Below are 112,146 nucleotides of genomic sequence, written 5' to 3' on the forward strand. Positions count from 1 at the left end.
GCCGACCTGCACGCGGGCCGCGTCGATCCGCGCGAGGCGCATGTGGTGCGCATCGGCGGCGAGTGACAGCGTGAGCGACTGAACTTCGGCGCGGGTGGGGCGTCACAGGGGGTTACGAGAACGTGGCGATCGTGCGGGCCGTGCAGGCCATCCTGGTGCACCATTGCCTTTCGTCTCCCCACTGCCATCCCGCAAAAGGAAACCGCCCATGTCCGACGCCGACTCCCCCCGCGACACCCCCGAATTCCGACCCCGCAAGGAAGCGCCGATGGGCACCATCGTCGGCCTGGCGCTGGTCGTGCTGGTGGCGGCTTATTTCGGCTGGCGCTGGTACCAGCAGCAGCAACTGGCGCCGTTGCCGACCGCGCCCGTGGCCGTCGCCCCGAACGACGCGCCCCCCGAGCCGCCCAAGGTGGAAGAGCCGAAGGGCCCGCAGAACCCGGTCGAGGCGCTGGCCCCGCCCGATGCCGCGTTGCCCGCACTGGCCAGTTCCGATGCGCGCGTGATGAAGGCGCTCACCGAGCTGCTGGGCGGCAAGGCCGTGGCGGCCTACCTGCAGCCCGACGGCGTGGTGCGGCGCTTCGTCGCCACCGTCGACAACCTGCCGCGCGAGCAGGCACCCGCCAGCAAGTGGCCCGTGCAGCCCGCGCCGCAGCGCTTCATCACCGACGGGCCGCAGCAGGGCGGCGTGCAGACCATCGCGGCGAACAACGCCGCGCGCTACAACGGCATCGTGATGCTGGCCGGGTCGGTCGATCCGGCCAAGGCGGCGGCGGTGTATGCGCGGCTGTACCCGCTGTTCCAGCAGGCGTACGAAGAGCTGGGCTACCCGGGGCGCTACTTCAACGACCGCTTCATCGCCGTGATCGACCACCTGCTGCAGGCGCCCGAGCCCACGGGGCCGGTGCAGGTGAAGCTGGTCGAGGTGAAGGGCGACATTCCCTCGCAGCGGCCCTGGGTGCGCTACGAGTACGCCGATCCGAAGCTCGAATCGCTCTCGGCCGGCCAGAAGATCCTGGTGCGCATGGGGCCCGAGAACGAGCGCAAGATGAAGGCCAGCCTGCGCGGGCTGCGCGCGCAGATCGCCACCGGCGAGATCGCGAAGAAGAAGCAGCCCTGAGGCGCGATGCACTGACAGCGCCCCGCCTGCGCGCCCTGTAGGCGCGGGCCGATTGCATGCGGCGCGAAGGGTCGAGATGATTTGCGCCTACGACTTCGAGGGCAAGCCATGAACCTGATGAGCGTCGATCTTTACCAGAGCACCACCGACCCCGGGAAATTCCTGGCGCTTCCCGCCGGCACCGACCCGACCGAACTCATGGGCCCGATGACCTTTGATCGGGACTACGCGCACATCAAGCGCTACCAGGCGGCCTTCGCGTTCGATCCGTCCGAAACCTACGCGGGTGTGAACGCCGCGAAGATCGCCGCGGACCTGCTCACCGTGAAGTGGGCGATGTACCAGCGCGAAGGCTGAACGGCGGGCGGCTTGCGCCGCCGCGCCTTCGTCAGGCCTCTTCGGTTTCCTGGTACTCGCCCACCGGCACGCAGCTGCAGAACAGGTTGCGGTCGCCGTAGACGTTGTCGACGCGCCCGATCGGCGGCCAGTACTTGGCCTGCTTGAGTTCGGCCAGCGGGAACGCGCCGAGTTCGCGCGAGTAGGGGTGGCTCCACTCCGTGCCGAGCAGGCTGGCGGCGGTGTGCGGCGCGTGCTTGAGCGGGTTGTCGTCCTTGGACCAGACGCCTTCTTCCACGCGGCGGATCTCGCCGCGGATGGCGATCATCGCGTCGACGAAGCGGTCGAGCTCGGCCAGCGGTTCGCTTTCGGTGGGCTCCACCATCAGCGTGCCGGGCACGGGGAAGCTCAGCGTGGGCGCGTGGAAGCCGTAGTCGATCAGGCGCTTGGCCACGTCTTCGGCGGTGACGCCGCTGGTGTCCTTGAGCGGACGCAGATCGAGGATGCACTCGTGCGCGACGTGGCCGTTGGGGCTCGCGTACAGCGTGGGGTAGTGGTCCTTCAGGCGCGCGCTGATGTAGTTGGCGCTGAGGATGGCCGTCTCGGTCGCGGCCTGCAGGCCCTTGGCGCCCATCATGCGGCAGTACATCCAGCTGATCGGCAGCACGGCCGCGTTGCCCAGCGGCGCGGCCGACACGGCGCCCACGCCGTTCGAGGGCACGCCGGCCGTGGCGTGGCCCGGCAGGTAGGGCACGAGGTCTTCGACCACGCAGACCGGGCCGACGCCCGGGCCGCCACCGCCGTGCGGAATGCAGAAGGTCTTGTGCAGGTTCAGGTGGCTCACGTCGCCGCCGAACTCGCCCGGCGCGGCCACGCCGACCAGTGCGTTCATGTTGGCGCCGTCGACGTACACGCGGCCGCCGTGCTCATGCACGAGCTCGCACAGTTCCTTCACGCGGGTTTCGAACACGCCGTGCGTGCTGGGGTAGGTGATCATCACGGCGGCCAGGTGGGCGCTGTGCTTCTCGCAGGCGCGCTTGAGGTCGTCCATGTCGACGTTGCCCTGCGCGTCGCAGGCCGTCACCACCACCTGCAGGCCCACCATCTGGGCGCTGGCCGGGTTGGTGCCGTGCGCCGACGAGGGAATCAGGCAGATGTTGCGATGGCCCTGGCCCTTGGCTTCGTGGAAGGACTTGATGGCCAGCAGGCCCGCGTACTCGCCCTGCGAGCCCGCGTTGGGCTGCAGGCTGATGCCCGCGTAGCCGGTGGCCTCGCACAGCCAGGCGCGCAGCTGCGCGTCGAGCTGGGCGTAGCCCTGCAGCTGGTCGGCGGGCGCGAAGGGGTGGATGTTGGCGAACTCGGGCCAGGTGATGGGGATCATCTCGCTGGTTGCGTTGAGCTTCATGGTGCAGCTGCCCAGCGGGATCATGCTGCGGTCGAGCGCGAGGTCCTTGTCCGACAGGCTGCGGATGTAGCGCAGCATCGCCGTTTCGCTCTTGTGGGTGTTGAACACCGGGTGCGTGAGGAAGGCGCTGGTGCGGCGCAGGTCCTCGGGAATCAGCGGCGTGGTGTTGGCGGCCAGCTCGTCGAAACGCGGCATCGCGGTGCCGGCGGGCACGAACAGGGCCCACAGGGTTTCGATGTCGGCGCGCGTGGTGGTTTCGTCGAGCGAGATGCCCAGGTGCTGCTGCAGGCGCTGGCGCAGGTTGACGCCGCCGGCCTGCGCGCGCTCGATGATCGCGGCCGTGTCGTCGCCAGTGCGGATCGTCAGCGAGTCGAAGGCGGTGGTGTTCACCGGCTCGCGGCCCATCTGCGACAGGCCCTTGGCGAGGATGGCGGTGAGCACGGCCACGCGCTGCGCGATGCGCGTCAGGCCGTCGGGGCCGTGGTACACGGCGTACATGCTGGCGACCACGGCCGGCAGCACCTGCGCGGTGCAGATGTTCGAGGTGGCCTTCTCGCGGCGGATGTGCTGCTCGCGCGTCTGCAGCGCGAGGCGGTAGGCCGGCTGGCCATGCGTGTCGACGCTCACGCCGACGAGGCGGCCGGGCAGCGAGCGCTTGAACGAATCGCGGCAGGCGAGGTAGGCGGCATGCGGGCCGCCGTTGCACAGCGGCATGCCGAAGCGCTGCGTGGTGCCGCAGACGATGTCGGCATCGAACTCGCCGGGAGCGACCAGCAGCGTCAGCGCCAGCAGGTCGGCCGCGACGATGAAGGCGGCGTCGCACTGGTGCGCATGGCCCGCGAGCGGGCGCAGGTCGTGCACGTGGCCGGTGGTGGCCGGGTACTGCGCGAGCACGCCGAAGAATTCGCCGCTCACCATCAGGTGCGGCAGCGTTTCCGACACGGTGCTCACCTTCACCTCGATGCCCAGCGGCGCGGCGCGCGTCTTGATGACTTCGATGGTCTGCGGGTGGCAGTCGCCCGACACGAGGAACACGTTGCTCTTGCTCTTCACGCTGCGCTTGGCGAGCGTCATCGCCTCGGCGGCGGCCGTGGCCTCGTCGAGCATCGAGGCGTTGGCGATGGCCATGCCCGTGAGGTCGCACACCATCGTCTGGAAGTTGAGCAGGGCTTCCATGCGGCCCTGCGAGATCTCGGCCTGGTAGGGCGTGTAGGCGGTGTACCAGGCGGGGTTCTCCAGGATGTTGCGCAGGATCACGCCCGGCGTGTGGGTGCCGTAGTAGCCCTGGCCGATGAAGCTCTTGAACACCTTGTTCTTCGACGCCAGCGTCTTCAGCTCGGCCAGCGCGTCGGCCTCGGTGACCGGCGCGGGCAGGCGCATCGGCCGGGCGCGGCGGATGGCCGCGGGCACGATGCCGTCGATGAGCTCCGCGCGCGTTTCCGAGCCGATCACCGGCAGCATGCGCGCCTCGTCCGCCGCATCGATGCCGATGTGGCGGGCGAGGAATTCTTCGGCGTTCTCTAGTTCTTGCAAAGAGGGAAGGGCGGGAATCGGCATGGCGGTGAAGGCTCGGGGGAGAAGGAACGAAGGTGCGAGGAAGCTGCTGTTCAGCGGATCAGGATTCGGCGGCGAACTTGTCGTAGCTGGCGGCGTCGAGCAGGGCGTCGAGCTGCGCGGGCTCGCTCAGCTTGACCTTGAAGAACCAGCCGGCGGCCAGCGGGTCGCTGTTGGCCAGCGACGGGTCGGCGCGCAGCGCTTCGTTGACTTCGGTGATCTCGCCCGACACGGGCATGAACACATCGGCGGCGGCCTTCACCGACTCGACCACACCGGCGACCTCGCCCTGCGCGAAGGTCTTGCCCACTTCAGGCAGGTCGACGAACACCACGTCGCCCAGCGCGTCCTGCGCATGCACGGTGATGCCGACGGTGGCGGCGCCGCCTTCGGCCGCCACCCATTCGTGGTCCTTGGTGTATTTGATGCTCATGAAAAAACTCCTCGTGGAAAAAATGGAATCGGGGTGCAGAGCCTAGCCGGGTCTGCGGGGTTCAGTGTCGGTCAGCCGCGGTAGTAGCGCGTCGGCACGAAGGGCATGGTCGAGACTTCCATCGGCACCGGCTTGCCGCGCACGATGGCCTGCACGCGCGTGCCGGGCTCGGCGAAGGCGGCGGCCACGTAGCCCATGGCCACGCAGCGGTCGGCCGTGGGGCCGAGCAGGCCGCTGGTGACGGCGCCGATGTCGTGGCCTTCGAGCGACTGCAGCAGCGTGCCGTCGCGCACCGGGATGCGTTCCAGTGCCACGAGGCCGACCCGCTTGCGCGTGAGCGTCTTGTGGTCGGTGTGGCCGGCCGCGCCCGAGGCGACGGCGGCCAGCTGGGCCAGCACCTTGGCCGCGCCCGGGAAGCCGCCTTCGCGCGCGCCGCCGGCGCGGCGCACTTTCTGGATCGCCCAGTTGAGCGAGGCTTCGACCGGGGTGGTGGTGGTGTCGATGTCGTTGCCGTACAGGCACAGGCCGGCTTCGAGCCGCAGCGAGTTGCGCGCGCCCAGGCCGACGGGCTTCACCTCGGGCTGTGCGAGCAGCAGGCGGGCGAGGGCGTCGGCGTCCTTGCCGGCCACCGAAATCTCGAAGCCGTCTTCGCCGGTGTAGCCGCTGCGGGTGACGAAGGCGGCGATGCCGCCGATCTGCACCGCGCCGCCGGTCATGAACACGAAGCGCTCGATGCCGGGCGACAGGCGTGCCAGCGTGGCGGCGGCCTGTGGGCCCTGCAGCGCCAGCAGCGCGTGGTCGGGCAGGGGCTGCACCTGGCAGCGCGCGCCGATCCTGGCCTGGATGTGGGCGATGTCGGCCACCTTGCAGGCGCCGTTCACGATCACGAAGAGCGAACCGTTGCCTTCGTTGAAGAACATCAGGTCGTCGAGGATGCCGCCCTCGTCGTTCAGCAGCAGGCCGTAGCGCTGCTTGCCGGCGGGCAGGTCGACCACGTCGACGGGCATCAGGGTTTCGAACGCGGCGGCGGCGTCAGGGCCGACCAGGCGCAGCTGGCCCATGTGCGAGATGTCGAACAGGCCGGCCGCGTCGCGCGTGTGCTTGTGCTCGGCCATGAGGCCGGCGGGGTACTGCACGGGCATGGAGTAGCCGGCGAAGGGCACCATGCGGGCGCCCAACTCGACGTGGAGGTCGTACAGCGGGGTCTTGAGAAGTTGGGCGTCGGAAGCGGAGGAAGCGGCCACGGGGCACTCCAAAGGGGCAGTCGAAATCCATGGCTGCAACGCCACGGGCCACCCCTGCTGTCCGCTTTACCTGAGAGATTCGCCCCACGATCGGGGTTTGCTCCTTCGGTGGGCCGCGTGCAATGCCACGGCCTCTCTCCAGCAAGGAAACGCCGGTGGTTGCCGGCGTCTTGTCAGTCCTTTTGCCTGAGCGTTCGGGGAACCCCTGCGCCTTCGGCGGCCCCGTCGCGCGGGGCTCTCTCCTGACCCGGCGAGTGTAGTGGATCGCGGGGCCGGGGCTGGCGGCTCAGTGCACGGTTTCTGCCGGCGGCAGCAGCTTGTCGATGCGCTCGCGCAGCGAGTCGGCGCGCTCGGGGCCGGCGGCCTTCTCGATCTCGGAGAGCATCAGCGCGGCGATGGTCAGCATGGCCTCGCGGTCGCGCGCCTCGCGCAGGGCGTCGCGCATCTGGTTGGCGAAGCGCGGGTCGCGGCGCACGAACATGCGTTCGCAGATGTCGAACAGGAACATGCGCGTGGTGGCCAGCGAGCGCTTGCCGTCGAAGCTGTCGGCCGAGGTGGCGACCTGGATCGGCTCGGCGGCGGGGACGGGCGTGGGGGCCGGTGCGGGCGGTGGCGCGACCGGGCGCGCGACCTGCAGGTAGCCGCGCTGCATCAGCCCCTGGATCGCCTGCTCGGCCTCGACGCGGCTGGGGAACAGCGGGCTGAAGTCGGTCAGCGAGCGCCGGCCGTCGGCCATGAGCAGCAAGGCGCGCTCACGCTGACTGAGCGTGCGCTGCCCGGCCTGGAGTTCGTCGCGTGCCTTCTCGGTCTTGGTGGGGAACATGGCGGCCACAGCTTTCGGAGGTCGAAGGCTGCAGCATCGTTGCAAGTGGTGACATCTTCGTGAACCATTTGCCTTACAGGGACAAGGGGGTGCGCGTCAGTTGCCCGCGCTCTCCTTGCGGATCAGCCAGCGCGGGCCCACGCGCTGCAGCTCGAGCGTCTTGCGGTCGGTCTCGGTGAGTGCGTCGGCGCTGTAAATCTGCCGGAACTGCGCGCTGGCCGAGGTGCCCTGGACGCTGATCACCAGCCCCTCGATGCCCACGCTGATGCGCGACTTGCCCGTGATGCGGGCGCGCCGGTCGGCCTCCCAGCGCTCGCGGGTCTGGCCGCGCGCGGGGGTGAAGTCGCTCGCGTAGGCTGCGAGGTAGCGCTCCACGTCGCGCGCGGACCAGGCGGCGGCCCAGGCGCGCACGGCGCTTTCCACTTCGGCGAGGTGGGTGACGGGATTGGTGGGATTGGTGGGATTGGCGGGGGCGGCCGCTGGTGCAACGGCTGCAACGGGCGCGGCGGCCGGCGTGGCCGCGATACCGGCGGTGGCCAGCAAGCCGGCAGCGACAAGGCTGCTGCCCTGGGCGACGATTCGGTGCATGGCGTCCTTCTCTTTCCTTCTTCTTGTCTGTCAGGCTCGACGTCGAAGCTTGCGTCGATTCTGGCAGTGAAAGAGAGCGCGTGCGGCGTTGAATCGCCCACGGATTTCGGTGGTCCGTGGTTCAGGGCGCGTGCACAGGACACCGGGTGCTTCCCTCCGCGAATGTCCCCCGCCTTCGGCTCCTCCTTGATTTCGCTGCGGGAAGCACCCAGTGCCCTGTGCACAAGGAGCGCGGGGGAGGACTCAGACCGCGGCAGCCTCGCCCGCCATCACCTGCACCGTGCGGTTGCGCAGCCGCAAGGCCAGCACGGTCGCCACGCACAGCACGCACAACACCACCGTGAGCGTCACGCCGAGCCCGCGCGCATCCGACAGCAGGCCGAACAGCGGCGAGACCAGCCCGCCGACCGAGAGCGCGAGGCCGAGCGTGATGCCGCTGGCGGTGGCCGGGTTGCGTGGCAGGTAGTCCTGCGCGAGCGTCACCTGTGCGGCGAAGGGCAGGAACATGCTCATGCCGAGCCACGCGGTGCAGGCCAGCGCCGCGCCGGGCGTGGAGGCGAGCACGAGGCCCGCCATGGCCGGCAGCGCGAGCAGGTAGCCGCAGCGGATCGTGCCCATGCGCCCGATGCGGTCGCCGAGCCAGCCGCCGGCCAGCGTGCCCACGGCCCCTGCGGCGGTGAAGGCGGTGAGCGCCGCGGCGCCCTGGAAGGTGCTGCCGTGCAGGTCGCGCGTGATGCGCAGCGAGAGCATCGACAGCACCGTGACGTACGGGATCGACCAGCCCACGATGGTCGCCACCAGCAGGCTGAAGGCGCGCCAGTCGTTGTGCGGCTTCAGCACCTGGGCGCGGGCCTGCGCGGCGCGCGCTGCCGCTGCTGCCGCGTTGTTGGCGACGGCGCTGCGCCGTGCGTTCGCCGCAACCCACACCAAGCCCATCGCCACCGCGGGAATGCCCAGCAGGTAGCTGCGCGACAGGCTGCCGCCGCCGACGACCGTGGCCGCCAGCACCGGCGCGAACGAGGCGCCGATGGTGCCGCCCACCGAGAACACGCTCATCGCCTTCTGCGAGGCGCCGCCGGCCGCGCGCGCGGCCACGGTGGCGGGCGGGTGGTAGGCCGCGATGCCCAGCCCGCACAGCGCGACCGCGATCCAGGTCAGCAGGTAGCTCTGGCTCAGGCCCGCCAGCACCACGCCCAGCGCCGCCACCAGGAAGCCCACGGGCACCAGCCAGGCGCGCGGGTGGCGGTCGGCGTACAGGCCGAACAGCGGCTGCACCACGCTCGACAGCCCGGTGGCCGCCAGCATCAGGCCGCTCACGGCCGTGTAGCTGTAGCCGCGCTCCAGCACCATGAAGGGCAGCAGCGCGGGCACGAGGCCCTGGTAGAGGTCGTTGACGGCATGGGTGCCGGTGAGCAGCCCGAGTCGGCGCGTGTTCATGCGATGGCTTCTTTCTTCGATGTCCGGTTTGAGAAAAAGGGAGGAAAAGCCATCGTAGGAAGACACGGAAAGATGTTCTCGCTACGAATGTGCAAACATCGTCGTGAAATGGACAAACTGAATCTGCGCCCCGACGAGGGCGAATCGACCCCGCGCGCCGTGGCCGTGCTGGCCACCGATCCGGCGGGCGACGCCTTCATTCCGCCGCATGCGCACCGGCGCGGGCAGCTCATCCACGCGATCTCGGGCGTGATGATGGTCGGCGCCGCGGCCGGCAGCTGGGTGGTGCCGCCGGGGCGCGGCGTCTGGGTGCCGCCGGGCATGACGCACCAGATCCGCATGGCGGGCGAGGTGAAGATGCGCACGGTCTTCGTCGAGCCCGGCACGCGCGCCGACCTGGGGGCCGAGTGCCGCGTGATCCATGTGGGGGCGCTGTTGCGCGAGCTGATCGTGGCGGCCGTGTCGCTGCCGCTGGACTACCCGCCGGGCGGGCGCGACGAGCGCGTGATGGAGCTGATCCTCGACGAGATCGAGGCCGCGCCCGCGCTGTCGCTGCATGTGCCGATGCCGCGCCATGCGCGCCTGGCCGCGCTGTGCGAGGCGCTGATCCGCGACCCCGCGCAACCCGCCACGCTCGACGGCTGGGCCGCGCGGCTGCACATGAACGCGCGCACGCTGGCCCGGTTGTTCGAACGCGAAACTGGCATGACCTTCGGCGCGTGGTGCCGCCAGGCGCGGCTGCTCCTGAGCCTGCCGCGGCTGGCCGCGGGTGCGTCGATCCTGGAGGTGGCGCTGGCGCACGGCTACGAGAGCCCGAGCGCCTTCACCGCGATGTTCCGCCGCACGCTCGGCGTGCCGCCGAGCCAGTACCTGCATCCGCCGGCCTGAGGCAGGTGAAGGCGTGGGCGGGAGCGGCCTGCGCCGCTACTTGAACCCGAGCGCGCGCGGCAGCCAGGTGCTGAGCATCGGCACGAAGGTCAGCAGCATCAGCACCGCGCCGTGCGCCCACAGGAAGGGCACCAGCTCCTTCACCAGCGCCGACATCGGCACCTTCGACACGTTGCAGGTGACGAACAGCAGCCCGCCCACCGGCGGCGTGATCATGCCCAGCGTGAGGTTGAAGATCACGATCATCGCGAAGTGCACCGGGTCGACGCCCAGCTTGATCGCCACGGGCGCAAGGATCGGCGCCAGCACCATCACGCCCGGCAGCGGCTCGATGAAGATGCCGAACAGGAGTAGGAACACGTTGACGATGATCAGGAACATCCACGGCGAGAGGTTCATGCTGATGAGCCATTCGGCCATCTGCTGCGGAATGCCCTCGATGGTCAGCACCCAGGCGAACGAGGCCGACAGCCCGATGATGATCAGCACCGACGCCGACAGCAGGGCCGAGCGCGACAGGATGTCGGGCAGCATCTTCCACTCGAGCGTGCGGTAGATGAACTTGCCGCACACCAGCGCGTAGAACACCGCCACCACCGAAGCCTCGGTGGGCGTGAACCAGCCGGCGCGCATGCCGCCCAGGATCACCACCGGCAGCAGGATGGCGGGAATCGCCTTCCACGTCGTGATGAGGATCTCGCGCAGCGGCGGCGTCTGGCCGTCGCCCTTGTAGTTGCGCTTCTTCGAGACGTAGAAGTTCACCACGCACATCGCCACCGCGATCAGGATGCCCGGCACGATGCCGGCCACGAACAGCTGGCCGACCGACACGGTCTCGTCCTGCAGCGCGTAGATGATCATGATGATCGAGGGCGGAATGATCGGCCCCACGATGGCCGTGGAGGCCGTCAGCGCCGCCGCGTACGAGCGGTCGTAGCCGGCCTTGTCCATCATCTTGATGAGCATCGAGCCGGGGCCGGCCGCGTCGGCCAGCGCCGAGCCCGAGATGCCCGAGAAGAAGGTCAGCGACACCACGTTGGTGTAGCCCAGCCCGCCGCGCCGGTGGCCGACGAACTGGCCCGCGAAGCGCAGCAGCACCTCGGTGAGCGAGCCGCCGCTCATGAGCTCGGCGGCCAGGATGAAGAAAGGCACGGCCATCAGCGGAAAGCTGTCGATGCCGGTGAAGGTTTCCTTCAGCAGCACCATCAGCGGGTAGCTTTCCGCGAGGATCAGGGTGGCGGCCGTGGCCAGGCCGAGCGCGAAGGCCACGGGCACGCCGATGGCCAGGAACACGCAGGCGGAGACGATCAGGACAATGCTGGCATCCATGGTCTTCTCCTTACAGCGAGGCCGACGCGTTGGCGTCGAAATGCGCGTCGGACGCGAACTCGCGGTTCAGCACGTAGCCGCGCACCACCAGCAGCCAGTGCACGATCAGCAGCACGCCGCCGATCAGCATCGCGCTGTAGATGTAGGCGAACGGAATCTGCGTCACGGCGGTGAGCTGGAACATCGTGCGTTCCATGTAGAGCCAGCCGTACCAGACCATGAAGCCGAAGAAGGCGAACAGCAGCCCGGCCACCACGATGCGCACCGCCACGGCCGCGGGCCGGGGCAGGGCGTCCTGCAGGTTCTCGACGGCGATGTGGCCGCCGTAGCGCAGCACCGGCCCGGCGCCCAGGAAGGTGAGCCAGATCATCATGTGGCGCGACACCTCTTCGGCCCATTCGATCGACTGGTTCGTGGTGTAGCGCAGCACGACGTTGGTGAAGATGATGACGGACATGGCCGCCAGCAGGAGGATCAGCGCCCACCGGTTGGCGGCGAGAAAGTAGCGCTCGAAGGCTTGCACGTTGTGGTTCTCTGTGGTGTCGGAAATGCGAAGCGCCCGGCACACTGAGGCGGGCCGGGCGCGGTCGGGGCGGAGCGGTCTTACTTGACGTCCGTGATCTTCTTGATGTTGTCGGCGCCGAATTCCTTGGCGTAGCCCACGTAGGCCGGCTTCAGGGCTTCGCGGAAGGCCGCGCCGTCGACGGTGCGCGTGACCTTCATGCCGTCTTTCTCAAGCTGGGCGATGCCGTTGTTCTCGTCGTCGTTGACCTTCTTGCGCTGTGCGATCGAGGCCTTCTTCGCCGCTTCGGTGAACACCTTCTTGTCGGCGTCCGAGAGCTTGTTCCACACCTTGGGCGACAGCAGCAGCAGCGCCGGCGAGTAGACGTGGCCCGTGAGCGACAGGTGCTTTTGCACCTGCGAGAACTTCGAGGACAGGATCACCGGAATCGGGTTTTCCTGGCCGTCGACCGTGCCTTGCTGCAGCGCGCCGAACAGTTCGGGGAAGGCCATCGGCGTGGGCAGGATGCCGAAGGTGCGGTAGCCGTCCATGTGCACCTTGTTTTCCATGGTGCGCATCTTCAGGCCGGCCGCGTCGGTGGGCTTGACGATGTCGCGCTTGCTGTTCGTCATGTGGCGGAAGCCGTTTTCCGTCCAGGCCAGCGCGATGATGCCCTTGCTCGGGAACTTGGTCAGGATGTCCTGGCCGATGGGGCCGTCCATGACCTTGCGGGCGTGGTCGTAGTCGCGGAACAGAAAGGGGATGTCGACGATCTTGACCTCGGGCACGAAGTTGCCCACGGGGCCGGTCGAGGTGTTCAGCAGGTCTTGCGTGCCGAGCTGGATCGCTTCGATCTGCTCGCGCTCGCCGCCCAGCGCCGAGTTGGCGAAGTGCTGGCACTTGAAGCGGTTCTGGGTGTTCTTCTCGACCTCTTCGCAGAACACGGTGGAGCCCACGCCGTAGTGCGATTCCTTGGACGTCGCATAGCCGATCTTGAGAACGGTGGGTTGCTGCGCGAGGGCGGCGGTGCCCAGGGCGAGCGAAAGGCAGGCGGCGGCGATGTGGCCGAATTTCATGGTGTCTCCGGGGAGTTTTGGGGTCGGATGCGCGTCAGGCGCAAGTCAGGAAATGACTATGCACCAATAACCAGTTTGACCGCGTCGGGACTTTCACGGACGTAGGCGCGGATCACCGCGTCGAAGCTCTCGTCGGCCGTGAGGCCGAGGGCCCGGGCGCGCGGCGTGTCGAAGCGCCCGGGCCAGGTTTTGACGATGCGGCGGATGGCGGCGTCGGGTGTGCGGTCGAGCAGGTCGGTGGCGGCGCGGCCCGCCACGCGTTCGAGCGCGGCGGCCATTTCGCCCACGGTGGTGGCCAGCGAGGGCAGGTTGAGCGCGGTGCGCGGGCCCCAGTCGGCGTCGCTCGCTTCGGCGGCGCGCACGATGCCTTCGATGGTCCGGGCCGGCGAGGCGATGGCCACGGGCGTCTCGTCGGGCACCGGGCAGGCCGCGCGCAGGCCGGCGAGCGGCTCGCGGATCATGCCGCTGAAGAAGCCCGAGGCCGCGCCGTTGGGCAGGCCGGGGCGCACGCTCACCGTCATGAGGCGCACGCTGCGCCCCTGCACGAAGCCCTTGCGCGTGTAGTCGGCCACCAGCTGCTCGCCGATGAATTTCTGGATGCCGTAGCTGGTCTGCGGCGTGGGCAGCGTGTGGTCGTCGATGAGCGCGGGCAGCGGCTGTTCGGGTGAATCGCCGAACACGGCGAGCGAGCTGGAGAACACCAGCACCGGGCGCGTGCCGAGCGCGCGCAGCTTCTCGAGCAGGCCGTGCGTGGCGGCGAAGTTGCTGCGCATGCCCAGGTCGAAGTCGGCCTCGCATTCGCCGCTGACGGCGGCCGCGAGGTGGAACACCGCGTCGGCCTCGCGCCAGAAGGTGGCGCCGTCGTCGGCCAGCTGGGCGTTGAGGTCGCCGGTGGCGGCCGCGATGCGCGGGTTGGCCGCGAGGTCGGGCGGCGGCGGGGCGCGGTCGACCAGCGTGATGCGGGCGATGTCGCGGGCGGGCGCGCCGGCGAGCGAGAGCTGGCCCAGGGCCAGGAGGGTGCGCGCCAGGCGCGCGCCGAGAAAGCCGGCGCCGCCGGTGATGACGATGTGCATGGGGTCCTGTCTCCTTGTGTCCTTGTGTCGCGAGGATAGCGTCGGTGGTATCGCACAATTTGCGCATGCCCATGTTGCCTTCCGATCTCCTCGCCACCCTGCGATTGCCTGTGCTGCAGGACGCCGACCTCGACACCCAGGCTTCCTTCTTCAAGCGGCCGGAGGTCCGTGCGCTCTACTTCGAGGTGGTGGAGGGCTCGGCGAAGGACGAGGTGCTGCGGGCCGCCATCGCGCGGCTCGGCGAGCTGCATCCGCACCGGGCCGCGTTGCTGGCGGTGTTCTGCGGCGCGCTGGTCGAGAACGGCGCCGATCCGCAGCTCATGTTCGACGCCGTGCGGCAGCTGGCGGGGCGCCTGCTGGCGTCGCTGGCGCCTTACTGCGCGGCGCAGCCGTACGAACCCGACGAGAAAGATGAGGAGGGCGAAGAACCGCAGGACGAGGCAGAACTCGCCGCCTGGCAGGCCGCCGAAGCGGCGCTCGCGGCACTGTCGCCGCAGGCGCGTTTCGAGGTCGATGCGCTGCAGCGCGCGGTCGACCTGCTGGTGCTGCCGCTCATGACCATGGTGGTGCGCGATGTGCGCAACCACCAGTCGCTGGTGGCGGACGCGGGCCTGCTCGCGCACGTCGAGGCGATGTACGCCAACGACTCGCTGCCCTTCGAGGCCTTGCACTTCCTGCGCGCCGCGGCCCAGCTGTCGTACGAGGACGAACTGGTGGTCCTGCTGCCGGCGTCGCGTGCGGGCATGGTCGTTCGCGCCCAGGGCATCAACAACAACTTCCACGCCTTCTCGCTGCTGCAGGACCTGATGGAAACGCACGCCCAGACGCTGGGCATCCGGCAGCCGCCGCGCACGCGCCGCGACGAGGACAGCGATGCTGCCGCCTTCCTCTGGCTGCAGGCGACGGCCTTCGCCCAGGGCGAGCTGGTGGACCGCATGGCGTGGTCCTGGGGCGAAGGCACGCTGCGCGAAAACGCGCGCCGGCAGGGGCGGCTGGTGCTCGTCGCGCTGGAGACGGACAACAAGCCCGCGCGCGGCTGGAACGGGTTCACCCACGTGCTGCACGCCGAGCAGAACCCGCAGGTGTCGCTGGTGCACTTCCTCACGCCCGACGAGGTCGCCGCGTACCTCGCCTGAAGCGCCATGAAAAAAGCCCTCCGAAGAGGGCTTTTCGAGGCGTCTTGAGGACGGGGCGTCTTACATGCCCACGTAGTTCGGACCGCCGCCGCCTTCAGGCGTGACCCAGACGATGTTCTGCGTCGGGTCCTTGATGTCGCAGGTCTTGCAGTGCACGCAGTTCTGCGCGTTGATCTGCAGGCGCTCCTTGCCGGCGCTGGCTTCGTCGGGCACGAACTCGTACACGCCGGCCGGGCAGTAGCGGCTTTCGGGGCCGGCGAACTTGGCGAGGTTGACGTTGACCGGCACCGACGCGTCCTTCAGCGTCAGGTGGGCGGGCTGCTGCTCTTCATGGTTCGTGTTGCTGATGAACACGCTGGAGAGGCGATCGAAGGTGAGCTTGCCGTCCGGCTTCGGATAGACGATGGGCTTGCACTCGGCGGCCGGCTTCAGGTACTGGTGGTCGGGCTTGTTGCGGCGCAGGGTCCATGGGATGTGGCCCTTGAGCAGCCACTGCTCGACGCCGTTCATGACCGTGGCGATGCCCAGGCCCTTCTTGAACCAGGCCTTGAAGTTGCGCGCCTTGTTCAGCTCGGTGTAGAGCCAGCTCTTCTCGAACGCCGCCGGGTAGGCCGTGAGCTCGTCGTGCTGGCGGCCGGCCATGACCGCGTCGAACGCGGCTTCGGCGCACAGCATGCCGGTCTTGATGGCGGCGTGGCTGCCCTTGATGCGGCTCACGTTCAGGTAGCCGGCCTCGCAGCCGACCAGCGCGCCGCCCGGGAACACCGTCTTGGGCAGCGACATCAGGCCGCCGGCCGTGATGGCGCGCGCGCCGTAGCCGATGCGCTTGGCGGGCTTGATGCCCTTGGCCTCGTCGCCCTCGAGGTACCAGCGGATGTTGGGGTGCAGCTTCCAGCGCTGCATTTCCTCGAACGGGCTCAGGTACGGGTTGCTGTAGTCCAGGCCAGTGATGAAGCCCATCGTGACCTTGTTGTCCTCCATGTGATAGAGGAACGCGCCGCCGTAGGTGTTGTTGTCCATCGGCCAGCCGGCCGTGTGCAGCACGAAGCCGGGCTGGTGGCGCTTGGGATCGATTTCCCAGACTTCCTTGACGCCCAGGCCGTAGGTCTGCGGGTCGCGGCCTTCGTCGAGCTTGAACCTGGCGATCAGCTGGCGGCCCAGGTGGCCGCGCGCGCCTTCGGCGAACACCGTGTACTTGCCCAGCAGTTCCATGCCGAGCTGGAAGTTCTCGGTGGGTTCGCCGTCCTTGCCCACGCCCATGTTGCCGGTGGCCACGCCGCGCACCGAGCCGTTCTCGTTGTAGAGCACTTCGGCGGCCGGGAAGCCCGGGAAGATTTCCACGCCGAGGTTCTCGGCCTGCTGCGCCAGCCATTTGGTGAAGGCACCCAGGCTGATGATGTAGTTGCCGTGGTTCTGGAAGCAGGCCGGCAGGAAGGCGTTGGGCGTGCGCAGGCCCGACTTTTCGCTCAGGAACACCATGGCGTCGTCGGTCACGGGCTGGTTCAGCGGGGCGCCGAGTTCCTCCCAGTCGGGCAGCAGCTCGTTGAGCGCGCGCGGGTCCATGATGGCGCCCGACAGGATGTGCGCGCCGGGCTCGGAACCCTTCTCGAGCACCACGACGGAGATTTCCTTCTCCTGCTGGGCGGCGAGCTGCTTGAGGCGGATCGCGGTCGAGAGGCCGGCGGGGCCGCCGCCGACCACGACCACGTCGTATTCCATGGCTTCGCGAGGGCCGAACTGGGCGAGGATTTCGTCGTGCGTCATGTGGGTTGGGTCGATAATGATTTTTAGAGGCGCGGGGGCGTCCCGGTTCGCCGGGCATTTTATGCGGCGTCCGGCGGGGGCCTTGTCGCCCGCAGGCGAGGCGCCTTGCGTCACCTGCGCGACTCCACAGGATTCAGCTCATGGCTTACAGCATCGATCTCTCCGGCCGCGTGGCTTTCGTCACCGGCGCCTCCAGCGGACTGGGCGCCCAGTTTGCCAAGACACTGGCCCGTGCCGGCGCCGCCGTGGTGCTGGCCAGCCGCCGCGTCGAGAAGCTCAAGGAGCTGCGCGCACGCATCGAAGGCGAGGGCCATGACGCCCACGTGGTTGAGCTCGACGTGACCGACATCGGCAGCATCAAGGCCGCCGTGGCGCGCGCCGAAACCGAGGTGGGGCCCATCGACATCCTGGTCAACAACTCGGGCGTGAGCGCCACGCAGCGTCTGCAGGACGTGACGCCCGAGGACTACGACTACATCTTCGACACCAACGTGAAGGGCTCCTTCTTCGTGGCGCAAGAGGTCGGCAAGCGCATGCTGGCGCGCGCCCAGGGCAAGGCGCCGGGCACCTACATCGGCGGACGCATCATCAACATCGCGTCGTCAGCGGCGCTGAAGGTCATGCCGCAGATCGGCACCTACTGCATGAGCAAGGCCACCGTGGTGCAGATGACCAAGGCCATGGCGCTCGAATGGGGCCGCTTCGGCATCAACGTGAATGCGCTGTGCCCGGGCTACATCACGACCGAGCTCAACGAGGAGCACTGGAGCACCGAGGGCGGCGCCAAGCTGGTCAACATGCTGCCGCGCAAGCGCGTGGGCAAGCCCGAAGACCTCGACGGCCTGATCGTGCTGCTGGCCAGTGGCGAGAGCCATTTCGTGAACGGCGCGGTCATCGCCGCCGACGACGGGTTCGCGATCTGAGCCCCCGAGCCTGGATCGGCATTGCCGCCGGCCTGGGCGCGGGCGCGCTCTGGGGCCTGGTGTTCGTGGCGCCGCGCATGGTCGGCCACTTCGGCATGGTCGACATCACGGCGGCGCGCTTCGCGGTGTTCGGCGCGGTGTCGGCGCTGGCGGTGTTCGCACGGCCCGCGGCGGTGCGCTGGCCCACGGGCCGGCAGGCGCTGGCGGCGCTCGCGCTCAGCGTGCTGGGCTTCAGCGGCTATTACCTGCTGCTGGCCTTCGGCATCGCGGCGGCGGGCACCGAGGTGCCCAGCCTCATCATCGGCACCATTCCCGTCTGGATGATGCTGCTGGGCCGGCCCGCGGGACTGCACATGCGGGCCTTGCTGCCCGGCCTGCTGCTCACGGGCGCGGGCATCGCACTGATGATCTGGGGCGCGTGGTCGGCGCAGCACGGCCCGGGCGGTGGTGGCGGCGGCGCGCGCTTCGGCTGGGGCATTGCGCTGGCGCTGTGTTCGATGGTGAGCTGGACGGTCTACGGCCTGCTCAACGCCGCCTGGCTGCAACGGCACCGCGAGGTGCATGCGGCCGACTGGGCCAACTGGCTGGGCATCGCCACCGGCCTCGGGGCCTTGCTGCTGTGGGCGGTGGCGGGCAGCGATGTCGCCACGCTGCAGTCGCAGCCCGACGGCATGCTGTTCATCTGGATCGCGCTGGCGAGCGGTTTCGGCTCGTCGTGGCTCGCGACCATTCTCTGGAACGTCGCGAGCCAGCGGCTCTCGGCCAGCCTGTGCGGCCAGCTCATCGTGAGCGAGACGCTGTTCGCCTTGCTCTATTCCTTCCTCTGGGACGGCCGCTGGCCACAGACCACCGAATGGGTGGCGGCGGCGCTGTTCGTCCTGGGCATCCTCGCATCCATCAAGGCCCACCGATGAGAATCGAAATCCCCGAAAAGAAGAAGCTCGTGTACGAGATGTCGATCCCCATCCGCTGGGGCGACATGGACGCCATGGGCCACCTGAACAACGGCACCTACTTCCGCTACCTCGAGACGGCGCGCATCGACTGGATCCGCTCGCTCGGCGTGGAGCCCACGCCGGGCGGCGAGGGCATGGTGATCGTCAACGCCTTCTGCAACTTCTACCGGCAGATCGAGTACCCGGGCAACGTGCGGATCAAGATGTACGTGAGCGACCCGGGGCGCACCACCTTCGAGAGCTGGGCCACCATGGTCCGCGAGGACGCGCCCGAGGTGCTCTGCGCGGCCGGCGGCGCCACCACCATCTGGGTCGACTTTCCGAAGCAGAAGGCGCTGGCGCTGCCCGACTGGCTGCGCGAGATCGTCAGTGACTGAAGGCGCGCTGACGAAAAAAGTTCAGGCCGGCCGCAGCACGATGCGCGCCTCGAAGCCGCGCGCCATGCCGGGCGGCGGCGAGGCCAGCTCCAGCGTCGCGTTGTGCTTCTCGACGATGGTGCCCACGATCGACATGCCCAGGCCGTAGCCGGCGCGGTCCGAGCCGTGGCGCACATGGCGCTGGTGCAGCGACTGCCGCTGTTCGGGGCTGACACCGGGGCCGGCATCGCGCACCGCGAGCACGCAGGGCGCCGCCACTTCGATCGTCACGCGGCCGTCGCCGCTGTAGCGCAGCGCGTTCTCCACGAGGTTGCGCAGCGCGATCGCCAGCGCATCGACGTCGCCGAAGGCCACGGGCGCCGCGCTGTCGGGCACCTTGAGCTTCAGGCGTTCGTTGATCTGCGGGTCTTGCCAGAACTCCTGCGCCACCGTGCCCGCCAGCTGGACCAGATCGACCCGTGCCCGCGCGAGCGAGGCGCCCGATTCCGCGCGCGACAGCTGCAGCAGCTTTTCGGCGCGGTGGCTCAGCATCTGCAGCGCCTGCAGCGCGCCTTCGACGTCGGTGCGCTTCAGGTCGTGGTCGAGCGCGGTCTGCAGGCGCAGGCGCGCGGCGGCCAGCGGCGTGCGCAGTTCGTGCGCGGCGTTGGCCGCCAGCGCGCGCTCCACGTCGAGTGACTGCGACAGCCGCTGCAGCAGCCGGTTGACATGGTCGCCCACCGCGCGCAGCTCCTGCGGCAGGCCGGGCAGGGTGATCGGGCGCAGGTCCGCGCCGTTGCGCTTCTCGATCTCGCCGGCCAGCTGCTGCAGCACGCGCAGCTCGGTGCGCGCCACGCGGCGCAGCACCAGCGCCAGCAGCGGCAGCACCGCGCCGAGCGGGATGATCAGGCCGAACAGCGTGCGGTTCAGCGCGCGGCGGCGCTCGTCGAGCGGGTCGGCCACCTGGAAGTACAGGCCCAGCGTCGGGTGGCGCACGGTGTAGATGCGCCAGGTCTGGTTGTTGGCGAAGCCGGCGGCCAGCGGCACGTCGAAGGCGTCGTCGGGGGCCTCGGCCGAGCGCAGCAGCACGTGCTCGTGCACGTCCACCACCTGGTACATCACGGCGTCTTCGGAGAACAGCTGCTTGGGCGCGATCAGCGGCGTGTCCTGCTTGCCGCTTTCATGGCGCAGGCGCAGCTTCTCGAGCTCCTGCACCGCCATGTCGAACATGCGGTGCGACACCTCCACCAGCTCGTTGTCGAAGTTGTGGTTGATCTCGCGGTCCACGTACCAGACCACGGCGAGCACGCACAGCAGCCACACGCCGCCGACCCACAGGATCAGCGTGCGCGTGAGGCGCCCGGCCAGCGAATCGCGGCGGTCGCGCAGCAGGGCGCTGGTCATTCCTCGTCGTCCGCCGAGAACGACAGCCGGTAGCCCAGGCCGCGCAGCGTCTGGATGTGGCTGCGCCCGAGTTTGCGCCGCAGCCGGCTGATGAACACCTCGAGCGTGTTGCTGTCGGCCTCGTCGCCGAAGCCGTACAGCGCGTCGGCCAGGTTGTCGCGCGTGTGGATGCGCTCGGGCCGCGTGGCCATCACGCGCAGCAGGGCCCATTCCTTCTGCGTGAGCACGACGGGCACGCCGTCCTTGCGCACGCGGTCGTGCGCCAGGTCGATCTCCAGCGTGCCCAGCTGCAGCACCGGCGAGGTGTTGGCGCTGCGCCGGCGTTCCACGGCGCGCAGCCGCGCGAGCAACTCGGCCGGGTCGTAGGGCTTGATGAGGTAGTCGTCGGCGCCGGCATCGAGGCCGCGGATGCGGTCGGTGACCTGGTCGCGCGCCGTGAGCACGATGACGATGGGCGGCTCGCGCAGCGCACGCACCTGCGGCAGCAAAGAGAGGCCGTCGCCGTCGCCCAGGTGCAGGTCGAGCAGCACCGCCGCGTACTGCACCGAAAGCAGGGCGCCGCGCGCCTCGGCCAGGCTGGGGGCCACGTCGACGACGAACGCCTTGGCGACCAGGTAGCTGCAGACCGCGTCTGCCAACGAACTGTCATCTTCGACCAGCAAGATTCGCACGCGGTGGCCCTTACAAAAACTCGAAGTCTAGCGCCGCCCCTCTGGCGATCGCGTCAGGAATCGTTCAGGTCGCTTCAGACTGGGTTCATCCCGCGTGCGTAGGCTCGCGCCAGTCTGTTCCGAGGCCTGTTTTTCTTCATGACCCGTCGTACCCCGCATCTCCGTCTCGGAGCCCTGACCTTGCTTGCCCTGGCCCTGCTGATGATCTGGGACGCCCTTGGCGGCGACCTGCCGCTGGCTCGCCTGGCCGGCACGCCGATGGGCTTTCCCTGGCGCGAGAACCCCTTCCTGGTCCACGTGATGCACGAGGGCGCGAGAAACCTCAGCTGGCTGCTGGTGATCGGCCTGTTCGCCGCCATCCGCTGGCCCGTGGGCGTGCTGCGGCGCCTGGGCACGGGCGCCCGCGTGCAGCTGGCGCTGACGGTGCTGGCCTCGGTGCTGGCCGTGAGCCTGATCAAACACCTGAGCGACACCAGCTGCCCCTGGGACCTGAAGGAGTTCGGCGGCGTGGCGCGCTATGTGTCGCACTGGGCCTGGGGCCAGGACGACGGCGGGCCGGGCGGCTGCTTCCCGGCCGGCCATGCCTCGGCCGCCTTTGCCTACCTTGGCGGGTATTTCGTGCTGCGGCATGTGGCGCCGCGTGGCGCCATCGTGTGGCTGTGCGTGGCGCTGGTCGCCGGCTTCGTGCTCGGCGTGGCGCAGCAGATGCGCGGCGCGCACTACATGAGCCACACGCTGTGGACCGCCTGGGTCTGCTGGACGGTCGGCTTCCTCATCGAACTGGTGGCGACGCGCCGCCGTACTTCCCCTCCCATCGAGCGCACCGCGCCCCTGCATGCAAGCCCTTGATTTCGCCCTGTTCAGCTGGCTCAACGCCTCGGCCTCCGCGCCGGCGTGGAGCCTGCGCTTCGCGATGTTCGCGTCCGACGTGCTGCCGGCGCTGCTGGCGCTGTCCATCGCGGCCGCCGCGGCCTTCGACCGCCGCTGGCGCCACGCCTTCTTCACCGCACTGGTCAGCGTGCTCGTCGTGTGGCTGGTGGTGAACGTGTTCCGCTCGGTGCTGCCGTTCCCGCGGCCCGCGTTTTACGGCCTGGGCATCCAGTGGGTGCCGCAGGGCGCGCGCCCGGGCTTCCCCAGCCTGCATGCGGCCGGCACGTTTGCCGCCGCCTTCTCGCTGTGGTGCCTGCCCTGGCGCACGCCGATGCGGCTGGCCCTGGTGGCGGCGGTGGTGGTGGCCTGGAGCCGGCTGTACCTGGGCCTGCATTTCCCGACCGACGTGACGGCCGCCGCGATCCTGGCGGCGCTGGTCTCGATCGTGGTGGAGCGCGGCATCAGCCGCCCCGCCGGCCGCGCGGTGTCGCGCAGCCCGCGCCTGCGGCTGCTGCGCCGTGCGCGCATCGGCCGAGCCTGAATGCGCTCTGAATGAACTGTTCAGGCTCTCTTCAGGCACGCTGCCTACATTGGCGGCATGTCTGTTTCGCGTCTCGACTCCGCGCTGCTGGCGCGTGCTCCCAGCCGATCTGAATCCCGCCCCGCGCCGCTGTCGGATGCGGGCGCCGCCGGTACTTTCTGGCAACGCATCGACCGTTGGATTTCGCAGCCCCGCTCGACGCGGCAGGTGATCGTCTGGCTCAGCCTGTACCTCGGCCTCACCGCCAACTGGCCGCTGCTGAACGACCTGGCCCGCCTGGGCGGCGCGCCCAGCACCTACATGCCGACCATCGCCGCGCTGGGCATGCTCACCTTCTGCGGCACCGTCGCGATGCTGTCGCTCACGGCCTGGTCGCGCTGGATGAAGCCGCTGTGGCTGCTCGTGGTCGTGATCGCCGCGGTGGCGCAGCACTACATGCTCCAGTACCGCGTGGTGATGGACCCGAGCATGATCGCGAACGCGTTCCAGACCGACCCCAACGAAGCGCGCGACCTGTTGAGCGGGCGCATGGCCTTCAACGTGCTCGTGGTCGTGCTGCCGGCGGCCTGGGCGATCTGGCGCGTGCGCATCGTGCCGATGGGGCTGCTGTCGCACGTCTGGCGCAACGCGCTGCTGCTGGTGCTGGCCGCCGTCGTGGCGGTGGTCACGGCCGTGGCCATGAACCGGCAGCTCGCGCCGCTGATGCGCAACAACGTGCACCTGCGCTACATGATGAACCCGATCGCCAGCCTGTACTCGGCCGGCGCCGTGGTGCTCAAGCCGATGTTCAAGCGCAGCAGCAAGCTGATCCCGATCACCGCAGGCACGGCGCTGGGCGCGAGCTACGCAGCGCAGAAGCGCCCGCCGCTGTTCGTGGTGGTGGTGGGAGAGACCGCGCGTTCCGATCACTTCGGCCTGAACGGCTACGCCCGCGATACCACGCCCGAGCTGGCGAAGCGCAACGTGCTGAGCTACCGCGAGGTGCGCTCGTGCGGCACCAACACGCTGGCCTCGGTGCCCTGCATGTTCTCGCCCTTGGGCAAGAGCGGCTACGAGTCGCGCAAGGACGAATACGAAAACCTCATGGACGTGCTGCAGGCCTCGGGCCTGGCCGTGTTCTGGCTCGACAACCAGGCCGGCTGCAAGGGCGTGTGCGCGCGCATCCCGAACGCCTCGGCGTTCGACGGGCTCGATGCGGCCACCAAGAAGGCCCTGTGCGACGGCGAGGAGTGCCTCGACAACGTGATGCTCAAGGGCCTCGATGAACGCATCGCCGCGCTGCCCGCCGAGCGGCGCGCCAAGGGTGTCGTGCTCGTCATGCATCAGATGGGCAGCCACGGCCCCGCCTACTACAAGCGCTCGGCGCCCGAACTGAAGCGCTTCACGCCCGAGTGCAAGACCAACGCGCTGGCCGAGTGCGCGCATGCCGAGCTGATGAACGTCTACGACAACTCGATCGCCCAGACCGACCACTTCCTCGGCCAGACCATCGACTGGCTCCAGACCCAATCCAAGCAGTACGACACGGCGCTGCTGTACATGAGCGACCACGGCGAGTCGCTGGGCGAGTACGGCCTGTTCCTGCACGGCGTGCCCTACAGCTTCGCGCCCGATGCGCAAAAGCATGTGCCCATGGTCACCTGGTTCGGCGACGGCATGAGCGAGCGCCGCAAGCTCTCGCGCTCGTGCATGGAGGCGGGCCTGGACGCGCCGCTCACGCACGACAACCTCTATCACACGGTGCTGGGCCTGATGGACGTGACCACGCCCACCTACAAGCCCGCGCTCGATGCGCTGGCCTCGTGCCGCGGCAAGGCTTGAGCCCGTTACCGAAGCTTCCTACTTCTTCTCGCGCGGCAGCCGACCCATCAGGAAGAACTCCGGGTTCGGCTGCATGCCGCTGAAGCTGGCCAGGCGGTTGCTCAGGCCGAAGAAGGCGGTGATGGCCGCGATGTCCCAGATGTCCTCGTCGTCGAAGCCGTGCGCGTGCAACGGCCCGAAGTCGCGGTCGTCGATCTCGTGCGAGCGTTCGCAGACCTTCATCGCGAAGTCGAGCATCGCGCGCTGGCGCTGCGTGATGTCGGCCTTGCGGTAGTTCACCGCCACCTGGTCGGCCACCAGCGGTTTCTTCTCGTAGATGCGCAGCAGCGCGCCGTGCGCCACCACGCAGTACAGGCATTGGTTGACCGCGCTGGTGGCGGTGACGATCATCTCGCGGTCGCCCTTGGTGAGCGAGCCTTCTTCCTTGAGCATCAGCGCGTCGTGGTACGCGAAGAAGGCCCGCCACTCGGCGGGGCGGCGCGCAAGGCCGAGGAACACGTTGGGCACGAAGCCGGCCTTTTCCTGCACGGCAAGGATCGCGGTGCGGATGTCGTCGGGCAGGTCTTTCAGTTCGGCGAGGGGGTAGCGAGGGGCGTTCATCTGCTTGTCTCCTGGGGATCGGTCCCGGGATCATAGGCAACGGCGTCCGGGCTTGCAGCCAGCACCGCCAGGTCACTCTCGTCCTTGAGCCCCACACCGCTCAACCCCCGGCGCAGCGACTCGCGCACCAGCCACGCAAGCTTGAAGGCGGCCTGCGCGTACGACAGCCCCTCGGGTCGCACGTTCGAGATGCAGTTGCGTTCGGCGTCGTGCCGGCCGCGGCGGGGCGAGTGGGTCAGGTAGATGCCGAGGCTGTCGGGCGAACTCAGGCCCGGGCGTTCGCCGATGAGCATGACCGACAGCGCCGCGCCGACCGCTTCGCCCAGTTCATCGGCCAGCGCCACGCGCGCCTGCGTGGCGATGAACACGGGCGACAGGCGCGTGCCGGGTGGCAGCTGCGGGCGCAGCGCGGCGAGCAGCGGCACGGCGTGGCGGGCGACGGCGAGGGAGGAGAGACCATCGCCGATCACGAGGCAGACGTCGCACCCGCCCACGGGTCGGCCGTCGCGCAGGCGCGCGGCGTCTTCGGCATCGAGCTGGCGGCCCAAGTCGGGGCGGCGCAGGTAGGTGGTGCGGTCGGGCGCGCGGCTGCGCACGCGATTCACGTCCCACTGGTTCGCGCGCAGTGCGGCATCGAGTGCGTCGACATCGAGCGCTGCATGGATCGCGTCGCGCGCCATCGCGTGGGCCCAGCCGAAGCGCAGCGTTTCGTCGGTGGGCATGCCGGCGCCCGCGCGGCCGAGTGCGAGCCGTGCGGGCGTGGCAGCGCGCCATTGCGCCCAGGGGTTGGGGGTGACGGGCGAATCGTTCATGGCGCCAGCGCGGACAGCCCGCCCATGTCGCTCAGCAGCCGGTTGGCCGTGGGCGGTGCGAGCCGCCCGGCGGTGTCGGTGATCTGCATGCGTTGCAGCCAGGCCTCGAACTCGGGCGCGCGCTTCAGGCCCAGCGTCTCGCGCAGGAAGAGGGCGTCGTGGAACGAGGTGCTCTGGTAGTTGAGCATCACGTCGTCCGCGCCCGGGATGCCCATGATGAAGTTGATGCCCGCCGTGCCCAGCAGCACGAGCAGCGTGTCCATGTCGTCCTGGTCGGCTTCGGCGTGGTTGGTGTAGCAGATGTCGCAGCCGATCGGCAGGCCCATCAGCTTGCCGCTGAAGTGGTCTTCGAGCCCGGCGCGGATGATCTGCTTGCCGTCGTACAGGTACTCGGGGCCGATGAAGCCGACCACGGTATTGATGAGCAGCGGCTGGTAACGCCGTGCGAGTGCATAGGCGCGCACCTCGCAGGTCTGCTGGTCGACGTCGGAATGGGCGTTGGCGGAGAGCGCGCTGCCCTGGCCGGTCTCGAAGTACATGAGGTTGTTGCCGACGGTGCCACGCGCGAGCGACTGCGCCGCGGCGTGGGCCTCGTCGAGCAAAGCGGGCGTCACGCCGAACGAGAGGTTCGCTTTCTCGGTGCCCGCGATCGACTGGAACACGAGGTCGACCGGCGCGCCGGCCTCCGCGAGCTTCAGCGTGTTGGTCACGTGCGTGAGCACGCAGCTTTGCGTGGGGATCTCGAAACGCTGGATCACCTCGTTCAGCATGTGCAGCAGGCGCCCGAGCACCGGCAGGCTGTCGGAGACGGGGTTGATGCCGATCACCGCGTCGCCCGCGCCGTAGAGCAGGCCGTCGAGCGTGGACGCGGCCACGCCGCGCAGGTCGTCGGTGGGGTGGTTGGGCTGCAGGCGCACGGCCAGGTGGCCGGGCAGGCCGATGGTGTCGCGAAAGCGCGTGACGACGTGGCACTTCTTCGCGACCGCGACCAGGTCCTGGTTGCGCATGAGCTTGGACACGGCCGCCACCATCTCGGGCGTGAGGCCCGGTGCCAGCGCGGCGAGTGCCTCTGTGGTGGCCTGTTCCGACAGCAGCCAGTTGCGGAAGTCGCCGACCGTGAGGTGCGCGACCGGCGCGAAGGCCTGCGCGTCGTGCGTGTCGATGATGAGCCGCGTGATGTTGTCCTGCTCGTAGGGAATCAGCGCCTCGGTGAGGAACTGCTTCAGCGGCGTGTCGGCCAGCACGTGGCGCGCTGCCATGCGCTGCTGCGCGGTCGCCGCGCCAAGGCCCGCGAGGTAGTCGCCCGAGCGCGCGGGGCTGGCGCAGGCGAGCACCTGTCGCAGATCGTCGAAGGCGAAGCCCTGGCCGGCAATGGTGGTGCGGTAGCGCATCTTTTTTATCAGGGCGTGGAAGACAGCATCGCGTCAGGCGCGGCGGCATCGCGCTGCGCCGAGGTGAGCAGGAAGTAGCCGTAGGCGGACGCCATCAGCACGAGGAACAGCACCGTGAGCATCGGGTTGAACCAGACCATCGCGCCCAGGCACACCAGCCCGAGCCCGAGCGCGACGGCCGGGAACACGGGGTAGAAGGGCGCGCGGTAGGTTCGCAGCAGGTCGGGCTCGGTGCGCCGCAGCTTGAACAGGGCGGCCATCGAGATCAGGTACATCACGATCGCGCCGAGCACGGCCATGGTGACGATGTTGGCCGTGAGTGTCTGGCCGCCGAACTGCACCCACTCGTCGCTGAAGATGGCGGCGATGCCGACCACGCCGCCGGCCAGTAGCGCGCGGTGCGGCGTGTCGAAGCGCGGGCTCAGGCCGGCGAAGTAGGCGGGCAGGTAGCCGGCGCGCGCGAGCGCGAAGATCTGGCGCGAGTAGCCCATGAGGATGCCGTGGAACGAGGCGACCAGGCCGAACAGGCCGATCCACACCAGCATGTGCAGCCAGCCGCTGTTGGCCCCCACCACCGCCTTCATGGCCTGCGGCAGCGGGTCGTTGATGTTCGCGAGCTGGCGCCAGTCGCCCACGCCGCCCGCGAAGATCATCACGCCGAAGGCCAGCAGCACCAGCGTGACGATGCCGGTGGTGTAGGCCAGCGGAATGGTGCGGTGCGGATCGCGCGCCTCTTCCGCCGCCATGGCCGCGCCCTCGATGGCCAGGAAGAACCAGATCGCGAACGGGATCGACGCGAAGATGCCCGACACCGCCGCGCCGTTCAGCACATTGCCGCCGGCCCATCCGTGGGCCACGAAGTTCGCCATCGACCAGCCTGGTGCGACCACGCCCATGAACACCAGCAACTCGAAGATCGCGAGCACCGTGACGAACAACTCGAACGCCGCCGCGATGCCGATGCCGATCCAGTTCAGCCCGATGAAGACCACGTAGGCCCCGACCGCGAACCACTTCGGATTGATGCCCGGAAACTGTACGTTGAGGTAGGCGCCGATTGCAAGCGCGATGGCCGGCGGCGCGAAGACGAATTCGATCAGCGTCGCGAAGCCCGCCACGAAACCGCCGCGTGGCCCGAAGGCGCGCCGCGCATAGGCGAAGGGGCCGCCCGCGTGCGGGATGGCGGTCGAGAGCTCGGTGAAACTGAAGATGAAGGTGGTGTACATCGTCGCCACCAGCACCGTGGCGACCAGGAAGCCGAGCGTGCCGGCCGTGTTCCAGCCGTAGCTCCAACCAAAGTACTCACCCGAAATGACGAGGCCGACCGCGATGCCCCACAACTGGACGGGACCGAGGACTTTTTTGAGATGACCGGTGCCGGCGACGGGGGCCGGCGGAGCGTCGTTGGAGCGCATGGGGGCTTCCTCTCTGGGCGGATGGTGACAGTGCACCCCTCCCAAAGCAAGGGCCGTTCCATCGGATACATCGGCGTACAGGCGGCTTCACGGGGGCTGTCCATAATCGGCAGCTTTTCAACCACCGAGGTGTTTCGTGAAGTCATTTTTCTGTGCCGCGCTCGTGTCCGTCCTTGCCATTCCCGCAGCCTTTGCGCAGTCCGCGGCAGTCACCACGCCCAGCGGCCTGATCTACCAGTCGCTCAAGGAAGGCACCGGCGCATCGCCCGCCGCCACCGACGTGGTCAAGGTGCACTACCGCGGCACCTTCCCCGACAGCGGCAAGGAGTTCGACAGCTCGTACAAGCGCGGCGAACCCACCGAGTTCCCGCTCAACGGCGTGATCCCGTGCTGGACCGAAGGCGTGCAGAAGATGAAGCCGGGCGGCAAGGCCAAGCTGACCTGCCCGGCGTCGATTGCTTACGGTGCGCGCGGTGCGGGCAACGGCCTGATTCCGCCGAATGCGACGCTGAATTTCGAAGTCGAGCTGGTGTCGGTCACGAAGCGATAGCGGCCGGGGCCGGTCAGGACCGGCCTGGGCAATGAGCGGTGCGTGCAGTCCGTCACGCTGCTCGCTTCGCAATAGTTGCCCGATTCTTTCCTCTCGTTTTTGTGCGCATGGGCCTCCCACAATCCGCGGCCCGACTCCTGATCCACAGGAGCGGCTTCAGGGAGGAACACATGTCCGCATTCCGTGCTGCGCCAACGCGCACGCTCGACATCAACAGCACCGCCATTCCGGTGTTTCTGGGGCGTCCGGCGCTCGAGCCGGTTCGCCTGTCGGGACGCGAAGGCGTCAACAGCCTGTTCGAGTACGAGCTTCTTCTCAAGACCCCCGACGCCCTGAACCTTGGTGCGAGCGAGGCGGCCGATTTCGATCTCGACAGCTTCATCGGCCGCGAGGTCTCGTGCAACATCCAGCTCGACGGGGCGGGGCAATTCATTGCCGGCGCCGTCGGTGCATCGGTCGACCACATCGGGGCGGGCGTGCGCCAGATCAACGCACTGATCTCGGACGCCCAGGTCTGGGGCGAAGAAGGCCGCCATGTGCAATACAAGCTCACACTGCGCCCGTGGTTGCACCTGGCCACCCTGTCCGTCGATTGCAAGATCTACCAGGACAAGACCGTTGTCCAGATCCTGGATGAACTCCTTGCCGACTACGACTTCCCCGTCGACAAACGCCTGATCGAAGCCTACCCGCCGCGCGATTTCCAGACCCAGTACAACGAGAGTGACTTCGACTTCTTCAGCCGCCTGTGCCAGGAGTGGGGCATCAGCTACCTCTTCGAGCACAGCGCCGACAAGCACCGCCTTGTGCTCATCGACAACATGGGCGCGTACAAGAAGAACGACAGCGCCGCGTACCAGGAGGTCGAGTACCACGCGCCGGGCTGGAAGGCGGACGCCGAATACATCCACAGTTTCGGACCCCACAACCAGTTGACCAGCGGCAGGTACGCCAGCCGCGACTACGACTACACGCGCCCGAAGGCTGACCTGAGCATCGGCCGCAACGAGCCAAGGGCGACCGGTCAGGCGGACGGCGAGGTGTACCAATGGCATGAGGGCGGCGCGGGCGGCAGCCACTACGTGCAACCTCGCGCCGGCACGGCTGGTGCTAACGAACCGCAAGAGGAGGGCCGCCAGCTGGCGCTCCTGCGCATGCAAGCCCTGCGCACCCACGGCGCCCGGGCACAGGCCAGCGGAAATCTGCGCGGCATGGTGCCCGGCTGCTCCTTTCAATTGGTCAAGCATCCGCGCCAGAAGGCCAATGCCGAGTACCTGATCCTGGAGACCCGCTTCCTGATCGAAGACGTCGCACAGGACAGCCAGGTCCCCGATGCCACGTCTGGGCGGAGACAGCATTGGAAGGTGGAAGTCGACTTCACGGCACACCCGATGGTCGAGCCGCTACGCCCAGCGCTCACGCAACCCAAGCCGTTTACCCGCGGCCCCCAGTCCGCACTGGTCGTCGGCCCTGCCGGGCAGAACATCTGGACCGACGACCTTGGGCGTATCAAGGTGCAGTTCCCATGGGACCGCATCGGGACAAGGGACCAGCACAGCACCTGCTGGATACGCGTCAGCTCGCCCTGGGCGGGCAACCAACTGGGCGGCATCCAGCTCCCGCGCATCGGCCAGGAGGTGATCGTCGACTTCCTGGGCGGTGACCCCGATCTGCCGATCTGTACCGGGCGGGCTTACAACCAGGCGAACCTGCCGCCGTGGGCCTTGCCCGGTCAGCAGGCCCTCTCAGGATTCAGGAGCCGGGAGCTGACCGAGGAAGGCGGCAACAGCGCAGCCGGACGCAGCAACCACCTGGCGCTGGACGACACGGCTGGGAAGATACAGGCGCAGCTCAAGAGCGATCATCAGCATAGCCAACTGAGCCTTGGGTACATCACCCGCATCGAAGACAACGCCGGACGCAAGGACCCGAGGGGAGAGGGTTTTGAGCTCCGCTCAGACGGATGGGGTGCCCTGCGTACACACAAAGGCTTGCTCCTATCTACGGACGGTCGCTCGCGGGCAGTGGGCGGCATCCTGGAGCGAGATGAACTGGTGAGTTGCCTCAAGCAAGCGCTGGCTCTGGCCGAAGACCTGGGCAAGGCTGCTGTCGACTGTCAAGGAGCTATTCGCGAAACCACACCGCAGGAAGATTTAAGTCAAGCTGTCGATGCTCTTGGTCATGGCGCCAGCGGTGAAGACGGTGTCAAGGGACCTGCGTCGGGCGGGCAACCTGTGCTCGCGATCAGTGGTGCCGCCGGTATTGCCAGCGCAACGCCCAAGGATCACACCCAGTACGCAGGCCAGAACATCGATGCCGTGGCGAGCCGCAACCAGCAACACTATGCAGGGCGCTCCATCCTGCACAGTGCCGGCAAGGACATTGAGCAATTCGCTGTTGCTGGCGATATCCGCGCTATCGCCAATCAGGGTAGGGTGATTCATCAGGCGCAACACAACGGCATTGAAGTCACAGCCCAGAAGGACGTCACGGTTACTTCCACGGAGGAAGGCGTTGTCGTGCGAGGCCAAAAATGCATCCTGCTCGTGGCCGGCGACGGAACTTATCTTCGGTTGGGTGACGGCCAAGCCGTTTTCGGCATGAAAGGGCAGTTCATTGTCAAGACGGCCAGTTTGGTCTTGCAAGGCCCGAGCACATTGTCGATGGACCTTCCTCATTTTTCCAATACAGCCTTCAACGAATCCTTCGTAGTCACTGACCAGGCAGGTGAACTGGTTCCCAAGATGAAATTCCGCTTAACGCACACGGACGGTGGCGTCGTCGAAGGCGTGACGGGTGCTGACGCGAAGATCCCCTTGCAAAAGGGCATTGGTCCCGACAGCGTGAAGCTTGAGCTGCTGGGTCTTCAGAACTGATCTCTCAACCATTGCTGGAGTTCTCATGACAACATCTCCTCCGCCCGCACGTGTTGCACTGCCAATGCCTCAACCCGATGGCAGCATGCAATACACATGGAATCTTACTGACTCCAAAAAGACAGACTCGGTTCATCTTCGCGTCGGTATTTCCAACACCTTGCCCATCATCTTTGTGCCTGGGGTAATGGGGAGCAATCTGCGATCAAGGGACAAGAAGTTGAATGTGTGGCGCCTCAACGCGTTCTTCGGTCAGCCGGCGAGACTTGCATTTCAAAAACTTGGACAAACGCCCGGTGATCGGCAGAAGTCGCTCCATCCCGACCGTACCGAAGTCGATCCCGATGGCAATGTGCCGACCAAGTCAGTGGGTTCTGTCTTTTCCGATGACGCAGAGGAACTCGCTGGAAAATACCGTGCGCGGGGCTGGGGCGAGGTCGGTGAAAGCAGCTACGGAAGCTTTCTGGTACTGCTTGAAGACACTCTCAACGGGCATCGCGTGGGGAAGCCGAAAACCGATGTCGAAGTCAAAATTGCGGCGCTGATGGCATTGCGCGCCGAAGACACCTCCAATCAATCTTGGCGTCCGGAGAAGGACCTGGTGCCCAGTACGCCCGACGATTTCAAGAATCTGCGGAAATGGTATTTCCCCGTGTATGCCTGCGGCTACAACTGGCTGGACGACAACGGGAATGCGGCCAAGCTGCTGAAGCAGCGTATCAATCAAGTCATTGCGGAAAACAACAATGCGAATTCGCGCTGCGAGCAGGTCATCCTGGTGACGCACAGCATGGGCGGCTTGGTGGCGCGTGCGTGCCAGCAACTGGAGGGTATGGAACTGAGCATCGCCGGTATCGTGCACGGTGTGATGCCTGCCGATGGGGCTCCTGTTGCCTACCGCCGATGCAAGCTAGGAATGCAGGAGGAGAACGGAGCTGCCGCGGTTGTCATCGGAAGGACTGGCCAGGATGTGACTGCCGTCTTCGCGCAGGCTCCTGGTGCGCTTCAACTGCTGCCGACACAACGCTATCAGCGTGGCTGGCTGCAGGTGCTCGGGCCCGATGGAAAGACAGTGCAGAAGGCAATGCACGAGTCCGACCCTTACGCGGAAATTTACAAGCGACGCGACCGTTGGTGGGGGTTGGTCAAGGAGGAGTGGCTTAAGCCGAGTGGTGGAACTCCGATCTTGTGGAGCGACTATTTGAAATTCATCACATTGGCGGAAATGTTCCATGCACAGGTGGTCACCCCTGTCATCTACCACCCCAACACGTATGCCTTTTACGGCGCCGACGACCGAGGTACGACTCGAAGTTTCGAGGGCATTGTGTGGCAAATGACACGCGGCAGGGCTGGCGAAATGTCAACACTCGACGAGGCTTTTGGCATGACGCCGCAGCAAGTGTTTCTGGATGGTACTAATCCAGAGTATGTGGGATGGGAACAAACCGTCACGGCTGAACCTCAAGCTGGAGTTGGCGTTGAAGAGACGAGTCAGTGGGAGTTGCGCGTGGGTCTCGCGGAGGCCAGCGGCGACGGCACTGTGCCTGCGCTGTCAGGTCGCAGCCCGGTTGGTTCCACCAAAGTGCGTCAGGTGTTCCGGCTGAGTGGCATTGAACACGAGCCGGCGTATGGCGACAAGAGCCCAATCGCGCGGCAGGTCACTTTCTACGCCATCAGCAAGATCGCGCTGGAAGCGCGCGTGCCGTAGGGCGTGAAGCAGAAGACCAAGAATCGATTCAACGATGAGTCACCGTTACCCCGCCCGACCTCGACGCCGCTGGGTCTGGATTGCGCTTGCGTTGTTGCTCACGCTTTTTGCGGCCGCATCACGGCTCGGCGCGCTGCCCTTCATCTACGCCCCTGCTTATACGCCGAAGACCATGACCACTATTGCATCTCAACGCACGACTCACTGTATTGGCCGCTATCTGATCACCCTGCCAACGGACTTTGAATTGATCACCGGAGGATGGGGTGACATTGAGCTCTACTACGGATTGGACGCAAACTTCCAGCGTGTCTACGCCACTGTGAAGCCGGAACTCCATGACTACGAGAGCTTCTGGAAAGAGGTCAACAGGCGTCAGTCTGAATTGAAGGGAGCCACGAACGCGGCGACCAATGGCTCGGTGCTTTTGCTTGCCGAGCAACTCGGAAAACTTTCGGCACTGCTGCGACGTTTGGGCGATGAGAACTACGGCTTATCAATCAAGACCGAATTACACGTGCTGGTTGGGCAGCGCTATGTAATCTTGGAGCAGGAGTCCTACAGCAAAGACGAAAAAAGCATCAGCTACAAGAATTCCGATCCGGCTCCTGCAGAAGCCCGTCTGAAGATGATCGCTTCCAAGCTTTTACCCTACCGGACTGCGGAGCGCGCCAAACCAGGCTTCTGCATGCAAGAAGTGCTGTTTGACGTAGGGCAGGACGACGAGACTGCCATCTTTAGTTTCCGCGCGAAGAGTCTCCCGGATATCGAGATTGACGTGAGTTATCACGCCGTTACCGGTCAACCGCGCGAGGGAATTTTGGCGAGAAGAAAAGGTGAATTCAGAATTTACCCCGAGTTTCTTTCCATCATCGCCACAGCGCGCGAAGGCCTAGGAAAGCTGGGTGGAGCGCCGGCAGAAGAGTCGCTGATAAAAACGACGCGCCCTGTAACGCAACACAATTTTCGAATCGAGCGTCGCGACACGGAGCGTCGCACGCTCGACCGTCCATTCTTCGGCATCGCGCTGACCACAGGCAATGAGTATGGGCAAAGCGGCAAGCGCCATGGTGAAGATAACGCCAGCTTGTCCGATGCGCAGGTGCTGAGTCTTTGGGACGAGATTGTCGCGTCCGTGCACAAGCGGTAGCCATCGGCGCTGCGCTCGACAGGCCATCTACGGATTTTTATTGACGGCAACCCCAATCAAAAAGATTTCATGAGTTCTCTCCAAATCATCCAGGACCACGACAAATGGCGAAAGGGCGCCGGCGGTGCCCCGGCCGGTCTCGCCGACCAAAGCGATGGCAATGCCTACGCTGGCCTCGACCTCAACTTGGTCACCTTCTCGTCGAGCACCTTCAGTGGCAGCAGCTTCACTGCGACCACTTTTCAAGACGCCGTCTGGACCGCATGCCAGTTCAGCGGTTGCTCTTTCAGCCAGTGTGACATGCAGCGCATCGCGATCAGCGGATGCACCTTCGTGGACTGCACTTTCAGTGCGGCGCAGCTCAAGGCCAGCACGCTCAGTGATTGCACCTTCACCCGGTGCAACTGGACTGAACTGAACTTCGATGCGAGCCATTGGTCAGGTCTGAAGTTGCTCGAGTGCAGAGGCACGCAAGTGAGTGCGACCAACCTGCAGGGCGAGCAGGTCGACTTCACGGGCAGTCAGTTCGAAAACATGCAGCTGACCAACGCGCGCATTAACTGAGGCTGCAGGATGCAGCTGCTCCCACTCACCCCGGCTGGTACTGGTACAGCCAGGTCTCCGTCAACGTCTGATCCCCGTTCTTCAGATACAGCCGCATGTCGACCGGCTCCGTGCCCTCGGGCGTGAAGTCGAACTGCGCGCGCCAGTGGCCCGGCACGCCATTCGGCACGGCTTCGGCGAAGACGTAGGAGAACTTGCCGCGCGGCGCGGTGAGCACCAGTTCGGGTTTCACGCCGAAGGGCACGGTGGTGAGTGGCTGCCCGATGAACTCCACCATGAACTTGCGCACGCCCTGCGGCCGTGGCTGGCCGGGCTGGCCGCCGCGGCCGATGCGGGTGGCGACGCAGCGTGCGAGCGGTGACGGAAAGGGCTCCTGGTCGGTCCAGTGCAGCCGGTATTGCAGGCTGTAGCTCGCGCCGGCTTTTGCATCGGCCTTGGGCACCCAGAAGGCGACGGTGTTGTCGTGGATCTCGTCGTCGGTCGGAATCTCGATGAGTTGCACCGAGCCTTCGCCCCAGTCGCCCAGCGGTTCGATCCACAGGCTCGGGCGCTTCTCGTAGTTGACGCCGTCCTGGTAGTGATCGAAGTTGCGGTCGCGCTGCAGCAGGCCGAAGCCGCGCGGCCTTGTGTCGGCGAACGCGGAGGCGCGGGTCTGTGTGGGGTTGTTGAGTGGGCGCCAGATGCGCTCGCCCGCGCCGTTCCAGATCGCGAGGCCGTCGGAGTCGTGCACCTCGGGGCGCCAGTCGATGGCGGTGGGCTTGATGGTTTCCGAGTACCAGTACATCGACGTGAGCGGCACCAGGCCCAGGCGCGACACGTCGCGGCGCAGAAACACGCGCGCGTCGATGTCCATGATGACGGCCTTGCCGCGCTGCATGACGAACTTGAACACGCCCGTGACGCTCGGCCCCTCGAGCAGCGCATAGACGGTCATCGAGGTGGTGTTGCCCGCAGCGGGTGTCTCGAAATAGAAGCGCGTGAAGTTCGGGAACTCCTCGGGCTTGTCGGGCACCGCGACGTCGAGCGCGATGCCGCGCGCCGACAGGCCGTATTGGTAGAGCTCGCCGATGGCGCGGAAGTACGAGGCGCCGAGAAAGGCGACCCAGTCGTTCTTCTGCCAGTCGAGCTTGCCCTGGTCGCCCAGGCGGCTTTCCTGCAGGCGAAAGCCCGCGAAGCCGGCGCCTTCGGGCAATGAGCGTGCGGGGCTGTCGGCGGGCATCGAGAAGTAGGTGGGGCTGTAGAGCACCTCGCGCGCAAAGCTGTCGCCGCCGGCGGTCTCCAGCACGTGCATGCGCACCGGGGTCTGGAAGAAACGGCCGAGGTGGAAGAAGGTGACCGGAAAGGCGCCGGGCCCGTCGCGGAAGAGGGCGTTGGCGGGGTCGAAGCGGATCTTGCCGTGCGCGTCGTAGTCGATGCGCTCCAGCACCTGCGGCGCCAGCGGCGCGGCGGCGGTGTAGGGGCGGGCTGCGAGGCGCTTGGCCTGCGCGACGAGCGCATCGAAGGAGAAGGGCGCCGGCTGGCTCAGTTGCAGGCCGTTGGCGGCCAGCGCCTCTTCGGGCAGTCCCAGGGCGGCGAGTGCGGCGGCGGCACTGCCGGCGGCGAGGAAGGATCGGCGATCAAGCATGGGTTCTTGAGGGGCGGCGAAAGCCTTTGGAGGAGAAGGGAAAAGAGAAGCGTCGGGGAGACGGGGGAAAAACAACGCCAAGCATGCCCCGGACCACAGGGTACGGCGCGTCAGCCATTCCGCGCAAACGGGGCCGGACAAGGCCCCGCGCTGTCTTGCGGCAGCGGGTGCCGATCGGGCCCTTTTCGGGGCGTCGCCGGGTATTCTCGCGCCATCGAAAGTGCCAGGAGACAAAGGACATGTACACGGAACAAGGCGGCGAAGGCGCGGACCTGCTGGTGCTGCTGCATGGCATGGGCGCGACAGGCGCGGTGTGGGCGCCGCTGTGCGCGCAGGCCGGTGCGCGCTGGCGCGGTCGCTGGCTTGCGCTCGACCTGCCCGGGCACGGCGCATCGGACCGGCAGGCCTCCTACGCCATCGGCCAGCACGCCGCCACCGTGGCGCGTGCGGTGCTGCCGCATCTGCAGCCTGAAGGCCGGCTCGTGGTGCTCGGCCATTCGCTGGGCGGGGTGATCGGCCTAGCGCTCGCGACGGGATGGTTCGGCGTTGCGCCGCACGCGGTGTTCGCGGCGGGCATCAAGGTCGCATGGAGCGATGAAGAGGTCCGCCGCATGGAGACGCTGGCGACGCAGCCCGCCAAGCGTTTCGCGACGGAAGAGGAGGCGCGAGACCGCTACCTGAAGGTCTCCGGCCTGGCGGCGATCGCCGACGCGACAGCGCCCGTCGTGGCGCGCGGCGTGACGAAAGAGGACGAGGGATGGCGCCTCGCCATGGACCCGCGCGCCAATGCCGTGGGTAAGCCGCGGCTGTCCGAACTCGTCGGACTGGCGCGCTGCCCGATTCACCTCGGCCAGGGCCGCCACGATGCGCTGGTCACCCTCGAGCAGACCCGTTCCCTCGACCCCGACGCCCGCGACCTGGGCCCGCACGGCCACAACGTGATGGTCGAGGCGCCCGGCGCGTTGTGGGACTGGATGGCCTCGCTCAGCTGAGTCAGTCGTCGGCGCGGCGGATCGGCACCGTCACCCGCACCTCGGCCGCGCGTGCCCGCAGCTGGCCGCAGCCGCCGTCGACATCCTGGCCGGCGGAGTAGCGCAGCTTCGTGAGGATGCCGCGTTCGTGCAGCGTGCGGGCCATCTGCTCGCAGCGCTCGCGCGACGGGCGGCCGAAGGCCACGCCCTCCACCGTGTTGAACGGGATCATGTTCAGCACGCCGTACTTGCCCGACAGCAGACGCACGATGCCCTCGACTTCCTCGGGCCCGTCGTTCACGCCTTCGAGCAGCGTCCACTGGTACTGGATGGGGTAGCCGGTGGTGCGGGCGTAGTGCTCGCCCGCGTCGATGAGGGCTTCGGGCGTCAGGTTCGGCGCGCGCGGCAGGAGCTTCTTGCGCAGCTCGGCATTGGTCGTGTGCAGCGAGAGCGCCAGTGCGGGCCGCACGCGCGCCTGCAGCAGTCGCTCGAACACGCGCGGATCGCCCACGGTGGAGAACACCAGGTTCTTGTGGCCGATGTTGCCGACCGTGCCGAGCAGCTCGATGGCCTCGATCACGTTGTCCAGGTTGTGCGCCGGTTCACCCATGCCCATGAACACCACCTTGCGCACCGGCCGGCGCAGGCGCGCGAGGGCAACCTGCGCAACGATCTCGGCGCTTTCGACCTGGCGCAGCAGGCCGTCGCGACCTGTCATGCAGAACTGGCACCCGACGGCGCAGCCGACCTGCGACGAGACGCACAGGCCGTCGCGCGGCAGCAGCACGCTTTCGACGGTCTGGCCGTCGGCCAGCGCAACGAGCAGCCGTTCGGAGCCGTCGGCGCCGGGATGAACCGCATGGATGCGCGCCAGGCCCGCCAGTTCGGCTTCGATGGCCGGCAGAGCCTCCATCAGCGACGACGGGAAGAAGGTGGCCGGCAGGCGCCTGCCGCTGTTGCGCGGCAGCGCATGCGACCACAGCCGCAGGATGCGCTGCTCGTGGCTGGGGCCGGCCCCGGCCTCGCGGAGTCGTCGTTTCAGTTCGTGGATTCGCATGCGCGGCGTGGGGCAGAGGGGCTCTGGTCTCGGGAGCGCCGATTGTGCACGGCAGACGTGCGAAGGCGCAGCGCGCCGGAAGCGGTGCGCTGCGCCTTCGTGTGCGCGAATTGGAACAAAGGGGAGGGCCGTTGCCGGCCTCTCCCGCCTTCGGTCAGCCCAGCAGGCCGTGCAGGATGTTCGTCACGGGCGCCAGCGCGGAGCCTGTGCCGCTGTGGTCGAGCAGGCTGGTGATCGGGGCCACGACCTCACACACCAGCGGCGTGACCGCGTGCTCGACGGTGTTCACCACCTCGGCGACCACCGGGGCAACTGCCGAGCTGGCGCCGGCCAGGATGTCGGCCGCAGGCACCGCGGCGCCGGATGCGGCCTGCGTGGCCCCGGCCGCGACCGGTGCTACGGCATCGCTTGCATGGCCGAGCACCGACGACACCGGCTCCAGGATGTCCGCGACGGGGCTCTTGCCTCCGAGCAGGCCGCCGAGCAGGCTGCCCACGAGGCCGTGTTCACCGACGATGCCGCCGAGCAAGCCGCCTTCGCCGCCGCCGAGGACGCCGCCCAGCACCCCGTCTTCACCGAGAACACCGCCGAGCAAGCCACCGTCGCCGCCGAGGACACCGCCCAGGAGACCGTCGTCACCGAGCACGCCGCCAAGCAGACCGCCGTCACCGCCGAGGACTCCACCCAGGAGGCCGTCGTCACCCAACACGCCGCCGAGCAGACCGCCGTCACCGCCGAGGACGCCGCCCAGGAGACCGTCGTCGCCGAGCACGCCGCCGAGCAGACCACCGTCGCCACCGAGGACACCGCCCAGCAAGCCGTCGTCGCCCAGCAATCCACCGAGCAGACCACCGTCGCCGCCGAGGACACCGCCCAGCAAGCCGTCATCACCCAGCACGCCGCCAAGCAATCCGCCGTCGCCGCCGCCGAGCAGGCTGCCCAGAAGGCCTTCGTCACCCAGCAAGCCGCCGAGCAGGCCTCCTTCGCCGCCGAGGACGCCACCCAGCAAACCATCGTCACCGAGCACACCGCCGAGCAGACCACCGTCGCCGCCGAGGACGCCGCCCAGAAGACCGTCGTCGCCGAGCAAGCCACCCAGCAGGCCGCCGTCACCGCCGAGCAGTCCGCCCAACAAGCCGTCGTCACCCAGCACACCGCCGAGCAGGCCGCCGCCGTCGCCACCAAGGACGCCATTCAACAGGCCGCCGACCGGGCCTTCGGCACCGAGGATGCCGTCGTCGCCCAGCACACCGCCCAGCAGGCCGTCGTCACCGAGGACGCCACCCAGGAGCCCGTCATCGCCCACCAGGCCGCTGAGCAAGCCGTCTTCGCCGCCGAGCAGGCCGGCCAGCGGGGTCGCGTTCAGCAGGGAGCCGACCGCGCCGTCGGGACCGAGCAGGCTGTCCACGAGTCCGTCGCCACCGAGCAGTCCGCCGGTGAGGCCTTCGCTGCCGAGCAGGCCGGACAGGGCGCCGTCGCCGCCGAGCACGCCGCCCAGGATGCCTTCGTCGCCGAGGAGGCCGTTGACCAGGCCGTCGTCGCCCAGCACGCCGCCAAGCAGGCCGCCCTCGCCGCCGAGGACGCCACCCAGCAGGCCATCGTCACCCAGGACGCCCCCGAGCAAGCCGCCTTCGCCACCGAGGACACCGCCCAGCAAGCCGTCGTCGCCCAGCACGCCGCCGAGCAGACCCCCATCGCCACCGAGCAAGCCGCCCAACAGGCCGTTGTCACCCAGCACGCCGCCAAGCAAGCCGCCTTCCCCGCCGAGGACACCACCCAGCAGGCCGTCATCGCCCAGCACACCGCCGAGCAGGCCTCCATCGCCACCGAGCAAGCCGCCCAACAGGCCGTCGTCACCCAGCACACCGCCCAGCAGGCCGCCTTCGCCGCCGAGCACGCCGCCCAGCAAACCACCATCGCCCAGCACGCCTCCCAGCAGCCCGTCATCGCCCAGCAACTGCCCGATCAATCCGTCTTCGCCGAGCACGCTGCCCAGCAGGCTGCCGTCACCCAGCAGCCCCTCGAGCACCTGGCCGACGACACCGTCCGTGCCGAGCAGGTCGTCCACGAGGCCGTCCAGGCCCAGCGGGGTGGTGATGCCGCCGAGCAGGCCTTCGCTGCCCAGCACGTTCTCCAGCGCATTGCCCAGCGCGTCGGTCAGGTAGTCGACCTGGCCGATCAGCGAGCCGACGAGGGCGTCGGTCAGGCCATCGCCGAGCAGGTCGTCGACCACGGGGGTCAGCACGCCGCCCACGTGAACGGCAATGTTTTCGACCGCGTTGTCCACCGGTTCGAACTCGTTGGGATCGTTGGGCTTGAACTCATCGCCGGTGACCGGCGAGAGCAGGTCGTCGACCAGGTCGGTGAGGCCGTCGGCCACGGGCATCAGCGAGGCCAGCGTGCCCGACGAGCCGGAGGCGCTGCGCACGTTGGTCGCACCGCCGCCCAGGCCGAGCGCGTTGTCGAGGGCGCCCAGCAGGTGCCCGGCGAGGCCGTCGCCCGGATCGAGCAGGTGGTCTGCGTCGGCATCGGCATCCGCGTCCGAATCGGCGTCTGCATCGGCATCAGCGTCTGCATCCGAATCCGCGTCGGCGTCCGAATCGGCATCGGCGTCTGCATCCGAGTCGGAGTCGGCGTCGGCGTCTGCATCGGCATCCGAATCGGCATCCGCGTCGCTGTCGCCGATGCCCGAGACGAACAGGGGAAAGCCGCCGCCGTCGCCGCCACCACCGCCGCTCAGCGCGGCGCCCAGGCCGATGGCGCCCAGTGCGCCGAGTGCGAATTCACCCAGGCCGATGCCGCTGCCGGCCGCGGTCTTCTTGCTCACGGCGAGCGCCGCGGCTTCCGCGTCGCTGTCGGGCGAGGTGACATCGAGGTTGCCCGCGGCCACGTCGACGTTCACCTGCTCCAGGCCGCTGGACAGCTTGGTCGAGGTGATGGTGGCGTCGGTGCCGCCCGCAAACACGCCGGCCAGCGGCGCCTTGTTGGTGGCCGAGCCGGGGAAGAGCACGTTGGCCTGGCCGCCGTCGGGCACGATCACGCGGTCGCCGGCGATGAGGGTCTGGTTGCCGTCCACCGGCATGCGAAATCCGTCGCGCATGACGACCGTGCCGGGCGTGGCGTTGGACAGGGTGCCCAGGCTGGTCGGCCCGGCGGGCGCGGCCATGGGGGCGCTCGACCCGACAGGGCCCAGGGGCGTGACGCTGGCCTGTGCAAGCACCACGGGAGCGCCGCTTTCGGCGGCGGCGGGGATCGAAGCGATCGGCGATACGGTGGTGGTCATGCGGCCTCCTCGTCAAATAAATGACTACAGAGGGCAACATGCGTGCCGCCTTTGACTTCAGCCGTCAGCGGCGGGCCGGAAACACCGTATCTCGTTGATTCGAAAAGACTTTTGTGCGGATGGCCCTGTCAGGCCCGTGGTGCAAAACGGGCAGCTGTCGCCACTCGTTACGTAACACGGCGCACGCTTTGGCCGGAACGCCGGGCGCGTTCAGCGCGGGTCAGCCGCGCAGCCGGACCTGCAGGCTCTTCAGGTTGGCGAGCCACGCGAGGTAGTCCTCGTCGTCCTCGCCCAGCTCGGCCCAGGTGTCGTGCCCGTCCGCATCGGGGTCGTCGAGGATGGCCTGCAGCGCGTCGGCGGCGGCATGGCGCAAGTCGGCCGGCGGCGCGGCCTTGCCGGCGCACCAGTCGACGGCGTCCGGGTGCACGTCGGCGCTGCCGTGTCCGGCGAGCAGTGCCAGCACTTCGGCCGCGGCGACGGTGCCTTCGGTCGACCCTGAATCCAGCGTCTCGCGGATGAAGGCGAGCGCGTCATCGGCTTCCTGCAGTTCCGCCAGCCAATCGAGTGCCTCGTCGTTGCCGAAGCCTGCTGTCGACCATGTACCCATTCGTTTGACTCCCGTGTGTGGCGTGTCGCAGTGCGGCCACGGTTTGAAGATGCGGTGATGCTAGCGGCGCGAATCTCGTGATCGCGCGGCCTCGCAGAATTCGTCAGAATGCCAAGCGACGCTTCCCAGTAGCATGGCCGCGCTCCTGACATGGGGGCGCGTGATCATCCAGTCCGTGAGCCGCCGGGGAACACTTCCCTTGGGCCGGCGTTGCGGCGGTGTCCTTCCAGGACACGCCGCGGTCACGGCCGATCTGCCGTGCATGGCCCACGGAAGCAGATGCCGGGCCGCTTACCCATTCACAACCACGGTTTCAGGGAGAGATTCAGCATGTCATTCGTTTTTTCGTCGTTCACCGATCACCTGGGCGCGTTGCCGCCCGAACGCGCGCGCCACGGCGATGCCTTACGCGCACGCGTGCAGCAACAGGTGCAGGCACCGTTGCATGCCGACCTGTCGGCCTTTTCCTTCCTGCCGGACCAGGCGGACCACCCCGACCACGAGGATGCGCCGCAGGTGTTCGCGCAGGCGGTCGAGCAGATGTACCTGCCCAGGCCGTGGCTGGGCGACGAGATTCCGCTGTTCTTCCTCGGCTACCACGCGATGAACCGGCTCAGCGGCAAGCGCACCTCGCAAGGGCTGCTGCTGACCGACCAGGCGGTGTACGTGCAGGACGACTTCACCGTGCTGTCCGCCGCACCGCCGCCGGCGCAGGGCCATGCCTTGCCGGCGCGCGCAGACGACGCACCTTCGTTCGTCTCGACGCTGCTCGCGCGCTTCAAGGCGTGGAAAGACTGGTCCGGCGTGGCCGACGCGCCCGAGCCGGTGCTGCTCAAGCGCTGCGGCGAGCTGCTGGCGCCGACGGTGGCGGCGGTGGTCGCGTACCACGTGGAAAACGGCAGCCAGCGGCAGGCGCAGCAGCGCGTCTGGACGCTGGCCGAGCTGGTGGCCGACTACGGCGCGGCCGACACCTTGCTCGACCCCGCCAACCCGAAGTTGGCCAAGAAGCTGGGCAAGGTGACGGACAAGTTCCAGATTCCCGCGGGCGAGACCTTGCAGTTCGCACTGGCCGACTTCCCGCTGTTCGGCGGCCCCTACGGCGTGGCGCTGACTGCGCAGGCGCTCTACGGCAAGGACCTGATGGAGTCGCCTCTGCGCATCGCGCTGGAGCGCGTGGAGGCGCGCGCGCTGCAGATCGGAGAGAAGGGTGACCAGCTGCTGACGGGCTCGACCCCGCCCATCGCGCTGCCCGCGCACATGAAGGAATCGCTGCGCGCACCCTTCCTCGCGTTCCTGCAGCAGGAGATCGCGCGCCTGCAATCTCGGGCCTGATTCGCCCGCGCGCCATTCAACAAGATTCGGAGGAGTTTTCATGGGGTTCAAGGACACGCTCGCGCACGCGATGCTCGACAACGACAAGCTCAAGTTCGACACCGCCGCGCCCGCGCTTTCCGCGCAGGAGCAATGGCTGGTCACGCTGAGCACGCCGCTGTCGGCCTTCAACGGCGACTGTGTGAACGCGGTGCTCACCGGCAAGGACAACGACACCCTGCGCGAAGGCATCGCGCAGGTGTGGAACGTGAGCGACCGCGCGAGCTTCGAGCAGACCGCGCGCTGGCTGACCGAGGAAGGGCAGCGCGCGAAGTACCTGCCGGCCTGGAAGGCCATCGGTGCGATCGATGCAGCGGTGCAGTCCACGCCCGGCGTGCTGCGCCTGGTCATGGACGCGTGGTTTCCCGCGTTCTTCCAGATCAAAGCGCGCGAGCACCTGGACATGCGGGCGCTGTCCGCGCAGACCGGGCACTCGAGCGCCGAGCTGAGCCGGCTGATGACCGGCAGCCAGAGCTGGGTCCAGGCCCTGCGCAAGCACTTCGGCGTGGCGCCGGACCAGCTGACGAACCTGGTGGCCTGGGACGCGGTGCGCCTGGCCAGCCTGTCGCGCTGGGCCGTGCAACTGGGCTTCATCGAACGCGCGGAGTTCGCCGACTTTGCGGGCGGCCTGGCATCGCAGGTGCGCGCGGCCTATGCCAACTGGTCGCTGGTGAGCGCCGCGTACATCGCGGCGGGCCTGATCTGGCAGTACTCCGACGCGCGCGAAGAGCACCTGCTGCGCACCAACCGCCTGCTGCTGAGCGACACGCGCAGCCCGTGGCGCAGCGTGCCTTTCGCCTGACGCAGCCCTAGTCCTTTGCCCTCAGCGCGTACACCGCATAGATCGGCACGCCCAGGAAGAACAGCACCATCGGCGCGAACAGCGTGTAGGGCCAGCCGATGCCTTCCATCACGCGGTAGGTGCCGTCCAGGTGCAGGCGCGGATGGGGCTGCGTGAGGTCTTCGTACCGGCGCAGGCCCCACTGGAACTCCGCGCCGGTCGCGCGCACCGAAGGATGCTGGCGCGCGCGGCCCACGGCCAGCCAGCACATCGCGTCGAAGGCCAGCACCGAACCCGCAGGCGCGCGTTCGCCGAAGGTGGTGAACACGGCGTTCACCTGCTCGGGCGTGAGGTACATCAGCACGCCCTCGGTGAACAGGAAGACCGGCTGCGCCTGGCGCTTGCGCGGCAGGCCGAGCTGCTCCCACCAGCCGGGCGCCGAGAGGTCGAGTTCGCGCAGGTCGTGGCGCGGATGCGTTTCGGGCAGCAGCTCGCGGCGCAGGGCCAGCACCTCGGGCAGGTCGGCGTCGGTCATGCGCGACTTGCCGTCGTCCAGCCATTGGAAGTAGTGGCTCAGGCCGCAGCCCATGTTCACGACGCGCGCGCCCGGGTGCAGCTTGAGAAAGTCCTGCGCCAGGCTGCGAAAGCGCCGCGTGCGCGCGAGGATGCCGTAGATGGTCGTGCGGTCGTCGGGCAGGGCATGGTCGTCGTCGCGGATCTGCTCGAGGATGCCGGCGGCGTAGGCGTCGCGCACGGCCATCTGCGGAAACAGCGCATCGCCCGAAGCCCGCGCGGCCAGCGGAATCCGCAAGGTGGACGGCACGGCCGAGAGCTTGCGCGCGGATTTGCCGGTGGTCATGAATGCGGGGGCAGGGCCATGCGCAAAGTCTGGCCGCTCCCGCGCGTGCGGGCAAGTCAGTCTTTGGTGTTGCCCGCGGGCGGGCGCTGGCGCGCGAGGTGGCGGTACACGGTGCTGCGGTGAACGCCGAGCCGGCGGGCCGCGCGCGCCACGTCGTGGTCGCAGGCGCGCAGGGCTTCGTCGATGGCGTGGCGCGTGATGGTCTGCAGGGGCGCGTTGGGTTGCGACAGTGTGGCTTCGCTGAAGTCAGCGAGGGGTGCGGCGTCTTGCAGGTGCGCGGGCAGCGCATCGGCCGTCACCGCATCGCCCGGGTCGGCCAGCGCCACGAGCGCACGCAGCACGCTGCGCAGCTCCCGCACGTTGCCGGGCCAGCGGTAGGTGGCCAGGCGCTCGAGCGCGTCGTTCTCCAGGCACAGGTGCTTGGCGGCGCCGCCCGATTCGAGGAACAGCCGCGCGATCAGCGCGCGCCGGTCGGCACGCTCGTGCAGCGCGGGCAGCGCGACGGTGAAGCCGGCCACGCGGTACATCAGGTCGGCGCGAAAGCGCCCGGCCTCGACCAGCGCGGGCAGGCCGGCGTGCGTGGCGCAGACCAGGTCGAAATCGACCGCCACGCCCTGACCGCCGCCCAGCGGCGTGACCACGCGGCCTTCGAGCACGCGCAGCAGGCGCGTCTGCAGCGCGAGCGGGATCTCGGCGATCTCGTCCAGAAACAGCACCCCGCCATGCGCCTCGCGGATGCGCCCCGGCATGCCCTTGCGGCGCGCGCCGGTGAAGGCGCCTTCTTCGTAACCGAACAGCTCGGCCTCGATCAGCGTCTCGGGCAACGAGGCGCAGTCGACTGCCACGAACGGGCCCGCGCTGCGGCGGCTCGCGGCGTGCAGGCGGCGCGAGAACACCTCCTTGCCGCTGCCGGTCTCGCCGTTCACCAGCACCGGCACGCCTTCGTTGAGCACGCGCACGGCGCGCGCCAGCAATGGGCGCACCACGTCGTCGTTGTCGACGGGCGCGGCGTTCGCGGCCATCACCTGCCGCGCGCCGGTGCGGCCCGTGCCGCTGTTCGCTGTGCCCGTGCGCTCCATGACCGTCGCGATCTGCCGTCCGCCCGGCAGCGTGAGCAGGCTGCGCCGGTGCTCCATGCGCGGCCACTGCGCGCCCAGGAACTCTTCGGCGTCGAGGTCGAGCAGGCCTTCCCATGTGCGGCCGAACAGGTCGAGTGCCACGCGGTTGGCCGCCACGATGCGGCCGCCCTCGATCACCATCAGGCCTTCGCGCGCGGTGCCGATCAACGCCGGCCGTGCATGGAAGCGCAGCACGTGGCCCGAGGCCTCGGCCAGCAGCATGCGGTGCTCCACTTGTTGTGCCGCCATGCGCACCAGGCCCAGGGCGTGGTGGTTCACGCGCGCGGTCTCGCCCGAGATGTCGAGCGCACCGGCCAGCTCGCCGCGTCCGCTGAAGATGGGCGCCGCCGCGCAGCCCAGCCGGCCGTTCTGCGCCAGGTAGTGCTCGCCGCCCAGCACCATCAGCGCCTCGCGCTCGGCCAGCGCGGTGCCGATGGCGTTGGTGCCGCGATGGCTCTCCGACCATTCCACGCCGGGCTGCAGCGCCACGCGCTGGGCCTTGGGCAGGAAGTCGGGGCTGCCGATCTCTTCGAGGATCAGGCCGCTCGCGTCCGACAGCGCGACGATGCAGCCGTTGCCCACCGCATGCTCGGCGAGCCCGTCGAGTTCGGGCTGCGCGCAGCTGAGCAGGCGCATCGCCTGCTCGCGGCGCTCGTTGAGCAGCGAAGGCGCCATGGGCGTCGGGTCGATGCAATGCGGATCGACCGGCCGGCTGCGCTGCCACGAGCGCGAGATGTGCGGCGCGATCCACGGGGCTGGGTCGCGGCCCTGCGCAAAGAACAGCTCGCGGGCCTGCGCGACGCTGGTCGATGGTGCGGAAGCTTCACTCGTCATGCGTGACTCCGTTGGCGGGATTGCCGGCGATTCGCCTTGTGCGACATCGTAGTCGCCGTATTCGCGCAAACATGTCGCAGATTGCGAATGGAAACCCTCTGCGCGGGCCGCGCCCCTGTGGCGCGGGGCTTGGGGATTGTCCCGATCCACGCGGGTATGCCGCTTGCGGTGCCTGTGCGGGCCGCCGCATGTCGCGGTGCCGCCTGTTCACACCTTACCCAACGGAGACAACCCATGGACATGCTCGAACCGGGCAAATTCGGTACCGCGGTGCCTTTCAAGGCGCGCTACGGCAACTACATCGGCGGCGAATGGGTCGCGCCGGTGGAGAACCAGTATTTCGGCAACATCACGCCCGTCACCGGCAAGGTCTTCTGCGAAGTGCCGCGCTCCAGCGCCGCCGACATCGAGCGCGCACTCGACGCCGCTCACAAGGCGAAGACCGCCTGGGGCCGCACCTCGACCACCGAGCGCGCGAACATCCTGAACCGCATCGCCGACCGCATGCAGGAAAACCTGGCCATGCTGGCCGCCGCCGAGACCTGGGACAACGGCAAGCCGATCCGCGAGACCATGGCCGCCGACCTGCCGCTGGCCATCGACCACTTCCGCTACTTCGCCTCGTGCGTGCGCTCGCAGGAGGGCGGCATCAGCGAGATCGACCACGAGACCTTCGCGTACCACTTTCACGAGCCCATCGGCGTGGTCGGCCAGATCATTCCGTGGAACTTCCCGATCCTCATGGCCGTGTGGAAGCTCGCGCCCGCGTTGGCGGCCGGCAACTGCGTGGTGCTCAAGCCCGCCGAGCAGACGCCGGTGTCGATCCTGGTGCTGATGGAGGTCATTGGCGACCTGCTGCCGCCGGGCGTTCTGAACATCGTCAACGGCTTCGGCGTGGAGGCGGGCAAGCCGCTGGCGTCGAGCAACCGCATCGGCAAGATCGCCTTCACCGGCGAGACCACCACGGGCCGGCTGATCTCGCAGTACGCGAGCCAGAACCTCATTCCGGTCACGCTGGAGCTGGGCGGCAAGTCGCCCAACATCTTCTTTGCCGACGTGATGGAGCGCGACGACGCCTTCTTCGACAAGGCGCTCGAAGGCTTCACGATGTTCGCGCTGAACCAGGGCGAGGTCTGCACCTGCCCGAGCCGCGCGCTCATTCAAGAGTCGATCTACGACCGCTTCATGGAGCGCGCACTGAAGCGCGTGGCCGCCATCAAGCAGGGCAGCCCGCTCGACGCGGCCACCATGATCGGCGCGCAGGCCTCGAGCGAGCAGCTGGAAAAAATCCTGTCTTACCTGGACATCGGCCGGCAGGAAGGCGCGCAGGTGCTCATCGGCGGCGAGCGCCAGCAGCTCGACGGCGACCTGGCCGATGGCTACTACGTGAAGCCGACCGTGTTCCGCGGCCACAACAAGATGCGCATCTTCCAGGAGGAAATCTTCGGGCCCGTGGTGTCGGTCACCACCTTCAAGGACGAGGAAGAGGCGCTGGCGATTGCCAACGACACGCTCTACGGCCTGGGCGCCGGCGTGTGGAGCCGCGACATGAACCGCGCCTTCCGCATGGGCCGCGGCATCCAGGCCGGGCGCGTGTGGACCAACTGCTACCACCGGTACCCGGCGCACGCGGCCTTCGGTGGCTACAAGCAGTCGGGCATCGGGCGCGAGAACCACAAGATGATGCTCGACCACTACCAGCAGACCAAGAACCTGCTCGTGAGCTACAGCGAGAACAAGCTGGGCTTCTTCTGATGACCGGCGAGGTCCTGCGCGTCACCGCGACCGACGCGGCGCTCGCGCTCATCGACGACCTCGCCGCACGGCACGGCCCGCTGATGTTCCATCAGTCGGGCGGCTGCTGCGACGGCAGCGCGCCCATGTGCTACGCCCAGGGCGAGTTCATCGTGGGCGACTACGACCGGCTGCTGGGCCGCATCGGCGGCATGCCGTTCTACATCAGCGGACCGCAGTTCGAGTACTGGCAGCACACGCAGCTGATCATCGACGTGGTGCCGGGGCGCGGCGGGATGTTCTCGCTGGAAGGGCCGCTGGGCGTGCGCTTCTTGACGCGCTCGCGGCTGTTCACGGAGGCGGAGTGGGCGGTGCTCGAGGCGGAGGCGGCGGGGTAGGGCGGGGGCGTCGCGTCGATAAACTGGCGTGCTCGATTCCCCGTTCCCAGGAGCTCTCCATGAAGATCAGCGCACGCAACGTCCTGTCCGGCAAGGTCATCGCCATCGTCCGCGGCCCCGTCACCACCGAAGTCACGCTGGAGATCGCTCCCGGCGTGCAGATCGTCTCGACCATCACCAGCAGCTCGGCCGAGTCGCTGAAGCTCAGCGAGGGCTCGAATGCCTATGCGGTGATCAAGGCGTCGAGTGTGATGGTGGGCACCGATTGAGGCTGGAAACTGTCCTGCCCACGAAGCAGCTCGTGATCGAGGTGCTGGAGGGGCTGCTGTCCGGCAGGTATGACAGGACCGAGGTGGTCGCATGGTGGAACACCGTTTGCGATGTTCATGCCCTGCGTGGGCCCGGCACCTTGCTCGTACCTCTCGGCAATGCGGAAGGCTACTGGGAGTTTGTAAGTCTCTCTGCATTGCTCCTGCCCGCAAGAGATGACGGCCGCGATGGGGCCTATTTCATTCGCAATACGGACGTTTCCGAATGGTTGGCATACCTGACCTGTTCAGGAGAGCCATTGGAAAAGGGACTGGTGCACCGACATCGGTGGCCATCCAGTTTGGATCAGGAGGACTGTCTGTTGCTCTCGATGAATGACCCGGATGGCTTGTTGTTCTCGTCCATGGATATCAAGCCTGTGCGCGGTCTTGTGAACGACCTGGGATTGCCGACGGAATTCGCGTTGGTCGATTGGCAGGGGCAGCGGCTTTGGCTGGAAAGATGTTGCGATGACTATCCCCGGATCGGTCTTGTCTTCATCCATGGGTCTCTTGTTGGCGCAGCGCAGGCAGTGGCGTCGTTGCTCGCGACGATAGGCGTGAGTCCTAGACAACTGGATTGGGTCAACCCCGAGTTGGAAGACGGTCCTTGGGCGCTCGCACAGCTGGATGACAGCGGCAATGAGCTTGCGGTGATCGAGTACGCGAGCTTCGTCGAGGCGCGACTTTGGCAGGCGCAACTGGAGCGTAGCGGAACCAGGCAGGGCAGCCTTTTGCGGAGGGCGTAGCTTTGGATTGCTCGCTTCCGCGAAATGCGTCGGCGGTCTAGCGGTGCGAAAGCCTCGAAAGTGCCGTGAGCAGAAGCCAGCCGATCACGCAGACGATCGGGATGGCAACCGCGTAGACATTGAGCACCTGCCGCCAATTCAGTGGGACAGGCTGCTCGTGAAAGACCTGCCCGGTGTGTGTGACGTCCCGGCCGTGGAAATGGCTGTGGTCAACGGTTTGCTGTTCGGTCATCGGATACACGCGCCATGAACTCAAGGGCAGCAGAGGGATTCCAAAGAGCACGATCCACTTGGTCGTGATGTAGGTCCCGCCGATGTCGTGTTCGCGCGCGCCGTAGTAGCGCGTTCCGGTGCCATTCAATGTGTAGGGCATTTTTCTTTTCCTCCGCCCGGCAGCATAGCGGCTCCGCGTGCCGCTACGCCCCCGCCTGCTGCAGAAGCTGCCGCACCAGCAACTGCGTCGCCGGCGTCAGCGCCGCGCCCGCCTTCGTCGCCATCAGCAGCCGCCGCGTGGCCCAGGCGTCCCTCAGGTGCACCACCTTCAGGCCGAGTGCGGCCACCTGCGCCTTGCAGGCGGCCAGCGGCACCACGCCGATGCCGAGGTTGGCCGCGATCATGTGACACATCGCATCGAAGCTGCGCACCTGCACGCGCAGGCGCATCGGGATGCCGGCCTGCTCGGCCGCGCGCGAGGTCAGTTCGAGCAGCGAGCTGCTGCGGTTCAGCCCCACGAACTCGTGCGCGAGACAGGTCTTGAAATCGACCTGCTTCGCGCGCAGGCGCGCCAGCGGATGCGGCCTGGCGCACAGCACCACGAGCTCGTCGGTCTGGAAGGGCGCGACATCCAGGCCGTAGGCGGGCGTGTTCTCGGCGAACACGCCGACGTCGGCGAGGCCGTCGACCAGTGCGCGCACGATGTCGCCGCTCAGCTGTTCCTCGACCTCGACGCGGATATCGGGATGCTGTCCCAGGAACGCCGCCAGCGTGGTCGGCAGGAACTCCGTCAGCGCCGACATGTTGGCCCACAGCCGCACGTGGCCGCGCACGCCGCTGGCGTAGTCGCCCAGCTCGTTGCTGAACTGCTCGAAGCCCTGGAAGAGGCGCATCGCATGCTGCATCGCCACATGCCCGGCCGGTGTGAGCGCGATGCCCTGGGCGCTGCGTTCGAGCAGCTTGGAGCCCGTGGCGGCTTCGAAGTCGGACAGGCGCCGGCTCGCCGCCGAGAGCGCGAGGTGACACGCTTCCGCGCCCTTGGTGATGCTGCCTGACTGGGCGACGGCGCAGAACAGGCGCAGCGTCACGAAATCGACACGCGCGGGGTTGATGGTGGGGGCCATCTGCGGATTCTAGAGAGCGCGCCAGTGCCGAAAGTCATGCGCACGGGTTAAAAGAATTTTTGACATGTTATGTCGCTGCACCTATAGTGAATCCATCGAAGCATCGCGCGCTTCCCACGGTAGACAACCCAAAGGAGAGGTATGCAATCACTGCTGGATCAACTCGAAGGCCTCGATGTGCTGGCCGGTGCCGCGATGGGCGGGCTGTCTGTTCAGCTGCAGCCGATTCCGGGCAGCACGCCGGTGGTCCAGGTGAGCATCGAAGGGCGTGACGAGCTGCCGATCTTCGTCACCAGCTCCGACATGCAGATCATCTGCATCTGCTACCTCTGGACCGAGGAAGACGTGAAGCCCGCGCGGCGCACCGAGCTGCTCGAATCGCTGCTCGACCTCAACCCGTCGGTGCCGCTGTCGTCCTTCGGGCGCGTCGGCGGGCGCTACGTGCTCACGGGGGCGCTGGGGCGCAACGCGAGTGTGGAAGACATCGCACGCGAAGTGGCCGTGCTCAGCGACAACGCGCTCGATGCGCTCGACGCCTTGTCCGAATTCCTGAATTAAGCGGAGATCATCATGACAGTCATCAAGAAGCTGGTCACCTTGCTGCGCGGCAGCGCCCGCGAAATCGGCGAGAGCGTGATCGACAGCAACGCCACGCGCATCTACGAGCAGGAAATCATCGACGCCAAGCACAGCATCGAGAAGGCCAGGGGCGACCTCACGGGCGTCATGGCCAAGGAGATGCAGTCGGCCCGCGAAATCGAACGCCTGAAGGGCGAGGTCGCGCGCTACGAAGGCCTGGCGCTCGAAGCGCTCAACAAGACCCAGGAAGGCCTGGCGCTCGACGTGGCGGCCAAGGTCGGCACGCTCGAGCAGGAGCTCGAGGAGCAGGCCAAGGCCCATGCTTCCTACGCGCTGCAGGTGTCCCGGCTCAAGGACCTGATCAAGTCGGCCGAGGCGCGCATCCGCGAGCACGAGCGCGAGATCGGCATCGCCAAGACCACCGAAAGCGTCTACCGCGCCACGCAGTCGATCTCCGAGAACATCGGCAGCGGCGGCTCGCGCCTGGCCAGCGCGCGCGAGTCGCTGGAACGCATCCGCTCGCGCCACGAAGACCTGTCCGACCGCATGACGGCGGGCCAGCAGCTCGAGGACGAGTTCGGCCACAGCGCGCTCGAGAAGAAGCTGGCCGCGGCGGGCATCGGCAACGATGCCGACCGCACCGGCAAGGTGATGGAGCGCATCCGCGCCCGGCAGGCCAAGCCGTCCGAACCGTCCAAGCCGGTTCAGGAGTGACGATGGTGCGGGTCAAGCCGGTACGCTGGCAGGGCTCGGACGAGGCGATCCGCGCGGTCCAGGTGGCCTTCGACGTGGAGGAGGCCGTGCTCGAGGCCGTGCGCACCGCGGCCTTCGAGCAGCATGTGTCCACGCCCGACCAGATCCGGCAGGTGCTGGGCCTGGCGACCACCTCGAAGCCGAAGCGGCCGCGTCTCACCGTGTCGCTGAGCACGGCCGACTACGAATTTTTGGCGGCGCGTTATGGTCTGTCACCTGACGACCGCCTGGCCATCAAGGAGAGGGCCACGCGCGAACTGATTGCCTTTGCAGGCAAGGCGAACAAGAAGAACACCGGCACGAAGAAGCCGGGCGGCAGGTAAGAAGAAAAGAGAACAACAACCAACCCGCACGCGGGAGGATCAATGGGCGATTTCATGGGAGCGGTGACGGGGTACCCCACCGCGATCTACACGGTGCTGCTCGGCGTCGTGGTGATCTATTGGGTGCTCGCGGTGGTCGGCATGGTCGACTTCGAGAGCAGCGGGATCGACGTCGACCTGCAGACGCATGCCGACGGCGACACCAGCGACATGGGCCAGATCGCGAGCTACGTGGTCGCCTTCGGCCTGAACGGCGTGCCGTTCTCGGTGGCCGTGAGCCTGCTGGTGCTGGTGGCCTGGACGCTCTCGTGCCTGGGCGGCGAGTGGCTGCTGCCACTGGTGCCGACGATGGTGCTCAAGCTGGTGGCCGGCACGGTGCTGCTGGTGGTCAGCGCGGCCCTCGCCATTCCGGTGACGGCGGTGGCCATCCGCCCGCTCAAGAGCCTCTTCGTGAGCCACACGGCCGTGAGCAATGCGGCGTTGGTGGGCCAGGTCTGCCGCGTCGTCACCGGCGTGGTGAACGAGAAGGACGGCCGCGCCGAAGTGGCGCGCCGTGGCGCCAGCCTCAACATCCGCGTCTGGGCGCCCACGCCCAACGCCCTCAAGCGTGGCTCGCACGCGCTCATCCTCGAATACGACGAGGTGGCCGCGCGCTACCTCATCGCGGCGCACGAAGACATCGTCTGAGAAGGCGTGAACGAACCCGCCATGTCCGTTCATCGGCCACGCCGGATTCATTCACACCTTCTGACCGCGCGCATCCCTCACCCAAGTTCGTTCGCTCGCTCTTAAAGCATCTGGAGAAAAAATGGAGCCCATCATCTTCGCCGTGGTCATACTGGCCGTCGTCATCCTCGGCCTGTTCGCGATGTTCGCCAAGTTCTATCGCAAGATCGAACAGGGCCACGCCCTCATCGTGAACACGCTGCGCGCCGAGCCCGAGGTGACCTTCACCGGCCGCATGGTCTACCCGATCATCCACAAGGCCGAGCTGATGGACATCTCGGTCAAGACCATAGAGATCGACCGCTCGGGCAACGAAGGCCTCATCTGCCGCGACAACATCCGCGCCGACATCAAGGTGAAGTTCTTCGTGCGCGTCAACAAGACCGCCGACGACGTGCTGAAGGTGGCGCAGGGCATCGGCTGTGCGCGGGCCTCCAACCACGAGACGCTCGAAGAGTTGTTCTCCGCCAAGTTCTCCGAAGCGCTCAAGACCGTGGGCAAGTCGATGGACTTCGTCGACCTGTACCAGGCGCGCGACGGCTTCCGCGACGAGATCATCAGCCAGATCGGCAACGACCTCTCGGGCTACGTGCTTGAAGACGCCGCCATCGACTACCTCGAGCAGACCCCGCTGTCGGAGCTGGACGCCAACAACATCCTCGATGCGCAGGGCATCAAGAAGATCACCGAGCTGACGGCGGTCGAGCACGTGCGCACCAACGAGTTGCGCCGCAACGAGGAAATGCAGATCAAGAAGAAGAACGTCGAAACGCAAGAAGCACTGCTCGAACTCGAACGCCAGCAGGCCGATGCCACCGCGCGCCAGCAACGCGAAATTGCCAGCGTGCGTGCCCGCGAGGAAGCCGAAACCTCCAAGATCCAGTCCGAAGAGCGCACCAAGTCCGAAACCGCGCGCCTGATGGCCGAGCAGTCGGTCTCGGTGCAGCAGGAGAACGTGCAGCGCGAAAAGGAAGTGGCCGAGAACAACCGCAAGCGCGCGGTGGCCATTGAGGAAGAAAAGGTCACGCGTGCCCGCGATCTCGAAATTGTCGATCGCGAGAAGGAAGTGACCCTGCAGCGCATCGAGAAGGACAAGGCCGTCGAAGTGCAGAAGAAGGCCATTGCCGATGTGATCCGCGAGCGCATCGTGGTCGAGCGCACCGTGGCCGAGCAGGAAGAAGCCATCAAGGAACTGCGCGTGGTCGCCGAGGCCGAGCGCACCAAGAAGTCGGTCGTGATCATGGCCGAGGGCCAGGCCGAAGAGAAGATGGTGCTCGACGTGAAGGCCGCCGAAACGCAAGAAAAGCGCGCCCGCCACAAGGCCGCCGAAGAACTCACGCTGGCTGACGCCAAGCTCAAGGTGGCCGAGCGTGACGCCGAATCGAAGAAGCGCGAAGCCGAGGGCGTGGAAGCCATTTCCGCCGCACCGGGCCTGGCCGCCGCCAAGGTCGAAATCGCCACGGCCCAGGCCAAGCTGGCAAGCTTCGAAGCCGAGGCTTCGGGCAAGGAAAAGCTGGGGCTGGCCGACGTGCATGTGCGCCAGGCCGATGCCGACGCGATCCTCAAGGCCGGTCAAGCCGATGCGCAGGTCATCGAAGCCCGTTCGCAGGCCGAAGCGGCCGGCATGCGGGCCAAGTTCGAGGCCGAGGCCTCGGGCAAGGAAAAGCTGGGCCTCGCCGAAGTCAACGTGCGCACGGCCGACGCCGAGGCCACGCTCAAGTCGGGCCAGGCCGATGCGCAGGTCATCGAAGCGCGCTTCAACGCCGAGGCCAAGGGCCTGCACGAGAAGTTCGAGGCCATGAAGTCCATGAGCCCCGAAACCCGCGACCACGAAGAGTTCCGCATGCGCCTGGAAAAGTCGCACATCGAAACCATGAAGGGCATCGACGCGCAGACGTCCATCGCCAAGGAACAGGCCGACGTGCTGGGCACCGCGCTCGCCAACGCCAAGATCGACATCGTGGGCGGCTCGGGCGACTACTTCGACAGCTTCGTGCGCTCGCTCTCGGTGGGCAAGGGCATTGACGGCGTCATCTCCAAGAGCCAGGCGGTGCAGGTCGCCTTCAAGGAACAGCTCTCGGGCGAGCGCGACGTGGTGAAGGACCTGCGCGACATCGTCGGCGCGCTGGGCAACTCGTCGGGCGAGATCCAGAACCTCAGCGTCGCCTCGCTGATGAGCAAGATCGCCAACGATGGCACCGAGAGCCAGAAGTCGGCGCTGCAGAACCTGATCTCCTCCTTCCGCAACTGAGCCGGGGGCGCGCGATGAACCCGAACCTGAGGTGCAGTTGCGCCACCCATGCCGCGATGCAGCCCGTCGCGCTCGCCGAAGCCCTGCTCGGCGTGCAGTGCGGCGACTGCCACGGCATGGTGATGGACATGGACGACTGGCGCAGCTGGAAGGCCGCCGACCCGAAGCGCGTGCCGCATGAGGTCGACGACGAGGTGATCGAGGTGTTCGACATCGCCGCCGTGCGCCACTGCCCGGAATGCGAGCGGTTGATGCAGCGCCTGCGCGTGAGCGCCGGGCCCGACTTCCGCATCGACCGCTGCGTGGCCTGCCAGAACCTCTGGTTCGACCAGGGCGAATGGCGCGCCCTCGTGAGCCGCGGCCTGGCCGGCCGGCTCGACGAGCTGCTGTCCGACGGCTGGCAGCGCCGGCTGCAGACCGAGGAGGTGCGCGAGGCGCGCCTGGCCGCGCTGCGCCGCCGCTACGGCGACGACTGCATCGACGAGCTGGACCGCATCCGCGCCTGGCTCGACACCCAGCCTCACCGCGACGAATTGCTCGCACTGCTGCGCGCGGACTGACCGCGCCGATCCATGCAACCCACCGACGACACCGCAGCGCCGCCCGGCGCCCAGGCCCCCATCGACCCCACCGAAGCGCTGGTCTCCGGCAGCGGCAGCTACGACCTGCTGAAGAAGCGGCTCGAAACCCAGGGCGAGGGCCTGCTCAAGAAGACGCAGGCGCTCAACGAGCAGCGGCTGGCCGAGTTCGGCCGCTCCGACCAGGCGCTGATTTTGCGCACCCGCGCGCGCACCGAGAACAACGCGGTGGCGCGCGACATCGTGCGCATCGGCGACCTGCTGCTGTTCGGCTACAACGTCTTCATCGGCCTGCGCAAGGAAACGGCCGTGGGCGACGTGTTCGGCCTGTACCGGCTCGCATCGCCGGGCGAAGCCGCCACCGAGAACGACGAGCTGCAGCCCGTGCCGCTGGCCGGCACCTTCCTGGAAGACGCGCGCTTCGCCTCCGACTTCCGCGAGCTCTACGCCTACTACAAGCAGGCCACGCTGCTGCAGCTGCGCGTGACGCAGGACAAGCTGCTGGCCTCGTTCCAGATCGGCCAGCAGCTGCACGACGTGCGCGTGTTCCGCTGGGCCATCGAGCGCAACGGCAACATCAATTACATCGACAACCGCGGCGAGCGCGACATCGCCTTGCCCGCGAGCCACGATTTCGAGTGGACCGTGGCCACGCGCGAAGACCACGTGGGCGGCAAGCATCCGCACGTGAACGTGCTCGACACGGTGTTCGTCGAGACGCTGGGCGGCGACCTCACGGTCAAGATCGAGAACAACACCGAGACCGGGCTGGGCATCTACAGCGAGCCGGTGGAAGACAAGAGCCAGTCGCTCACCGACGCCGAGATCGCCTGGGCCAAGCTGGGCATGCTGATATTGCTGCGCGTGAAGCCCTACCGCGAGCAGGTCACGCGCTACCTGGTGTTCAACATCCGCACGCAGCAGGTCGAGCGCATCGACGCCATCGGCGGCTCCTGCGTGCAGCTTCCCGAAGACCACGGCATCATCTTTCCGGGCGGCTACTACCTGCAGTCGGGCGAGTACAAGCGCTTCGACCTGCCGGCCGAGGTGGTGGAAAACCTGCGCTTCAAGCGCATGCTGCGCTCGCCCAACGGCGAGGACGTGGCCTATGTGTTCTACGACCCGAAGCCGGGGCGCTATGCGCTGTTCAACTACAACCTGATCGACAAGAAGCTCGCCACGCCGATCATCGCCAACGGCTACGCGCGCTTTGCCGACGGCCGCATGCTGGTGTTCAATGGCGACGACGTCGAGCCCACGCGCGTGCACCCGATGCAGCTGTGGCAGACGCCGTTTGCCAGCGAAGAGCACGTGAGTGCACAGCCGCCCGCCACCGGCTTCTTCGGCAAGATCGGCAACGCCGAGCTGGTGCGCGGCGTGAGCGACCTCATGGGCATCGCCCGCGCGGTGCGCGAGCAGGCGCCTACGCGCGCCGCCTACGAAGACCTGATCCGCCAGTGCACCCGCGTGAGCGACGCCTATTTCTGGCTCGACGCGCCCGAGGCCACAGGCCTCATGGGCGAGCTGCGCAGCATCGCCGAGGTGGCGCGCAGCACGCTGGCCGAGTTCGAAAAAGTCGACACCATCCGCCGGGAAACCGCGCGCGCGCTGGCCCGCGCGGAAGACGAGCAGCACGCGCTGCTGGTCGACATTGCCAGCACACTCTGGCGCGCGCCCGACGATTTCGTGAAGGCGCTGGGCCGGCTGCGCGAACGGCGCGGCGCGCTGCAGATGCTCAAGGAGCTGCGCTACGCCGACCTGCCGCGCATCGCCGCGATGGACGCCGCGCTCGAGGTCGAGCAGCAGCGCATCGGCGAGCGCGCGATGCAGTTCCTGGCGGCCGACACGGCCTTCCACGGCCAGCGCCAGGCGCTGGACAAGCTCGCGCTCGAACTCCCCAACCTCGCCACCTCGCCGGCGCTCGGCCAGATGCTGGCCACGCTCGACGAGCAGGCGGCCGGCCTCGACCTGCTGACCGAGCAGCTGGGCAGCCTGCCGGGCGGCGATGCGGTGATCCGCACGTCGATCCTGGACCGCATCTCGCTGATCTATGCCGACATCAACCGCATGCGCGCCGATGCGCGTGCGCGGCGCAAGTCGCTGGGCGCGACCGAGGCGCGTGCCGAATTCGGCGCGCAGTTCAAGCTCTTCAGCCAGGCGGTCGAGAACGCGCTGGAGTTCGCCGACACGCCCGAGAAGTGCGACGACGCGCTCACGCGCCTGCTGGCCCAGCTCGAAGAAATCGAAGGCCGCTTCGCCGAGCAGGAAGACTTCCTGGCCGACATCGCCGAGAAGCGCGAGACCGTGTACGAGGCGCTGTCCGCGCGCCGCCAGAGCCTGGTCGACGCCCGCCAGCGCCGCGCGCAGGGCGTGGTCGACGCGGCGGGGCGCATCCTCGACGGCATTCCGCGCCGCATCGCGCAGTTCGGCGACCTGACGCAGGTGCACAGCTACTTCGCGGCCGACCCGATGATCGGCAAGCTGCACACGCTGATCGCCGACCTGCGCACGCTGGGCGCCGCGGTGCCGGCCGACGAGCTCGACACGCGCCTGAAGACCGCGCGCGACCAGGCCCTGCGTTCCATCCGCGACAAGCGCGAGCTGGTGAGCGAGGGCGGCGACACGCTGCGCCTGGGCCGCCACGCCTTCACCGTGCACCGCCAGCCGGTCGACCTGACACTGGTCGCTCGCGACGAAGGCATGGCCTACCAGGTGACGGGCACCGACTACCAGAGCCCGGTCGATGAGCCGCGGCTGCTGCCGCTGCAGCGCTACTGGAACCAGTCGCTGGTGTCCGAGACGCCCGAGCTGTCGCGCGCCGAATACCTCGCCGGCCGGCTGCTGGAGGCGCTGCTCGCCGGCAAGGCCGAGCGCACCTGGGCCGAGGTGCTCACGCTGCTGGCCGAAGACCCGCTGCATCCGCAACTGCTCGACATGGTTCGCCGCTTTGCCGCGGCCCGCTACCAGGAGGGCTACCAGAAGGGCATCCACGACGACGACGCGATGCGCCTGCTGGGCGCGCTCGTCGGCATGCAGGACCAGGCGGGCCTGCTCGCCTGGGGCCCGACCGAACGCGCGCTGGCCTTGCTCTACTGGCAGCACGGCCACCTGATCGCGCACCGCGAATCGATGCTGCGCCGCGCGCGTGCCGCGATGCAGATGCTGGCGCTGTTCGGCCGGCGCGATGCGTTGGAGCAGCTCGAAGCCGACATCGCGCGTGCACTGAACCACTTCGCCCGCGACGTGGTGCCCGACCTGCTGCCGCCGGCCGACGCTGAAAACGATGAGGAACGCGATGCACGCGACGGCCGCGTGACCACCCTGTGCGACCAGGCCGCCGCGTACCTCGTGCGCGAACTCGCCGGTCCGCATGGCGGCGAGACCTGGACCGTCTCGGGCGCGGGCGAGGACCTCGCGGCGGCGTTGCTGCGCGAGCTGGAGCGCGGCGGCCGGCGCGACGCGTGGCAGCACGACCTCGACGCCGCACCGCCCGCCGAGCGCTGGCGCCTGGCGCGCGACTGGGTGCGCGCTTACGCGACGCACCAGGCGCCGCAATCGGTCGACTGGACCGACGACGCGGCCAGCGTGCTGGCCATGCCGTTGCAGCGCACCCGCGTCAACGCGGCGCTCGACCGCACCGTCGAGGGACTGCGCGGCGAGCACCCGCGCGTCGCCGAAGGGCGCCTGACGCTGAACCTCAACGACTTCTGGCGCCGCTTCCTGTTCCACACCTTGCACGCGGTGCCGGGCTACGAGGCGCTGCACAGCTTGCGCCACGAGCTGCTCGAGCGCGAGAAGGCGCGGCTCAAGCTGAGCCAGTTCCAGGCCAAGCCGCTCTCGACCTTCGTGCGCAACCAGCTGATCGACGAGCTGTACCTGCCCATCATCGGCGACAACCTCGCCAAGCAGATCGGCTCGGCGGGCGAGGGCAGCCGCACCGACCGCATGGGCCTGCTGCTGCTGATCTCGCCGCCCGGCTACGGCAAGACGACGCTCATGGAGTACGTGGCGGACCGCCTCGGCCTGATCTTCGTGCGCATCAACTGCCCGGCGCTGGGCCATGGCGTGACGGCCATCGACCCGGCGAACGCGCCCAACAGCGCGGCGCGGCAGGAGCTGGAAAAGCTCAACCTCGGCCTGGCCATGGGCAGCAACGTGATGCTGTACCTGGACGACATCCAGCACACCAGCCCCGAGTTTTTGCAGAAGTTCATCGCGCTGGCCGACGGCACGCGCCGCATCGAGGGCGTGTGGAACGGCGAGCCGCGCAGCTACGACATGCGCGGCAAGCGCTTCGCGATCGTTATGGCGGGCAACCCCTACACCGAGTCGGGCGACGTGTTCAAGATCCCGGACATGCTGGCCAACCGCGCCGACATCTACAACCTGGGCGACGTGCTCTCGGGCCGCGAGGCGGCGTTCGCGCTCTCGTACATCGAGAACAGCCTGACCTCCAACCCCACGCTGATGCCGCTGGCCTCGCGCGACCCGAAGGACGTGCAGCTGCTGGTGAAGATGGCGCAGGGCCACGACGTGCCGAGCAGCGCGCTCTCGCACGCCTACAGTTCGGTCGAGCTGGAAGAGATCAAGGCGCTGCTGCAGCGCCTGTTCCGCGCGCGAGACCTGCTGCTGAAGGTCAACCTGGCCTACATCGCCTCGGCTGCGCAGCAGGAGAGCTACCGCATCGCGCCGCCGTTCAAGCTGCAGGGCAGCTACCGCAACATGACCAAGCTCGCGGGCAAGATCACGCCGCTGATGCGCGACGACGAGCTCGACGCACTGCTGCGCGACCACTACCGCGGCGAGGCCCAGACGCTGACCACCGGCGCGGAAGAAAACCTGCTGCGCCTGGCCCAGCTGCTCGGCAGCCCGACGCCGGAGGAGAGCGCCCGCTGGACCGCCATCTGCGACGAGTTCGTGCGCCAGCGAAAGCTCGGCGGCGCCGACGTGGACGGCAGCCAGCGCATCGCGAGCAGCATGCTCGACGTGGCGCGTGCGGTCGATGCACTCAAGCCCGAGCCCAAGCCCGTCGCAGAGGGGCCGAACGAAAGCCAGCGCCTGGCCGACGCCATGCTGCAGATCGCCGTGACCTACCGCGAGCTGATCCTGCCGCTGGTGACCGCCACCGAACGCCGGCTGGAACTCGACCGTTCGATCAAGCAGGACATGGAGCGCCTCGCCGCCGAGGTGCAGGCCACGCGGGCCGCGCCCAAGCGCGTGCCACCGCCACCATCTCCGCCCAAAGCCGACAAGGATCACTGATGTCCGCACTGCCCGAACTGCTGGCCCAACTCGACGCCACCCTGGCCGACACGCGCCTGAGCGACGACGAGCGCCGTGTGCTGGTCCACACCCTGCGCGAGGCCTCGCCGCCCGAAGACGGCCTGCGCCAGCTGCGCAACCGCGCCTTCGACCTCGTACGCTCGCGCACCGCCGACCCCGAGCAGCTGTCGCTGCTCAAGTGGCTCGAAGGCGTGGTGCGCGCGATCGACACCGGCCGTTCACCCGACAGCGTCACGGTGCGCTCGCAGGCCCACTTCAGCCCGGGCACGGCCTGCCTGCAGGCGATCAACCAGCAGCTGCGAACGGCGAAGCGCGCGGTCGACCTGTGCGTGTTCACGCTCTCGGACGACCGCATCACCGCCGAGGTGCTGGCGGCGCACCGGCGCGGCGTGACGGTGCGCTTCATCACCGACAACGACAAGGAGTACGACCGCGGCAGCGACGTCGGCCAGCTGCGCGCGGCCGGCATTCCGGTGGCGGTGGACCGCACCGAGGCCCACATGCACCACAAGTTCGCGATCTTCGACGGCGCGCGGCTGCTCAACGGCAGCTACAACTGGACCCGCAGCGCCTGCGAGTACAACGAGGAGAACCTGGTGCTGAGCAACGACCCGCCGCTGGTGCGCCGCTTCGCGGACGAATTCGACACCTTGTGGAAAGAACTGCAGGCCCCCTGATGCCAAGACGAATCGACTACGACTGGGAACTGCCCGCTGCCATGCAGCAGCGGCTGGGCGGCAGCACCTACGGCGCGCAGCGCATCATCCACGAGCAGGAGCACCTGATGGTGATCCTGCACGAGCCGCCCTCGGGCACCGGCGCCGAGCGCAAGCCCATCGTGTTCCTGCGCAAGCCCGACGGCGCATGGCTGCACAAGGGCAACAACCCCGGCGAGCGCGCGCTCGCCAAGCTGCTCGAAAGCTACCGCGCCGCGTTCAGCACCTTCGAGATCCGCCACCAGGCCGCCGAGACCTCGGAAGACCTGTTCCAGATCCTCGGCCCGCTGATCCCGCTCACCCGCGCCGCGCGGAACATGCAGGACACCCTGCAGGCCGCGCGCGATGCGGTGAAGGGCGACCTGATGCTCATCGACCAGCGCGACCTCGCGGTGGAGATCGCACGCGGCTTCGAGCTGCTGCTGGCCGACACGCGCATGTCGCTCGACTACCGGCTCGCACGCGCCGCCGAGGCGCAGGCGCATTCGGCCCTCGAGATGAGCCGTGCGCAGCACAAGCTCAACACCATCGCCGCACTGACCTTTCCGCTCATGGCCGTCGGCGCGGCCTTCGGCATGAACCTGCACAGCGGTGTGGAGAACCTGCCTTCGTGGGTGTACTGGCTCATCTTCGCGGCCGGCATCTGCCTGGGCGTGATGCTGCGCGGCTGGGTGAAGACGCCGGCCGAGCCGCCGGTGGTTGCCAGGCCTGCGTCCACGCTGAAGAAAAAGTAGGGCGCACCGCAGGGGGCTTCGCGTTTCGCGAAGGCCTGCTGCCATCCGAGCAATTCCGTTCATCGCCATCTGTTCCTAGAGTCGGGGCAACCCACCTGGAGACAGAGAAAGATGAACGCACTCGAAGGCCTGAAGGTGCTGGAGCTCGGCCAGCTCATCGCCGGCCCGTTCGCCGGCAAGACGCTCGCCGAGTTCGGCGCCGACGTGATCAAGGTCGAGCCCGCCGGCGTCGGCGATCCGCTGCGCAAGTGGCGGCTGCTGCGCGATGGCACCTCGGTGTGGTGGGAGGTGCAGTCGCGCAACAAGCGCTCGGTGTGCCTCGATCTGCGCAGCGCCGAAGGGCAGGAGGCCGTGCGCGCACTGGCGCGCGAAGCGGACGTGCTGATCGAGAACTTCAAGCCCGGCACGCTCGAAGGCTGGGGCCTGGGCTGGGAGCAGCTGCATGCGCTGAACCCACGGCTCATCATGCTGCGCATCTCGGGCTACGGGCAGACCGGCCCCTACCGCGACAAGCCGGGCTTCGGCGTGCTCGGCGAATCGATGGGCGGGCTGCGCTACCTCAGCGGCGAGCCCGGCCGGGTGCCGGTGCGCGTGGGCGTTTCGCTGGGCGACACGCTGGCCGCGCTGCATGGCGTGATCGGCGTGCTCACGGCGCTGCACCACCGCACGGCCCACGGCGGCGAGGGCCAGTTCATCGACGTGGCGTTGTACGAGTCGGTCTTTAACGTGATGGAAAGCCTGCTGCCCGAGTACGACGCCTTCGGTGCCGTGCGCGAACGGGCCGGCAGCGCCTTGCCGGGGATCGCGCCGACCAACGCCTACCGCTGCAGTGACGGCCACTACGTGCTGGTGGCGGGCAACGGCGACAGCATCTTCTGCCGGCTGATGCGCGCCATCGACCGCGCGGACCTGGAGAACGACCCCGGCCTCGTGCACAACGACGGCCGCGTGCTGCGCGTGGAAGAGATCGATGCGGCCATCGAAGCCTGGACCCTGCAGCGCAGCCGCGACGAGGTGCTGGCCGTGCTCGACGCGGCGGGCGTGCCGGTCGGTCGCATCTACACGGTGGCCGACATCGCGACCGATCCGCAGTACCTGGCACGCGAAATGATCGTGCAAACGCGTGGCTCCGACGGCGCGCTGCTCAAGGTGCCGGGCGTGGTGCCCAAGCTCAGCGCCACGCCGGGGCGCATCGCGCACGCGGCGCCGCGCCTGGGTGAACACACGGCGGACCTGCAGGGCGCGGGCTGGCCGGTGCGCAGCGCGGAAAGCGAGGCCCTATGAAAACCGGCAACGGCACGCGGCTGTTCATCAACGAGGTCGCCACGCGCGACGGCTTCCAGATGGAAAGCCGCTTCATCCCCACGGACGACAAGATCGCGTTGATCGACCGGCTCGGCACGCTCGGCTACGCCAAGATCGAGGTCACCTCGTTCACTTCGGCCCAGGCCATTCCCGCGCTGCGCGACGGCGAAGAAGTGATGCAGCGCATCGCGCGCTGGCCGGGCGTGGTCTACACCGCGCTCGTGCCCAACGTGCGCGGCGCCGAGCGCGCGCTCGAAAGCCGCATCGACGAATTCAACGTCGTCATGTCGGTCAGCGAGACGCACAACCTCAGCAACCTGCGGATGACGCGCGAGCAGTCGTTCGCCCAGCTGGCTGAGGTGATCGCGCTGGCGAAGCAGGCGAAGGTGCCGGTGAACGTGTCGCTCTCCTGCGTGTTCGGCTGCCCGATGGAAGGCGAGGTGCCGCTGGCCACGGTGCTCGGCTGGACCGACCGCTTTGCAGCGCTGGGCGTGCAGGGCCTCACGCTCTGCGACACCACCGGCATGGCCTACCCCACGCAGGTGCAAACCGTGTGCGAGGCCGTGCGCGCGCGGCACCCGGCATTGGAATGGACGGCGCATTTCCACAACACGCGCGGCATGGGCCTGGCGAACACGATCGCGGCGGTCGAGGCGGGCATCCGCCGGCTCGACATGTCGCTCGGCGGCATCGGCGGCTGCCCCTATGCGCCGGGCGCGACCGGCAACGTCGCGACCGAGGACGTGGTCCACATGTTGCAGTGCATGGGCTACGACACCGGCATGGACCTCGATGGGTTGATCGGCGCTGCGGCTGAACTCGAATCGCTCGTGCAGCACGAACTGCCTGGCCAGGTCTCGCATGCCGGCCACCGGCTGGCGCGTCATGCGCCGCCGGCCGATTTCAACGCCATCGTCGAGCGCGCAAAGGCGCGCCCCATCAAGAAGGAGAACGCATGATCGACCACCTGGATCACTTGGTGCTCACGACCGCGAACGAAGAGGCCTGCGTGCGCTTCTACATGGAGACGATGGGCATGACGCTGGAAACCTTCGGCGCCGGCCGCAAGGCCTTCCGCTTCGGCAACCAGAAGATCAACTTGCACGTGAAGGGCCACGAGTTCGAGCCCAAGGCCGAGCTGCCCACGCCCGGTTCGCTCGACCTGTGCTTCATCGCCAGCGTGCCGCTCGAAGAGGTCATCGCGCGGCTGCAAGCGCAGGGCGTGCCGATCCTCGAAGGGCCCGTGATGCGCACGGGCGCCACGTCGCGCATCCGCTCGGTCTACGTGCGCGACCCCGACCTGAATCTCATCGAGATTTCGGAGCTGGCGCCCTGACGCGCACAGCCTGAAGACAGTCCACAAAAACCACCGGAGACAAACCCATGAAACCCGCTCACCGCCTGCTCGCGGTCGGCCTCGCGCTGGCCGCTGCCGCCTCGCACGCCGACACCTGGCCTTCCAAACCCCTGACCTTCGTGGTGCCCACGGCACCCGCGGGCTCCACCGACATCATGGCGCGGCTGGTCGCCGACCCGCTGCAGCGCGCGCTGGGCCAGCCGGTCGTGGTCGACAACAAACCCGGCGCCAGCGGCAACATCGGCACCGAGTTCGTGGCCCGCGCCGCGCCCGACGGCTACACGCTGCTGCTGCAGTACTCGGGCTACCACGTCGGCAACCCGTCGCTCTACCCGAACCTGCGCTGGAGCCCGACCAAAGACTTCGTGCCGGTGGCGATGGTGATGCGCGCGCCGCACGTGGTCGCGGTGAGCGGCAAGCTGCCCGTGACCTCGATGAAGGAACTCATCGAGTACGGCAGGAAGAAGGAGGGCGGCCTGTTCTACGCCTCGTCGGGCAACGGCTCGATCCAGCACATCGCGGGCGAGCTGCTGTCGCGCCAGACGAAGCAGCCGGCCACGCACGTGCCCTACAAGGGCTCGGGGCCGGCCATCAACGACCTGGTGGCGGGCAATGTCGACATCTTCATCACCACGCCGCCCTCGGTCATCGGCCACTTCGCGGGCGGGCGCATCAAGGCGCTGGCGTACACGGGCAGCAAGCGGCACGCGTCGATGCCGAACGTGCCGACCTCGGCCGAGGCCGGGTTGCCGGGCTACGAGGTCGAGTCGTGGTTCGCGGTGTTCGCGCCGGCGAAGACGCCGCCCGAGGTGGTGAACAAGCTCAGCGCCGAGATCAAAAAGATCGTCGAGAGCGAGGCCTTCCGCAAGAAGGTGGACGAGCAGGGCGCCTTCGCGACCTACATGGACCCCGCGACGCTGGGCAAGTTTGTCGACCAGGAACTCGCGGCCTGGTCGAAGGTGATCAAGGGCGCCGACATCAAGCCGGAGTGAAGGCCCCCCGCCAGGTTCAGGGCTTGACGCCCAGCACCGACAGGATCACCGCCGCAAGGCCGAGCGCCACGGGCACCTGGTGCCCGGCCAGCGCGCGGGCCTGGGCCACGGACAGCCTGGTTTGCTGAAGGAGGTTCTTTTCCGAATGAAGGGGTGTGGACATGGTGTCTGCTCCTGTGTGGGGCGAACGGTGTGTTCGCGTGGGTTCCACGATAGGCCTCTCAACCGGCGATGGCGCATGGCTTTTGTCGACACGGCGTTTCCGTTTTCGCAACGATCCGGGGGCTTTGGCAGGGAACTTCTGCCCAGAACTCAGAATGAGGTCATGCAACGGAAAGTACGAAACACTCACATGAAGGGCTTGACGATGCGCAGGGCCACCCCGGCGGATGCGGTGCCTTGGCCGCTCCTGTTCGACGCGGACGGCCCGCGCCCCGAGATCGAAAAGTACCTGCTGCGCGGCGAGCAATGGCTGGCCGAACAGGCCGGCGAAGTCGTCGGCCAGATGGTACTCATGGCCACGCGCGTCGACACCTGGGAGATCATGAACATCGCCGTGGCCGAAGCCCACAAGGGCCAGGGCATCGGCACCGCGATGCTGAAGAAGGCGAAAGCGCTTGCCAAGCAGCGCGGTGCGCACCGGCTCGAAGTCGGCACAGGCAACAGCAGCCTGCGTGAGCTGGCCTTCTACCAACGCTTCGGCTTTCGGATCGTCGGGGTCGACGTCGACTACTTCGTGCGCCGCTGGGGCAAGGCGACGAAGCAGAACGGCATCCCGCTGCGCGACCTGGTCCGCATGGAGATGGTGCTGTCGCGCGACGCAGGCTGATCGCCTCGCACGACGACAGCGCCGAGCGGGCGCAGGACACTGGGTGCTTCCCGCAGCGAAATCAAGGAGGAGGGGCGAAGCCCCGGGGGACATTCGCGGAGGGAAGTACCCGGTGGCCTGTGCACGCGCCCTGAAAAAGATCACCCCGCGATCAGCTTCTGCACCAGCTCCGCAGTCGTCGCCGCCGCGTACTTGCGCATCAACCGCGCCCGATGCAATTCAACGGTGCGATGGCTGATGCCCAGCGCCTTCCCGATCTCCTTCGACGTCAGCCCGCGCATGACTTGCGCCGCCACCTCCCGCTCACGCGGCGTGAGCTCGGCCTTCACCGCGCGGCGCGAGCCCAGGTCTTCGAAGGTCCAGATGCCGGCCTCGTGTGGCGCCGCGCGGTTCATCGCGTGGCCCGTGACATGGCACCAGAAGGTCTCGCCGGCCAGCGCACCGTGCAGGCCGCCCAGGCGCTTCATCATGCGGTTGTCTGCATAGTGGCCGCTGGCGTTCAAAAAGGGCTCCATGCGCTTGCCGATGCGCTCGAACTCCGCCACGCTGGGGTACAGGATGCTGAACGAATGCCCGACCAGCGCGGAGGGCTCCGCGCCGAAAATTTCGCACACGCGCTGGTTGCAGGCGACGATGGTGCGGTTGCTCGAGACCACCATGCCGACGGGTGCATGTTCAAAAGCCAGCCGGTAATCGATCTCGGGCATCGGGTGTCACCATTACGAAATACTACGTATACGAGTAGGTAGTATCGTTGAAGCCTTTCCCACCCACTCTCCACCACCCATCAAGGAGCCCGAGTGAACAAGATTTATCCCTCCGCAGACGCGGCACTCAAGGGGGTCGTGGCCGACGGGCAGACGCTCGCGGTCGGCGGCTTCGGCCTGTGCGGCATTCCCGAAGCGCTGATCGACGCGCTGAAGGATTCCGGCGTGCAGAACCTCACCGTCATCTCGAACAACGCGGGCGTCGACGGTTTCGGCCTCGGCAAGCTGCTCGAGACGCGCCAGATCAAGAAGATGATCGCGTCGTATGTGGGCGAGAACAAGGAGTTCGAGCGCCAGTACCTGGCCGGTGAACTGGCCCTCGAATTCACGCCTCAAGGCACGCTGGCCGAGAAGCTGCGCGCCGGCGGCGCGGGCATTCCGGCCTTCTTCACGAAGACCGGCGTGGGCACGCAAGTGGCCGAAGGCAAGGAGCTGCGCGAGTTCGGCGGCGAGACCTACGTCATGGAGCATTCGCTGGTGCCCGACGTGGCGCTGGTCAAGGCCGACGTGGCCGACAAGGCCGGCAACCTGCGCTTTCGCCTCACGGCACGCAACTTCAACCCTGCCGCCGCCATGGCCGGCAAGGTCTGCATCGTCGAGGTCGAGAAGATCGTCGAAGTGGGCGAGCTGGCCCCCGACGACATCCACCTGCCGGGCATCTACGTGCACCGGCTGGTGCTCAACGCCACGCCCGAGAAGCGCATCGAGAAGCGCACCGTGAGCGCCTCGGTCGATGCCGCCGCCGCCAAGGTTGAGGCCCAGACCGCCATCGCCCAGGCCGCCGCCGCCGGCAGCGAATCGGCCGTGAAGGCCGTCAACAAGAAAGAAGGAGCCTGAGATGCCCTGGACCCAAGACCAGATGGCGGCCCGTGCCGCCCAAGAACTCGAAGACGGCTTCTACGTCAACCTCGGCATCGGCATCCCGACCCTGGTGGCCAACCACACCGGCACCAAGGAAGTCTGGCTGCAAAGCGAAAACGGCATGCTCGGCATCGGTCCGTTCCCGACCGAAGACAACGTCGACGCCGACCTCATCAACGCCGGCAAGCAGACCGTCACCACGCTGCCCGGCAGCGCCATCTTCGGCAGCCATGACAGCTTCGCGATGATCCGCGGCGGCAAGATCAACCTGTCGATCCTGGGCGCCATGCAGGTCAGCGCCAAGGGCGACCTCGCCAACTGGATGATCCCCGGCAAGATGGTCAAGGGCATGGGCGGCGCCATGGACCTCGTGGCCGGCGTGAAGCGCGTGATCGTGCTGATGGAACACGTCGCCAAGAAGAAGGACGGCACCGAAGACCTGAAGATCCTCGAGCAATGCTCGCTGCCGCTGACCGGCGTGGGCGTGGTCGACCGCATCATCACCGACCTGGCCGTGATGGACGTCGTGCCTGAAGGCCTCAAGGTGATCGAACTCGCGCCGGGCGTGAGCTTCGACGCGCTGCAGGCCAAGACCGGTGCCAAGCTGATCCAGTAAGCCATCGACACAAGGTCGCGAACGCAACGACACACAACACAGGCAGGGCCGCGCAAGCGGACCCTGCCTTTTTCATTTCCTCTTTCCCCTGAAGGGTTGACGCATGGCAACGAGTGAAGAAGTCCTGGCGGGTCTCTGGCAACTGGCGGGGCTGCCCGCCGAGGCGCTCGCCTTCGCGCGGCTCACGGGCGCCGACCCGGTGCTGCCGTCGTCCTTCGCGGTCGGCCTCGCGGCGCAGGCCAGCATCGCCGCCGCCGCGCTCGCGGCCTGCGAGCTGGGACACCGGCGCGGCGTGGCGCGGCAAGAGGTGGCGGTCGACACGCTGCACGCCGCGCTCGACTGCACGGGCTGGTTCAGCCTCGACGGCCGCGTGCCCGACCTGTGGGACACCTTCTCGGGCGTGTACCGCTGCGCCGACGGCTGGGTGCGCATCCACGCCAACTTCAAGCACCACCGCGAAGGTGCGCTGCGCCTGATGAAACTGGACCCGGCCAGCGCCACGCGCGCCGATGCCGAGGCCGCGATGGCCGGCTGGCGCGCGATCGATTTCGAATCGGCCGCCGCCGCGCAAGGCCTGGTGGCGACCGCACTGCGCCGCTTCGACGAATGGGACGCGACGCCGCAGGGGCAGGCGGTCGCGGCGCAGCCGCTCTTCACCATCGAGCGCATCGGCGATGCACCGCCGCGCGCGCTGCCGCCGCTGCGCGATGACCAGCGCCCGCTCGAAGGCCTGCGCGTGCTCGACCTCACACGCATCCTCGCGGGCCCGGTCGGCGGCCGGGCGCTGGCGGCTTATGGCGCCGACGTGATGCTGGTCAATTCGCCGAACCTGCCGAACATCGAATCCATCGCCGACACCAGCCGCGGCAAGCTCTCGACGCACGTGGACCTGTGCACGGATGAAGGTCGCGCTGTGCTGCACGGCCTCGTGGCCGACGCGCATGTCTTCGTGCAGGGCTACCGTCCCGGCGGCGTCGCGGCGCTGGGCTTCGGCCCCGAGGCGCTGGCGCGCGAGCGGCCGGGCATCGTCTGCGTGTCGCTCACGGCCTATGGCACGCAGGGGCCGTGGGCCGATCGGCGCGGCTTCGATTCGCTGGTGCAGACCGCCATGGGCTTCAACCATGCGGAAGGTGAAGCGGCGGGCGACGGCAAGCCGCGCCCGATGCCGATGCAGATCCTCGACGAAGCCAGCGGTTACCTGATCGCCCTGGGCGCCGCCGCGGCGCTGTGGCGGCAGCAGCAGGAGGGCGGCAGCTGGCATGTGCAGGTGTCGCTGGCGCAGACGGGGCAGTGGCTGCGCGGGCTGGGACGCGTGGACGGCGGGCTGTCGATCGCGCGGGCCGGTGTCGAGCCGTATGTCGAGACCTCGGCCTCGGGCTTCGGCGAACTGACGGCGGTGCGCCACAGCGCGCAGCTGTCGCGCACGCCGGCCGCCTGGCCGCGGCCTTCGATGCCACCGGGCAGCCATCCGCCGGTGTGGCCCGCCGCTGCCAGGGGATGAGAAACTGGGCGCATGGCTTACCTAGACATCGACAACCTCCAGAGCATTTTTCTTGACGACGAGGCGCTGCGCGCACGGCATCTGCAGCGCCAGCCTTGCGGGGCCCTGCACCTCACGAGTGGCCGCATCGTGGCCTGCGACCCGCTAGTGCAGCCCGAGCGCGAGCCCTTCGTTCGCAGCGTGAGCGGGCGCGGTGCATTCCCCGTCGAGGTGCTGCAAGGCGGCGGCCGCCATGCGCTGGCCGTGCTGTGGCTGCGTGAGCGCGGCAGCCTGCAGGCGAGCGATCTGCAGTGGGAAGCGGCGCTGCTCGAAGGGCAATCGCAGGATGAACTCGGCAGCGACGAGTTCTACGGCTACCCGGTCGATGCCGGCGTCGGTTGCTTCATGGACGCCGACGGCGCCAAGGCCATGGCCGAGCGCGAGGCGCGCGAGTCCGCCACCAACCCCGAGTACGTGAGCTACTACGACGACGTGCTCGGCGCAGACCTCGCTTCGGCCGACATCGCCGACCACTACCCGCTGGGCGCGGGCAGCGCGAACAACGTGCTGATCTTCAGCGCCGGCTGGGGCGACGGCAGCTACCCGAGCTTCTGGGCGCTCGACGCCGCAGGCGAGCCCGTGGCGCTCGTGACCGACTTCATGGTCATGCAGGGCGGCGACGCGCGCGACGAGGACGACAAGCGCAGCGACGCCTACCTGGCCAGCCTCTCGCCCGAGAAACTGGCGGCGCTCGAAGCCTTGGGCGCCGCGGCGGTCCAGGGCGATGCGGCGGCAATCCAGCCCCTGCTCGACGGCGGGCTCGCGCAGCCCAACGAGATCATTCCCTCGCTCGGCGAGACCGCGATCATGAGCGCCATCCGCATGAACCAGCTGGACGCGCTGCGCGTGCTGCTGGCGGCGCTGCCAGGCCAACTGCCGATGCCGCCGCAGTTCTATCGCATGGACGAGGAAGAGAGCTACCTCGACTACGCGCGCCGGCTGAAGAAGCCGCGCGTGGAGGGGCTGATCGAGCTGCTCGAAAAGGCCGCGGCGCCGGCGCCGGCGGCCAAGCCTGGGTTCCTGAAGCGCCTGTTTTCCTGAGCGCGCGAGCCGGTCACCTGGCGTTCGCCGCGCTGTCGGGCAACAGCACCTGCTGTTGGGCCGTGGCCGTCGCGCGCAGAAATTCCCACACCGTCTGCATGCGCGCCAGGTGCTTCGTTTCCGCCGGCATCGACATCCAGAAGGTCCGCGTGAAGTTCGCCGCGTCCGGCAGCACCGGCTTGAGCGCGCGGTCGTCCTGCGCGATGAACGCCGGCAGCACCGCAATCCCCGCGCCCGCCGCCACCGCCCGGTGCTGCGCCAGCACGCTGGTGCTGCGCAGCGCAAAGCTGTCGGGGCGGTGCAGTTCGTCCAGGTACTGCAGCTCCTTGCTGAACAGCAGGTCGTCCACGTAGCTGATGAAGGTGTGGCCGCGCAGGTCTTCGCGCGTCTTGATGGGCTTGTGCGCGGCCAGGTACTGCTTGGATGCGTACAGGCGCAGCGTGTAGTCGGTGAGCTTGGTGACCACCACCGGCCCGCGCGCCGGCCGCTCGAGCGAGATGACGATGTCGGCCTCGCGCCGAGACAGGTGCACCAGCCGCGGCATCGCGAGCAGGTCGATGGTGAGCTTCGGGTGCTGCACCGCGAACAGCGCCAGCTGCGGCGCCAGCACCACGGTGCCGAAGCCCTCGGTGGCACCGATGCGCACCAGCCCGGACAGGCCTTCCTGCGATGCCGGCGCGGTGCTCTCCACGGCCTGGAAGGCGCTCTCCATCGCCTCGACCTGCGGCTGTAGCCGACGGCCCGCCTCGGTGAGCCGGTGGCCGCCGGCCTCGCGCGAAAAGAGGGGCGCGCCCACCTCCTTTTCGAGCGCCTGGATGCGCCGCGCGACGGTGGTGTGGTCGACCTCCAGCCGGCGCGCCGCGCTCATCAGCGTGCCCGAGCGGGCGAGTTCGAGAAAGTAGCGCAGGTTGTCCCAGTCCATGTGCGTGCGGCCTCGTGTGGGGTGGCGTGCGGTGCTTTGCATTTTTGCAAAGCGATGACGCATATTTGTCTATTGTCATGGCAAATCTGCAAAGCTAGGATGCAGGCTGCACCGGTTCGAACCGGTCCCGTATTCACAGGAGACAAACCCCCATGGACGCCACCACCACCCCCTCGACGCAGGTCGCCACCGTCAAGCTGCTCATCGGCGGCAAGTTCGTCGAATCGAAGACCACCGAATGGCGCGACGTCGTCAACCCGGCCACGCAACAGGTGCTGGCCCGCGTGCCCTTCGCCACCCAGGCTGAACTCGACGCCGCCGTGGCCTCCGCCAAGGAAGCCTTCAAGACCTGGCGCAAGACCCCCCTCGGCGCGCGCGCCCGCATCTTCCTGAAGCTGCAGCAGCTCATCCGCGAGAACATGGGCGAGCTGGCCGCGATCCTCACGGCCGAGCAGGGTAAGACGTTGCCGGACGCCGAAGGCGACGTGTTCCGCGGCCTCGAAGTGGTCGAGCACGCCTCGAACATCGGCAACCTGCAACTGGGCGAGCTGGCCAACAACGTGGCCAACGGCGTCGACACCTACACGCTGCTGCAGCCGCTGGGCGTGTGCGCCGGCATCACGCCGTTCAACTTCCCCGCCATGATCCCGCTGTGGATGTTCCCGATGGCCATCGTCACCGGCAACACCTTCGTGCTCAAGCCCTCCGAACAAGACCCGATGGTCACGATGCGCCTGTGCGAACTGGCGCTCGAAGCCGGCGTGCCGCCCGGCGTGCTGAACGTGGTGCACGGCGGTGAAGCGGTCGTCAACGGCATCTGCGACCACAAGGACATCAAGGCGATCAGCTTCGTCGGCTCGACCAAGGTCGGCACGCACGTCTACAACCGCGCCACGCTGGCCGGCAAGCGCGCGCAATGCATGATGGGCGCGAAGAACCACGCCATCGTGATGCCCGACGCGAACAAGGAGCAGACGCTCAACGCACTGGCCGGCGCGAGCTTCGGCGCGGCGGGCCAGCGCTGCATGGCCGTGTCGGTCGCGGTGCTGGTGGGCGAGGCGCGCAACTGGGTGCCCGAGCTCATCGAGAAGGCCAAGACGCTGAAGATCGGCGCGGGCACTGAAAAGGGCGTGGACGTGGGCCCGCTGGTCTCGTGCGCCGCCTACGACCGCGTGAACAGCCTGATCGAGCGCGGCGAAGCCGACGGCGCCAAGCTGGTGCTCGACGGCCGCAAGCCCACCGTGCCTGGCTACGAGAAGGGCAACTTCGTCGGCCCGACGATCTTCACCGGCGTGAAGCCCGGCATGACGATCTACGAACAGGAAGTGTTCGGCCCCGTGCTGTGCATCGCCGACGCCGAGACCATCGACGAGGCCATCGACCTGATCAACAGCAACCCGAACGGCAACGGCACGGCGATCTTCACGCAGTCGGGCGCCGCGGCGCGCCGCTTCCAGGAAGACATCGACGTGGGCCAGGTCGGCATCAACGTGCCGATCCCGGTGCCGGTCCCGATGTTCTCGTTCACCGGTTCGCGCGCTTCGAAGCTCGGCGACCTGGGCCCGTACGGCAAGCAGGTCATCATGTTCTACACGCAGACCAAGACCGTGACGGCACGCTGGTTCGACGACAGCACCGTCTCGCACGGCGTCAACACGACGATCAGCCTCAAGTGAGGCAGGGGCTTCGCGTCGCAGCCTGGGCCGCCACGGCGGCGCTTGCCCTGCTGGCCGGCGGGGCGCAGGCGGCCGGCTCCGACGAGCCGGTCGACTGCAATCCCAACGGCAATCAGCAGCAGATGAACGACTGCGCGCTGCGCGATTTCCGCGCGGCCGACGCCGAGCTCAACATCCGCTACGGCGAGGTGATGAAGACGCTCTCGCCGCAGATGCGCGTCGCGCTGCGCACCGAACAGCGGACCTGGCTCAAGGGCCGCGACCCCGGGTGCAAGCGGGCCGCGAAGGCGAACGAAGGCGGCTCGATCTGGCCGCTGGTGTTCAACGCGTGCCTGGAAAAATCGACCCGCAAACGCACCGCCGAACTGGACCTCTGGAAGGGTCGTCAACCATGAATTTCGAACTGTCCGAAGAACAGAACGCCTTTGCACAGACCGCGCGCGATTTCGCGCAGGCCGAGTTCGCACCGCACGCCGCGCAGTGGGACGCCGAGGCGGTCTTTCCGCGCGAGGCCATCGCCAAGGCCGGCGAGCTGGGCTTTTGCGGCCTGTACGCGCCCGAGCGCATCGGCGGCCTTGGGCTGCCGCGGCTCGATTCGGCGCTGGTGTTCGAGGAAATGGCCGCGGTCGACCCGTCGACCACCGCCTTCATCACGATCCACAACATGGCGACGTGGATGCTCGGCACCTGGGCCACCGACGCCGTGGCGCAGCAGTGGGGCGAAGACCTCACGAGCGGGCGCAAGCTGGCGTCGTACTGCCTGACCGAACCGGGCGCGGGCTCCGACGCGGGGTCGCTGAAGACGCGCGCCGAGCTGCAGGGCGCCGAGTACGTCATCAACGGCGGAAAGGCCTTCATCTCCGGCGCCGGCTCGACCGACGTGCTGGTGCTCATGGCGCGCACGGGCGGCGCGGGCGCCAGCGGCATCTCGGCCTTCGCGGTGCCGGCCGATGCGCCCGGCGTGAGCTATGGCAAGAAGGAGCACAAGATGGGCTGGAACAGCCAGCCCACACGCACCATCAACTTCGACAACGTGCGCGTGCCGGCGCAGAACCTGCTGGGCAAGGAAGGCGAGGGCTTTCGCATCGCCATGAAGGGCCTGGACGGCGGGCGCATCAACATCGCGACCTGCTCGGTGGGCGCGGCGCAGGGCGCGCTCGACGCGGCGCGCCGCTACCTGCACGAGCGCCAGCAGTTCGGCAAGCCGATCGCGAGCTTCCAGGCGCTGCAGTTCAAGCTGGCCGACATGGCGACCGAGCTGGTCGCCGCGCGGCAGATGGTGCGGCTGGCCGCCAGCAAGCTCGACGCGGGCCATGCGGACGCGAGCACCTATTGCGCCATGGCCAAGCGCTTCGCGACCGATGCGGGCTTCAACGTCTGCAACGACGCGCTGCAACTGCACGGCGGCTACGGCTACCTGAGCGAGTTCCCGCTCGAGCGCCTGGTGCGCGACACGCGCGTGCACCAGATCCTCGAAGGCACCAACGAAATCATGCGCGTCATCGTTGCGCGAAAATTGCTGGAAGGCGACAGCGACATCCGCTGACCCCGCCGCACCCAGGACCTGAAAACAATGACCGACAACGTAGTTCTCTTCAACGAAATCAAGACAGCCGGCGGCCAGCGTTTTGCCGTGGCCACGCTCAATGCGCCGGCTTCGCTCAACGCGCTGTCCGTGGACATGGTGCGCCTGCTCACGCCCAAGCTGCGCGAGTGGGCAGCCGACGCCGGCATCGTCGGTGTGCTGCTCGACGCGGCGGGCGAAAAAGCCTTCTGCGCCGGCGGCGACCTGCGCCAGCTGTATCAGACGCTGCTCGACTGCGGCCCCGCGCGCAACACCTACGCCGAAGACTTCTTCCGCGAGGAGTACGAGCTCGACCACCTGATCCACACCTTCCCCAAGCCCTTCCTGTGCTGGGGCCACGGCATCGTGATGGGCGGCGGCGTGGGCCTGCTGGCGGGCGCCTCGCACCGCGTGATGACGCTGCAAAGCCGCATCGCCATGCCCGAGATCAACATCGGCCTGTACCCCGACGTGGGCGGCAGCTGGTTCCTGCGCCGCACGCCGGGCCGCACGGGCCTGTTCCTGGCGCTCACGGCCGCCAACATCAACGCGCACGACACCATCTTCTGCGGCCTGGCCGACGTGCTGGTGCCGCACGAGCGCAAGGGCGCGGTGATCGAGGCCATCGCGTCCACGCAGTGGGCCGGCGGCGACGCCAAGGCCGACCGCGCCACGCTGTCGCGCATCCTGGCCCAGGCGGGCGAGGGCGCCGAGATGCCCGCGTCGAAGGTGCGCGAGCACTACGACACCATCAACGCGCTGATGGCCGGCGACGACCTGCTCGACATCGCCAAGCGCCTGCGCGAGGTGCAAAGCGACGACGCCTGGCTGCAGACTGCTTCGAAGACCTTCGCCAAGGGCGCGCCGAGCTCCATCGCGCTGAGCTTCGAGCTCTGGCAGCGCGTGCCGCGCATGTCGCTGGCCGAGGTGTTCCGCCTCGAGTACTGGGCCTCGCTGGGCTTCTGCGCGAACAAGGATTTCGCCGAAGGCATCCGCGCCGTGCTGGTCGACAAGGATCGCAACCCGCGCTGGAACCCCGCCACGCTCGAAGAGATCACGCCGGCCTTCGTCGAAGACCACCTGCGTCCGCGCGGCGAGATGCCGGCGGAACTGGCCTCGCTGACCTGACCGGCCCCATTCCCTGCACAGAACAACGGAGACAAGACACATGAAGATCGCATTCATCGGCCTGGGCAACATGGGCGGCCCGATGGCCCTGAACCTGCACAAGGCAGGCCACACGCTCAGCGCCTTCGACCTCTCGGCCGAAGCCTGCAAGAAGTTCGCTGCCGAAGGCCTGCCGATCGCGAAGTCGGCCGCCGAGACCGTGGCCGGCGCCGAGGTGGTGATCAGCATGCTGCCCGCCAGCGCGCACGTCGAGGGCCTGTTCCTCGGCGGCGCCGGCAAGCCCGGCCTGCTCGACAGCATCCAGGCCGGCACGCTCGTGATCGACAGCAGCACCATCGCTGCCGCCACCTCGCGCAAGGTGGCCGAGGCCGCCGCCGCCAAGGGCGTCGCGATGATCGATGCGCCCGTGTCGGGCGGCACCGGCGGCGCCATTGCCGGCACGCTGACCTTCATGGTCGGCGGCGAGACCAAAGACCTAGAGCGCGCGCGCCCGGTGCTCGAGAAGATGGGCGCCAACATCTTCCACGCCGGCGCGGCCGGTGCGGGCCAGACCGCCAAGATCTGCAACAACATGCTGCTCGGCATCTTGATGATCGGCACCTCGGAAGCGCTCGCGCTGGGCGTGGCCAACGGGCTCGACCCGAAGGTGCTGTCCGAAATCATGCGCCGCAGCTCGGGCGGCAACTGGGCGCTCGAGAAGTACAACCCCGTGCCCGGCGTGATGGAAGCCGCGCCGGCCTCGAAGAACTACGCCGGCGGCTTCGGCACTGACCTGATGCTCAAGGACCTGGGCCTGGCGCAGGAAAACGCCACCGCCGTGCGCGCGGCCACGCCGCTGGGCGGCCTGGCGCGCAGCCTGTATGCGGCGCACAGCCTCGCCGGCCACGGCGCGCTCGATTTCTCGAGCGTGCTGAAGCTGGTTCAGAAAGCCGGCTGAACGGCGCGCCGGCCGCGCCGCGCCATCGCGAGCAGCAGGCCGGCCGCCACGAGGTTGGCGCCGATCGCCACGAGGATCGGCAGCAGGTAGCTGCGCGTGAGGTCGAAGGCGAAGCCCGCGGCGCTCGGCCCGATCAGCGTGCCGATGGCCACGCTGGTGTACAGGATGCCGATGATCGCGCCGATGTGGCGCCCGCCGAACCAGTCCATCACCAGCGCGGGCAGCAGCGCGACGAAGCCGCCGTAGAAAACGCCGTAGGCGAAGGCGAACAGGGCCAGCCCCCAGAACCCGCCCGACACGGCCCACACCACCAGCGACAACGCCATGCCCGCCGACATCAGCGGCAGCGCATGGTCCCGGCCCATGCGGTCGGCCAGCCCGCCCAGGAAGAAGCGGCCCGCCGTGCTGCCCACGCCGATCGCGCCGAGCAACAGCACCGCCGACGACGCGGCCACGCCGTGGTCGAGCGCGTAGGGCAGCAGGTGCACGAAGGGCACGAACAAACCGAACGAGCTGATGAGGCAGGCCGCGTACAGCCCCGCGAAACGGCCTGAGCCCACGGCCTCGCGCACCGAGGCGCCGGGCGGCAGCGCGGTGGAAGCCTGCGCTTGCGGCGGATCGCCATCGGGGCCGAGGCCGCGTGCGCGCGGGTCGTTCTCGACCAGCAGCGCCATGCCCACGCCCACCACGGCCGCGAGCACGCCGAGCGCCAGGTAGGCGTCGCGCCAGCCCAGCATGTCGATGAACCACGAGGCCAGCGGCGGCATGGCCAGCGTGCCCACGCCGATGCCGCTCACGGCGAGCCCCGAGGCGAAGCCGCGCTGGCGCACGAACCAGCGCTGCACCGCGCCCAGCACCGGCACGTACGAAGCACCCACGCCGAGGCCGACGCCGAGCCCGTAGGCCCAGAAAATCTGCGTCAGGCTGCGCGCCTGTCCCGCAAGCACCAGCCCGAGGCCGACCAGCACCATGCCCGCGACGGCGTGCCGCCGCGCGCCCCAGCGGTCGGCCAGCGGGCCGCTGAACACGCCGAGCCCGAAGTACAGGAAGCCCGCGAGCGAGAACACCAGCGACACCTCGCCGCGCGAGGCGCCGAAGTCGCGCTGCAGCGCATCGAGGAAGGCGCTGAAGGTGTAGGCGCAGCCGAAGCCCACGAACATGACGGCGAAGGCGCCGGCGACCACGAGCCAGCCGTGGAAGAAGCGGGGGCGTGGAATGGCAGGGGTGTCGAGTGTCTTCGGAGAGGTCATGGGGCGATCCGTGATGGTGGTCGATCTTCAGGCCGTGCACCACCCTGCACTGGCCGGATTCGGACGTGATCCTCCCGCCGTCGGGCTTACAGGGCTCACAGCAATTCGATCCCCGGCAGGCTCTTGAAGCAGCTCTCGCGCGTGACGCGCACGAAGTCGTCCAGCCAGGGTCGCGCCGACGTCGCCTGCGTGCAGGCCATGTACAGCCGCCCCGTCAGGCCCCGGGCGCCCACGCGGCGCGCCGTGACGTAGCCGCGGTCGAGGTAATTCTGCACCGCCCACAGCGGCAGCGTGGCCACGCCGCGTCCGCTGGCCACCAGCTGCAGCATCGCCACCGTGAGCTCGGTCGTGCGCCGGTGCGCGGGCTCGACGCCGGCGGGTGCCAGCACCTGGCGCACGATGTCGAGCATCTCGTCGGGCACGGGGTAGGTGATGAGCGTCTGGTCGGCGAAGTGCCGGGCCGTGAGGTGCGCCTTGGCCGTCAGCGCATGGTCGTTGGCGAGCAGCGCGACGATCTCGAAGCGGAACAGCGCGTGGTAGTCGACCGTTTCGTCGGGGTCCTGCTCGGAGACGATCGCCACCTCGGCGCGGTTCTGCATCACCAGCGCGATCGGGTCGGGGTGGAAGCCCGAGACGATGTCCAGTTCGATCTCGGGCCAGCGCTGGCGAAAGGCGTCCATGGCGGGCATCAGCCAGTCGAAACAGGTGTGGCACTCGACCACGATGCGCAGTTGCCCGCTGCGCCCCAGCGCGAGCCGCGCCACGTCGCGCTCGGCCTCTTCGACGAGCGGCAGCGCGGTGTCGGCCAGCTGCAGCAGCCGCAGCCCCGTGGTGCTGAACTGCGGCGGCACCGACTTGCGCTCGAAGAGCTGGGCGCCGTAGCGCTCTTCGAGCAGCTTGATCTGGTGCGACAGCGCCGACTGCGTGAGGTTGAGCAGCTGCGCCGCGCGCACCAGGCTGCCGGTGTCGCGCAACGCGGCCAACGTGCGCAGGTGGCGGATCTCGAGGATGGACTGCATCATGAAAATGATTCAAGCGAACGGGCAAAAGGTTTCGTTTGAATCATATGCGCCAAACGCCGACGATCACCGGTTTCCAAGACCAGCGACCGGATTACCTGCAATGACCACCCGTACCCACATCCTCGGCTTTCCGCGCATGGGCGCCCACCGGGAACTCAAGTTCGCCCTCGAGAAGCACTGGCGCGGCGAAACCGGCCACGCCGCGCTCGAAGCCGTCGGCGAGGCGCTGCGCGCGCGCCACTGGCAGGCGCAGCGCGACGCGGGGCTGGACTTCGTGACCGTGGGCGACTTCGCCTTCTACGACCACGTGGCCAACCACATCCAGCTGCTGGGCTGCGAGCCGGCGCGCTTCGGCTTCAGCGGCGACGAGCCCGAGCTGTCGCGCTACTTCAAGATGGCGCGCGGCGTGGAAGACGAAGCGGGCCACGTGCACGACGACAGCTGCACCCACGGCGCCGAAGGCACCTTCGCGCTCGAGATGACCAAGTGGTTCGACACCAACTACCACTACCTCGTGCCCGAGTTCGATGCGGCCACGCAGTTCAGGCTGGCGTCGACGCGCCTGTTCGACGAGGTGGCGCAGGCGCAGCAGGCCGGCCACGCGGTCAAGGCCGTGCTGCTCGGGCCGCTGAGCTTCCTGTACCTGGGCAAGGAAAAGGCGGCCGGCTTCGACCGCTTCTCGCTGCTCGAATCGCTGCTGCCTGTGTACGAGCAGGTGCTCGGGCGGCTCAAGCAGCAGGGCGTGGAGTGGGTGCAGATCGACGAGCCGATCCTCGGCCTCGATCTGCCCGAAGCCTGGCGCAATGCCTTCGAGCGCGTGTACTGGCAGATCGCGCGCAACGCGCCGAAACTGCTGCTGGCGAGCTACTTCTCGCCGCTGTCCGAGAACCTGCGCCTGGCCTGCCAGCTGCCCGTGGCCGGGCTGCACGTCGATGCCGTGCGCGCGCCGCAGGAGCTGACCGGCGTGGCCGACTGGCTGCCGGCGCACAGGGTGCTGTCGCTCGGCGTGGTCGACGGCCGCAACATCTGGCGCACCGACGTCGACGTGGCGCTGGGCAAGCTCAGGCCCGTGGCCGAGAAGCACCAGGGCGAGCTGTGGATCGCGCCGTCGTGCTCGCTGCTGCATGTGCCGTTCAGCCTCGCGGCCGAGACGAAGCTCGACACCGAACTGAAATCGTGGCTCGCCTTCGCCATCGAGAAGCTCGACGAGCTGCGCGTGCTGCGTGCCGCCGTCGAAGGCCACGAAGCCTCGGTGGCCGCCGAACTCACGGCCGCCCGCGCCGCCGTGGCCGCGCGCCGCGCCAGCCCGCGCGTGCACCGCGCCGACGTGGCGCTGCGCCTGGCACGCAGCGTGGCCGGCGACGACCGCCGCGTGTCCGCTTTCCCGCAGCGCCAGCAGCTGCAGCGCACGCGCTTCGCGCTGCCCGCGCTGCCGACCACCACCATCGGCTCGTTCCCGCAGACCGCCGACATCCGCGCGGCCCGCGCCGCCTTCAAGCGTGGCGAGCTCGATGCCCCCGGCTACCGCGAGAAGATGCGCGCCGAGATCGCACTCGCCGTGCGCAAGCAGGAAGAACTCGGCATCGACGTGCTGGTGCATGGCGAGGCCGAACGCAACGACATGGTCGAGTACTTCGGCGAGCAGCTCGACGGCTTCGCCTTCACGGCCAACGGCTGGGTGCAGTCGTACGGCTCGCGCTGCGTGAAGCCGCCGGTGATCTTCGGCGACGTGGCGCGCCCGGCACCGATGACGGTCGAGTGGACCGCCTATGCGCAGAGCCTCACCAAGTTGCCGATGAAGGGCATGCTGACCGGCCCCGTGACCATCCTGCAGTGGTCCTTCGTGCGCGACGACCAGCCGCGCGCCACCACCTGCGAGCAGATCGCCTGGGCGATCCGCGACGAGGTGAACGACCTCGAGGGCGCCGGCATCGGCATCATCCAGATCGACGAACCCGCCATCCGCGAAGGCCTGCCGCTGCGCCGCGCGGGCTGGCCGGCGTACCTGAAGGCGGCCACGCGCGCCTTCCGCATCAGCGCCTCGGGCGTGCGCGACCAGACGCAGATCCACACGCATATGTGCTATTCGGAGTTCAACGACATCCTGCCGGAGATCGCCGCGATGGACGCCGACGTGATCACCATCGAGACCAGCCGCTCGGACATGGAGCTGCTGCGCGGCTTCGGCGGCGAGGGCGGCTTTCGCTACCCGAACGAGATCGGCCCCGGCGTGTACGACATCCATTCGCCGCGCGTGCCCTCGGTCGACGAGATCGTGCGCCTCATGCGCAAGGCCGCGCAGGTGGTGCCGGGCGAGAACCTCTGGATCAACCCCGACTGCGGCCTCAAGACCCGCGGCTGGCCCGAGACCGAGGCGGCGCTGTCGAACATGGTGGCGGCCGCGAAGCTGCTGCGCGGGGAGCTGGCGCAGGCCTGATGAAGGGCGCGGGATCGCGGCGTGCCAATAATGCGGCATGTCCTTGCTCCCCCGCCTGTCGTCGCCCCGTTGCCTCTTGTTGCTGTCGTTGCTCCTCGCCCCCTTGACGGGGTGGACGCAGGACCGCGCGCAGGCCTTGCTCCAGTTCGAGGGCGTGCAGGCGCGCTACCAGAACGCCTACGGCCCCGGCGCCGTGTCGCGCGGCGCGCGCGAGCTGCTGGAGCCGCCCGACCTGGCCATCGCCGACAAGGCCCTGCAGTCGCTCGACGTGGCGGCCGGCCGCGCCTTCGACGTGAACGCCTCGGTGGCCGCGATCCGTCAGGACGTGGCGGCGGCCGGGCAGGGCGCCGCCGCGCCGGCGCCCCCCGTGCTGGAGGCCGTGGCGCGCCTGGCGAAGCTGCGCGCCGACTACGCTGCGATGGACGAGCCCGCCAAGGTGACTTTTTTCCATCAGCAGCACGCGCGGCCGGCCGACCCCGCGCGCGTCGAACTGCTGTCGCGCATGACGGTGGCCGAGGCGCGCGAGATCGATTTCTCGAGCCAGCTGCTCATGAGCGCGGTGGTCAAGCAGCTGGCGCGCGGCAATGCCGGGCAGTTCAGTTCGCTGCCCGACCGCACGCTCGACACCGCGCTCGATTCGCTGTGGTCGCGCGGCGTCACCTCGCCGCGACCGCGCAACCTGATGACCGTGGCGCGCGAGTTCGAAAAGCTGGTCACGCAGGCGCTGCTGCTGGCGCTGCCCGACGCCGACGTGGCCGCCTTGCTCGCCTGGCGCAACGAACCGCAGGCCGCCGCCGAGCGCGAGGCGCTGCTCGGCAGCTACCGCGCCGAGGTCAAGGGCAGCGGCGCGGTCGCGATCCGCACGCTGGTGCGCAGCTGGGGGCGGCCCTGAGACTTGACGAAAGCGCGCCAAAGTTTGCAAACTCGGGGGCATTTGTACGAAAAAGTTTCACGCGAACCCCGCATGTCGGAAAGTTCCCCGTGATTGTTTCAATTCCGTGAACACTGCGATTCAGATTGACTGGGGTTTACCCTAGGAATTTGGCGCACACTTCAGGGCATCCAAAGCCCAATCAAGAAGGAATTGAAATGAAGACCTCGAACATCCTCGCCGCCGCCGCTTTCTCCCTGCTCGCCGCCGCTGGCGCCGCCCACGCAGAGACCTACGAAGGCGTTCACGCCGTGACCTCCGGCTACAGCCGTGCCGATGTGGCACCGCAAGCCGTGGCCGCCGCCCGTGCCGGCAACGAATACAGCGACGCCGTGTCGGCCAGCGTGGCCCCCGTGCTGGCCTCGTCGGTGGACCGCGCCTCGGTCCGTGCCGAAGCCGTGGCAGCTGCCCACGCTCCCGGCCAGAACCTGCGCCGCGAATCCTTCGCCGGCAGCGTGATCCCCTCGCAGGCACGCAGCTTCACGCGCCAGGCTGGCCTGTGATCGACGGCGGCGCAAGCCGTCTCGGTTAAAGAGACCACCACCCGAAAAGACCGGACCGTGCAACAGCACCGTCCGGTTTTTTCACGTCTGTGCTGTGCTCAGGCGCGCCGATGGCTGCGGTGGCAATGGCAGTCGGGCGCGTGGTCGTCGACGATGCCCGTGGCCTGCATCCAGGCATAGACGATCACCGGGCCGACGAACTTGAAGCCGCGCTGCTTCAGCGCCTTCGACATCGTTTCGGACAGCGGCGTCTGCGTGGGCACCGTGCCCGTGGTGTTGACGACCGGCTGGCCGCCTGCGAGGCCCCAGACGAGATCAGAGAAATCTTCGCCCGCCGCCTGCATCGCGAGGTAGGCCTTCGCGTTGCCGATGGCGGCCTCGATCTTGGCGCGCGAGCGCACGATGCCCGCGTTTTGCATGAGGCGCTCGACGTCGGCCGGCGTGAAGCGCGCCACCGTCTCGGGCACGAAGCCCTCGAAGGCCGCGCGAAAGGCGTCGCGCTTGCGCAGGATGGTGAGCCACGACAGGCCGGCCTGGAAGCCGTCGAGCATCAGCTTTTCCCACAGCGCGCGGCTGTCGCGTTCGGGCACGCCCCATTCGGCGTCGTGGTAGCTGGCCAGCAGCGGATCGGTGCGGGCCCAGGCGCATCGCGGGGGCGAAGATTGGCTGTCGTCGTGAGGCATGGCTCGGCTATCGTCGGGGAATGTTTTCGGAATGAGGGGGTGACCCTGATGCAGCAGTCTCGTTTTTCATTGTCGGCGCTTTCGCTGGCTCTCATGGCGCTCGCCGTCGCTGTCCCGGCCGGTGCCGAGACCCTGAAGAAGCCCGCGCTCGACCAGCTCGCCACCGCCTGGAAGGGCGGCCGCACGGCGCCCGACTTCAAGGCCTTCCTGGCCCAGGCCGCGCAGGCCCAGCCCGCGCTGCAGCCCAGTGTGGCGGCCTACACCGGCGGCAAGGCGCTGGCGGGCGACGACCTTGTCAACATCGCGCGCCTGCTCGGCCTGTACAACCGGCTGCAGAACCAGCAGGCCGTGATCGCCAGCATCGGCACCATGGTGGCCTTGCCCACCGTGCGCAACGTGCAGGTGCCGCCGCACGAGAGCCCGCCGATGGTCGCGTTCGGCCAGCTGGTCGAGAAGATGGCGAAAGATTTTGGGCTGGGCTACCGCAACGTCGACGGCCGCATCTTCGAAGTGAGCCTCAAGGGCCGTGGCAGCGAGGAGTTCGGCATCCTCACGCACGCCGACGTGGTGCCGGCCGTGCTGTCCGAATGGGTGCTCGACGACGGCACGCGCCTGGATCCCTTCGCGATGACGCGCGTGGGCGACTTCCTCTACGGGCGCGGCACCATCGACGACAAGGGCTCCATCGCCGCCGTGCTCTACGCCATGAAGGCCGTGAAGGACAGCGGCCTGCCGGTGGAGCGCGGCGTGCGCCTGATGATCGAGACCACCGAGGAAACCGGCGGCGACGCGATGCAGTACTACCGCGACAAGACGCCGCTGCCGGCCTACAACATCGTGCTCGACAGCAAGTACCCCGCGGTCGTGGCCGAGAAGGGCTCGGGCGCGCTCAAGGTGTTCTTCCCCGCGGAAGTGGCCGACCCCGCCGCGACCGCCATCACCGCGATGAGCGGCGCCGCTTCGGCCAATGCCATTCCGCAGACCGCGACCGCCACGCTCAAGGGCGGCGACCTCGCGGCCGTGGCCGCGAAGTTCGAGGCCGCCAAGGCCGCCTTCGTGCGCAAGTACGAAAGCCAGGGCGGCAAGTTCGCGATCGACATCGCACGCGGCGCCGAGGCCGTCGAGCTGAAGGTCACGGGCACTTCGGCCCATGGCTCGCGGCCCGAAGAGGGCGTGAACCCCGTGCCGCGCCTGGCGCTGTTCCTGAAGGAGTCCGGCGTGCCGCTGGCCGCCAACCCCTACCTGCGCGCCGTGCAGTACATCGACGCGCTCTACGGCACCGGCTACCTCGGCGAGAAGATGGGGCTGGGCTACCAGGACGACTTCATGGGCCCGCTCACGATGTCGCCCACGCTGGTGCGCATGGGCGCCGACGGCCGCCTCGAGGTGACGGCCAACGTGCGCATGCCGCGCGGCCGCACGCCCGACGAACTGAAGACGCAGGTGGCGGCCAAGGTCAACGGCTGGGCCACGGCCAGCCAGGTGAAGCTCGAGCTGGCCTACGACCAGGGCAACTGGATGGCGCGCGACCCGAAGGGCGCGTGGCTCTCGACCCTGCTCAACATCTTCGGCGACACCACCGGCCTCGAAGCCAAGCCCGTGCCCACCGCCGGCAGCACCACGGCCAAGCTGATGCCCAACGCCATCAACTTCGGCCCCGCGATGCCCGGCAAGAAGTACACGGCGCACAACGCCAAGGAATACAAGGAAGTGCCCGACCTCGACGCCGACATGCAGATGTTCACCGAGATGCTGGTGCGCATCGGCAACCTGCAGCAGATGCAGTAGCGGCTCACGCTGCGGCGCGGCGCGTCAGGACTTCGATGTCGCCAGGGGCACCAGCGGTGCCCCGTTCTTCGTCTTGGCCTGGATTTCCGCGATGGTGCGCCGCATCGCGACGAAGCGCTTGGCGGAGCTCGGCGGGGCGCTCATGAACCCCTTCTTCTTCGCGCCGGCCGTGTGCACCCCGAGCTCGCGCCAGATCCGTTCGGCGCCGTCGATGTCGTAGCCCGCCGCGGCCACCATGTAGAGGCCGAGGTAGTCGGCCTCGGCGTCGAACTGCTGCGAGAAGGGCGACGACAGCGCCTCTTGCGCCAGCCCGGTGCCGCCCAGCGCGCCATCCACGATGCCGGCCGCGATGCCCACCGCGCGCGTCTTTCCGCCATGCGACAGCACGCCGTTGGCCAGCTCGTGCCCCAGCACGATCGCGAGGTCGCGGTTGTCGGGAAAGAAGCGCATCAGCGCCGAGTTGACGACGATCTCGTGCCCATCGTTCTCCGCATGGACCTCGTTCTTCATGCGCGTGACGGCGGTGTAGTTGCACGCCGCGGTGTACGGCAGGCGCAGCGCCGTCGACTGGCCCTCGCGCTGCACCACGGCTTCCAGCCAGCCTTCGCGTTTGGCGGGCTTGGCGCGCGCGGCGTTGATCAGCACGTCGTTGAGCCGGTCGATCCCTTTCTCGCCCGCGGGCAGCGGCTTGCCGCCGACGGACAGCAGCACGTCCCCGGCGCGCAGCGGCGTGGCCGGCGCCTGCTTCCTGTCGAGCGTCCACAGCACGGTCAGCCGGTCGTCCAGGTGCAGGGTCTGCTTCGCCGCCGCGCGTTCTTTCTTCTCGAAGCTCCACAGGCTGGCGATGTGCGCGCCCAGGCTGGCCCGCACGTCGCCGCCGCAGAACGGCGCGCCGTGCTCCAGGAGCGGGATCGCCACGTCGTCGAGCCGGCGCTGCAGCGTCATGCGGTGGTTCAGCGACAGCGAGTGCTGCAGGGCCTGTTCCTGCACGACGTCGGGGTCGTCGCTGGCGGGCCGGATGGAGGCGGCGCAGGCCGTGAGGACAAAGGTGGCCGCGATCGACGCGCAGGCCGGCAAGAAGGACGGGCGAGGGTTGTTCATTCGCTCATGAGGTGCTCGGCATCGGTCGCATCCAGGCCCGGATGCGATGCCGGATGCCATCAGGGGAAGGGGGGATGTCCCGGCGGCGATGGCGGCCGGGATTCCCAGGCAAGGCGAGGTGTCCCGCCCGCTGGAATTGTGGGAGCGCCAACGCGCCCCAAGCTGAAGATCAGATGAAGGCTTAGCCGGTCTTGCGCGCGCGCAGCGTGGCCGAGGGCAGCTCGCCGAAGCGCTGCTGGTAGGCCGCGGCGAACAGGCCGAAGTTGGCGTAGCCCCATGCCTGCGCCACCGAACGCACCGTTGCGCCGGCGTCGGCCATCAGCAGTTCGGCGCGCACGCCCTGCAGGCGCTGTTCGCGCAGCGCGCGCATCGGCGTGGCCTGGCGGTATTCGCGAAAGGCGCTGTTCAGCGTGCGCACGCTGACGCCCGCCACGCTCGCCAGTTCGCCGAGCGTGGGCGCGTGCTGTGCGTGCTCGCGGATGTGGCGCTCGGCCGCCAGCACATGCCGCGGCGCCATGCGGTGCTGCACGGCCTCGGCGGGGTGCTCCAGCTGCGCGCGCCACTGGGTCAGCACGTGCACGCCGATCATCTCCTCGAGGTGCCGTCCCAGCGGGCCGGTGTCGACCGCCTCGGGCAGCTCGGTCACGCAGCGGCAGGCATACGACAGCAGCGCGATCCAGCTCGAATGGGCGCCGCCGAACTTGAACTTGCGCGTCCACAGCCGCTCGTCGGCGGGCGCGCCGAACCAGCGCGCGTGCAGCGCGGCCAGCGCATCGTGCGAGAAGCTGAGATTCACCTGCAGGTGGTTGGCGTCGAAGTCCACCCAGTAGTGCGTGCGCGAGGTGTCAACCACGAAGGCGTCGCCCACGCCGGTGTCGGCATAGGCGTTGGCTTCGGACCAGTGGCGGCCCGCGCCGCGCACGGTCGTCAGCACCATGCCGACGCCGCTGTCGGGCGAGAAGTCCTTGATGTTCACCGGAATGCCGTAGTGGAAACGGCTCAGCGTGAAGTGCCCGATGCGCGTGGCGTCGAGCACCGAGTCGGGCGTGCGCGCCCGCCCGATGGGCGTGACGCGGTAGGGCATGTAGATGCGGTCCGACCAGCGCCGGATGTCGTCCCAGTCGTGCGAGGCCACCAGGCGGTGGCGCTCGCTCGGCTGCCCGCGGGCGTCGGTGACCAGCACGTTGCGGATCGCATCCATCGCGCACCTCGGTTCAAGGAGAAGAAGGCGCCGCGCCCGGCGGCAACGGCTCAGCGGTGATGGTAAACCGCAGTCTCGAAAGCCACGAAGCCTGGGTAGCTCGCGCAGTCCTGGAAGGGCAGGATCTGCGTCGCCCAGTAGCCGCCGATGCCGCTCTCGCGGTCGATCCAGAAGAAGCTGTTGGCCAGGCCCGCCCACATCAGCGAGTTCGCGGCGCGGCCCGTGGGCGCGCGCTCGCGGTTGGTCATGAAGGTGTAGGCCCAGCCCTTGTCGGTGCCGGGCAGGAATTCGCCCGTGTTGCTCAGCGCCGGCACCGACGTGCGCCAGCCGCCCACCGACAGGTCCATGGCGGCCAGGCCGTCCTGCGCCATGCGCTGCACCGTGTCGGCCTTCAGCACGCGCCCGTGCGGCCCGGCGCCGTCGTTCAGCACCATGCGGATGAACTTCATGTACTCGCCCACGGTGGCGTAGAGACCGTGGCCGCCCATGTCCATCGGCGGCGGCTCGGGCAGCACCAGCTCGGGCAGCGGCGTGAGCCGGCCGTCGGCGGCACGGTCGTGGATGGTCACGCGGCGCACCTTCATCGACTCGGACATGCCGAAGCCGATGTCCTGCATGCCCAGCGGCTCGAAGACGCGCTCCTTCATCACCTCGCCCAGGCGCTTGCCGCGCTGCTGCTCGACGATGCGGCCCAGCCAGTCGATGTTGGCGCCGTAGGTCCAGGCCGCGCCCGGCTCGTGCAGCAGCACGGTGCGGATCGATTCGAAGCTGCCCGACACCACCGTGGGAATGTTCAGCGCGGCGCGGTACTTCAGGTCGTCTTCGCTGAAGAACTCGTAGCCCAGGCCCGAGGTGTGCAGCATCAGGTCGTTGACCGTGATGCGCCGGCGCGGCGCGCGCGTGCGCGGCCGGCCGTCGGCGTCGAAGCCGTCGAGCACCTGCAGTTCGTCGATCTCGGGCACGTAGGCGCCGGCCGGGTCGGTGAGCGAAATCTTGCCTTCCTCGACCAGCTGCATCACGCAGGTGCCCGTGATCGCCTTGGTGGTCGAGAAGATGGCGAACACGCTGTCGGTGGCCATCGGCCGGTCGAGCCCGAGTTCGCGCGTGCCGGCGGCGCCTTCGTAGAAATTGCCCGTGCGGTCGGTCGCCATCGCGACGACGCCGGGGGCACCGCCGTGGCGGTGAACGGTCTGGTGCAGCGTTGCGTCGAGCGCGGTCTTCAGCCTGTGCGAGGTCATGCCTTCTTGTCTCCTGTGTGAGGAGGCCGGGCGGTGTGTGAAGGGGTGCCTGCGCGCCGGCCTGCCATGCGAAATTCCGCAGGCAGCGGCAATCTAGGGCCGCGGGCTCACCGATCCTGTTCGCAAATGGCGGGCGGCTGTGCGGATCTGGCAGTCATTGCATGCGCGCGACCCGCGACGCGCGCGCGGCGCCTTTCAGCCCACGCCGTGCGCCTGCAGCACCGCCTTCAGCCGCCGCACCTCGTGCTGCAGGTCGAGGATCAGCGCGGCGGCGTCCAGGTTCACGCCGAAGTCGCGTTCGAGCCGGCGCGCTTCGAGCGCGTGCTGCAGGTCGGTGCTGGAAAACTCCCAGCGCTCGGGCGGTGCGTCGGTCGTGGTGACCTGCACGATGCCCACTTCGACCAATTGCACGACCCAGGCGGTGTCGGCGCCGCAGGCGTGCGCCAGTTCGTTCGCGGCCAGCGGGTGCGAGACGCCGATGGCCGTGGTGGTGGTCACGGAAGAAAAGTTCGCCATGCTCAGACTCCCAGGTGCTGGCGGGGGTTGAACGAGGAGGTCGCCTGCGCGAGTTGTGCGTAGGCGTTGCGCGCGGCCTCGCTGTCGGCGGGCGGCAGCGCGATCTCGAGCAGCAGGTACAGGTCGCCGGGCGTCTTGCCCGCGAAGCCCCGACCCTTGAGCCGCAGCTTCATGCCGCCGCGTGCGTTGGGCGGCACGGTGACCTCGACCACGCCGCCGGTGGGCGTGGGCACCTGCACTTGCGCGCCCAGCGCGGCTTCGGCCGGCGTGACGGGCAGCGTCATGTACAGGTCGCGCTCTTCCACGCGGTACAGCTTGTGCGGCGCGATGCGCACCTCGAGGTACAGGTCGCCGGCCGGCTCGCCGCCGTGGCCGGGCATGCCCTGGCCCGCGAGGCGGATGAACTGGCCGGGGTGCACGCCGGGCGGGATCTTCACGGCGAGCGTGCGGTTCTCCCACTGCGGGTGGCCCTGCGCATCGAGCGACTGGGCGCGCAGTGTGAGCTCGCGCTCGGCGCCGTTCAGCGCGTCTTCGAGCGTGATCTCGATGGCCGCGTGGTGGTCTTCGCCGCGCGCGCGGTAGTTCTGGCGCGTGGCGCCGCGCCGCTCGGCGTCGCCGAACATCGACGAGAAGAACTCGCTGAAATCGGCGTGGTCGGCCGGGCCCTGGCGCGGGCCGCGGTGAAACTCGTAGCCGGTGTCCCAGCCGGGCGGCGGCTCGAAGCTGCCGTCGGGGCGGCCGCCGCGCGCGACACGGTCGGCCAGCGCGTCGTAGGCGGCGCGCTTGTCCTTGTCGCCGAGCACGTCCTTGGCCTCGTTGATGTCGCGCATGCGCTGCTCGGCGTCGGGCTCCTTGCTGACGTCGGGGTGGTACTTGCGGGCGAGCTTGCGGTAGGCCTTGCGCACCTCGTCGTCGGACGCGGTGCGTTCGACGCCCAGTGCGCTGTAGTAGTCCTTGAATTCCATGGTGGGTGGTGATTCCTTTCAGGACGGCGTACAGATCAACCGGGAGCCAGGTCAGGCCAGGGCTGCTCCGCCGTCGGCTTGCCGCTGTTGCAGCGGCGTCACGGCCCATGTGGGGCCGGCACGTGTGAAGCGCAAGGGTTGCGCGTTGCCGAAGATGCTCGCATCGACCGCCACGCCCAGCAGCGCGGCCAGCGCGTAGAGCGTGCCGCCGTGCGCCACCACCAGCACCGGCGCGGGCTGCGCGGCGAGCGCGGCGGCCAGCGCTTGGCGCTTGCGGTCGACGAACTGCGCCAGCGTCTCGCCGCCCTCGGGCTCGCAGGCCCAGTCGATGTGGGCCGACGAGGTGCCGATGAGCGCGCCGAAGTTGCGCTCGCGCAGGTTCTCGTGCGCGCTGGGCACGAGGCCCAGGGCGCGCGCCACGGTGTGGGCGGTGTCGAAGGCGCGGCGCGCGTCGCTGCACACGATGGCGCCGATCGGCTCGCCGGCCAGCAGCTCGGCCGCCTGCACCGCCTGCTGCTCGCCGAGCGCACTCAGGGGCTCGTCGGGCGCCTGGAAGACGCGCAGCGCGTTGCGCCCGGTCTGGCCGTGGCGCAGGAAGTAGAAGTGGTCGCAGGCCGGGGCGAGCGGCTGCTCGGCGGCCAGGCGGTTCAGCAGGTCGATGCCTGTGGCGGCGTGGGCGGGAAAGGGGACGGTGGTCGAGGACATGGTTCAGTACGCCAGCTGCAGCGGCTTGCCTTCGCGCTGCGCCTGCACGTCGGCCGGGTGGAAGGGCAGCGGGTGCCACTGCTTGGCCGCGAACAGCGGCAGCTGGTCGTAGGCGCGCGGCGAGGCCGAGTCGCTGCTCTGGCCGTAGGTGAGCAGGCCTTGCGCCACGGGGCCGCGCGCGTCGAAGGTCACGACCTGCATGTAGCTGCTGCCGTAGTTGATGGCGTAGCCCTTCGGGTCGATCAGCGGCTGGCCCTGCGATTCGAGCTTGTTGAGCACGCCTTCGAACTCGTCGCCGCCGGGCAGCGCGATCTTCTGGCCGCGCACGGTGCGCGACTGCGGCACGCCCAGCGCCACGTCGGCCGCGAAGCCGGCGGTGCGCACGGTGCCGACCGCGTCGCCCAGCGCCTTGAACACCGCCTCGCGCGTGGCGGGCGTGGCCATGTCCAGGCCGGTGGGCGTGGTCACGGGCTGCGCCGGGTCGAAGGGCACGCGCCAGACCTTCGGCAGGTCCTTGGCCTTGCGCCAGAACTCGCGGAACAGCGCCGCGCCCTTCGACTCGGCGTTGCTGGTGCGGTCCCAGGCGGAAAGCACGCGGCAGCCCAGGGCCTGGTCGGTGCTCAGCGCGGCGCCAGTGGCGGTGCATGCGGCCTTCAGGTCGTCCATCACCAGCATGCCGGCGAGGTTCTTGTCGCGGAAGATCACGCTGCGCAGCTCGGCCGCGCCCATGCGGTTGCCCGGCAGGCCGTCGGTGCCCGCGAGGCGGCCTTCGATTTCCATGATGCCGCTGCGCGTGCGCAGCCGCTGCGGCACGCCGACGGGGCCGACCAGCGGCGACACGCCGGCCATCGGCGGCACGCGCGGGTTGCTGAGCCAGAAGCTGTCGTTGCTGTTCTGCACCCAATCCGGCGTGACGACGACGGGCATGCGGGCCGGCGCGATGATGCCCGGCGCGGCGGCGCTGGGATCGCGGTGCCAGGCGCAGGCGCTGCGCGAGCCGTCGAGCACGGGCAGGCCGGCCGCGTTGAGCAGCGCGGCGGCGGCCGGCGAGGGGGCGCAGGCCTTGAGCATCTCGGCCGACACGTCGGGCACCACCGACAGGTCGGCGTACATCGCGTTGCCCTCGCGGTCGGCCGCCAGGGTGTTGATCCACGGGATGCCCTGGTTGCCCATGGCGGCGCGCAGCTCGGCGACGCTGCGGGCCCGGCCCATCTTCATCCAGCTCTCGGCCGAGCGCACGTTGAGCGTGTTGGCGTCGCGGATCGCGTAGGCCTTCTGGGCGGTCCAGCCCAGGCCGGCGCGCGGCAGCGAGACCACGGGGCCCCAGTCGGTCGCGTAGAAGGTGTGCTGCACGGGCGCTCCACCGGCCGTGGCGGCGGCCGGCAGTGCGACGGTGCGCGCGACCATCTTCTTCGGCTGGCCGTCGACCCAGTACACGGTCGGGTCGTTGGGGTCGAGCTTGAGTTCGTACAGCGTGAAGCGCTTGCCGGTCGACACGGTGTGGGTCCAGGCCACGTCCTTGTTGAAGCCGATCGACACCACCGGGCTCAGGCCGCCGGTGGCGCCCATCACGTCGAGCTGGCCGGGGATGGTCAGGTGCATCTGCCAGAAGCGGTTGGTGCCGTTCCAGGGGAAGTGCGGGTTGCCCAGCAGCAGGCCCTTGCCGTCGGGCGTGGCGTTGCGCCCGAAGGCCCAGCCGTTGGAGCCCAGCTCGCCGCCTTCGGGGTTGGCGTTGAAGCTGTGGCGGCCGATCTCGGCCACCGCCTGCTCGAGCGCGACCGGCGCCGCACCGGTCTTGACGCCCGGGGCCGGCGGCACGGCGGCCAGCACCGCGCCGGCCAGCGCGCCCAGGCCGCCCTGGATCATCGATTGCTCGGTGGCGCGCGCCAGGTCGGCGGCCGTCATCGGGCGCACCCAGGGCTTGCCGCGGCAGGCTTCGGGCAGGCCATTGGGGCCCGCATCCTGCAGGTAGCGGTTGTAGCCCGCCACGTAGCCGCGCAGCGCGGCCTTCACCTCGTCGTTGGTGGTGGCCGCCGCGCGGGCCAGCGCCGCGTCGTCCATGTGGTAGCGCACGAACAGGTCGATCTGCGCGTTGGGCATGCGGCCCAGGCCGAAGTCGCCGGTGTTCTGCGCCCCGAGGAACTGCGCGCGGTCGCCGCGCAGCGTCAGCAGGTGCTCGGCGGTCTGGCAGACGTTGTCCTGCGCATGCGCGTAGGCGGTACCGTAGGCCAGGCCTTCGTAGTCGGGCGCCGTGATGTGCGCGATGCCGAAGGTGGTGCGCTCGATGCTCACGCTGCGGCTGCCGGGCGGCGGCGTGCTGGCACAGGCCCCGAGCAGGGCGACCAGGCCCAGGGAGAGGGCCGTCAACGAGAACCGGGAGCGCGAGGTGTTCGAAGTCATGGGGCGGGCGTGAGGTGGGGAAAGGGTCGAAAAAGAGGGACCGATTAGAGGATGAACCTCCGCCGCGCACTGTCGCCAGCGCGGCACGCCTTGCCGCTTACTTCAACCGAACTTCATGCCTTTGGGCCGCGCCTGCAACCGGTGGATGTAGGCGTCGAGCTTGGGCCGGTTGGTGCGCCCGCCGAAGGCGCGGTGCCAGATGAGCATCGAGCCGATCATCACGTCGGCGGCCGTGAACTGGGCGCCGAACAGGTAGGGGCCGTCGCCGAGTTCGCGTTCGACGGCGTCCTTGGCCTGCTCGAAATCGGTCCAGCCGCGCGCGCTGTTGTTGCTCTTGATCTTCAGCAGGCTGTCGCCCATCGAGGGCTCGAGCTGCGCGGTCGAATAGACCATGAGCGACAGGTAGCGCCCGCGCTCGGGCGTGCCCACGGCCGGTGCCAGGCGCTTGCCGGGGTACTTCTCGGCGATGTACATGCAGATGGCCGCGTTCTCGAAGATGCGCGTGCGGCCGTCGACCAGCGCGGGCAGCTTGCCGGCCGGGTTGATCTTCAGGAACTCGGGGCGCTTGTGGGCACCCTCCCGGATGAGGGTGGGCACGATCTCGTAGTCGACCTCGGCCTCGTCGAGCATCCACTTGGCGACCTGCGCACGGCTGCGCGGGTCGAAATACAGCTTCATCGCCATGCGGGGTCCCCTTTGTCAGGTGGGTGAGATGGGCGGGTTGTCAGAACTTGGGAATGCGCAGGGTCTTGCTGATCATCAGCGTGCCCGAGAGCGCGAACAGCAGCACCAGCGGGTGCAGCTGCCAGGGGCCGAGCGTCCAGGCGCCGCCCCACACGTTGGCGCCGAGGGCGCCCTTCGACGCCGCGTAGGCCAGCACGCCCACCAGCACCACGCTGGTCGGGATCGGCGTGCCTTCGAAGTACTTCACCTTGTCGGCGCCGGCCGAGAGGGCTTCGGCCGTCACGTTGTAGCGCGCGAGCCGGCTCACGCCGCAGCCCACGAAATAGATCAGCACCGCGCAGTCCCAGCCGCCGTCCAGGCCGGCGGCGAAGCCGAGCGCGGCGGGCAGCACGCCGAAGGAGATCACGTCGGCCAGCGAGTCGAGTTCGCGCCCGAGCGCCGACTGGGTCTGGCGCCAGCGCGCGATGCGGCCGTCGAGCACGTCGAAGATGAAGGCGGCCGGGGCGAGCGCCGCGGCCCAGTAGAAGTGGGCGAGCGACTGGCTGCGCATGAAGGCCATCGCGAAGAACACCGCCCCGACGCCGCAGGCCGCGTTGCCGAGCGTGAACACATCGGCCAGGTGAAAGCCGCGGATCATCGAGAAGTGCTTGCGGGCCGGCGGGGACGAAGGCGTGGTCATGAGGCGGGGAAAGCTGCGAAAGGAACCGCACCTTAACCCAAGCGGGGCCCGCTTTTTGTAGTCGCGCGCCGACGCCCCGTCGGCGCCCCGTCGGCGCCCTCAGGCGGCTGGCTGCGCCTTGGCCTCGACGATGCGCGCGAAGCGCCCGAGCAGCCCCGCCGCCGCGTCGGTGGGGCGCACGCCTTCGCGCAGCGCCGCGGCGTCGAGCCCGTCCGCGGCGAGGTCGCGGGCCAGCAGCTCGATGTAGCCGCCCATGGTCTTGGCGTCGAACTCGGGGTGGAACTGCAGGCCCCAGGCCTGCGCGCCCACGCGGAAGGCGTGCACGGGTTCGTGCGCGCTGTGGGCCAGCTTCACCGCGCCCTCGGGCAGGCGCAGCGCGCTCTGCCAGTGGATCGCCTGTGCCGGGAACTGCGCGGGCAGGTCGCCCAGCAGCGCGTCGCCGGCGGCAGCTGCGTCGAGCGTGACGGTGACCGTGCCGACCTCGGGCCCTTGCGGGTGGTGGCCGGCCTCGCCGCCGAGCGCGTGCGCCAGCAACTGGTGGCCGTAGCAGATGCCGAGCACGGGCGTGTCGCGCGCGACCAGTTCGGCGAGCCAGGCGGCGGTGGTTTCGCTCCAGGGTTCGCGGTGCGACACCATCGCGTGCGAGCCGGTGACGACCACGCCCGCGACCTGGCCGGGCGCGGGCAGCGTGTCGCCGCGACGCGGGTCGACCACCACGAGGGGCAGGGTCTGCGTGCCGAGGCCGTCGGCGATCCAGTGCTCGAAGTCGCCGCGGCCTTCGCGCAGCGCGTCATGGGTGTCACCGACCTTGACGATGACCAGGGGATACGGGGGCGTGCTGTGCATGGCGTCGATCATGCCGCAGCGCACCGTGCGCCGGTCAGCTGCGGGACGATTCCCGACGGTGCAGCAGGTCCATGAAGGCGCGGCCCACGGGCGAGGGCGAGCGCCCCGCGCGCGTGACCAGACCGATGGGCCGCGACATCAGCGGGCGCTGCAGCGGCACGGTGGCCAGCTCGTCGTTCTGCGACAGCTGCAGCGCGAGCCGGGGCAGGGCGGTGAGCCCCAGCCCGGCCGCCACCAGCGCGCCCGCCACGGCCACGCTCGGGTATTCGAGCGCGGGCTGCACCTGCAGGCCGCGCTGCAGGAAGGCGGCGTCGGTGATCGGCCGGATGCTGCTCTGGAAGCTGCTCGCAATGAAGGGCCGCGTCGCGAACACCGACCACGACACCGAGGCCCGCGCGGCCAACGGGTCGTCGCGCCGGCACAGCAGCACGAAGGGGTCGTCGCGCAGGTGGCGGTACAGCAGGGGCTCGTGCGCGCCGGGGCGCACGCTGAGGCCGAAGTCGGCGCGGCCTTCGTCCACCGCGGCGCGCACCGCCTCGGCCGGCCCTTCGATCAGCGAGAACTGCACCTGCGGATGCTGCTGGCGGAACTCGGCAATGGCGCCGGGCAGCAGCGCCACGCCGGTCGAGGGCAGCGCCGCGATGGTGAGGTGGCCGCTGCGGCCTTCGAGGAATTGCGACAGCTCGCTGAACGAGCTGTTGAAGTTCTCCAGGATGCGCAGCGCAATCGGCAGCAGCTCGCGCCCCGCCGGCGTGAGCTCGACGTGCCGCGTGTCGCGGTCGAACAGGCGCGCGCCCACCAGGTCTTCGACGATGCGCACCGTGCGGCTCAGCGCCGGCTGCGACACATGCAGCGCCTGCGCGGCGGCGCGGAAGTTGGTGGTCTTCGCGACTTCGACGAAGGCCTCGAGCTGCTGCAGCGTGATGTCGACTCGCACGGACGCGGCTCCCTCGGGGCGGCTGTGGATTGATCCATCCAAGTTATCACAGATATAGGAATATTGTTCTTCACAGATCAATGCGCGGCGCCGAGACTGGCGCATTCGATACACGGAGACAAGGGGCCCACGCGCCCCCGTGACATGGACACCAAAATTCTGGAAGGCATCCGGGTGCTCGAGCTCGGACAGGTGCTGGCGGGGCCCTTCGCGGGCGCGATCCTGGCGGACCTCGGCGCCGACGTCGTGAAGCTCGAGCGCGTCGAGGGCGGCGACGACGCGCGCCACATGGGCCCGGCGTTTCGCCACGGCGACGCGCTCAACTTCCACGTCTTCAACCGCGGCAAGCGCTCGGTCGCCATCGACCTGAAGAGCGAAGAGGGCATGGCCGCCTTCGAGACCCTGGCGGCCGGCGCCGACATCCTCATCCACAACCTGCGCCCGGGCGTCACGCAGTCGATGGGCATCGACGGCCCGTCGCTGTGTGCGCGCCATCCGCGGCTCATCTACTGCGAGATCTCGGCCTTCGGCCACACCGGCCCGCTGCGCATGCAGCCGGGCTACGAGCCGCTGATCCAGGCCTTCAGCGGGCTGTCGAGCATCAACGGCGGGCCCGACGACCCGCCCATGCGCACCGGCGCCTCGGTCTGCGACCAGGGCACCGGCATGTGGGCCGTGATCGGCGCGCTGGCGCTGCTGCAGCGGCGCCACCTCACGGGCCGGGGCGGCGTGGTGAGCACCTCGCTGCTGGAGACCGCGCTGGTCTGGACCGGCCAGAAGGCCGACGCCTACGTCAACGAAGGCCGGCTGCCCGAGCGCCACCGCTCGGGCCATCCGGGCTTTGTGCCCTACGAGTCTTTCGATACCGCCGATGCGCCGCTTCTGATCTGCTGCGGCAACGACCGGCTCTTCGCCAAGTTCGCGCATGAACTCGGGCGCGACGGCTGGACCACCGACGCGCGCTTTGCCGGCAACCGCCAGCGGCTGCAGCACAAGGCGGCGTTGTTCGACGAGATCGGCCCGCTGCTGCGCGCGCGCACCCGCGCCGACTGGATGGCGCGCTTCACCGCCGCCGGCGTGCCCTGCGCGCCGGTGCACACCGTGCCCGAGGCCGTCGCGCATCGGCAGGTCGAGGCGCTGGGCATGCTGCAGGCCGTGCCGGGCGAGGACTTCCGCCTCACGGCGCTGCCGATGTCCATCGACGGCGTGCGGCCCGCGCACCGCGCGGTCGCGCCCCGGCTGGGCGAGCACAACGCGGCGCTCGGCGCGCCGCCGGTGCCGCCGCGCGACGGCGCCTGAGCGGCCGCACCTTTTCCCTTCTTAAAACTACATCCCACCGGAGACATCACCCATGCGCACTTCCATCTTCCGCCTCGGCGCGGTCCTGGCCTTCGCGGTCGCGGCGGCGGCACCTGCCCAGGCGCAGGACTACCCCGCCAAGCCGCTCACCGTCGTCGTGCCCTTCGCGGCCGGCAGCGGCACCGACCAGCAGGCGCGCAGCATCGCGCAGGCCCTGACCACCGAGTACAAGGTGCCGGTGATCGTGGAGAACCGCGCCGGCGCCAGCGGCTTCCTGGCCGCGCAGTACGTCGCCAAGGCCGCGCCCGACGGCTACACGCTGCTCATGACCACCAACACCACGCACGCCGCCAACGAGCACCTGTACAAGAAGCTGCCCTACGACCCGGTGAAGGACTTCACCCCCGTCGCGCTGCTGTCCAAGGGCCACATGCTGCTGCTGGTGGGGGCCGATTCGCCGATCAAGTCGGTGGCCGACCTCGTGGCGGCGGCGAAGAAGTCGCCGGGCAAGCTCAACTTCGGCAGCGGCAGCTCGTCCAGCCGCGTGGCGAGCGAGCTGCTCAAGCAGATGGCCGGCATCGACATGGTGAACGTGCCCTACAAGAGCAACCCGATGGCCATCACCGACCTGCTGGGCGGGCAGGTTGACTTCATGTTCGCCGACGCGCCCACGGCGCTTCCGCACGTCAAGAGCGGCAAGCTGCGCGCGCTGGCCGTGAGCGGCGACAAGCGCCTGGCCGCCGTGCCTGCGCTGCCGACCGTGGCCGAGGCGGGCGTGAAGGGCTACGACATGTCGTACTGGACCGCCGTCTACCTGCCGCCGGGCGCGCCCGCGGCCGTCACGCGCAAGCTCAACGAGATGCTGGTGAAGGTGTCGGCCTCGCCGGCCATCGTCGCCTACCAGGCCATCTCCAGCGGCGAGGCCGCCACCGGCACGCCCGAGGCGCTCGCGAAGTTCCAGGCCGCCGAGTCGCAGAAGTGGGGCCGCGTGATCCGCGCCGCCGGCATCGACCCCGAATGAGCCGCGCGATGAACAGCCCCCACACGCAGCAGAAGACCGTGTGCATCGGCGGCGCCTCGGGCTTCTGGGGCGACAGCAGCACCGGCGCGCCGCAGCTCGTGGCGCATGGCGGCATCGACTACCTCGTGTTCGACTACCTGGCCGAACTCACGATGTCGCTGCTGGCCGGCGCGAAGCTGAAGAACCCCGACGCCGGCTACGCCACCGACTTCGTCACCACCGCCATGGCCGCCGTGCTGCCCGACGTGATGCGCCAGGGCATCCGCGTGATCGCCAACGCTGGCGGCGTGAACCCGCGCGCCTGCGCCGCCGCGCTCACGCAACTGGCGGCCGGCATGGGGCTCGCGCCGCGCATCGCCGTGGTCATGGGCGACGATGCGCTGCCCCATGCGGAAGCGCTGCGCGCGCAGGGCATCGGCCACATGGGCACGGGCGCGCCGCTGCCCGAACGCCTCGTGAGCGCCAACGCTTACCTGGGCGCCGTGCCGATCGCGCGGGCGCTCGATGCCGGCGCGCAGATCGTCATCACGGGCCGCTGCGTCGACAGCGCCGTCACGCTCGGCGCGCTGATGCACGAATTCGGCTGGGCCGACGACGACTGGGACCGCCTCGCGGGCGGCAGCCTGGCCGGCCACATCATCGAATGCGGCGCGCAGGCCACCGGCGGGCTGCACACCGACTGGGAGCAGGTGCCCGACTGGGCCCACATCGGCTACCCGGTGGTCGAATGCGCGGCCGACGGCAGCTTCGTCGTCGGCAAGCCGCCCGGCACCGGCGGGCTGGTGAGCCGGGCCACCGTGGGCGAACAACTGCTGTACGAGATCGGCGACCCGGCGGCCTACCTGCTGCCCGACGTGACCTGCGACTTTCGCACCGTGCAGATCGAGGCCGTGGGCACGGACCGGGTGCGCGTCTCGGGGGCGCGCGGACGTGCGCCCTCGGGTCGCTACAAGGTCACGGCCACCTACGCCGCGGGCTACCGCTGCAACGCCGAGCTGCTGATCGTCGGCTTCGACGCCGCCGCCAAGGCGCGGCGCAGCGGCGAGGCGATGCTGCGCCGCACGGGCGACCTGTTCGCGCAGCGCGGCTGGGCCGACTTCTCGGCCACCCACATCGACGTGCTGGGCGCCGAGCAGTGCTACGGCCCGCACGCCACCGCCCAGCCGCCGCGCCAGGCGGTGCTGCGCGTGGCCGTCACGCACGCGGACAAGGCACCGCTCGAACTCTTCGCGCGCGAGATCTCGGCGGCCGGCACCTCGTGGGCGCCCGGCACCACCGGCCTGGGCGGCGGGCGGCCGTCGGTGGCGCTGTCGATCCGGCAGTTTCCGCTGCTGGTGGACAAGGCGCTGTTCACGCCCGTGGTCGAGATGGCGGGCGAGTCGTGGCCCGTGGCCGTGAGGGCGCAGGCGGCGGAGGTCGCTGTGGCCGATGAGGTGGCGCCGCAGGCGGACGCCACCGACCCGGACGCGGACGACGAATGGCTCGAGGTGCCGCTGATCCGCCTGGCCTATGGCCGCAGCGGCGACAAGGGCGACGTCTCGAACATCGGCATCCTCGCGCGCGAGCCGCACTACCTGCCCGTGCTGCGCGAGCAGCTCAGCGCGCAGGCCGTGCGCGCCTACATGTCGCACCTGGTCGAAGGCGAGGTGACGCGTTACGAACTGCCCGGCATCGGCGCCCTCAACTTCGTCTGCGAAGCGGCGCTGGGCGGCGGCGGCATGGCCTCGCTGCGCACCGACCCGCTGGGCAAGAGCATGGCGCAGATCCTGTTGTCGATGCCGGTGCGCATCGCGGCCCGCCGGCTGCGCGCGGCCTGAGCCGACGCGCCGCCGGGCCCGCGTTTTCAGCGCGGGCCCACGCCGTCGCGCATCGCTTTCGGATTCGTCCGATGGCCTGCCGCGGTGGTTTTTCCTAGAGTGCTTCGTTCCCTGAGCGCTGGCCGTTTTCCGGCCGGTCTGCTCTTCCTTCTCTTCGCCAGATGGCTGCCTTTTCTTGTGAAGGCGCTCGAAGCACGCCATGTCCTTGTCCAGATTCCTTTCCTTCCATCCCCGCCTGCGCGCGGGCCGCTGGGTGCTTGCCGCCTCCACGCTGGTCGCGGGCTGCGGCCCCGTCGCCGTCACGCCGTACGTGCCCCTGCCGCCGATGCCGCCGCCTTCCGAGCCGATGAACATGGCCGTGCCCGTCGCGGTATCGGCCACGAACGCGCGCAAGGGGGCGATGTACAGGCCCGCGCCTGCGGTGGTGCCCGAGCTGGCGCAGGTCGTGTTCTTCCGCCGCGCCACGTCCACGCCCAGCACGGGCGCGGCGCATGTGTATGTCGACGGCGAGTTCCACGCCGCGCTGATGCCCAACGGCTTCACGCGCCTGTGCGTGGCGCCGGGCGCGCACTCGCTGGAGGCCTACATCGACGATGCGCCGCTGTACGCGGGCAAGTCGCAACCGAAGACGCAGGCGGTGCTCGAAGGCGGGCAGACGGTGTTCGTGGCCGTGTCGGAAATGGGCGAGGGCGCGCCGGTGCCCCACGGCAGGGTCGCGGCCGAGCGCCTGCTCAAGAGCGCGCGCGAGCAGCGCCAGGTGATCAGCCGCGCAGTCCGCGTGCAGCCCTGCCGCGCGCCTTCGCAGCCCGCCCGCCGGGCCTGACGCGGCCCGACGCCCTTCAGCGGATGTGCGTCGCGTAGGCCGCCTCGGCGGCCTCCAGCTGCGTCCAGAAGCCTTGCGGCGCGCGCCCGTGCAGCACCTCGTCGAGCACGCCCAGGTGCGCGTGCCAGCCGCTGGCCACGCTCAGCGTTTCCTTGCGGTCGGGCAGGCGGCGGTGCGTGAGCACCAGGTGCGTTGTTTGCGCGCCCTGCGGCGACAGTTCGAAGCTGACTTCCGACGCGTCCTCGCGCTCGCTGCCCCAGCTGATGACCAGCAGGGTCGGCGGCTCGATGCGCAGCACGCGCGAGTGCTGCACGTGGGTCTCGCGGTAGGCCGCGAAGCGCTCGGGCGCCACCTCGCCCGACAGCTCGGTGTGCTGGAAGCGCAGTTCGAACACCGCGCCCGGCGCCTGCGCCATGGTGCCGCCGGCCAGCCAGCTGCGGCGCTTCTCGGGGTCGACGAGGTAGGTCCACACGCGGTCGATGGGCGCGGGCAGGGTGCGCTCGATGCGCAGGGTGCCGGGCTCGGTCTGCGTGCCCAGGCTGTGCTTCAGGGTCGTGGTCATGGGTCGGTGCTCCTTGGGTGAATGAGGGGAGAGAAGGCGCTCACGCGCGGCTGTGGCCGTCGTCGTGGGCATCGCGCCGCAGCGCATCCGCCAGCGCGTCCAGGCGGTGGTTCCAGAAGACTTCGTACGCGCGCAGCCAGGCATCGGCCGCGGCGAGCGCCGCCGGTTCCAGCCGGCACACGTGCGCGCGGCCCTGCACGGTGCGCGACACCAGCCCCGCGCGCTCCAGCGTCTTGACGTGCTTGGAGGCGCCCGCGAAGGACATGCGAAACGGCGCGCCCAGCTCGCCCACGCTGCATTCGCCCTGCGCGAGCAGCTGCAGCATGGTGCGCCGCGTGCTGTCGGCCAGGGCGTGGAACACGGCGTCGAGCCGTTCGTCTTCGATTTCAAGTTCAACCATGAAGTTGAATATAGATCGGCCCCGAAGAAAATTCAACCCGAAGGTTGAATGATGAAATGGCGTTACACGTGATACACCCGGGACGCTGTGCGCGCACCGGGCGCTGGAAGCGCGGGGGCTGCGCTCCTACGATGCCTTTCATTCCATCCACTCGCGAAAAGAAAGACACACGCACATGAACCCTCTGATCCAGCGCCGCACCCTGTTGCTCGCCGCCGCCGTGACCCCGCTCGCCGGCGCCTGCAGCGCATGGCCGAAGAAGGGCGCGCAGTCGGACGCCGAAACGCAGCTCGCCGAACTCGAGCGCGCCTGCGGCGGACGCCTGGGCGTGTCGGGCTTCCACACCGGCAGCGGCGCGCGCCTGCAGCACCGCGCGCATGAGCGCTTTCCGCTGTGCAGCACCTTCAAGCTGGTGCTTGCCGCGGCCGTGCTCGAACGCAGCACGACCGACGCCAGCCTGCTCGGGCGCCGCATCAGCGTCGGCAAGGGCGACCTGGTGTCGCACTCGCCGGTCGCCGAGAAGCACCTCGCCACCGGCATGACCGTGAACGAGATGTGCGCCGCCACCATGCAGTACAGCGACAACGCCGCCGCCAACCTGCTGCTGAAGGTGTTGGGCGGGCCGGCCGCCGTCACCGCGTTCGCGCGGCGCATCGGCGACACCACCTTCCGCCTCGACCGCACCGAGCCCGAGCTGAACACCGCCATCCCCGGCGACCCGCGCGACACGACCACGCCTGCGGCCATGTCCGACACCGTGCAGCGGCTCGCGCTGGGCGATGCGCTCGGCGCGCCGCAGCGCGAGCAGATGCGCGAATGGCTGCTCGGCAACACCACCAGCACCGAGCGCTTCCTGGCCGGCGTGCCCAAAGGCTGGCGTGTGGGCGACAAGACCGGCGCGGGCTCGTACGGCAGCACCAACGACGTCGGCGTGCTGTGGCCGCCGTCGGGCGCGCCGCTGGTGTTGTCGGTCTACCTGACCTTCCCCGACAAGGACGCGAAGGGCCGCAACGACGTGGTCGCCTCGGCCACGCGCATCGCCGTCAAGGCCCTGGCAGGCTGAGTCAGCGGCGGGGCCACAATGGGCGCCCCATCTTTCCCCGTCGCCCCATGGACCTGAGGTCTCTTCGCTATTTCATCGCGGTGCTCGAAGCCGGCAGCCTGTCGCGCGCCGCCGCGTCGCTGTACGTGGCGCAGCCCGCGCTGACCGCGCAGATCAAGAAGCTCGAGGCCGAGCTCGGCACGCAGCTGTTCGACCGCTCGCACGTGGGCGTCACGCCCACGGCCGCCGGGCTGCAGCTGTACCAGGACGCGCGGCGCCTGCTGTCGGATGCCGCAGCGATGCGCGAGCGGCTGCAGCGCGCGCCCGACGGGCCCGAGGGCTCGGTCACGGTGGCGGTGCCGTTCCTGCTGGCCTCGCTGCTGCTCGGGCCGGTGCTGGCGCGGCTGAAGCAGTCGCATCCGCGCATCCGCGTGTTCGTGATCGACGACCTGAGCCTGATGGTGCGCAAGGCGATGGTCGATCGCCGCGCCGACATCGGCCTGCTGGTCGACACCCCCAGCGTCGAGGGGCTGGACGTGCGCCCCTTCGTGCGTGAAGGCATGTTCCTCTGCGGCTTCGATGCGAAGGGCGAGGTGGCGGCGTTGCTCGGAAAAAGCGCGAAGGGTGGGCGCGCGAAGAAGGGCGCACCGGTGCGTCCCACGGTGCCTTTCGCACGCGCCGCGAACCTGCCACTGGTGCTGCAGTCGCGCCGCTTCAGCATCCGCCAGCGCGTCGAGGCGGCGGCCGAGGCCGTGGGCGTGGAACTCAACGTGGTGCACGAGCACGACTCGGCGCGCGTGCTGCGCTCGCTCTACCTGGCGGGCGCGGGCTTCACGGTCACGCCCGCCTGCGCGCTCGCGGACGGGCCGGGCGATCAGCCGAACTGGTTGATCGCACGCATCGTCGAGCCCGAGCTGGCGCGCACCTACCACCTGGCCACGCCGGCCGGCAAGGTGCCCGACGCAGCCACGCAGGTCGTGAGGCAGGCGCTGGCCGACGAGGCGCGCTCGATGATCGCCTCGGGCCGCTGGGACGCACAGTTCCTGGGCGACGGCAAGGCGTAGCCATCGCGCACGGCGGTGCCGTGCGCCGGGGCCATCATCTTTTGTGATGGCCGCGCATCAGCAATCGGTATTTGTTGTGCGGCGGCGTTGTTTGCGAAAGTTCTCCCCACGGTGCACAGGCACCGGCCTCAAGGAGACAACTTGCCCTCACTTTCGCCCGAGGTCGCCAACGTCGGCGAACTCGCATCCCGCGCCGCCCGCCTGCATGCGCGGCAGATCGCCGTGACCACGCCGCAGCGCGCCTGCACCTACGAACAGCTCGACCGGCGCGCCAACCGCCTGGCCAATGCCCTGCGCGGGCTCGGCCTGCAGCGCGGCGACCGCGTGGGCGTGTACCTGCCCAACTGCATCGAGATCGTCGAGCTGGAGCTGGCCTGCTACAAGGCCGCGCTGGTGAAGGCGCCGATGAACGCGCGGCTCGCGCCGGTCGAGGTGGCCGAGGTCATCGAGAACAGCGACGCCACGCTGATCGTCACCACCGCCGCGCGCGCCGAGACCTTCCTGCCGCTGCTGAAAGGCGCGGCCCCGAAGCTGTTGCTGCTCGACGCGGCCGAAGGCACGCCCGCTTCGTACGAAGGCCAGCTGGCGCGTGCGAGCGACGCCTTCACCTGCGAGCGCGTGCGTGCCGACGAGCTGGCGGTGCTGCACTACACCTCGGGCTCCAGCGGCGTGCTCAAGGCCGCGATGCAGACCTTCGGCAACCGGCTGGCCCAGCTGCGCAAGTTCCTCTCGCGCAGCGAAGGCCTGCGCCCCGGCGACCTGTTGGGGCTGGTGGGGCCGATCACGCACGCCTCGGGCATGCAGATCGTGCCGGCGCTGTGCAGCGGCGCGACCATCCGTCTGTTCACCGGCTTCGAGCCCGCGCGCTTCCTGGACGACATGAAGAAGGAGCGCGTGACCCACACCTTCATGGTGCCCACCATGATCAACATGCTGCTGGCCGAGCTGCAGGGCCGCTACCGGCCGCTGCCCGACCTGCAGCGCCTGGGCTACGGCGCCGCGCCGATGGCGCCCGCGCGGATCATGCAGGCGATGGACGTGTTCGGCCCCGTGCTGTCGCAGGGCTACGGCGCGGGCGAGACCACCTCGGGCGTGTGCGGCCTCTCGGTGGAAGACCACCTGTTCGCGCGCGCCGCCATGCCCGAGCGGCTGGCCTCGTGCGGGCGGCCTTTCCTCGAATCGCTGGTGGAGATCGTCGACGACGAAGGCCAGCCGGTCGCACCCGGCGAGGTGGGCGAGATCGTGGTGAGCGGCGAGGACATCTTCGCCGGCTACTGGCGCGCGCCCGAGCTCACGGCCGAGGTGCTCAAAGAGGGCCGCTACCACACGGGCGACCTCGCGCGCGCCGACGACGAGGGCTACATCTACATCGTCGACCGCAAGAAAGACATGGTCATCAGCGGCGGCTTCAACGTGTACCCCTCGGAGGTCGAGGCCGTGCTGTACCAGCACGCGGCGGTGGCCGAGGCCTGTGTGTTCAGCGTGCCCGACGACAAGTGGGGCGAGGCGGTGGCCGCGCACATCGTGCTGAAGCCGGGCGCCTCGCCCGACACGGCCGGGCTCGACGACTTCTGTGCCGCGCGGCTGGCGGGCTTCAAGCGGCCGCGCCGCATCGAGTTCGTCGAGTCGCTGCTGAAGAACGCCAACGGCAAGGTCGCGCGCAAGGCGATCCAGACGCCGTACTGGGCCGGCCACGCGCGCCGCGTCAACTGAAAGAGAACGACATGGACACCACGCTGACACCTGCCGCCGCTCCCACCGAGGCTTCGGCCATCCGTGCGCCGCTGTTCGACGGCCCCTTCGAAGGCTCGCCGCGCGCGGCCGAGCTGATCGCCCGCATCGGCGATTTCCTGAACGGCGAACTGGCCGACCTCGTGCGCGAGAAGGGCATCGACCACGAGCACGGCCCCGACAGGGACACGCTGCGCCATGTCTGGCGCCGCTCGCACGCGATGGGCTTCTACGGCATGACGCTGCCGCCGGCGATGGGTGGCCTGGGCCTGTCGCTGGTCGACCATGTGCTGGTGAAGGAATCGATCTACGCCAGCGGTTCGCCGCTCGCGCCGCATGTGTTCGGCGAACTCAGCGGGCCGCCGCGTGTCGGCGCACTGGCCAAGTTCGCGACGCCGGATCAGATGGCGCAGTTCATCCGTCCCGTGGCGCAGGCCGAGAAGGCGATCTGCTTCGCGCTCACCGAGGCCGAGGCCGGCTCCGACGCCGGCGCGGTGCAGACGCAGGCGCGGCGCGAGGGCGACATGTACGTGCTGAACGGGCGCAAGCGCTTCATCTCGGGCTCGCCGTTTGCCGATCTCGCGGTGCTCATGGCGTCCACCTCGGACGATCCGGCGCGTCGCGAGGTGACGGCGTTCTTCGTCGACCTGACGCAGCCGGGCGTCCAGGTGCAGGCAGGCTACAAGACCATGGCGGGCCAGTCGACCACGGGCGACATCGTGCTCACCGATTGCCGCGTGCCCGCCGCGAACCTCATCGGCGAGCCCGGCAAGGGGCTGGCGCTGGCGCTGGGGCGCATCACGGTCAACCGGCTGCTGCACTGCCCGGGCATGGTGGGGCTGGCGACCGTGGCGCTGAAGGACGCACGCGACTACGCGCGCACGCGCCGCCAGTTCGGCCGCGCCATCGCGCAGTTCCAGGCGATCCAGCATTCGCTGGCCGACATGGCGACGCAGCTGTGCGCGGCGCGTGCGCTGATGCTGTCGACCGCGCGGCAGATCGACGCCGGTGGCGACCCGCGCGCCGAGGCCTCGATGGCCAAGCTGTTCTGCTCGGAGGCCGCGTTCCGCGTGGCCGACGCGGCGGTGCAGATCCACGGCGGCGAAGGCATCGTGCAAGGGCGGCGCGTGGAGTTTTTGTTCCGCATGCTGCGCATGTACCGCGTGCTCACGGGCACGAGCGAGATCCAGAAGAACATCATCGCGCGCGAGCTGATCGGCGATGCGGCCTGAGGCCGGACCACAAAATCAGGAGACACCACAAGCCATGACTCTCATCAATGCCCATCGCCGCGCGCTGTGCGGTGCGATCGCGGCCTCGGCGCTGCTGCCGGCCGTTGCTCGCGCAGCGGGCGCGAACGCTTCCGCCTGGCGACCGACCCGCCCGGTCAAGTGGGTCGTGCCGTACCTGGCCGGCACCGGCCCGGACAACGCCGCGCGCATCCTCGCGGAAGCGCTCGGGCCCTTGCTGGGGCAGCCGGTCGTCATCGAGAACCGCGGCGGCGCGGCCGGCAACATCGGCGCGCGCCAGGTCGCGCGCGCCGCGCCCGACGGCTATACCTGGATCTACTCGAGCGCGCCCATGGCCGCCAACATGCGCATGCAGCAGAACCCCGGCTACGACGCGCTCAAGGACTTCCGCCACATCATGCGGCTGACCACCTCCGACGTGCTGCTGGTGGTGAATGCGGGCTCGGGCATCCAGACCCTGCAGGAACTCGTGGCGCGTGCGCGCGCCAACCCCGGCAAGCTCGACTACGCCTCGGGCGGCGTCGGCACGCCCTCGCACCTGGGCGTGGAGCTGTTCCTGCAGGCCGCGGGCGTGCAGGCCACGCACGTGCCGTACAAGGGTGCGTCGGAAATCGTCAACGCGGTGCTGGGCAACCAGGTGAACTTCGGCATGCCGATCTTCTCGGTGGCGCTGCCGCACGTGCAGGGCGGCAAGCTGCGCGCCCTGGGCGTGGCCGGCGCCAAGCGCAACGCGGCCTTGCCGCAGGTGCCGACGCTGGCCGAGCTGGGGCTGCGCGGCGTCGAGCTCACGTCGTGGGGCGGCGTCTCGGTGCCGGCGGGCACGCCCGACGCGATCGCTGCGCGCATCTACGAGGTGTTCGGGCAGGCGCTGAAGCAGCCGTCGGTGATCGCTGCGCTGACCGAGCTGGGCAGCGAGGTGAGCCCGTCGACGACCGAGGCCTACGTGCAGGGCTTCGCGAGCGAGATGGAACTGACCGAGCGGATGATGAAGACCGCGAAGCTGCAGCCGTTGTAAGAGGCAGGCTTCAGAGCACGAACCACCCCACGGCCACGTAGTGGCTCGTGGTGCCGGCCAACACGAACAGGTGCCAGGCGCCGTGCGCGTGGCGCAGCCCCCGCCGGTTGCGATAGAACACCGTGCCCACCGTGTAGAGCACGCCGCCCGCGACCAGCCAGGCCAGGCCCGTGGCGTGCAGCTTGGCCGCCAGCGGCGCGGCGGCCAGCACGCCGAGCCAGCCCATGCCGATGTACAGCGGCAGCGAAGGCTTCTTCGCCGCGTCGGCTGCAGCCGGTTTCAGCTCGCGCCAGATGCCGAAGCACGCCGCACTCCAGATCGCCGCGAGCAGCAGCCAGCCCCAGGGGCCTTGCAGCGTGACGAGCGCGAAGGGCGTGTAGGTGCCCGCGATGAGCAGGAAGATCGCGCAGT

Annotated in this window: 104 protein-coding genes and 2 riboswitches (2 of these 106 cut by a window edge); of the genes, 59 read left to right on the forward strand and 45 right to left on the reverse strand. The window is 68.8% G+C overall.

From position 1 onward, the window contains the following. The 3 genes from AC1RAA_RS01045 to AC1RAA_RS01055 form a co-directional block, all read left to right on the forward strand. Positions 1–66, forward strand: the 3' portion of a protein-coding gene (locus AC1RAA_RS01045; RefSeq protein ID WP_492726003.1) for a DUF2855 family protein. It extends 1,053 nt beyond the left edge of the window; the window shows 66 of its 1,119 coding nt (coding positions 1,054–1,119); its start codon lies beyond the left edge, outside the window; the stop codon is at positions 64–66. Positions 67–208: 142 nt separating this feature from the next. Then, positions 209–1,120 (forward strand): DUF3014 domain-containing protein, encoded by a 912-nt coding sequence (locus AC1RAA_RS01050; RefSeq protein WP_492726005.1) that lies wholly within the window; start codon positions 209–211, stop codon positions 1,118–1,120. A gap of 108 nt (positions 1,121–1,228) precedes the next feature. Further along, complete coding sequence (locus AC1RAA_RS01055; RefSeq protein WP_095744869.1) at positions 1,229–1,477, forward strand: hypothetical protein; 249 nt, start codon at positions 1,229–1,231, stop codon at positions 1,475–1,477. A 31-nt stretch (positions 1,478–1,508) separates the two neighbouring features. On the opposite strand, the gene gcvP is transcribed toward AC1RAA_RS01055, so the two are convergent. The 6 genes from gcvP to AC1RAA_RS01085 form a co-directional block, all read right to left on the reverse strand. Then, positions 1,509–4,418, reverse strand: coding sequence for an aminomethyl-transferring glycine dehydrogenase (gene gcvP, locus AC1RAA_RS01060; protein WP_492726007.1), 2,910 nt, complete (start codon positions 4,416–4,418; stop codon positions 1,509–1,511). 58 nt (positions 4,419–4,476) lie between these two features. Next, on the reverse strand, positions 4,477–4,848 hold the full coding sequence (gene gcvH, locus AC1RAA_RS01065; RefSeq protein WP_062474411.1) for a glycine cleavage system protein GcvH: 372 nt from the start codon (positions 4,846–4,848) through the stop codon (positions 4,477–4,479). A 71-nt stretch (positions 4,849–4,919) separates the two neighbouring features. Further along, positions 4,920–6,092, reverse strand: a complete 1,173-nt coding sequence (gcvT, locus tag AC1RAA_RS01070; RefSeq protein WP_492726009.1) for a glycine cleavage system aminomethyltransferase GcvT — start codon at positions 6,090–6,092, stop codon at positions 4,920–4,922. Positions 6,093–6,139: 47 nt separating this feature from the next. After that, positions 6,140–6,244, reverse strand: a riboswitch (glycine riboswitch). 12 nt (positions 6,245–6,256) lie between these two features. Next, positions 6,257–6,347, reverse strand: a riboswitch (glycine riboswitch). 31 nt (positions 6,348–6,378) lie between these two features. Further along, entirely contained in the window at positions 6,379–6,915 is a 537-nt protein-coding gene (locus AC1RAA_RS01075; RefSeq protein ID WP_062474467.1) for a hypothetical protein, read from the reverse strand. A gap of 96 nt (positions 6,916–7,011) precedes the next feature. Beyond that, positions 7,012–7,503, reverse strand: coding sequence for a L,D-transpeptidase Cds6 family protein (locus tag AC1RAA_RS01080; RefSeq protein ID WP_492726011.1), 492 nt, complete (start codon positions 7,501–7,503; stop codon positions 7,012–7,014). A 243-nt stretch (positions 7,504–7,746) separates the two neighbouring features. Next, positions 7,747–8,940: an MFS transporter gene (locus AC1RAA_RS01085; protein WP_492726013.1), complete on the reverse strand. Its 1,194-nt coding sequence runs from the start codon at positions 8,938–8,940 to the stop codon at positions 7,747–7,749. A gap of 108 nt (positions 8,941–9,048) precedes the next feature. Between AC1RAA_RS01085 and AC1RAA_RS01090 the strand changes: the two genes are divergently transcribed. Then, the gene (locus AC1RAA_RS01090; RefSeq protein ID WP_062474418.1) at positions 9,049–9,828 is read left to right on the forward strand and encodes an AraC family transcriptional regulator; all 780 of its coding nucleotides are present in this window, start codon (positions 9,049–9,051) and stop codon (positions 9,826–9,828) included. 36 nt (positions 9,829–9,864) lie between these two features. Here AC1RAA_RS01090 and AC1RAA_RS01095 read toward each other — a convergent pair whose 3' ends face one another. The 4 genes from AC1RAA_RS01095 to denD all read right to left on the reverse strand — a co-directional run bounded on the left by AC1RAA_RS01095 (position 9,865) and on the right by denD (position 13,808). After that, entirely contained in the window at positions 9,865–11,157 is a 1,293-nt protein-coding gene (locus AC1RAA_RS01095) for a TRAP transporter large permease (RefSeq protein WP_062474420.1), read from the reverse strand. Between the two features lie 10 nt (positions 11,158–11,167). Next, positions 11,168–11,680, reverse strand: coding sequence for a TRAP transporter small permease (locus AC1RAA_RS01100; RefSeq protein WP_062474469.1), 513 nt, complete (start codon positions 11,678–11,680; stop codon positions 11,168–11,170). Between the two features lie 80 nt (positions 11,681–11,760). Next, on the reverse strand, positions 11,761–12,735 hold the full coding sequence (locus AC1RAA_RS01105) for a TRAP transporter substrate-binding protein (protein ID WP_095744873.1): 975 nt from the start codon (positions 12,733–12,735) through the stop codon (positions 11,761–11,763). 56 nt (positions 12,736–12,791) lie between these two features. Next, complete coding sequence (denD, locus tag AC1RAA_RS01110; RefSeq protein ID WP_070059377.1) at positions 12,792–13,808, reverse strand: D-erythronate dehydrogenase; 1,017 nt, start codon at positions 13,806–13,808, stop codon at positions 12,792–12,794. 65 nt (positions 13,809–13,873) lie between these two features. Between denD and AC1RAA_RS01115 the strand changes: the two genes are divergently transcribed. After that, entirely contained in the window at positions 13,874–14,944 is a 1,071-nt protein-coding gene (locus AC1RAA_RS01115) for a hypothetical protein (RefSeq protein ID WP_492740528.1), read from the forward strand. Positions 14,945–15,004: 60 nt separating this feature from the next. Here AC1RAA_RS01115 and AC1RAA_RS01120 read toward each other — a convergent pair whose 3' ends face one another. Then, the gene (locus tag AC1RAA_RS01120; protein ID WP_095947441.1) at positions 15,005–16,708 is read right to left on the reverse strand and encodes an electron transfer flavoprotein-ubiquinone oxidoreductase; all 1,704 of its coding nucleotides are present in this window, start codon (positions 16,706–16,708) and stop codon (positions 15,005–15,007) included. A 140-nt stretch (positions 16,709–16,848) separates the two neighbouring features. Between AC1RAA_RS01120 and AC1RAA_RS01125 the strand changes: the two genes are divergently transcribed. The 3 genes from AC1RAA_RS01125 (at position 16,849) to AC1RAA_RS01135 (ending at position 18,964) form a co-directional block, all read left to right on the forward strand. Next, positions 16,849–17,631 carry an SDR family oxidoreductase gene (locus AC1RAA_RS01125; protein WP_369647498.1) on the forward strand — a complete coding sequence of 261 codons (783 nt, stop codon included), beginning with the start codon at positions 16,849–16,851 and terminating at the stop codon, positions 17,629–17,631. Positions 17,632–17,708: 77 nt separating this feature from the next. Then, positions 17,709–18,545 (forward strand): DMT family transporter, encoded by an 837-nt coding sequence (locus tag AC1RAA_RS01130; protein ID WP_492726018.1) that lies wholly within the window; start codon positions 17,709–17,711, stop codon positions 18,543–18,545. Further along, positions 18,542–18,964, forward strand: coding sequence for an acyl-CoA thioesterase (locus AC1RAA_RS01135; protein ID WP_062474433.1), 423 nt, complete (start codon positions 18,542–18,544; stop codon positions 18,962–18,964). The genes AC1RAA_RS01130 and AC1RAA_RS01135 overlap by 4 nt, the downstream gene beginning before the upstream one ends. A gap of 21 nt (positions 18,965–18,985) precedes the next feature. Here the strand turns inward: AC1RAA_RS01135 and AC1RAA_RS01140 are convergent, their stop codons facing one another. Continuing rightward, the gene (locus tag AC1RAA_RS01140) at positions 18,986–20,344 is read right to left on the reverse strand and encodes a sensor histidine kinase (RefSeq protein WP_492726020.1); all 1,359 of its coding nucleotides are present in this window, start codon (positions 20,342–20,344) and stop codon (positions 18,986–18,988) included. Then, complete coding sequence (locus tag AC1RAA_RS01145) at positions 20,341–21,015, reverse strand: response regulator (RefSeq protein ID WP_062474437.1); 675 nt, start codon at positions 21,013–21,015, stop codon at positions 20,341–20,343. Before AC1RAA_RS01145 ends, AC1RAA_RS01140 begins: the two co-directional genes overlap by 4 nt. Before the next feature lie 138 nt (positions 21,016–21,153). Between AC1RAA_RS01145 and AC1RAA_RS01150 the strand changes: the two genes are divergently transcribed. Genes AC1RAA_RS01150 through AC1RAA_RS01160 form a run of 3 tightly spaced genes read left to right on the forward strand, consistent with a single transcriptional unit; the run spans position 21,154 to position 24,247 of the window. Next, entirely contained in the window at positions 21,154–21,864 is a 711-nt protein-coding gene (locus AC1RAA_RS01150; RefSeq protein WP_492726022.1) for a phosphatase PAP2 family protein, read from the forward strand. Beyond that, entirely contained in the window at positions 21,851–22,426 is a 576-nt protein-coding gene (locus AC1RAA_RS01155) for a phosphatase PAP2 family protein (protein ID WP_139705214.1), read from the forward strand. Before AC1RAA_RS01150 ends, AC1RAA_RS01155 begins: the two co-directional genes overlap by 14 nt. A 57-nt stretch (positions 22,427–22,483) precedes the next feature. Then, entirely contained in the window at positions 22,484–24,247 is a 1,764-nt protein-coding gene (locus tag AC1RAA_RS01160; protein WP_369647493.1) for a phosphoethanolamine transferase, read from the forward strand. 18 nt (positions 24,248–24,265) lie between these two features. Here AC1RAA_RS01160 and AC1RAA_RS01165 read toward each other — a convergent pair whose 3' ends face one another. The 4 genes from AC1RAA_RS01165 to eat are packed head-to-tail and all read right to left on the reverse strand — an operon-like array spanning position 24,266 to position 28,465. Continuing rightward, a complete protein-coding gene (locus tag AC1RAA_RS01165; protein ID WP_062474448.1) occupies positions 24,266–24,847 on the reverse strand; it encodes a peroxidase-related enzyme in 582 nt (193 codons plus the stop codon). Beyond that, positions 24,844–25,659 carry an ethanolamine ammonia-lyase subunit EutC gene (gene eutC / locus AC1RAA_RS01170; protein WP_492726025.1) on the reverse strand — a complete coding sequence of 272 codons (816 nt, stop codon included), beginning with the start codon at positions 25,657–25,659 and terminating at the stop codon, positions 24,844–24,846. The genes AC1RAA_RS01165 and eutC overlap by 4 nt, the downstream gene beginning before the upstream one ends. Next, a complete protein-coding gene (locus AC1RAA_RS01175) occupies positions 25,656–27,050 on the reverse strand; it encodes an ethanolamine ammonia-lyase subunit EutB (RefSeq protein ID WP_492726026.1) in 1,395 nt (464 codons plus the stop codon). Before AC1RAA_RS01175 ends, eutC begins: the two co-directional genes overlap by 4 nt. 8 nt (positions 27,051–27,058) lie before the next feature. Continuing rightward, entirely contained in the window at positions 27,059–28,465 is a 1,407-nt protein-coding gene (gene eat / locus AC1RAA_RS01180; protein WP_492726028.1) for an ethanolamine permease, read from the reverse strand. A gap of 136 nt (positions 28,466–28,601) precedes the next feature. Between eat and AC1RAA_RS01185 the strand changes: the two genes are divergently transcribed. The 5 genes from AC1RAA_RS01185 (at position 28,602) to AC1RAA_RS01205 (ending at position 35,316) form a co-directional block, all read left to right on the forward strand. Then, the gene (locus tag AC1RAA_RS01185; protein WP_062474455.1) at positions 28,602–29,015 is read left to right on the forward strand and encodes an FKBP-type peptidyl-prolyl cis-trans isomerase; all 414 of its coding nucleotides are present in this window, start codon (positions 28,602–28,604) and stop codon (positions 29,013–29,015) included. A gap of 170 nt (positions 29,016–29,185) precedes the next feature. After that, positions 29,186–31,891, forward strand: coding sequence for a type VI secretion system Vgr family protein (locus AC1RAA_RS01190; RefSeq protein WP_492726030.1), 2,706 nt, complete (start codon positions 29,186–29,188; stop codon positions 31,889–31,891). A gap of 85 nt (positions 31,892–31,976) precedes the next feature. Then, positions 31,977–33,602, forward strand: coding sequence for an esterase/lipase family protein (locus tag AC1RAA_RS01195; protein WP_492726032.1), 1,626 nt, complete (start codon positions 31,977–31,979; stop codon positions 33,600–33,602). 34 nt (positions 33,603–33,636) lie between these two features. Further along, positions 33,637–34,752, forward strand: coding sequence for a T6SS immunity protein Tli4 family protein (locus AC1RAA_RS01200; RefSeq protein WP_492726034.1), 1,116 nt, complete (start codon positions 33,637–33,639; stop codon positions 34,750–34,752). 69 nt (positions 34,753–34,821) lie between these two features. Continuing rightward, positions 34,822–35,316 carry a pentapeptide repeat-containing protein gene (locus AC1RAA_RS01205; RefSeq protein ID WP_492726035.1) on the forward strand — a complete coding sequence of 165 codons (495 nt, stop codon included), beginning with the start codon at positions 34,822–34,824 and terminating at the stop codon, positions 35,314–35,316. Positions 35,317–35,341: 25 nt separating this feature from the next. Here AC1RAA_RS01205 and AC1RAA_RS01210 read toward each other — a convergent pair whose 3' ends face one another. Next, complete coding sequence (locus AC1RAA_RS01210) at positions 35,342–36,940, reverse strand: OpgD/OpgG family glucan biosynthesis protein (protein ID WP_492726037.1); 1,599 nt, start codon at positions 36,938–36,940, stop codon at positions 35,342–35,344. A gap of 239 nt (positions 36,941–37,179) precedes the next feature. Here AC1RAA_RS01210 and AC1RAA_RS01215 point away from each other — a divergent pair, with 239 nt between their 5' ends. Next, positions 37,180–37,932, forward strand: coding sequence for an alpha/beta fold hydrolase (locus tag AC1RAA_RS01215; RefSeq protein ID WP_492726039.1), 753 nt, complete (start codon positions 37,180–37,182; stop codon positions 37,930–37,932). 1 nt (position 37,933) lies between these two features. Here AC1RAA_RS01215 and AC1RAA_RS01220 read toward each other — a convergent pair whose 3' ends face one another. From AC1RAA_RS01220 to AC1RAA_RS01230, 3 genes are all read right to left on the reverse strand, one after another. Continuing rightward, entirely contained in the window at positions 37,934–38,968 is a 1,035-nt protein-coding gene (locus AC1RAA_RS01220; protein ID WP_492726041.1) for an RNA methyltransferase, read from the reverse strand. Positions 38,969–39,122: 154 nt separating this feature from the next. Further along, complete coding sequence (locus AC1RAA_RS01225) at positions 39,123–42,251, reverse strand: hypothetical protein (RefSeq protein ID WP_492726043.1); 3,129 nt, start codon at positions 42,249–42,251, stop codon at positions 39,123–39,125. Positions 42,252–42,471: 220 nt separating this feature from the next. Next, on the reverse strand, positions 42,472–42,858 hold the full coding sequence (locus AC1RAA_RS01230; protein ID WP_492726045.1) for a DUF4259 domain-containing protein: 387 nt from the start codon (positions 42,856–42,858) through the stop codon (positions 42,472–42,474). A gap of 330 nt (positions 42,859–43,188) precedes the next feature. Here AC1RAA_RS01230 and AC1RAA_RS01235 point away from each other — a divergent pair, with 330 nt between their 5' ends. Then, complete coding sequence (locus tag AC1RAA_RS01235; protein ID WP_492726047.1) at positions 43,189–44,190, forward strand: hypothetical protein; 1,002 nt, start codon at positions 43,189–43,191, stop codon at positions 44,188–44,190. 40 nt (positions 44,191–44,230) lie between these two features. Beyond that, positions 44,231–45,031: a DUF1266 domain-containing protein gene (locus AC1RAA_RS01240; protein WP_492726049.1), complete on the forward strand. Its 801-nt coding sequence runs from the start codon at positions 44,231–44,233 to the stop codon at positions 45,029–45,031. 7 nt (positions 45,032–45,038) lie between these two features. Here AC1RAA_RS01240 and AC1RAA_RS01245 read toward each other — a convergent pair whose 3' ends face one another. Then, positions 45,039–45,869, reverse strand: coding sequence for a class I SAM-dependent methyltransferase (locus AC1RAA_RS01245; RefSeq protein WP_492726053.1), 831 nt, complete (start codon positions 45,867–45,869; stop codon positions 45,039–45,041). A 56-nt stretch (positions 45,870–45,925) separates the two neighbouring features. Next, on the reverse strand, positions 45,926–47,821 hold the full coding sequence (locus tag AC1RAA_RS01250; protein ID WP_492726055.1) for a sigma-54-dependent Fis family transcriptional regulator: 1,896 nt from the start codon (positions 47,819–47,821) through the stop codon (positions 45,926–45,928). Between the two features lie 234 nt (positions 47,822–48,055). Here AC1RAA_RS01250 and adh point away from each other — a divergent pair, with 234 nt between their 5' ends. The 4 genes from adh to AC1RAA_RS01270 are packed head-to-tail and all read left to right on the forward strand — an operon-like array spanning position 48,056 to position 51,010. Next, positions 48,056–49,576: an aldehyde dehydrogenase gene (gene adh / locus AC1RAA_RS01255; RefSeq protein WP_492726058.1), complete on the forward strand. Its 1,521-nt coding sequence runs from the start codon at positions 48,056–48,058 to the stop codon at positions 49,574–49,576. Beyond that, complete coding sequence (locus AC1RAA_RS01260) at positions 49,576–49,953, forward strand: DUF779 domain-containing protein (protein ID WP_062476386.1); 378 nt, start codon at positions 49,576–49,578, stop codon at positions 49,951–49,953. Before adh ends, AC1RAA_RS01260 begins: the two co-directional genes overlap by 1 nt. 59 nt (positions 49,954–50,012) lie before the next feature. Then, complete coding sequence (locus tag AC1RAA_RS01265; RefSeq protein ID WP_489057183.1) at positions 50,013–50,222, forward strand: TOBE domain-containing protein; 210 nt, start codon at positions 50,013–50,015, stop codon at positions 50,220–50,222. Between the two features lie 32 nt (positions 50,223–50,254). Then, positions 50,255–51,010, forward strand: coding sequence for a hypothetical protein (locus AC1RAA_RS01270; RefSeq protein WP_492726060.1), 756 nt, complete (start codon positions 50,255–50,257; stop codon positions 51,008–51,010). 37 nt (positions 51,011–51,047) lie between these two features. On the opposite strand, the gene AC1RAA_RS01275 is transcribed toward AC1RAA_RS01270, so the two are convergent. Continuing rightward, entirely contained in the window at positions 51,048–51,383 is a 336-nt protein-coding gene (locus tag AC1RAA_RS01275) for a hypothetical protein (protein WP_492726062.1), read from the reverse strand. Between the two features lie 43 nt (positions 51,384–51,426). After that, positions 51,427–52,347 carry a LysR family transcriptional regulator gene (locus tag AC1RAA_RS01280; protein WP_492726064.1) on the reverse strand — a complete coding sequence of 307 codons (921 nt, stop codon included), beginning with the start codon at positions 52,345–52,347 and terminating at the stop codon, positions 51,427–51,429. A 141-nt stretch (positions 52,348–52,488) separates the two neighbouring features. On the opposite strand from AC1RAA_RS01280, the gene AC1RAA_RS01285 reads away from it, so the two are divergent. The 13 genes from AC1RAA_RS01285 to AC1RAA_RS01345 all read left to right on the forward strand — a co-directional run bounded on the left by AC1RAA_RS01285 (position 52,489) and on the right by AC1RAA_RS01345 (position 67,944). Continuing rightward, positions 52,489–52,905, forward strand: a complete 417-nt coding sequence (locus AC1RAA_RS01285; RefSeq protein WP_062476391.1) for a YjfI family protein — start codon at positions 52,489–52,491, stop codon at positions 52,903–52,905. 12 nt (positions 52,906–52,917) lie between these two features. After that, positions 52,918–53,640, forward strand: a complete 723-nt coding sequence (locus AC1RAA_RS01290; protein WP_492726066.1) for a PspA/IM30 family protein — start codon at positions 52,918–52,920, stop codon at positions 53,638–53,640. A 2-nt stretch (positions 53,641–53,642) separates the two neighbouring features. Next, entirely contained in the window at positions 53,643–54,002 is a 360-nt protein-coding gene (locus AC1RAA_RS01295; protein ID WP_307636985.1) for a hypothetical protein, read from the forward strand. 42 nt (positions 54,003–54,044) lie between these two features. Continuing rightward, complete coding sequence (locus AC1RAA_RS01300; RefSeq protein ID WP_492726068.1) at positions 54,045–54,689, forward strand: ubiquinone biosynthesis protein; 645 nt, start codon at positions 54,045–54,047, stop codon at positions 54,687–54,689. Positions 54,690–54,810: 121 nt separating this feature from the next. Continuing rightward, positions 54,811–56,979 carry a flotillin family protein gene (locus AC1RAA_RS01305; RefSeq protein ID WP_062476401.1) on the forward strand — a complete coding sequence of 723 codons (2,169 nt, stop codon included), beginning with the start codon at positions 54,811–54,813 and terminating at the stop codon, positions 56,977–56,979. A gap of 14 nt (positions 56,980–56,993) precedes the next feature. Beyond that, entirely contained in the window at positions 56,994–57,539 is a 546-nt protein-coding gene (locus tag AC1RAA_RS01310) for a TFIIB-type zinc ribbon-containing protein (RefSeq protein WP_492726070.1), read from the forward strand. Between the two features lie 12 nt (positions 57,540–57,551). Next, a complete protein-coding gene (locus AC1RAA_RS01315; protein WP_492726072.1) occupies positions 57,552–62,819 on the forward strand; it encodes a DNA repair ATPase in 5,268 nt (1,755 codons plus the stop codon). Continuing rightward, the gene (locus tag AC1RAA_RS01320) at positions 62,819–63,517 is read left to right on the forward strand and encodes a phospholipase D-like domain-containing protein (RefSeq protein WP_492726074.1); all 699 of its coding nucleotides are present in this window, start codon (positions 62,819–62,821) and stop codon (positions 63,515–63,517) included. The genes AC1RAA_RS01315 and AC1RAA_RS01320 overlap by 1 nt, the downstream gene beginning before the upstream one ends. After that, a complete protein-coding gene (locus tag AC1RAA_RS01325; protein ID WP_095947466.1) occupies positions 63,517–64,290 on the forward strand; it encodes a magnesium transporter CorA family protein in 774 nt (257 codons plus the stop codon). Before AC1RAA_RS01320 ends, AC1RAA_RS01325 begins: the two co-directional genes overlap by 1 nt. A 111-nt stretch (positions 64,291–64,401) precedes the next feature. Beyond that, positions 64,402–65,574, forward strand: a complete 1,173-nt coding sequence (locus AC1RAA_RS01330; RefSeq protein ID WP_492726076.1) for a CaiB/BaiF CoA transferase family protein — start codon at positions 64,402–64,404, stop codon at positions 65,572–65,574. After that, positions 65,571–66,554 carry a hydroxymethylglutaryl-CoA lyase gene (locus tag AC1RAA_RS01335; protein ID WP_492726078.1) on the forward strand — a complete coding sequence of 328 codons (984 nt, stop codon included), beginning with the start codon at positions 65,571–65,573 and terminating at the stop codon, positions 66,552–66,554. Before AC1RAA_RS01330 ends, AC1RAA_RS01335 begins: the two co-directional genes overlap by 4 nt. Next, a complete protein-coding gene (locus AC1RAA_RS01340) occupies positions 66,551–66,931 on the forward strand; it encodes a VOC family protein (RefSeq protein WP_492726080.1) in 381 nt (126 codons plus the stop codon). The genes AC1RAA_RS01335 and AC1RAA_RS01340 overlap by 4 nt, the downstream gene beginning before the upstream one ends. Positions 66,932–66,978: 47 nt before the next feature. Beyond that, positions 66,979–67,944: a Bug family tripartite tricarboxylate transporter substrate binding protein gene (locus tag AC1RAA_RS01345; protein ID WP_492726082.1), complete on the forward strand. Its 966-nt coding sequence runs from the start codon at positions 66,979–66,981 to the stop codon at positions 67,942–67,944. A 16-nt stretch (positions 67,945–67,960) separates the two neighbouring features. Here AC1RAA_RS01345 and AC1RAA_RS01350 read toward each other — a convergent pair whose 3' ends face one another. Next, positions 67,961–68,107 (reverse strand): hypothetical protein, encoded by a 147-nt coding sequence (locus AC1RAA_RS01350; RefSeq protein WP_167395007.1) that lies wholly within the window; start codon positions 68,105–68,107, stop codon positions 67,961–67,963. A gap of 204 nt (positions 68,108–68,311) precedes the next feature. Here AC1RAA_RS01350 and AC1RAA_RS01355 point away from each other — a divergent pair, with 204 nt between their 5' ends. Next, positions 68,312–68,773, forward strand: coding sequence for a GNAT family N-acetyltransferase (locus tag AC1RAA_RS01355; RefSeq protein ID WP_492726084.1), 462 nt, complete (start codon positions 68,312–68,314; stop codon positions 68,771–68,773). Positions 68,774–68,913: 140 nt separating this feature from the next. On the opposite strand, the gene AC1RAA_RS01360 is transcribed toward AC1RAA_RS01355, so the two are convergent. Then, entirely contained in the window at positions 68,914–69,480 is a 567-nt protein-coding gene (locus tag AC1RAA_RS01360; protein ID WP_062476432.1) for a LuxR C-terminal-related transcriptional regulator, read from the reverse strand. Positions 69,481–69,573: 93 nt separating this feature from the next. On the opposite strand from AC1RAA_RS01360, the gene AC1RAA_RS01365 reads away from it, so the two are divergent. The 4 genes from AC1RAA_RS01365 (at position 69,574) to AC1RAA_RS01380 (ending at position 73,598) form a co-directional block, all read left to right on the forward strand. After that, positions 69,574–70,377, forward strand: coding sequence for a CoA transferase subunit A (locus tag AC1RAA_RS01365; protein WP_062476435.1), 804 nt, complete (start codon positions 69,574–69,576; stop codon positions 70,375–70,377). A 1-nt stretch (position 70,378) separates the two neighbouring features. Then, positions 70,379–71,017 (forward strand): 3-oxoacid CoA-transferase subunit B, encoded by a 639-nt coding sequence (locus AC1RAA_RS01370; RefSeq protein WP_056573812.1) that lies wholly within the window; start codon positions 70,379–70,381, stop codon positions 71,015–71,017. 103 nt (positions 71,018–71,120) lie between these two features. Then, a complete protein-coding gene (locus AC1RAA_RS01375; protein ID WP_492726086.1) occupies positions 71,121–72,518 on the forward strand; it encodes a CoA transferase in 1,398 nt (465 codons plus the stop codon). Positions 72,519–72,530: 12 nt separating this feature from the next. Then, positions 72,531–73,598, forward strand: a complete 1,068-nt coding sequence (locus tag AC1RAA_RS01380; protein WP_492726088.1) for a DUF4241 domain-containing protein — start codon at positions 72,531–72,533, stop codon at positions 73,596–73,598. Between the two features lie 13 nt (positions 73,599–73,611). Here AC1RAA_RS01380 and AC1RAA_RS01385 read toward each other — a convergent pair whose 3' ends face one another. Beyond that, positions 73,612–74,520 carry a LysR family transcriptional regulator gene (locus AC1RAA_RS01385; protein WP_062476442.1) on the reverse strand — a complete coding sequence of 303 codons (909 nt, stop codon included), beginning with the start codon at positions 74,518–74,520 and terminating at the stop codon, positions 73,612–73,614. 152 nt (positions 74,521–74,672) lie between these two features. On the opposite strand from AC1RAA_RS01385, the gene AC1RAA_RS01390 reads away from it, so the two are divergent. The 5 genes from AC1RAA_RS01390 to mmsB are packed head-to-tail and all read left to right on the forward strand — an operon-like array spanning position 74,673 to position 79,825. Next, entirely contained in the window at positions 74,673–76,196 is a 1,524-nt protein-coding gene (locus AC1RAA_RS01390; protein ID WP_095947476.1) for a CoA-acylating methylmalonate-semialdehyde dehydrogenase, read from the forward strand. After that, positions 76,193–76,591 carry a lysozyme inhibitor LprI family protein gene (locus tag AC1RAA_RS01395; protein WP_492726089.1) on the forward strand — a complete coding sequence of 133 codons (399 nt, stop codon included), beginning with the start codon at positions 76,193–76,195 and terminating at the stop codon, positions 76,589–76,591. Before AC1RAA_RS01390 ends, AC1RAA_RS01395 begins: the two co-directional genes overlap by 4 nt. Beyond that, complete coding sequence (locus AC1RAA_RS01400; protein WP_062476448.1) at positions 76,588–77,742, forward strand: acyl-CoA dehydrogenase family protein; 1,155 nt, start codon at positions 76,588–76,590, stop codon at positions 77,740–77,742. The genes AC1RAA_RS01395 and AC1RAA_RS01400 overlap by 4 nt, the downstream gene beginning before the upstream one ends. A 27-nt stretch (positions 77,743–77,769) precedes the next feature. Continuing rightward, positions 77,770–78,888, forward strand: a complete 1,119-nt coding sequence (locus tag AC1RAA_RS01405; protein ID WP_492726091.1) for an enoyl-CoA hydratase/isomerase family protein — start codon at positions 77,770–77,772, stop codon at positions 78,886–78,888. A 40-nt stretch (positions 78,889–78,928) separates the two neighbouring features. Continuing rightward, positions 78,929–79,825 carry a 3-hydroxyisobutyrate dehydrogenase gene (mmsB, locus tag AC1RAA_RS01410; RefSeq protein ID WP_354347717.1) on the forward strand — a complete coding sequence of 299 codons (897 nt, stop codon included), beginning with the start codon at positions 78,929–78,931 and terminating at the stop codon, positions 79,823–79,825. On the opposite strand, the gene AC1RAA_RS01415 is transcribed toward mmsB, so the two are convergent. Both AC1RAA_RS01415 and AC1RAA_RS01420 read right to left on the reverse strand, forming a co-directional pair. Beyond that, positions 79,810–81,075, reverse strand: a complete 1,266-nt coding sequence (locus tag AC1RAA_RS01415) for an MFS transporter (protein ID WP_492726093.1) — start codon at positions 81,073–81,075, stop codon at positions 79,810–79,812. The genes mmsB and AC1RAA_RS01415 overlap by 16 nt on opposite strands. Before the next feature lie 95 nt (positions 81,076–81,170). Next, positions 81,171–82,097: a LysR family transcriptional regulator gene (locus AC1RAA_RS01420; protein ID WP_139706387.1), complete on the reverse strand. Its 927-nt coding sequence runs from the start codon at positions 82,095–82,097 to the stop codon at positions 81,171–81,173. Positions 82,098–82,197: 100 nt separating this feature from the next. Between AC1RAA_RS01420 and metE the strand changes: the two genes are divergently transcribed. The 3 genes from metE (at position 82,198) to AC1RAA_RS01435 (ending at position 85,968) form a co-directional block, all read left to right on the forward strand. Further along, positions 82,198–84,534 (forward strand): 5-methyltetrahydropteroyltriglutamate--homocysteine S-methyltransferase, encoded by a 2,337-nt coding sequence (gene metE / locus AC1RAA_RS01425; RefSeq protein ID WP_492726095.1) that lies wholly within the window; start codon positions 82,198–82,200, stop codon positions 84,532–84,534. Between the two features lie 37 nt (positions 84,535–84,571). Then, complete coding sequence (locus AC1RAA_RS01430) at positions 84,572–85,426, forward strand: hypothetical protein (protein ID WP_492726097.1); 855 nt, start codon at positions 84,572–84,574, stop codon at positions 85,424–85,426. 197 nt (positions 85,427–85,623) lie between these two features. Continuing rightward, on the forward strand, positions 85,624–85,968 hold the full coding sequence (locus AC1RAA_RS01435; RefSeq protein WP_492726099.1) for an alpha/beta hydrolase: 345 nt from the start codon (positions 85,624–85,626) through the stop codon (positions 85,966–85,968). Between the two features lie 98 nt (positions 85,969–86,066). Here AC1RAA_RS01435 and AC1RAA_RS01440 read toward each other — a convergent pair whose 3' ends face one another. Further along, the gene (locus tag AC1RAA_RS01440) at positions 86,067–86,651 is read right to left on the reverse strand and encodes a DNA-3-methyladenine glycosylase I (RefSeq protein WP_492726101.1); all 585 of its coding nucleotides are present in this window, start codon (positions 86,649–86,651) and stop codon (positions 86,067–86,069) included. 48 nt (positions 86,652–86,699) lie between these two features. Here AC1RAA_RS01440 and AC1RAA_RS01445 point away from each other — a divergent pair, with 48 nt between their 5' ends. Continuing rightward, positions 86,700–88,439, forward strand: coding sequence for a dipeptidase (locus AC1RAA_RS01445; protein WP_492726103.1), 1,740 nt, complete (start codon positions 86,700–86,702; stop codon positions 88,437–88,439). A 24-nt stretch (positions 88,440–88,463) separates the two neighbouring features. Here the strand turns inward: AC1RAA_RS01445 and AC1RAA_RS01450 are convergent, their stop codons facing one another. The 11 genes from AC1RAA_RS01450 to AC1RAA_RS01500 form a co-directional block, all read right to left on the reverse strand. Then, positions 88,464–89,540, reverse strand: coding sequence for a M48 family metalloprotease (locus tag AC1RAA_RS01450; protein ID WP_492726105.1), 1,077 nt, complete (start codon positions 89,538–89,540; stop codon positions 88,464–88,466). A 181-nt stretch (positions 89,541–89,721) separates the two neighbouring features. After that, complete coding sequence (locus AC1RAA_RS01455) at positions 89,722–90,741, reverse strand: AraC family transcriptional regulator (protein WP_492726107.1); 1,020 nt, start codon at positions 90,739–90,741, stop codon at positions 89,722–89,724. A 50-nt stretch (positions 90,742–90,791) separates the two neighbouring features. Continuing rightward, positions 90,792–91,979, reverse strand: a complete 1,188-nt coding sequence (locus AC1RAA_RS01460) for a serine hydrolase domain-containing protein (RefSeq protein ID WP_492726109.1) — start codon at positions 91,977–91,979, stop codon at positions 90,792–90,794. A gap of 195 nt (positions 91,980–92,174) precedes the next feature. Continuing rightward, positions 92,175–92,495 carry a chaperone modulator CbpM gene (locus AC1RAA_RS01465; RefSeq protein ID WP_062481866.1) on the reverse strand — a complete coding sequence of 107 codons (321 nt, stop codon included), beginning with the start codon at positions 92,493–92,495 and terminating at the stop codon, positions 92,175–92,177. 2 nt (positions 92,496–92,497) lie between these two features. Continuing rightward, complete coding sequence (locus tag AC1RAA_RS01470) at positions 92,498–93,460, reverse strand: DnaJ C-terminal domain-containing protein (RefSeq protein WP_159277348.1); 963 nt, start codon at positions 93,458–93,460, stop codon at positions 92,498–92,500. Between the two features lie 51 nt (positions 93,461–93,511). Then, positions 93,512–94,165 carry a histidine phosphatase family protein gene (locus AC1RAA_RS01475; protein ID WP_492726112.1) on the reverse strand — a complete coding sequence of 218 codons (654 nt, stop codon included), beginning with the start codon at positions 94,163–94,165 and terminating at the stop codon, positions 93,512–93,514. A gap of 3 nt (positions 94,166–94,168) precedes the next feature. Further along, the gene (locus tag AC1RAA_RS01480) at positions 94,169–96,565 is read right to left on the reverse strand and encodes a penicillin acylase family protein (protein ID WP_492726114.1); all 2,397 of its coding nucleotides are present in this window, start codon (positions 96,563–96,565) and stop codon (positions 94,169–94,171) included. Positions 96,566–96,667: 102 nt separating this feature from the next. Next, entirely contained in the window at positions 96,668–97,249 is a 582-nt protein-coding gene (locus AC1RAA_RS01485) for a glutathione S-transferase family protein (RefSeq protein WP_095744927.1), read from the reverse strand. Positions 97,250–97,289: 40 nt separating this feature from the next. Continuing rightward, entirely contained in the window at positions 97,290–97,928 is a 639-nt protein-coding gene (locus AC1RAA_RS01490; protein WP_062475593.1) for a CDP-alcohol phosphatidyltransferase family protein, read from the reverse strand. Between the two features lie 99 nt (positions 97,929–98,027). Then, positions 98,028–98,786, reverse strand: coding sequence for a glutamine amidotransferase (locus AC1RAA_RS01495; RefSeq protein ID WP_492726116.1), 759 nt, complete (start codon positions 98,784–98,786; stop codon positions 98,028–98,030). Positions 98,787–98,808: 22 nt separating this feature from the next. Continuing rightward, entirely contained in the window at positions 98,809–99,711 is a 903-nt protein-coding gene (locus AC1RAA_RS01500; protein ID WP_354347703.1) for a LysR family transcriptional regulator, read from the reverse strand. A 144-nt stretch (positions 99,712–99,855) separates the two neighbouring features. Between AC1RAA_RS01500 and AC1RAA_RS01505 the strand changes: the two genes are divergently transcribed. The 4 genes from AC1RAA_RS01505 (at position 99,856) to AC1RAA_RS01520 (ending at position 104,671) form a co-directional block, all read left to right on the forward strand. Beyond that, the gene (locus AC1RAA_RS01505; RefSeq protein ID WP_492726118.1) at positions 99,856–101,010 is read left to right on the forward strand and encodes a CaiB/BaiF CoA transferase family protein; all 1,155 of its coding nucleotides are present in this window, start codon (positions 99,856–99,858) and stop codon (positions 101,008–101,010) included. Between the two features lie 52 nt (positions 101,011–101,062). Next, positions 101,063–102,031: a Bug family tripartite tricarboxylate transporter substrate binding protein gene (locus AC1RAA_RS01510; protein WP_492726119.1), complete on the forward strand. Its 969-nt coding sequence runs from the start codon at positions 101,063–101,065 to the stop codon at positions 102,029–102,031. Positions 102,032–102,039: 8 nt separating this feature from the next. After that, on the forward strand, positions 102,040–103,848 hold the full coding sequence (locus AC1RAA_RS01515; protein WP_492726121.1) for an acyclic terpene utilization AtuA family protein: 1,809 nt from the start codon (positions 102,040–102,042) through the stop codon (positions 103,846–103,848). Between the two features lie 199 nt (positions 103,849–104,047). Next, positions 104,048–104,671, forward strand: a complete 624-nt coding sequence (locus AC1RAA_RS01520) for a hypothetical protein (RefSeq protein WP_492726123.1) — start codon at positions 104,048–104,050, stop codon at positions 104,669–104,671. Positions 104,672–104,687: 16 nt separating this feature from the next. On the opposite strand, the gene AC1RAA_RS01525 is transcribed toward AC1RAA_RS01520, so the two are convergent. Beyond that, entirely contained in the window at positions 104,688–105,233 is a 546-nt protein-coding gene (locus AC1RAA_RS01525) for an SRPBCC family protein (RefSeq protein ID WP_492726125.1), read from the reverse strand. A 40-nt stretch (positions 105,234–105,273) separates the two neighbouring features. After that, on the reverse strand, positions 105,274–105,633 hold the full coding sequence (locus tag AC1RAA_RS01530; RefSeq protein ID WP_492726127.1) for an ArsR/SmtB family transcription factor: 360 nt from the start codon (positions 105,631–105,633) through the stop codon (positions 105,274–105,276). Between the two features lie 175 nt (positions 105,634–105,808). Here AC1RAA_RS01530 and bla point away from each other — a divergent pair, with 175 nt between their 5' ends. From bla to AC1RAA_RS01555, 5 genes are all read left to right on the forward strand, one after another. Next, complete coding sequence (gene bla, locus AC1RAA_RS01535) at positions 105,809–106,696, forward strand: class A beta-lactamase (protein WP_354347697.1); 888 nt, start codon at positions 105,809–105,811, stop codon at positions 106,694–106,696. 47 nt (positions 106,697–106,743) lie between these two features. Beyond that, on the forward strand, positions 106,744–107,739 hold the full coding sequence (locus AC1RAA_RS01540; RefSeq protein WP_492726129.1) for a LysR family transcriptional regulator: 996 nt from the start codon (positions 106,744–106,746) through the stop codon (positions 107,737–107,739). Between the two features lie 141 nt (positions 107,740–107,880). Further along, positions 107,881–109,452, forward strand: coding sequence for an AMP-binding protein (locus AC1RAA_RS01545; RefSeq protein ID WP_492726131.1), 1,572 nt, complete (start codon positions 107,881–107,883; stop codon positions 109,450–109,452). A gap of 11 nt (positions 109,453–109,463) precedes the next feature. Continuing rightward, positions 109,464–110,702 carry an acyl-CoA dehydrogenase family protein gene (locus AC1RAA_RS01550; RefSeq protein WP_492726133.1) on the forward strand — a complete coding sequence of 413 codons (1,239 nt, stop codon included), beginning with the start codon at positions 109,464–109,466 and terminating at the stop codon, positions 110,700–110,702. A 34-nt stretch (positions 110,703–110,736) separates the two neighbouring features. Next, complete coding sequence (locus tag AC1RAA_RS01555; protein WP_492726135.1) at positions 110,737–111,735, forward strand: tripartite tricarboxylate transporter substrate binding protein; 999 nt, start codon at positions 110,737–110,739, stop codon at positions 111,733–111,735. A 10-nt stretch (positions 111,736–111,745) separates the two neighbouring features. Here AC1RAA_RS01555 and trhA read toward each other — a convergent pair whose 3' ends face one another. Further along, a protein-coding gene (trhA, locus tag AC1RAA_RS01560) for a PAQR family membrane homeostasis protein TrhA (protein ID WP_070059305.1) crosses the window boundary here: on the reverse strand, positions 111,746–112,146 show its 3' portion. It continues 223 nt past the right edge of the window; only the last 401 of its 624 coding nucleotides appear in the window; its start codon lies beyond the right edge, outside the window; it ends in the stop codon at positions 111,746–111,748.

The organism is Variovorax sp. GW823-FHT04F07 (assembly GCF_058795995.1).

Coding starts and splice junctions, on each gene's coding strand:
- AC1RAA_RS01340 (WP_492726080.1), top strand. CDS start 66,551: ATGATCGACCACCTGGATCACTTGGTGCTCACGACCGCGAACGAAGAG.
- AC1RAA_RS01375 (WP_492726086.1), top strand. CDS start 71,121: ATGGCAACGAGTGAAGAAGTCCTGGCGGGTCTCTGGCAACTGGCGGGG.
- AC1RAA_RS01235 (WP_492726047.1), top strand. CDS start 43,189: ATGTCATTCGTTTTTTCGTCGTTCACCGATCACCTGGGCGCGTTGCCG.
- denD (WP_070059377.1), bottom strand. CDS start 13,808: ATGCACATCGTCATCACCGGCGGCGCCGGCTTTCTCGGCGCGCGCCTG.
- AC1RAA_RS01555 (WP_492726135.1), top strand. CDS start 110,737: ATGACTCTCATCAATGCCCATCGCCGCGCGCTGTGCGGTGCGATCGCG.
- metE (WP_492726095.1), top strand. CDS start 82,198: ATGACCACCCGTACCCACATCCTCGGCTTTCCGCGCATGGGCGCCCAC.
- AC1RAA_RS01415 (WP_492726093.1), bottom strand. CDS start 81,075: ATGACCTCTCCGAAGACACTCGACACCCCTGCCATTCCACGCCCCCGC.
- AC1RAA_RS01200 (WP_492726034.1), top strand. CDS start 33,637: ATGAGTCACCGTTACCCCGCCCGACCTCGACGCCGCTGGGTCTGGATT.
- AC1RAA_RS01230 (WP_492726045.1), bottom strand. CDS start 42,858: ATGGGTACATGGTCGACAGCAGGCTTCGGCAACGACGAGGCACTCGAT.
- AC1RAA_RS01080 (WP_492726011.1), bottom strand. CDS start 7,503: ATGCACCGAATCGTCGCCCAGGGCAGCAGCCTTGTCGCTGCCGGCTTG.
- AC1RAA_RS01250 (WP_492726055.1), bottom strand. CDS start 47,821: ATGACGAGTGAAGCTTCCGCACCATCGACCAGCGTCGCGCAGGCCCGC.
- AC1RAA_RS01435 (WP_492726099.1), top strand. CDS start 85,624: ATGAAGACCTCGAACATCCTCGCCGCCGCCGCTTTCTCCCTGCTCGCC.
- AC1RAA_RS01460 (WP_492726109.1), bottom strand. CDS start 91,979: ATGACCTCGCACAGGCTGAAGACCGCGCTCGACGCAACGCTGCACCAG.
- AC1RAA_RS01335 (WP_492726078.1), top strand. CDS start 65,571: ATGAAAACCGGCAACGGCACGCGGCTGTTCATCAACGAGGTCGCCACG.
- AC1RAA_RS01355 (WP_492726084.1), top strand. CDS start 68,312: ATGCGCAGGGCCACCCCGGCGGATGCGGTGCCTTGGCCGCTCCTGTTC.
- AC1RAA_RS01205 (WP_492726035.1), top strand. CDS start 34,822: ATGAGTTCTCTCCAAATCATCCAGGACCACGACAAATGGCGAAAGGGC.
- AC1RAA_RS01125 (WP_369647498.1), top strand. CDS start 16,849: ATGGCTTACAGCATCGATCTCTCCGGCCGCGTGGCTTTCGTCACCGGC.
- AC1RAA_RS01360 (WP_062476432.1), bottom strand. CDS start 69,480: ATGCCCGAGATCGATTACCGGCTGGCTTTTGAACATGCACCCGTCGGC.
- AC1RAA_RS01345 (WP_492726082.1), top strand. CDS start 66,979: ATGAAACCCGCTCACCGCCTGCTCGCGGTCGGCCTCGCGCTGGCCGCT.
- AC1RAA_RS01470 (WP_159277348.1), bottom strand. CDS start 93,460: ATGGAATTCAAGGACTACTACAGCGCACTGGGCGTCGAACGCACCGCG.
- AC1RAA_RS01430 (WP_492726097.1), top strand. CDS start 84,572: ATGTCCTTGCTCCCCCGCCTGTCGTCGCCCCGTTGCCTCTTGTTGCTG.
- AC1RAA_RS01175 (WP_492726026.1), bottom strand. CDS start 27,050: ATGCGCTACCGCACCACCATTGCCGGCCAGGGCTTCGCCTTCGACGAT.
- AC1RAA_RS01420 (WP_139706387.1), bottom strand. CDS start 82,097: ATGATGCAGTCCATCCTCGAGATCCGCCACCTGCGCACGTTGGCCGCG.
- AC1RAA_RS01475 (WP_492726112.1), bottom strand. CDS start 94,165: ATGTCCTCGACCACCGTCCCCTTTCCCGCCCACGCCGCCACAGGCATC.
- AC1RAA_RS01400 (WP_062476448.1), top strand. CDS start 76,588: ATGAATTTCGAACTGTCCGAAGAACAGAACGCCTTTGCACAGACCGCG.
- AC1RAA_RS01055 (WP_095744869.1), top strand. CDS start 1,229: ATGAACCTGATGAGCGTCGATCTTTACCAGAGCACCACCGACCCCGGG.
- AC1RAA_RS01300 (WP_492726068.1), top strand. CDS start 54,045: ATGGGCGATTTCATGGGAGCGGTGACGGGGTACCCCACCGCGATCTAC.
- AC1RAA_RS01445 (WP_492726103.1), top strand. CDS start 86,700: ATGCAGCAGTCTCGTTTTTCATTGTCGGCGCTTTCGCTGGCTCTCATG.
- AC1RAA_RS01280 (WP_492726064.1), bottom strand. CDS start 52,347: ATGGCCCCCACCATCAACCCCGCGCGTGTCGATTTCGTGACGCTGCGC.
- AC1RAA_RS01260 (WP_062476386.1), top strand. CDS start 49,576: ATGACCGGCGAGGTCCTGCGCGTCACCGCGACCGACGCGGCGCTCGCG.
- AC1RAA_RS01540 (WP_492726129.1), top strand. CDS start 106,744: ATGGACCTGAGGTCTCTTCGCTATTTCATCGCGGTGCTCGAAGCCGGC.
- AC1RAA_RS01330 (WP_492726076.1), top strand. CDS start 64,402: ATGAACGCACTCGAAGGCCTGAAGGTGCTGGAGCTCGGCCAGCTCATC.
- gcvP (WP_492726007.1), bottom strand. CDS start 4,418: ATGCCGATTCCCGCCCTTCCCTCTTTGCAAGAACTAGAGAACGCCGAA.
- AC1RAA_RS01405 (WP_492726091.1), top strand. CDS start 77,770: ATGACCGACAACGTAGTTCTCTTCAACGAAATCAAGACAGCCGGCGGC.
- AC1RAA_RS01290 (WP_492726066.1), top strand. CDS start 52,918: ATGACAGTCATCAAGAAGCTGGTCACCTTGCTGCGCGGCAGCGCCCGC.
- AC1RAA_RS01135 (WP_062474433.1), top strand. CDS start 18,542: ATGAGAATCGAAATCCCCGAAAAGAAGAAGCTCGTGTACGAGATGTCG.
- AC1RAA_RS01120 (WP_095947441.1), bottom strand. CDS start 16,708: ATGACGCACGACGAAATCCTCGCCCAGTTCGGCCCTCGCGAAGCCATG.
- AC1RAA_RS01480 (WP_492726114.1), bottom strand. CDS start 96,565: ATGACTTCGAACACCTCGCGCTCCCGGTTCTCGTTGACGGCCCTCTCC.
- eat (WP_492726028.1), bottom strand. CDS start 28,465: ATGCGCTCCAACGACGCTCCGCCGGCCCCCGTCGCCGGCACCGGTCAT.
- AC1RAA_RS01525 (WP_492726125.1), bottom strand. CDS start 105,233: ATGACCACGACCCTGAAGCACAGCCTGGGCACGCAGACCGAGCCCGGC.
- AC1RAA_RS01190 (WP_492726030.1), top strand. CDS start 29,186: ATGTCCGCATTCCGTGCTGCGCCAACGCGCACGCTCGACATCAACAGC.
- AC1RAA_RS01140 (WP_492726020.1), bottom strand. CDS start 20,344: ATGACCAGCGCCCTGCTGCGCGACCGCCGCGATTCGCTGGCCGGGCGC.
- AC1RAA_RS01225 (WP_492726043.1), bottom strand. CDS start 42,251: ATGACCACCACCGTATCGCCGATCGCTTCGATCCCCGCCGCCGCCGAA.
- AC1RAA_RS01530 (WP_492726127.1), bottom strand. CDS start 105,633: ATGGTTGAACTTGAAATCGAAGACGAACGGCTCGACGCCGTGTTCCAC.
- AC1RAA_RS01210 (WP_492726037.1), bottom strand. CDS start 36,940: ATGCTTGATCGCCGATCCTTCCTCGCCGCCGGCAGTGCCGCCGCCGCA.
- AC1RAA_RS01495 (WP_492726116.1), bottom strand. CDS start 98,786: ATGATCGACGCCATGCACAGCACGCCCCCGTATCCCCTGGTCATCGTC.
- AC1RAA_RS01465 (WP_062481866.1), bottom strand. CDS start 92,495: ATGGCGAACTTTTCTTCCGTGACCACCACCACGGCCATCGGCGTCTCG.
- AC1RAA_RS01550 (WP_492726133.1), top strand. CDS start 109,464: ATGGACACCACGCTGACACCTGCCGCCGCTCCCACCGAGGCTTCGGCC.
- eutC (WP_492726025.1), bottom strand. CDS start 25,659: ATGAACGATTCGCCCGTCACCCCCAACCCCTGGGCGCAATGGCGCGCT.
- AC1RAA_RS01165 (WP_062474448.1), bottom strand. CDS start 24,847: ATGAACGCCCCTCGCTACCCCCTCGCCGAACTGAAAGACCTGCCCGAC.
- AC1RAA_RS01160 (WP_369647493.1), top strand. CDS start 22,484: ATGTCTGTTTCGCGTCTCGACTCCGCGCTGCTGGCGCGTGCTCCCAGC.
- AC1RAA_RS01115 (WP_492740528.1), top strand. CDS start 13,874: ATGCCCATGTTGCCTTCCGATCTCCTCGCCACCCTGCGATTGCCTGTG.
- AC1RAA_RS01510 (WP_492726119.1), top strand. CDS start 101,063: ATGCGCACTTCCATCTTCCGCCTCGGCGCGGTCCTGGCCTTCGCGGTC.
- AC1RAA_RS01105 (WP_095744873.1), bottom strand. CDS start 12,735: ATGAAATTCGGCCACATCGCCGCCGCCTGCCTTTCGCTCGCCCTGGGC.
- AC1RAA_RS01050 (WP_492726005.1), top strand. CDS start 209: ATGTCCGACGCCGACTCCCCCCGCGACACCCCCGAATTCCGACCCCGC.
- AC1RAA_RS01515 (WP_492726121.1), top strand. CDS start 102,040: ATGAACAGCCCCCACACGCAGCAGAAGACCGTGTGCATCGGCGGCGCC.
- AC1RAA_RS01440 (WP_492726101.1), bottom strand. CDS start 86,651: ATGCCTCACGACGACAGCCAATCTTCGCCCCCGCGATGCGCCTGGGCC.
- AC1RAA_RS01490 (WP_062475593.1), bottom strand. CDS start 97,928: ATGACCACGCCTTCGTCCCCGCCGGCCCGCAAGCACTTCTCGATGATC.
- AC1RAA_RS01095 (WP_062474420.1), bottom strand. CDS start 11,157: ATGGATGCCAGCATTGTCCTGATCGTCTCCGCCTGCGTGTTCCTGGCC.
- AC1RAA_RS01295 (WP_307636985.1), top strand. CDS start 53,643: ATGGTGCGGGTCAAGCCGGTACGCTGGCAGGGCTCGGACGAGGCGATC.
- AC1RAA_RS01195 (WP_492726032.1), top strand. CDS start 31,977: ATGCAATACACATGGAATCTTACTGACTCCAAAAAGACAGACTCGGTT.
- AC1RAA_RS01090 (WP_062474418.1), top strand. CDS start 9,049: ATGGACAAACTGAATCTGCGCCCCGACGAGGGCGAATCGACCCCGCGC.
- AC1RAA_RS01285 (WP_062476391.1), top strand. CDS start 52,489: ATGCAATCACTGCTGGATCAACTCGAAGGCCTCGATGTGCTGGCCGGT.
- AC1RAA_RS01275 (WP_492726062.1), bottom strand. CDS start 51,383: ATGCCCTACACATTGAATGGCACCGGAACGCGCTACTACGGCGCGCGC.
- AC1RAA_RS01380 (WP_492726088.1), top strand. CDS start 72,531: ATGGCTTACCTAGACATCGACAACCTCCAGAGCATTTTTCTTGACGAC.
- mmsB (WP_354347717.1), top strand. CDS start 78,929: ATGAAGATCGCATTCATCGGCCTGGGCAACATGGGCGGCCCGATGGCC.
- AC1RAA_RS01240 (WP_492726049.1), top strand. CDS start 44,231: ATGGGGTTCAAGGACACGCTCGCGCACGCGATGCTCGACAACGACAAG.
- AC1RAA_RS01325 (WP_095947466.1), top strand. CDS start 63,517: ATGCCAAGACGAATCGACTACGACTGGGAACTGCCCGCTGCCATGCAG.
- AC1RAA_RS01155 (WP_139705214.1), top strand. CDS start 21,851: ATGCAAGCCCTTGATTTCGCCCTGTTCAGCTGGCTCAACGCCTCGGCC.
- AC1RAA_RS01220 (WP_492726041.1), bottom strand. CDS start 38,968: ATGCGAATCCACGAACTGAAACGACGACTCCGCGAGGCCGGGGCCGGC.
- AC1RAA_RS01350 (WP_167395007.1), bottom strand. CDS start 68,107: ATGTCCACACCCCTTCATTCGGAAAAGAACCTCCTTCAGCAAACCAGG.
- adh (WP_492726058.1), top strand. CDS start 48,056: ATGGACATGCTCGAACCGGGCAAATTCGGTACCGCGGTGCCTTTCAAG.
- AC1RAA_RS01305 (WP_062476401.1), top strand. CDS start 54,811: ATGGAGCCCATCATCTTCGCCGTGGTCATACTGGCCGTCGTCATCCTC.
- AC1RAA_RS01265 (WP_489057183.1), top strand. CDS start 50,013: ATGAAGATCAGCGCACGCAACGTCCTGTCCGGCAAGGTCATCGCCATC.
- AC1RAA_RS01520 (WP_492726123.1), top strand. CDS start 104,048: ATGTCCTTGTCCAGATTCCTTTCCTTCCATCCCCGCCTGCGCGCGGGC.
- AC1RAA_RS01485 (WP_095744927.1), bottom strand. CDS start 97,249: ATGGCGATGAAGCTGTATTTCGACCCGCGCAGCCGTGCGCAGGTCGCC.
- gcvH (WP_062474411.1), bottom strand. CDS start 4,848: ATGAGCATCAAATACACCAAGGACCACGAATGGGTGGCGGCCGAAGGC.
- AC1RAA_RS01320 (WP_492726074.1), top strand. CDS start 62,819: ATGTCCGCACTGCCCGAACTGCTGGCCCAACTCGACGCCACCCTGGCC.
- AC1RAA_RS01130 (WP_492726018.1), top strand. CDS start 17,709: ATGGTCGGCCACTTCGGCATGGTCGACATCACGGCGGCGCGCTTCGCG.
- AC1RAA_RS01150 (WP_492726022.1), top strand. CDS start 21,154: ATGACCCGTCGTACCCCGCATCTCCGTCTCGGAGCCCTGACCTTGCTT.
- bla (WP_354347697.1), top strand. CDS start 105,809: ATGAACCCTCTGATCCAGCGCCGCACCCTGTTGCTCGCCGCCGCCGTG.
- AC1RAA_RS01455 (WP_492726107.1), bottom strand. CDS start 90,741: ATGGATGCGATCCGCAACGTGCTGGTCACCGACGCCCGCGGGCAGCCG.
- AC1RAA_RS01390 (WP_095947476.1), top strand. CDS start 74,673: ATGGACGCCACCACCACCCCCTCGACGCAGGTCGCCACCGTCAAGCTG.
- AC1RAA_RS01370 (WP_056573812.1), top strand. CDS start 70,379: ATGCCCTGGACCCAAGACCAGATGGCGGCCCGTGCCGCCCAAGAACTC.
- AC1RAA_RS01085 (WP_492726013.1), bottom strand. CDS start 8,940: ATGAACACGCGCCGACTCGGGCTGCTCACCGGCACCCATGCCGTCAAC.
- AC1RAA_RS01245 (WP_492726053.1), bottom strand. CDS start 45,869: ATGACCACCGGCAAATCCGCGCGCAAGCTCTCGGCCGTGCCGTCCACC.
- AC1RAA_RS01505 (WP_492726118.1), top strand. CDS start 99,856: ATGGACACCAAAATTCTGGAAGGCATCCGGGTGCTCGAGCTCGGACAG.
- AC1RAA_RS01310 (WP_492726070.1), top strand. CDS start 56,994: ATGAACCCGAACCTGAGGTGCAGTTGCGCCACCCATGCCGCGATGCAG.
- AC1RAA_RS01315 (WP_492726072.1), top strand. CDS start 57,552: ATGCAACCCACCGACGACACCGCAGCGCCGCCCGGCGCCCAGGCCCCC.
- AC1RAA_RS01075 (WP_062474467.1), bottom strand. CDS start 6,915: ATGTTCCCCACCAAGACCGAGAAGGCACGCGACGAACTCCAGGCCGGG.
- AC1RAA_RS01215 (WP_492726039.1), top strand. CDS start 37,180: ATGTACACGGAACAAGGCGGCGAAGGCGCGGACCTGCTGGTGCTGCTG.
- AC1RAA_RS01385 (WP_062476442.1), bottom strand. CDS start 74,520: ATGGACTGGGACAACCTGCGCTACTTTCTCGAACTCGCCCGCTCGGGC.
- AC1RAA_RS01450 (WP_492726105.1), bottom strand. CDS start 89,540: ATGAACAACCCTCGCCCGTCCTTCTTGCCGGCCTGCGCGTCGATCGCG.